Source organism: Streptomyces ficellus, from assembly GCF_009739905.1.
Lineage (GTDB): Bacteria > Actinomycetota > Actinomycetes > Streptomycetales > Streptomycetaceae > Streptomyces > Streptomyces ficellus_A.
In genome coordinates this window covers 222,646-337,988 of record NZ_CP034279.1, presented here as the reverse complement: position 1 = coordinate 337,988, position 115,343 = coordinate 222,646, and the positions used below count along the sequence as shown (strand labels likewise).

Below are 115,343 nucleotides of genomic sequence, written 5' to 3'. Positions count from 1 at the left end.
GGAACCCGGGACGCCCGTGCCGCGCTCATGGGCGGGCTGTTCGGCGGCCTCGTCGGCGAAGGGGCGCTGGACCTGCCGGTCGACCCGGACCGGCTCGCCGAGGCCGGTACCGCGCTCGGCTGCGCCGCGATCCGGTTCCTCGGCCCGGACGACTGCCCCGTGAGCACGGCGGCCGACGCGGCCGCCCACCTCGCGGCCGAGAGCGCCCGCCAGTGCGGCGTCTGCGTCGCCGGGTCGGGTGCCGTGCGTGACACCCTCGGCGCCCTGGCCGCCGGCCGTGCCCCCGACGGTGCCGTCGCGAACCTCACTCGCTGGGCCGCCGGGCTGCCCGGTCGCGGGGCCTGCGGACTCCTCGACGCCGCCGCGGGCATCGCCGGCAGCCTGCTGCGCGCGTTCCCCGCCCTCGTCGACACCCACCTGGCCGGGAACTGCCCGTCCTGCCGGGCCGCCGCCGACCGGGACGCGGCCACCGCCGCCGAACGCCTCACCGTCCCCGTCCCCGGCCCCGGCCCCAGTCCCCTCCCCGGCTCAGCCTGCGTTCCCGGCCCCTTCCCGCCGCCCTCCGCGTCCGGGTCCGCGCCCGGGTCCGCGCCCGCCCGTCGTACCTGAACCGCCCGCCCGAAAGGACCCGACCACCATGAGACTCCTCCTGGACTCCACCCTGTGCCAGGGCTACGGCGTCTGCCAGGAACACGCCCCCGACCTCGTCGAACTCGACGAGTGGGGCTACGCCTCCGTCGTCGCGGCGGACATCCCGCCCGGCGCCGAGGACACCGCCCGCGCCTGCGCCGACACCTGCCCCAACTCCGCGCTCCGCCTGGAGAAATGACATGGCCCCCGCCCCGCCCCCGCCCCCCAGCGCCTCCGCGACCGCGGCGCCCACCGACGTCGTCGCCCGCCCCGCCGCCGGGCGCGACCTGACCGCGCTCTTCGACCCCACATCCGTCGCCGTCGTCGGCGCCAGTGACGACCCCGCGAAGTACGGCCACGCGATATCCGCCCAGGTGCTGCGCGCCCCCCACCGCAGGCCCGTCCACCTCGTCAACCGCCGCGGCGGCACCGTCCTCGGCCGCACCGCGGCCACCAGCCTCGCCGCCGTGGGTGAGCCGGTCGACCTCGTCGTGATCTCCGTCCCCGGGGCGGGGTTCGAGGCCGCCGTCGACGACGCGCTCGCCTGCGGCGCCCGGGCCCTCGTCGCCATCACCGCGGGCTTCGCCGAGACCGGCGCCGCCGGACTGGCCCGCCAGCGAGCGGTCACCGACCGGGTGCGCGACGCCGGTGCCGTGCTCGTCGGCCCCAACTGCCTCGGCATCATGGACAGCACCACCGAGCTGTACCTCGCCTCCGACACCTTCGACCCGGGCGGGATCGCCCTGCTCAGCCAGAGCGGCAACCTGGCCCTCGAACTGAAGCTGCGGCTGGCCCCCCACGGCGCGGGCTTCTCCCGCTTCGTCTCCCTCGGCAACCAGGCCGACGTCACCCTCGTCGACCTCCTGGACGACTGCGCCCGCCACGACGGCACCTCCGCCATCGCCGTGTACGCCGAGGACTTCGGCGACGGCCGTGCCTTCGCCGAGGTCGCGGCCGCCGCCGGCAAACCGGTCGTCCTCCTCACCGCCGGCCGGGGCGCCGCCTCCGCCCGCAGCGCCCGCTCCCACACCGGCGCCCTCACCACGTCCGCCGACGTCGTGGCCGCCGCCTGCCGGGACGCCGGGGTGCACCTCGTGTCCACCGTGCGGGAGTTGACGGTCGTCCTGGCCGCCCTCGGCACCCGTCACCGGACGGCCGGCCGGCGGACAGCCGTCTTCACCGACGGCGGCGGCCACGGCGCCGTCGCCGCCGACGCCGCCGAGGCCGCGGGGCTCGACGTGCCCGAACTCGGCCCCGGCGCACAGGCCCGGCTGCGTACCGTGCTGTGGGAGCAGTCCGCGGTCGGCAACCCCGTCGACCTCGCGGGCATGGGGGAGCAGGACCCGCGCTCGTACGCCGCGGCGGTCGGCGCGCTGCTCGCCTCGGACGACGTCGACTCCGTACTGATGACCGGCTACTTCGGCGGGTACGCGGCGTCCGGCGACGGCCTCGGCGGCGGCGGTACGGCCCTCTCCGAGGGCGAGGCCCGCGCCGCGCAGGACATCGCCCGCGAGTACGTGACCCGGAGCAAGCCGCTGGTCGTCCAGTCCATGTACCCGGACTCACCGAGCTGCCGCATCCTCGCCCAAGGCGGAGTGCCGGTCTTCGGCGCCACCGAGGACGCCGCCCGCGCGCTCGCCGCCCTCACCGTGACCGGACCCGCCGGACGCGCCGGATCCGTCGGCGTACCGCCCCTGCCGGAGCCCGCGACCCCCCTCACCGACCCCGGCTACCACTGCGTGCGCGAGCTGCTCACCGCCGCCGGCGTCCGCTTCCCGGTCGCGTACGACATATCCGGCGAGGACGAACTGCTCGCCGCCGCCGCCCGGTTCGACGGGCCCTACGTCCTCAAGGCGCTGCACCTGCTGCACAAGTCGGACGCCGGCGGTGTCGCCCTGCGACTGCCCGACCGGGCCGCGCTGCTGGCCGCGTACCGCGACATGCACGCCCGGCTCGGCGCCCCCGCCTACTCCGTGGAGGCCATGGCCGACCTCTCCGACGGCGTCGAACTGATCGTGGGCGTCAACCGCGACCCCCGGTTCGGACCCGTCGCCATGGTGGGGCTCGGCGGCATCCTCACCGAGACGCTGCGGGACGTCGCCTTCTCCCTCGCGCCGGTACCGGCGCCGCGCGCCGAACGGCTGCTGCGCGGGCTGCGCACCGCGGGCCTGCTCGCCGGCGTACGGGGGCGTCCCGCCGTGGACGTGACGGCCGCCGCCGAAGCGGTGGCCCGCATCACCGCCGTGGCGGCCGCCCACCCCGAGATCGCCGAACTCGAGGTCAACCCCCTGCTGGTCCGCCCCGGCGGCGCGCTCGCGCTGGACGCCCGCGCCGTACTCGCCTGACCACGGAACGGCCCCCCAACCCTCCACCTCCCGACCCGACTCGCAAGGACCCCGCCCATGGACTTCCGCTACACCACCGAGCAGGCCGCCCTCAAGGCACGGGCAGCCGCCTACGCCGAGCGCCTGATGCAGTTCGAGGACGCCTCCGAGGAGGCCGGCGGCCCGCTGCCCGCCGACACCGTCCGCACCCTGACCCGCGAAGCCATCGAAGCGGGCGTGTTCGCCATCAACATGCCCGCCGAGTGGGGCGGCGCGGGACTGAGCCTGGTCGACCAGGTCATCGTCGAGGAGGAGTTCGGCAAGGTCACCAACTGCCTGTGGGACATCCCGTGGCGGCCGGCGAACGTCCTGGCCCACGGCACCGAGGCCCAGCGCGAGAAGTACCTGCTGCCGGTCATCAGGGGCGAGCGGTTCGACGCGTTCGCCGTGACCGAGCCCGGCGCCGGATCGGACCCGGGATCCGGCACCAGCACCGCCGACCGCGTCGACGGCGGCTGGGTCCTCAACGGCGAGAAGTGGTTTGTCACCTGCGGCGACGTCGCCGACTTCCTCCTGGTCCAGGCCGACGCCGGACCCGAGCGCCTGCCGACGCTGTTCTTCGTCGACAAGCAGGCACCCGGGGTGACGATGTCGCGCGAGCCGCGCTTCATGCACACCGCCGTCAACGGGCACCCCGAGTTCCTCTTCAGGGACGTCTTCGTCGCCGACGAGGACGTCCTCGGCGGGCTCGGCAACGGCTACGAGCTGACGAAGGAGTGGTTCACCGACGAACGGCTCATGATCGCGGCCCGCACCACCGGCGCCGCCGAGCGCGCTCTCCAGCTCGCCCGCGACTGGGCGCTGGGACGGGAGCAGTTCGGCACCCGCATCGCCGACTTCCAGCTCATCCAGGGCATGCTCGCCGACTGCGCCGTGGACATCGCCGTCAACCGCGCCTACACCCACCAGGTCGCCTGGGAGGCGGACCAGCCCGGCACCGACCGCAAGACCCTGCACGCCAAGGCGTCGACCGCCAAGCTCGCCGCCAGCGAAGCCGCCGGCCGCGTCATCGACAGGTGCCTCCAGATCTTCGGCGGCCGTGGCTACGACCGCTCGTACCCGGTCGAGCGCCTCTACCGCGAGCTGCGGGTCGACCGCATCTGGGAGGGCACCTCGGAGATCCAGCGCCTGATCATCGCCAACGAACTGATCAAACGCGGCACCCGCGCCCTCGCCCTGCCCCGCCACTGACCCCTGCCCGACCACTGATCCCCATCCGGCTCCGCCGGGCCCCGCCCCGACCCACCTCCGCAGAGGACCCCATGGACTTCCGTCTCACCGCCCGCCAGCAGGAACTCAAGAGCGCGGCGCGCCGCCTCACCGACGTCATCACGGCCTATGAGAACGAGTGCGAGGAGAACAACGGCCTGCCGCCCCAGGCCCACGCCGACATCCGCGACGCGGTCCTCGCCTCCGGTCTCCAGGCGGTCAACATGCCGGCCGAATGGGGCGGCGCGGGCCTCACCATCTTCGAACAGGCCGTCGTCCAGGAGGAGCTGGGCCGGCTCACCGGCGCCCTGTGGGACATGGTGTGGCGACCGGCGAACGCGCTGCGGTTCTGCACCCCCGAACAGCGCGAGCGCTACCTCGAACCCGTGATCCGCGGCGAGCGCCGCGACTGCTACGCCGTCACGGAACCCCACGCGGGCTCCGACCCGCGGAACCTCGCCACCACCGCCACGCCCACCGCCGACGGCGACTGGATCCTGAACGGCGAGAAGTGGTTCGTCACCGTCGGCGACCACGCCGACTTCATGATCGTGCTGGCGGCGGCCGGGGAGGACCGCGCACCGACGCTGTTCCTCGTCGACAAGGACACGCCCGGCATCGAGATGACCCGCGTGCCGCGCTTCATGCACACCTTCGTGTACGAGCACCCCGAGTTCACCTTCACCGACGTGCGCGTCCCGGCCGGGGCCGTCCTCGGCGGGGTGGGCGAGGGCTACGACATCACCCGCTCCTGGTTCACCGAGGAACGCCTGATGATCGCCGCCCGCACCATCGGCGCCGCCGAGCGCGCCCTGGAACTCGCCCGCGACTGGGCCGTCGAACGGCGCCAGTTCGGCACCAGGATCGCCGACTTCCAGCTGATCCAGGGCATGCTGGCGGACTCGGCCGTGGACATCGCCGTCAACCGCGCCTACACCCACCAGGTCGCCTGGGAGGTCACCGAGGGCGCCGGCGACCGCAAGACCCTGCACGCCAAGGCCGCCATCGCCAAGCTCGCGGCCAGCGAGGCGTCCGGCCGCGTCATCGACCGCTGCGTGCAGATCTTCGGCGGCCGTGGTTACGACCGCTCGTACCCGGTCGAGCGCCTCTACCGCGAGCTGCGCGTCGACCGCATCTGGGAGGGCACCTCGGAGATCCAGCGCCTGATCGTCGCCGGTGAACTGATCAAGCGGGGCACCGGGGTACTGCAACTCCCCGTCGCCTGAACCCTCCCGCCCCCGTACGACCGCAGGCCCCAGCCCACCCACGCACCCCACCCGCAGGAGCAGACATGGCCGACCCGTCCCTCACCCGTGTAGGAGTGGTCGGTTGCGGCCTGATGGGCTCCGGCATCGCCCAGGTGTGCGCCCGCGCCGGACTCGACGTCGTCGTCGCCGAGTCCGGCGCGGCGGCCGCCGACGCCGGCCGGGCGCGCGTCACCGCCTCCCTCGACCGCGCCGCCGCCACGGGCAGGCTCACCCCAGCGGACCGCGACGCGGCCCTGGCCCGCATCACCGTCGTCACCGGCCTGGAAGCGCTCGCCGACCGGGACCTCGTCGTCGAGGCGGTGGCCGAGGACGAGGACACCAAGGTGGGCGTGTTCACCCGGCTCGACGCCATCGTCCGCGGCCCCGCCGCGATCCTCGCGACGAACACCTCCTCCATCCCGGTGATCCGCCTCGCCGCCGCCACCTCCCGGCCCGCGCAGGTCATCGGCCTGCACTTCTTCAACCCCCGTGCCCGTACTGCCCCTGGTGGAGCTGGTGCCGTCCCTGCTCACCGGCGAGACGACCGTCCGGCGCACCGAGACCTTCGCCACCGAGACCCTCGGCAAGCAGGTCGTACGCGCCCGGGACCGGTCCGGCTTCATCGTCAACGCCCTCCTCGTGCCCTACCTCCTGGCCGCCGTCCGCATGGTCGAGTCCGGGACCGCGTCCGCCGACGACATCGACCGCGCGATGACCCTGGGCTGCGCCCACCCCCTCGGGCCGCTCGCCCTGATCGACCTCATCGGTCTCGACACCGTCCAGGCCATCGCCGAGTCGATGTACGACGAGTTCCGCGAGCCGCTCCACGCCCCGCCGCCGCTGCTGGCCCGTATGGTCGACGCGGGCCTGCTGGGCCGCAAGTCCGGCCGGGGTTTCCACACCCACCGGTGATCGCTTCCCGCCGGCGTACGGGAAGATGGACAAGTGCCGTCGGCCCACCACCGGCCACCGACAGAACAGGGGAAACCAGTTGTCCAGCGCCGAACGGACGCGTGAGACCCGCGAGCGGATCCTGGTCGCCGCGTGCGAAGTGATCGCAGAGGTCGGCTTCGAGAAGATCCGCATGCGGATGGTCGCCGAACACGCCGGGGTGTCGACGGCCCTGCTCCACTACCACTTCGAGAACCGGGAGCGGCTCTTCGCGGAGGCGATGACGCACTCCTTCGCCCACACCGGCACCGAACTCGAACGCGACGCCGACTCCGTCCCCGCCGCCGTCATCCTCGCCCGCATCCTGCACAGCCTGCTCCCCACCGACCCCGAACTCCGTCAGGACTGGCGCCTGTGGCAGGAACTGTGGGTCCGCGCCCTGCGCGACGACGCCGCCCGCACGCTCGCCGTCGACCTCTACGACCAGCTCCACGCCTGGGTGAGCCAGGCCCTCACCCGGGGCATCGACGCCGGCGAGTTCGCCGACTGCGACGTCCACGCGACCAGCACGACCCTGCTGTCCCTCTGCGACGGCTTCGGCATCCGCCTGATGCTCGGCGACCCGCGCGTCACGGTCGACTCCGCGCTCGCGGTGATCTGGGGCACCGCGGCCCGAGCCCTCGGGATCCCCCCGGAGTTCCCCGCGCTCTGACCGCGTCCGCCCGGGGCCCACCGGTTCTGCGGTCGTCGCCGTAGCCGCCGCTGCGACGCATGCCGTAGACGAGGCGAGCACGGTCCCCAACCACCGTCCGGGCCGGGCACTCCGGGCCTACGATCCCAGGGACTCCCCTGGGGGACACACCATGACGCACACCGGCAGCACCGGCCCCGGCACCGCACCCGTCCCGGCCCAGAACCCCGCCCCCGCCCAGAGCCCGGCCCAGAACCCCGCACCCGATCCGGGTGCCGCACGGAGCCGGTGGCGCCGGCTGCGGGCGGCCGACGCCCGGCTGCGGCGGCTGTACCGCCGGACGGACCACCGCGGGCACATCGCCCTCCTGATCTACGGCCTCGCCCTCGGATGCGTGGGCGTCTTCGACGTGTACCGCGGGCTGAACCTCACCGTGCGGACGGACGGAGCGGTCCTCGTGGCAGCCGCGGCGGTGATCGTCGGCGGCTCCGGTGTCGCGCTGCGGCCCAAGGAGCCGCCGTCGCCCGCGCACCGGTGGGCGCCGCCCGCGGCGTACCTCGCCGTGCTGCTGGCCGCCGGCTGGATCATTTTCCACGTCCAGTCGAACTTCGTCCTCCAGCCGGCCCTGGTCGGCACCACCGCGGTCGTGGCCTGTGCGTCCGCCGTGGCCCTCCTGCTGCTCTACGGCCGCCTCAGGGAGGGCCCGCCCGCGCCCGCCGCGGCGCCGGAGCGGCGGGTGGAGGTGACGGCAGGCGCCACCCTGAGCGCCGGAAGGCTGACGGCCCTCGCGACGGTCCTGGGCGCGTCCCTCGCGCTCCCGCAGTTCTGGTACGCCTCCCACTACGAACCGGCGAACGCCCCGACCGTCGTCGCCGTGGAGAACAGCATCGAGGACGTCGAAGTCCGCGGCGCGCACGTGGAGTTCACCGTGAACATCACGCTGAAGAACACGGGCCGGACCCCCGTCAGGGTGCTCACGTCGCTGTACGAGATCACCGGCACCGACGTGACGGTCCGCCCCCGGCCGGTGCCGCCGGACCGGCTCCCCGTCGGCGACCTCATGGGCGGGAACTACGGTGCGGCCGCCCGGCTGAGCACCTACGCGACCTACGGCGAACCCCAGTTGATCCAGGTGGGCCCCATCGGCGAGGACCACGCCTGGATCGGTCCCGACGAGGAGTACGCGACGACGCTCCGGGGCCACGCCCCCGCCGGCCGGTTCGGCCTCCTGCGCGTCACGACGGACGTCGCCGTCGCCCGGGCCGACCGGGTCGAGGTGGCGGACGGCCCGCGGTCGACGCACCGTCGGGTCAAGGACTGCGGCGGCGTACGGATGGCCGAGATCCGCCGCCCCATCGCCCACCCCGGCACCTTCGACTGGCTGACGGAGAGCGACCGCGAGCTGGTGACCTACTGGGTCTTCTCCGGCGAGGGCCACTCCGACGCGTCACCGTGGTGGCCGCCGTTCCCGTGGACGTCGGTGTCCATCCAGCACACCGGGCACGGCTGCGGCCACGCCCTGCAGCCGGACCACGACGGACTGGAGGAACGGGCCATGGTCGGCTGGGCCGGCTCCGTCGCGGAGGCCCCGGTGCCCGCACCGCCCCGATGAGGTGCGTCACAATCCCTTCCGGCGCGGCCTCCCGCGCTGGTAGAGGTGGCTGGACCCGTACGTTTCCGGCGAAAGCGCACCCATGCACGACAGCCCCGGCCCCGGCCACGTGAACTTCACCCTCGACCTCACCCAGGAGGAGGCCCGGCGGCGGGCCGAGGTGGTGGCCGCGCTCGGCGACGCCTGGGACCCGGTGGCGGCGCTCCGCTCCGAGGAGGAGGCGCACCGCCTGCTGTACTCGGGACTGGACGCCGAGCAGCAGCGCACCTACGCGATGCTGGTCGCGGCGGGCGTGCTGCCCGGAGGGGACGCGGGCGATGCGGCTCCCCATTGATCCCCAGGCGGACCGGGCCCGCCGCGCGTGGGTGCCCTGCCCCGGGTGCGACGACTCCCGGGACTGCGTGACCTGCGCGGACCGGCGCAACTGCGGCGACCACTGGCGGTACCTGATAGCCAACGAGGGCGCCCGGGTGCACCTCCAGTGCCCGGGCTGCACCCACACCTGGACGCTCGACACCCGCCCGGGCAGGCGGGGCCCGTCCGGCTGACCCGGGCCCCGGCACCGCCCGCGCCGGTCAGCAGATCCGGGGGAGCTGTTCCCCGAGCGGCATGTCCACCACCCGTGTCCCGCCCAGCCCGGTGCGGGCCACCACCATGCCCGGGTGGTCCGCGACCGCCTCGCCGATGATCGCCGCGCCGGCCCCCAGCGGGTGCGCCCGCATCGCGGCCAGGACCGCGTCGGCCTGGTCGCGGGGCACGAACGCCACGAGCTTGCCCTCATTGGCCACGTACATCGGATCGAGACCCAGGACCGCGCAGGCGCTCGCCACCGGCGGCGGCACCGGGACGGCGCGCTCCTGGACGACCACCCCGGCGCCGGAGGCCGCCGCGATCTCGTTCAGCGAAGCGGCCAGGCCCCCTCGGGTGGGGTCGCGCAGCACGTGGAGGTCCGGGGTGACGGCGAGCATCGCCTCGACGAGGCCGCCGAGCGCGGCGCAGTCGCTCTCGATCGCGACCTCGAACCGCAGGTTCTCCCGCTCGCTGAGGATCGCCACACCGTGCAGGCCGATCGCCCCGCTCACGACGACCACGTCACCGGGCACGACCCGCTGCGGACGCAGGTCGACGCCCGGCGGGATCAGACCGATGCCCGAGGTGTTGATGTAGACCCCGTCGCCGTGGCCGGCCTCCACGACCTTGGTGTCACCCGTCACCACCCGCACACCGGCGGTGCGGGCGGCGGCGCCCAGGGCCTCCGCGACCCGTCCCACGGTCGCGAGCTCGACGCCCTCCTCCAGGATCATCCCGCAGGACAGGTACGCCGCCCGGGCACCGCTCATCGCGAGGTCGTTGACCGTGCCGTTGACGGCGAGGTCCCCGATGCTGCCGCCCGGGAAGAACAGCGGCCGCACCACGAACGAGTCGGTGGAGAACGCGAGCCGCGCCCCGCCGAGTTCGACGGCGGCCGAGTCGGTCAGCCCGCCCGGCGCCACCTGCCCGAAGGCGGGGAGGAAGACCTGCTCCACCAGCTCGGCCGACATCACACCGCCTCCGCCGTGACCCATCACGACCCGCGGCCGGTCGCGCAGCGGGGCCGGGCAGGTCCAGGAGAGCATGTCCGGCGCGGCGGTCGTGTCAGACAACGGAACTCTCCTTCAGGCTCGGGGCGGTCGTCTCCGCGCGGGCCGGCAGCTCCAGCCGCCGGTACAGGTAGTACGCGGCACAGGCGCCCTCGCTGGACACCATGGTCGCGCCGAGCGGGGTGCGCGGAGTGCACGTGGTGCCGAACGCCTCGCACTCGTGCGGCTTCAGCAGCCCCTGGAGCACCTCTCCGGCACGGCACTCGGCCGGTTCCAGGGTGGCGATGTCACCCACCTGGAACCGGTGCTCGGCGTCGTGGTCCCGGTACCGCTCGGACAGCCGCCACCCGCTGTCCAGGATCACCCCGATGCCGCGCCAGGCCCGGTCGGTCACCTCGAACACGTCGTCCAGCATCGCGCGCGCCGCCGGATTGCCCTCCGGCCGCACGGCACGCGGATAGGCGTTCCCCACCGTGTGCTCGCCCCGCTCCAGCTGCCGCACGGTGCGCCGTACGCCCTCGAGGATGTCCAGCGGCTCGAAGCCCGTGACCACGATGGGCACCTTGAACCGCTCGGCGAGCGCCGGGTACTCCTCCGTACCCATCACGCTGCACACGTGCCCCGCCGCGAGGAACCCCTGCACCCGGCACTGCGGCGACTGCATGATCGCCTCGATGGCGGGCGGGACCCGGACGTGCGACACCAGCAGGCTGAAGTTGCGGATCCCGCGCGCCCGGGCCTGGTGGACCGCCATCGCGTTGGGCGGCGCGGTCGTCTCGAACCCGATGCCGAAGAACACGACCTCCCGGCCGGGGTTCTCCTCCGCGATGCGCAGCGCGTCCAGCGGCGAGTACACCACCCGGACGTCACCGCCCTCACCACGCACCTGGAACAGGTCACGGCCGGTGCCGGGCACCCGCAGCATGTCACCGAAGGAGCAGAAGATCACATCGGGGCGCGAGGCGATCTCCAGCGCCTTGTCGATCACCTCCAGCGGGGTCACGCACACCGGACACCCGGGGCCGTGAATCAACTCGATCTCGTCGGGCAGGAGTTGGTCGAGACCGTGCCGGATGATGCTGTGCGTCTGGCCGCCGCACACCTCCATCAGCGCCCAGGGCCTGGTCACCGTGGCCCGGATCTCGTCGAGCAGCCGGGCCGCCAGCTCCGGGTCCTGGAACTCGTCGATGTACTTCACCGCAGCACCTCCCCGGCCGCGGCGGCGCCGTCCGGCCCCTGTCCGCGCACAGCGGCCGGTTCGCCGTCGGCGCCGGACCCTCCGTTCATTCCGGCCTCCGCGGCGGCCTGCTCCCACGGGTCGCCGAACTCCTCCTGGAGCATCCCGAGGTTCTCGAACAGCTCCAGCGTCCGCCTCGCCGACTCCTCGTCCAGCCGTTGCAGGGCGAAACCGACGTGGACGATCGCGTACTCACCGACCTGAAGGTCCGGCAGGTACTCCAGGCACACCTCCTTGACCACACCGCCGAAGTCGACGCTGGCCATGCGCGTGCCGTTCCGTTCCTCGACCCCCAGCACCTTGCCGGGTACCGCCAGGCACATATGTGTCTCCTTAGCTTCGCGCCGCCGCCGGGTCCGGGCCGGTCGTTCCGGCACGGGACGTGGCGCGGGCGGCCACGACGAGCTGCCCGAGGGCCAGCCCCCCGTCGTTCGGCGGGACTTCGTGGTGGCGCAGCACGGTGAACCCGTCCGCGCGCAGGCCGAGCGCGCACGCCGACGACAGCAGCGCGTTTGCGAACACCCCGCCCGACAGGGCGACGGTCTCCAGGCCGGTCGTCTCGCGGGCCAGCCCGCTCAGCGTGCGCACCAGCCGCGCCACGGCCGCGTGGAAACGCGCCGCGACGACCGGGGCGGGCACACCGAGCCGTACGTCCTCGACGACCGCGGCCAGCAGGGGCGCCGGGTCGGCGGTCACCGGCACGCCACCGGCCCGGTCCCGGCCGGCCAGCCGGAAGGCGTACCGCGGGTCCTCGTCCGTGGGCCCGGCGGCGACGGCGGCCGCCTCCAGCTCGATCGCCGCCCTCGCCTCGTACTCGGCGTGGTGGCAGACACCCGCCAAGGAGGAGACCGCGTCGAAGAGCCGGCCCATGCTGGAGGTGGGTACGCAGTTCAGCCCCCGCTCCAACTGCCGCCCCAGCACCGCCCGTTCCTCCGCGGGGCAGGCGGCGACGCACGGCAGGTCCGCGTCCGGCGCCACACCCGCCGCCCACAGGTGGGCCAGCGCCATGCGGTAGGGCCGGCGGACGGCCGCGTCGCCGCCGGGCAGCGGCACGTAGGCCAGGTGCGCGAACCGGTCGTGACCGTCGTACCCCGCGAGCAGGAACTCGCCGCCCCACACCGCGCCGTCGTCCCCGTGCCCCGTGCCGTCGAAGGCCACCCCGATCACCCGGCGGCCGTCGGGCACACCGTGCTCGGCCATGACCGCGGCGACATGGGCGTGGTGGTGCTGGACCCGCGCCACCGGCCGCCCCGCCGCGTGCCGCCGCGCCCAGGCGCCCGAGCGGTACGCCGGGTGGGCGTCGGTGACCAGCAGCCCGGCGCGCACACCTGTCACGGACCCCAGCTGCCGCACGGCCCGGTCGAAGGCCCGCTGGGTGGCGAGGTCGTCCATGTCGCCGACGTGCGCGGACAGCCACGCCCTGTCGCCCTCCGCCAGACAGAACACGTTCTTCAGGTCGCCGCCCACCGCGAGGGCCGGCACGACCGGCACGGGCAGCGTCAGCGGCAGCGGGGCGTAACCGCGGGAGCGGCGCAGCACCACCGGCTCGCCGTCGCAGACCCGCACCACCGAGTCGTCGCACGGCACATGAATGGGCCGGTCGTGGGCGAGCCACGCGTCGGCCAGACCCGCCAGTCGCTCCCGGGCCTCGTCGTCGTCGGTGACGATGGGCTCACCGGACACGTTGCCGCTCGTCATCACCAGCAGCCCGGGCCCGCCCGAGCCCAGCAGCAGGTGGTGCAGCGGCGTGTACGGCAGCATCACACCCAGGTCGGCACTGCCGGGCGCGACCGCCTCCGCCGGCACCGGCAGCCCCGCCGCGCCCGCGCCGGTGCGCCGCCGCAGCAGCACGATCGGGCGCACCCGGCCGGTGAGCAACTCCCGTTCGGCGGCGTCCAGGTGCACGAGGTGCGCCACGTCCGCCGGGTCCCCGGCCATCAGCGCGAAAGGCTTGTTCCCCCGCGCCTTGCGCCGGCGCAGCTCGCCCACCGCCCGGGCGTCGGTGGCGTCGCACGCCAGGTGGTACCCGCCGATGCCCTTCACCGCGACGATCGCACCGGCCGCGAGCAGCTCGCGCGCCCGGTCCACGGGGTCCCCGGCGACGGGCCGGTCCTGCGAGCCGGCCACCACGAGCGTCAGCCGCGGTCCGCAGGCCGGGCAGGCGACGGGCTGCGCGTGGAAACGGCGGTCGGCCGGGTCACGGTACTCGCGGTCGCACGCCAGGCACAGCGGGAAGCCCGCCATGGTGGTGTGCTCACGGTCGTACGGCAGCCCGGTCACGATGGTGAACCGGGGCCCGCAGTGCGTGCAGGCGATGAAGGGGTGACGGTGCCGCCGGTCCGCCGGGTCGGCCAGCTCGGCCAGACAGTCGCCGCAGGTCGCGGTGTCGGGCGCGACCAGCGTCCGCACCGGCCCGGCGGAACGGGAGGCCACGATGTGGAAGCCGCTGCCGCCGGTGGCGGGCAGGTCGGTGACGTCCACCGACTCCACGACCGCCAGCGGCGGCGCGTCGGAGGCCACGCGCGCGCAGAACCGGTCGACGGCCGCCGCCGCGCCCTCGGCCTCGACGACCACGCCCTCACCGGTGTTGGTCACCTGCCCCGCGATCCCCAGCTCCGAGGCCAGGCCGTACACATGGGGCCGGAAACCCACGCCCTGCACCACACCGCGCACCACGACACGGACGCGCCGCACCGGTGGCGCGGCCGGTACGACCCGTGGCGCCACGGCCCGCCCGCCGTCCGTAGCGCCCACGCCCGGACCGGTGGCCGGCGCGCCGGGCGTGCCGCTCACGCCCGGGCCCGGGCCATCACCGGGGCGTGCACCTCGGCCCCCTCGGCCGCAGCCAGCGCCCGCTCCACCAGCAGACCGGCGCCCTCCCCGGTCCGTACGGAGCTGAGGACGACCTCCACACCGGGGTTGACCTGCTGCACATGCGCCCGGAACGCGGCCTCGTCGAACTCGGCGGGCACCGCCAGGTCGGACTTGGTGACGACCACCAGGTGCGCCAGCCCGAACGCGGTCGGGTACTTGAGCGGCTTGTCCTCGCCCTCCGTCACCGAGGCCAGGACGACCCGCAGCGACTCGCCCAGGTCGTACGACGCCGGGCACACGAGGTTGCCCACGTTCTCCACGAACAGCAGGCGGGTGTCCTCCGGGAGCCACTGGTGCAGGTGCCCCGCGAGCATGTCCGCCTCCAGGTGGCACAGCCCGTCCGTGAGGACCTGCTTGACCGGCACACCGGAACGGGACAGCCGTACGGCGTCGTTCTCCGTCGCGAGGTCCGCGGTCAGCGCCGCGGTCGTGACGCCCCGCTCCCGGGCGATCGACAGCTCACGCTCCAGCAGGGCCGTCTTGCCGCTGCCGGGACTCGACAGCAGGTTGACCACCGTCGTGCCCCTGGCTGTCAGTTCGCTGCGCAGGACTCCGGCCGCCATCGCGTTCTTGGCGAGCACCGCCTGCTGGAGGTCGACCACACGGCACATCGTCAGCTCTCCTCGAGGATGGTTGCACGGGGGGAATCGGAATCGGCGGCGCCGGGGGCCCAGCGCACCTCGGTGATGCGCAGCTCACGGCCCGCCACCAGCTCGGTGGCGGCCGCGCCGCAGACCGGGCACACCATGTCCGGGGGCATCCCGGTGTCCCAGGTGCGGCCGCACGGCGCGCACCGCGCACTGCCGGGCACGGTCCGGGTGACGAGCGCCGCGCCCTCCAGGACGGTGCCTTCACAGGCGAGTGCGAAGCAGAAGCCCAGCGAGTCGGACACCACCCCGGCCAGCTCGCCGATGTCGAGGTGGACGTGCTCCACGCCCCGCGCCCCGCGCGAGCGGGCCGCCTGCTCGACCTGGTCGACCACGGACAGGGCGACGGACATCTCGTGCATCGGTCTCCGTCCCGGCCCGGGGGTGTGCTCTCCGGCGCCCATTACACGGTCGGGACGAGGGCGGGCGGCGACCGGCGCGCCGGGGTCACACGGCTGCGTAGGCCGTTCGGCCCACGCGGCCGCCCCCGGGTCACATCCGGCGGATGCGCAGGTAGCGCCGGACGTCCGGCAGGACGCCCGCGACCAGTGCGGCGAGCGCGGCGGCGGTGGCGGCGGCCGCGCCGCCGATGAGGACCTTGTTCATGGAGCTCTCCGTGTGGTGGGGGCGTTTCAGACGACGGCTTCGGCGTGGACCAGCTCGGTCACCATCCGCACCGCCTCCGGTACGGCGGCGGTCACGGGCGGGCTGAGCCCGATGCCCTCCTCGACGGTGGCCGGCTCGCAGCCCACCACCAGCGTGCGTTCCGGGGCCTTCGCGCCCGTGCCCGCGCACAGGGTGTCCAGCAGGGCCAGCACCGCGTCGGGGGACATCCGGTGGCCGTCGAGGGGGACGGCCCCGGCAGGCATGCGGCTGCCGGGAGCGGCGGCGTCGATCACGTACAACGTGCCCGGCTCGCCGCCCCGCTCCACCGCGTCCACCAGCACCAGCGTGTCGTACCCGTCGAGGAGCTGGTACGCCAGGTGGACACCGCGGACGCCGACGTCGGCGACCTCGACACCGCCGGGCAGGGCCTCACGCGCCAGCAGGCGCGCCACCTCGACACCGAAGCCGTCGTCGCCGAGGAAGATGTTGCCCACCCCGGCGACCAGGGTGCGCGGGCCGGTCGGTGGAAGGGCCATCACGCGTCCTCCGGTACGTCGACCTCGTCGGGCTGGAAGTAGAGGAAACGGCCCTGCTCGCGGCGGATGTCCGCACCGGGGTCGTCCTCGACGGTCACCGCGATGTGCACACCGCCGTCCACATCGTGCAGGACCGCCTCCACGCGGGCGAACCGGCCGGTGAGGAACAGGTCCTGGGCGTCGGTGTGGCGCAGCCCGGGCCGCAGCACGACCCGGCTGCCCGCCCGCACCGGCCGCCCCGCGACGAGGACGTGGTCCCGGGCCGGGTCCACGGCCGCGTCCGCGCCCGGATCCCACCAGGGGGTGTCCGGCCGGGTGACCCCGCCGGGCGCGACATGCCCGGACGGCGTGCCGGCGTCTGCGGTTGCCGGGGCGGCCGGGGTGGTGAACACCGGCACCTCCGCCGAGGCTCCCGCCGGCAACGCCGCCGGGGTGGTCACCTCCCGCAGGCTGCGCACCGCGCCGTGCAGCCGCTCCAGGACCTCCGGGGGCAAGGAGTCGGCCAGATCCACCACGGCCGCCGCCCGTGCGTCCGTGCCACGCGCCTCGCGCTTCTCCTCGTCCGTGAGGGCGGCGGTGCGCAGGGCCAGGATCTCGTCGATCTCCGTCGCGTCGTACAGCGCGCCGGGGCTCTCGGGCGCGATCGCCGGATGGTCCTCCAGGATGATGGGGGAGGAGAGCACCAGGTCGGCGCCGCCCGGCTCACCGGCCAGCACGGGCCAGGTGTGCAGGTTGCGGCACGCGGCGGTCGCCGTCCGCGCCCACTCGGGCGGGTCCGTCATCGACAGGAACCGCCCGGAGTCCAGGCACAGCAGCGCGTGGCTGGCGACCAGGGACCGGGACAGCGCCGCGTCACGGTCGGCCGCGCCGTCCGGCGTCCAGCCGCTGGTGTTCTCCACGACCAGGCTCAGCCGCCGGGTGCGGTACGGGCCGTCCAGCTCGGCCGCCGACAGCCGCAGCGCGCCCGCGACCTCCTCGCTGCGGCGCACCAGCCTGCCCACCACCTGCCCCGCGGCGTCGGTCACCGGCTCGGTCTCCTCCGCCGCCGGGCGGGTGAACGGTACGACGACGCCCTCGCCCGACAGCGCGTCCACGGGCACCGCGACCCGGACGGTCTGCTCGTCGCCCTCGTCCCACGGCACGATCACCCGGTCGTCCAGGCGCAGTTCGTCCACCGTCTCGAAGCCGCCGCCCGGGCACACCCGCTGCACGGCCCGCCGCCGGGTGTGCAGGAAGCGGACCTCCACGGCCAGCGTGGCACCGCGCTTCGGTTCCATCAGCAGCTCGGTGTGCTGGAAGTCGTGCTCCTCCGCCTCGCCCGTCCAGGCGGGTGGCACGAGGACCCCGAACTGCCAGCGCAGCCGGTTCTTGGCGGCGGAGGCCCGGTACGGGTAGAGCACGTACCCCTCGAAGAGGACCGCGTCGGCGACCTGGCGGGCGACGGCCAGCCGGGCCTCGGTCCCGGGAGCGAACGTCGCCGTCGTGGGCGTGGGCGTGGGCGTGGGCGTGGGCGTGGTCGTCACGGTGTTCTCTCCCCGGCCGTCTCCAACAGCTCCTCCACGGTCGCCTGCCAGGACGGCAGCGCCCGCCGCGACCGGTGCGCGAGCAGCGCGTCCATGGTGTCCCGGGGCAGCCGGATCCAGCCGGAGCCCGGGAAGTGCTGGTCGACCATCTCCCGCCACGTCTTCACCGGCATACGGAAGGCCGCCTCCCTGTCCCAGGGGACCGGCTCGACACGGAAGCCCGCGGCCCCGGTGAAGGCGGTGCCGGAGAACAGCATCAGCAGCGGCACCTCACCCTCCTCCAGGGCGTGGAAGTAGCGGGTGGACGCGATGTCCATGTCGTACGTGCAGGGCACCACCAGGTCGGTCTCGACCTCTCCGGTGAAGCCGGGGACCATCACCGAGACCTGGGCGAACTGCACCGGGTTCAGGCTCTGGCCCCAGCGGGACCGCTCGCCGAACAGGTCCGTCAGCCGCCCGGCCTCGGCGTCGCCGTACCCGCGCCGGGCCGGCTCGATCCGCAGCTGGCAGCGCAGGGCCAGCGCGTGGACGCGGGCCCGGTCCGAGGCGGTGACGCGCAGCCGGAACACCAGCGTGGGGCCCGCCGCGTACGGGTCGGCCCGCACCCCCGTGCAGGCGAAGGAGAAGTCGGTCACGATCGCCCCTCCCGCACCTCACGCGCACGGTCCTGTACGTGGGCGAAGAAGGCGTCCAGGTCGGCGCGGGCCTCCGCGCCACCGTCGAAGCCCTGCCACCGCAGACGCATCCGGCCCACCAGTTCGTAGCAGATGTCGACCGGCACCAGGAAGCACTCGACCTCGCCGTCCTCGTGGCGGCGCAGCAGCAGCGCCTCCACGTCGGGTTCGAGGAGCCCGGCCAGGGCGGAACCGGACAGGGCGGCCTGCCACGACTCCGCGTCCAGCTCGCTCTCGGTCGCCCCCGCCGGGCTCGGGTACAGCGCGACCAGCCGGTCCAGCGCCGAGTTGCGGAAGAAGAACGCGACCCCGACCGGGATGCGCAACTGCTCCCAGGCCCGGTCGTCGACGCCGTGCCCGGAGTCCTTCAGGTACCGGCCGGGCACCGCGCGGAATCGCCCCCGCGCCCCGCCGGACCCGTCGAGCAACTGGGCGCAGGGGCCACAGGCGCAGGCCAGCGCCCGCTTCTCGGTGTCGACGAGATGCGGGTGACGCTCGCCGGCCAGGGGAACCGCGCACAGTTCGCACCGTTCGGTGCGGGGCGGACGCGGTGCCGTGAAGCGGCGCAGTCCCCGCGCCGTGGCGCCGTCCCGCCCCAGGGGGCCGGTCGTCCCGGCCACGGGCGCGCTCACGGCGCCGTGGCCGGCGAACGGGCGCCACCGGTCGCGGCACGCGGCGGGCCGGAGCCGATCTGGAGCAGGGCCGGCTCACGGGCGGCGGCCCCCGGGCCCTCCTGGAGCTCGACCGCCGTCACCTCCGGCGCGAAACAGGCGAGGGCGTCCAGCGCCGCCTGCTCGACGCCCCGCAGGGTGCCGGAGCAGCCGCAGCCCGCCGAACCGGTGAGCCGCAGGCGCAGCACGCCGGTCGCGGCGTCGAAGCCCGCGCTCTCCACCGGGTGCGGAACGCGGTCCAGGGCCCGTTCGATGCGACGGGGCGCGTCGTCGGGGTGCAGCCCGTGCAGGACCAGCAGACCCGCGACGAGCTCGTCGCCGAGCAGCGCCGCGCGGACGTCCTGCCCGGAGGCGCCGGGGGTGCGCCCGGTCAGCTCGACGACGCGGGCGAGCCCGGCGCCGTAGAACTCCATGAGGACGCGCACGAGTTCCTCCGCGGCCTCGCACGCCGCGCGGTCCCCGGATTCGGTCAGCCGGTCCAGGATCTCCTCGACCAGCCGGCCGGCCGTCTCCGCGTTCACCGCGCCGGCCGCGCCGGTCGCGACGCCGGTGCCGCTTCCGCCGCTCATCCGGACAGACCGCTCAGGCCGGTGGGGACGTGCAGGGACTTCACGGTCCTGCCGTCACCGACGTACATGTGCACACCGCAGGGCAGGCACGGGTCGAAGCTGCGGACGGCCCGCATGATGTCGATGCCCTTGAAGTTCTCCGGCGGGTTCTCCTCGAAGATCGGCGTGTTCTGCACCGCGTCCTCGTAGGGCCCGGGCGTCCCGTAGGTGTCGCGCGTGGAGGCGTTCCACGGCGTCGGCGGGTACGGATGGTAGTTGGCGATCTTGCCGTCGCGGATCACCATGTGGTGCGACAACACACCGCGTACGGCCTCGGTGAAACCGACACCGATGGACTCGTCCGGCACCTCGAACTTCTCCCAGGTCTGGGTGCGTCCGGCGCGCACCTCCGCCAGGCCCATCTCCGCCGAGTGCAGCGCCACGGCCGCGGCGTACGCCTGGAAGTAGGTCCGGGCGCGGTTGCGCTCCAGGGCGTTGCTCCACCGGGGGATCTTCCACTCGAAGGTGGTCTCCGGCTTGGTGAGCGTCCGCGGCAGGTTGATGACGACGCTGTGCCCGGTGGCCTTCACGTACCCGATGTCGACGAGCCCGGACAGGGCGGTGGACCACAGGCGGGCGATGGGGCCGCCGCCGGTGTCCAGCGGCAGGTAGTCCTTGCCGTCGTACCAGCGCGGGGACATCACCCAGCTGTACTTGTCGTTGAAGTCCCGCTTCTGCGGCGCCGGGATGGTGTGCTGGTTCCACGGGTGCCGCGGGTCGACCGGGTTGCCCAGCGGGTCGTGGGTGACGAACTGCTCCTGGCCCGCCCAGTCCTCGTAGTAGGAGCTGCCCAGCAGGATCCGGATGCCGAGGTTGATCTCGGTGAGGTCGTTGGTGACCAGCTTGCCGTCCACCACCACACCGGGCGTGACCAGCATCCGCCGGCCCCAGTCGGTCATGTTGGCGTAACTGAAGTCGCAGTACTCGGGGTCGTTGAACGCGCCCCAGCAGCCGAGCAGCACGCGCCGGCGCCCGACCTCCTCGTAACCGGGCAGCGCCTCGTAGAAGAAGTCGAACAGGTCGTCGTGCAGCGGCACGACCCGCTTCATGAACTCCACGTACCGCATCAGCCGGGACATGTAATCGGTGAACAGCTGCACCGATCCGATCGTGCCGACACCGCCCGGGTACAGGGTGGAGGGGTGCACATGGCGCCCCTCCATCAGGCAGAACATCTCCCGCGTGTACCGGCTCACTTGCAGCGCCTCGCGGTAGAACTCGCCCTCCAGCGGGTTCAGCGAGCGCATGATGTCGGCGATGGTGCGGTAGCCGTGGTCCGCGGCGTGCGGCGCCTCGGTGCGCTCGGCGAGTTCGAGGACTCCCGGGTTGGTCTCGCGGACCATCTTCTCGCAGTAGTCGACCCCCACCAGGTTCTCCTGGAAGATGTTGTGGTCGAACATGAACTCCGCGGACTCGCCGCAGTTGATGATCCACTCACCGAGGTGCGGCGGCTTCACCCCGTACGCCATGTTCTGCGCGTACACCGAGCAGGTGGCGTGGTTGTCGCCACAGATCCCGCAGATGCGGCTGGTGATGAAGTGCGCGTCGCGCGGGTCCTTGCCCCGCATGAAGACGCTGTAGCCGCGGAAGACCGACGAGGTGCTGTAGCACTCGGCGACCCGCTTCTGCTTGAAGTCGATCTTCGTGTGGATGCCGAGGCTGCCCACGATCCGTGTGATCGGGTCCCACGCCATCTCCACCAGGCCGGTGCCGTCACCGGTCGTCGTCGAGGTCGCCATGGTGTCTGTGATGCCCTTCGGTCAGTGCTGCGAGCGGGTCTGCGGGAGGTGGTGGGGGAGGGGGGTCGCCCACGGGGAGGGTGCCGCCGCCGGGGCGGTCACCACGGCGGGCGGTAGCCGGTGGTGATCTCCCGGCCGGTGTGCCGCCACTTGGGTTCCCTGTCCACGGTGCGGGCCGTGATCGTGCGCAGCCGGCGGATGACCGCGCCGTACGCCCCGCTGGCGGTGCTGGAGAGCTTGCCGCCGGGAGGTTCGTCCATGAACGGCATGAACTTGTCGGGGAAGCCGGGCATGGTGCAGGCGATGCAGATGCCGCCCACGTTGGGGCAGCCGCCGATGCCGGCCATCCAGCCGCGCTTCGGTACGTTGCACTTGACGACCGGGCCCCAGCAGCCCAGCTTCACCAAACACTTCGGCGAGTCGTACTCCGTCGCGAACTGGCCCTGCTCGTAGTAGCCGGCCCGGTCGCAGCCCTCGTGGACGGTGGCCCCGAACAGCCAGGTCGGGCGCAGCTTGTCGTCCAGCGGGATCATCGGCGCCGAACCCGCCGCCTGGTAGAGCAGGTAGGTCAGCGTCTCGGCGAAGTTGTCCGGCTGGATGGGGCAGCCCGGCACGCACACGATGGGGATGCCCGCCTTGGACTTCCAGTCCCAGCCCAGGTAGTCGGGCAGACCCATCGCGCCGGTCGGGTTCCCGGCCATGGCGTGGATGCCGCCGTACGTGGCGCAGGTGCCGATGGCGACCACCGCGAGCGCCTTGGGCGCCAGGCGGTCGATCCACTCACTGGTGGTGATGGGCTGACCGGTGTCCGGGTTGTCCCCGAAACCGCACCAGTAGCCCTCCTGCTTGATCGACTCGTTGGGGATGGACCCCTCGATCACCAGGACGAACGGGTCGATCTCGCCCCGCTCACCCTTGAAGAACCACTCGATGAACGTGTCCGCTCCGTCCACCGGACCGCACTCGAAGTCGATCAGCGGCCAGTGGACCGCGATCTTCGGCAGCCCGGGGAGCGCCCCGAGGGCGATCTCCTCGATACTCGGCTGCATGGCGGCCGTCAGGGCGACCGAGTCGCCGTCGCAGCTCAGCCCGGCGTTGATCCAGAGGATGTGGATCGGCTTCTCCTCCGTGCCGGGCGAACCGGAGGCTTCGGGCTGCTGGTCCGTCGTCGGCGACGCTGTGTTCATCGAGGGCCTCCTCGGGGAGGTGTGCCGCTTGCTTCGAGTCTTTACCGGGCTAAGAGTCCGACAGCCCGGCGCCGCCCGCACCTGCGGGGACCCGGTCGGGGGCGGCCGTCTCCTTGCGTACGAACGCCCTGCGCAACGCGTGGTAGGGGGCGGCCGGGTCGTCGAAGACGCCCCGCATCCGGGCCAGTTCCCGCTCCCTGAAGCCCGCCAGCGGGGTCTCGGCCTCCCGCCGCTCGTGCTCCGCCTTCTTCGCGGCCAGCCGTGTCTGCGTCCCGGACGAAACCGCGAGATGTGCGGCCAACCGGGTGACCTCGGCAGTGAATGACGAGGGCGAGCACCGCACCACCCGGTCGACCAGGCCGAGGTCACGCGCCCGGGCGGCGGTGACCGGAAGGGCGTCCTCGGTGAGCCGCCCGGCCATGGCGGCGCCCACCCGCCCGGGCAGCGTGTAGGTCCAGTACTCCGACCCGTACAGGCCCATGCGCCGGTAGTGCGGATTGAGCACCGACCCGGAGCGGCACCACACCTCGTCGGCGGCCAGCGCCAGCATGCAGCCCCCGGCGGCGGCGTTGCCGCCGATCGCGCTGACGACGACGCGGTCGGTGGTGGTGAGCACCGCCTCGACCAGGTCGTCCATGGCGTTGATGTTGGCCCACGACTCCGCCGCCGGGTCGGCCGCCGCCTCGATCACCCCCAGGTGGATGCCGTTGGAGAAGAAGTCCCGGCCGCCGCCCAGGACCAGCACGGAGGTGGGCCGGGCGCACGCGGCCCGGTACGCCTCCAGCAGCCGCCGGCAGTGGGCGGTGGACATCGCACCGCCCGGGAACGCGAAGGACAGCACGCCCACCGCGCCCTCCTCCCGGTACCGGACGTCCGACCAGGTGGTGTCGTCGGCGGGCGGGAGCGCCGGCAGGGGCAGCTCGGGCAGGTCCGGCAGGGCGGCCAGGCGGTCGCCGAGCGCCACGGTGGCGGGCAGCTTGCACGCCCGCGGCTCCCCGTGCCCGGTGCGGGCCCGCAGCTCGGGGATCCACACCGCCCCGTCCGTCGTGGCGCGGCAGATCGCCCCGGCGCGCGTGGCCAGCAGCTCGCCGGGGCGCCCGCGCAGGCCGCGCTCGGGGTGCCCGCCGTGCAGGAACCACTCCCCGCCCAGCAGGTCGTCCAGGACTCCGGGCTGGGAGTCGGCGGCCCGCAGGGTGCGCAGCACCGTGTCGGTGGTGTCCTCGTCCCACGAGATACGGCGCGCCACCTGGCGCATCGGCGGCCTCGGGCGCGCGCCCGCCGCCGTGGGCAGGGTGTCCTGGGCGGCCGGGACGTACCGGCCGGACGCGAAGCGCTCGACGGCCAGCAGCACCGCCTCCACGGCGGCGTCGCCCAGCTCGTTGCGGTACAGATCGCTCTTCGCCACCGGCGGTACGGTGCAGATCGCCGTCGCCCACACGGGCCCGGCGTCCATCTCCTCCTCGGCCTGGAGCACGGTGACGCCCCACTCCCCGGCACCCTCGCGGACGGCCCAGTCCAGGGAGGAGGGCCCCCGGTCGCCCACCGGGCCCGGGTGCACGATCAGACACGTCACGGACGTCCACACGTCACGCGGGACGACGGCCTTCAGCATGGGCGCCACCACCAGCTGGGGCGTGTGCAGGCCGACGGCCGCGCGGACGTCTCGGCCGTGGGGGGTGACCTCGACGGCGACGGTGTGCCCGCGCTCCCGCAGCTCGGCGTGCACGCGCTGGGTGAGGCTGTTGTAGGCGCTGGCGACGAGCAGGATGCGCATGGCGACCCCTCCCAGGGTGCGACGGTCGGTCGTGCGGCGTACCGGCTGCCTGCGATGGTCGGTCACGGGGTCGCCCTGCCGTCGACACGAATCCCGCTCATCACTCGTACGGGTGACCGTTCCCGCCACATGCCCGGTGCTGGTGTCCAGGCGGCGTCCTGGTCGGTGCCCCCGGTCCGCCATGGACCGATATGCCGGGTGTGCGGGGAAGTGGAAGAATTTCTAGTGCCCTGGCACGGACAAGGACGTGCCTCCACCGCAGCGGACAGGCAGGTCGGCGCCATGCCCAAGGAACAGAAGCCAGCGAAGCCGTCACGGGGGCAGGGGGTGAGCCGGCACGAGGGGACCGAGCACCACGGCTGGTCCCCCGACGTCGACGAGACCCGGCAGCAGGAGAACCCGAGCGCCCGGCGCTCCTTCCACGCGGAGGACGCCCCGGAGCGCGGCCCGGGCCGCAAGCCCTCCAAGGAGGAGCGCGGCTCCGTGCCCGGTGACGTGGCCGAGAGCGGCACCAAGCGGGGCGAGGAGTACGGCGACACGTCGGACGAGGGCATGCGGGACACCGGCCGCAAGGGCCGCTCGGGACGCCCCTCCGGTACGAAGGACGACTCCGCGTTCACCGGCGTCGACCCCAACGACTCCGAGCCCGGCAACCGCCCGGGCTGACCCCCGGCCCGCGCCGGGGGCGGAGCGGAACGACAGACCGGGCCGGCCCGCGGAATGGGGCCGGCCCGGACTCGGGCGTTCACCGGACGCCGCTCAGCGGGCGTTCACCGGATGTCGCTCAGCAGGTGATCAGATGTGATCAGCGGGTGATCGGCGGGTGATCGGCGAGGTCATCGGACGAGGTCGAACCGGTCGAGGTTCATGACCTTGTCCCACGCCGCGACGAAGTCCGTCACGAACTTCTCCCTCGCGTCGTCGCTCGCGTAGACCTCCGCCAGCGCCCGCAGCTCCGAGTTCGAGCCGAAGACCAGGTCGGCGCGGGTGCCGGTCCACTTCACCTCGCCCGTGGCCGCGTCCAGCCCCTCGAAGGTGGTCTGGTCCTCCGACGTCGCCCGCCACGTCGTGCCCAGGTCGAGCAGGTTGACGAAGAAGTCGTTGGTCAGTGTCCCGGGGGTGGTGGTGAAGACGCCCAGCTGCGACTGCTGGTGGGTCGCGCCCAGGACGCGCAGGCCGCCGACGAGGACCGTCATCTCGGGGGCGCTCAGCGTCAGCAGGTTCGCCCGGTCGATCAGCAGGAACTCGGCCGGCAGACGGTTGCCCTTGCCCTGGTGGTTGCGGAACCCGTCCGCGGCCGGCTCCAGCGCGGCGAACGACTCCACGTCCGTCTGCTCCTGCGCGGCGTCCACCCGGCCCGGCGTGAAGGGCACCTCGACCTCGAAGCCCGCGTCCCGGGCGGCCCGCTCGACCGCGGCGGCACCCGCGAGCACGATCAGGTCGGCGAGCGAGACCTGCTTGCCGTCGGTCCGCGAGGCGTTGAAGGAGCGCTGGATGCCCTCCAGGGCGCGCAGCACCGTCGCCAGCTGGTCCGGGTCGTTGGCCTCCCACCCGCGCTGCGGTTCGAGGCGGATCCGCGCGCCGTTGGCGCCACCGCGCTTGTCGCTGCCGCGGAAGGTGGAGGCCGACGCCCACGCGGTGGACACGAGCTGGGACACCGACAGCCCCGATGCGAGGACCTGGGCCTTCAGGGCGGCGACGTCCTCGCCGTCGACCGGCTCGTGCGCCACCTCGGGCAGCGGGTCCTGCCACAGCAGCGTCTCCGACGGGACCTCCGGGCCGAGGTACCGCACGACCGGACCCATGTCGCGGTGGGTCAGCTTGAACCACGCCCGCGCGAAGGCGTCCGCGAACTCGCCCGGGTTCTCCAGGAAGCGCCGCGAGATCTGCTCGTAGACCGGGTCGAACCGGAGCGAGAGGTCGGTCGTCAGCATCGTCGGAGCGTGGCTCTTCGCCGGGTCGTGGGCATCGGGGACGGTGCCGGCCCCGGCCCCGTCCTTCGGGCGCCACTGGTGCGCGCCGGCCGGGCTCTTGAACAGCTCCCACTCGTGACCGAAGAGGATCTCGAAGAAGCTGTTGTCCCACGCCGTCGGGGTGGTGGTCCAGGTGCCCTCGAGGCCGCTGGTGATCGTGTCGCCGCCCTTGCCCGTGCCGAAGGTGTTCCTCCAGCCGAGGCCCTGCTCCGCGAAGGCCGCGGCCTCGGGGTCGGGACCGACGTGGTCCGCCGGGCCCGCGCCGTGCGTCTTGCCGAAGGTGTGGCCGCCCGCGATCAGCGCGACCGTCTCCTCGTCGTTCATCGCCATCCGGCGGAACGTCTCGCGGATGTCGCGGGCCGCGGCGATCGGGTCCGGGTTGCCGTTCGGGCCCTCCGGGTTGACGTAGATGAGGCCCATCTGGACCGCGCCGAGCGGGCCCTCCAGCTCACGGTCGCCGGTGTAGCGCTCGTCGGCGAGCCAGGTCGTCTCGGGACCCCAGTACACGTCCTCCTCGGGCTCCCACACGTCCTCACGGCCGCCGGCGAAGCCGAAGGTCTCGAAGCCCATCGACTCCAGCGCGACGTTGCCCGCCAGGATCATGAGGTCGGCCCACGACAGGTTCTGGCCGTACTTCTTCTTGACCGGCCACAGCAGGCGGCGCGCCTTGTCCAGGTTGGCGTTGTCCGGCCAGCTGTTCAGCGGGGCGAAGCGCTGCTGACCGGCCCCGGCACCACCGCGGCCGTCACTGATGCGGTACGTACCGGCGCTGTGCCACGCCATCCGGACGATGAACGGGCCGTAGTGGCCGAAGTCGGCCGGCCACCAGTCCTGCGAGGTGGTCAGCACCTCGGCTATGTCCTGCTTCACGGCCGGCAGATCGAGGCTCGTGAAGGCCTCCGCGTAGTCGAACCCGTCACCGAGCGGGTTGGCCACGGCCGGGTTCTTGGCGAGGATCTTGAGGTTCAGCCGTTCCGGCCACCACTGGCGGTTTCCACCGCCCTGGGTCGGGTGCAGAGCCCGTCCGTGCGGGACGGGACAGCCGCCCGTGCCCTCCGCCTTCGCGTCGACGACGATTGCATCATGGTTCTCGGACATGGGAATCCTTCCGGATCAGGCGGAACGAGGCGCTCATCAAGAACCGCGGTGCTCCGGCGGCCGGGGTGCCGGCCCCTCGGAACAGGCGCAAGGGATGTACGGGGAGGGCGGACGGGCCGGCTGCGCGGGGGCCCACGGAGACGGGCGCCGCGGCACCGGGCCGGCTCACCGGTGCGAACGGTCCCGCGCGACGTGACGCGGAAGGCGGTCGCACGAACTCGAGTGCCGCGCGGCCTCTTTGCGGTGGAGCGTCACGCCTGTGTCTCCCGCCGTACTGGAGTCTTCCTGCCCCTTGGCACTCAACGATGCCGATCCTACGATGGACGGAATCCAAGTCAAGACGTATGCCAGACCAACATTCCCTCAACATTTCCATCGGATCCCGGACGCGGACGGACGAGCGCCCGGCATCCCGCCGATCCGAGCCGGGACGGGTGAACCGATATGAGCGGCCTGCTGGAGCGACTGCGCGCCCGTGGCTGGCGGATGACCTCCCAACGGCGCGTCGTCGCCGAGGTCCTCGACGGCGACCATGTGCACCTCACCGCCGACGAGGTGCACGCCCGCGCCGCCCGGAAACTGCCCGAGATCTCCCGGGCGACGGTCTACAACGCCCTGAGCGAACTGGTCTCCCTCGGGGAGGTCGCCGAGGTCTCGACCGGCGGCCGCGCCAAGCTCTACGACCCCAACACGCACCACCCGCACCAGCACCTGATCTGCTCCGGCTGCGGCCTCATCCGCGACGTCCACCCGGCCGGCAACCCCCTCGCCGGCCTCCCGGCGGACGAGCGGTTCGGCTTCACCGTGTCCGGCGTCGAGGTCACCTACCGGGGGCTGTGTCCCGACTGCGCCCGGGCCGTCGCCGGGGGAGCGTGACGAACCGGCCCGCAGCGGCCGCCCGCGGGACAACTGCCCGCGCAGGGCGCCTGGGCGGGGCGGTCCACCGCGCCCGTCAGTTCACCGTGGGCCCGAACCGACGCCGGTACGCCGACGGGGTGATGCCCGTCTCGCGGCGCATCAGCGTACGCAGGTTGGCGGCGGTGCCGAGCCCGCTGCGCCGCGCGACCATCTCCACACGCGACTCGCCCCGCTCGATCAACCGGCATGCCAGGGTGAGTCGTTCGCCTGTCAGCCAGGCCAGCGGTGTCGTCCCCAACTGCGCCCGGAAACGGCGGTGCAGCGTCGCCGGGCTCACCGCCGCGCGTGCCGCCAGGTCGGAGACCGTGAGCGGTGAGTCCAGCCGCTCCTGGGCCCAGGCCAGCACGGGTGCCAGGGACTCGTCGGGCAGGACGGGCACCGGACGCTCCACGAACTGCCGCTGACCGCCGTCCCGGTGCGCCGCGAACACCAGGCGCCGGCTCACACAGTTGGCCACCTCCGCGCCGTGGTCGCGCCGGACCAGGTGCAGCCCCAGGTCGAGCGCTGCCGCGCTCCCCGCGGCGGTGAGGATGTCGCCGTCGTCCACGAACAGTACGTCCTCCTCGAGGTGGACGGAGGGGAAGCGGGCCCGGAAGGAATCCGCCCACTGCCAGTGCGCGGTGGCCCGGCGCCCCTCGAGAACTCCGGCCTCGGCCAGCGTGAAAGCGCCGCTGCAGAACCCGACCAGCCGCGCCCCGCGCGCGTGCGCCCGCCGGACGGCGTCCAGCACCGCGGGGCGGCGGGGCACCTCGACGTCAGGACGGTTGGGGACGATCAACGTGTCGGCGACCTCGGCCGCTTCGAGCCCGGCGACCCCGGTGAGCGTGAAGAATCCGTCCCGCATCAGGGTGCGGGGCTCGGGTGAGCAGAGGGTGAAGTCGTAGAGGTCACGGCCGATCTCCGGTCGGCGCAGCCCGAAGACCTCGGTCGCGCAGCCGAGTTCGAAGGGGTTCGAGTTCTCGTCGACGATCACGACGACCCGCGGCACGTGCGGTGTGTCCGATCCACCGGGTGCGTCCGGTGTCTTAGCCGGGCGGCGTCGCGCGTGCGAGGATTCTTGCGCCATGTGCCATTCCTAGCACTCACGTCGGCCGTGCGTACGGGCTCAGGATGAGCCCATGAGCAACGAACCCGTCCACCTGAGCCAGGCCCTCGCCACCTTCGACGCACTGTGGAGCCCCCGCATCGTCACGCGCGTCAACGACTACGACGTCCGCATCGCCAAGGTCGAGGGCGAGCACGTCTGGCACGCCCACGACGACACCGACGAGTTCTTCCTGGTCCTGGAGGGGGAGCTGCACATCTCGTTGCGCGAGCCCGAGGGGGAGCGCACGGTCAGGCTTCCGCGAGGGACGGCCTACACCGTGCCCCGAGGCACGCAGCACCGGCCGTACGCCCCGTGCGGTGCGGCGATCCTCATGTTCGAACCCACCGGGACGCTGACCGTGGGCGACCGCCACGACGATGTCCCGGCCCACGTGGACGCCACCACCGGGCATACGCTCGTCACCTCGTCCCACGCGGTTGAGGAACGCCGGTCGCCGTCATAGGGACGCCGGTCGCCGCCGTCGGGACGGCGATGAGCCAGTGAGCTTCGGCGATGACGTCGGCGTCGACCTCGGCGATGACCTCGGCCGCGGTCCTGCGGCCGTACTTGCGGCCGTATTCGAGGATGTCGTACTCGTCATCCAGTTCGGCGAGTCGCTCCGCCAACGGCGGTTCGTGCCCGAAGCACCGGTGGTTCCGGGGAGGGGGCGCCCCGGTCGAGAGGTTCACGGCGGCGGCCCCTCCGTGACCGGGGGCGTCCGGAAGGGTGAGCCCGGCGGAAGGGCGGCGGGCCTCCGGCGCGTTGTCGGCGGGAACCCGGGCGGCGACGGCCCCCTCGGGTGATCCTTGGCCGGTAGGTGCGCGTCCGGGTTGGGGACGCGTCCGCCCGGGCACCCGGGCGGGAAGACACAGACGGCGCCCCCGCGCCTTCGTGAACCGTCCTGCTGCCCCTGGAGTGCGCATGACCCTGTTGCGTGACGAGGACCTCGCCGCCGCGTTCGACCACGCCGCCCGCGGCTACGACGCCCTGGTGGCCGTCAACCCCGGATACCACGCGCACCTGCGACGCTCGGTGCGCCGTCTCGGGCTGCCCGGCTACGGGGAGGGGCTGCGGCTGCTGGACCTCGGCTGTGGCACCGGCGCGTCCACCGCCGCGCTCCGCTCCGCCCTGCCCGGGGCGCACATCACCGCGGTGGACGCCTCCGCCGGGATGCTGGAACGGGCGGCCGCCAAGCCGTGGGCACAGGGCGTGTCGTTCGTGCACGCACCGGCGGAGCGCCTGGCGGAGGCCGGTGTGACGGGGCCGTTCGACGCGGTGTTCGCCGCCTACCTCTTCCGCAACGTGGCCGACCCCGACGCCGTACTCACCTCCGTACGCGACCTGCTGGCACCCGGCGGACGGCTCGGAGTGCACGAGTACACCCTGAGCGGCCGCCGCGCCGACCGGGCGGTGTGGACCCTGGTGTGCCGGGGCATCGTCCAGCCCGCGGCCACCGTGCTCGGGGACGGCGAGCTGTACCGGCACCTGTGGCGCAGCGTCGTGCGCTTCGACTCCGCGGACCGCTTCGCGGACCGGGTGGGGTCGGCCGGCTTCGACCGCGTACGGACCCTCCCGCTGCCGGGCTGGCAGACGGGCATCACCCACACCTTCGTCGCGCGCCGCCCCGGCACCACGGCGTAGGCCTCCGGGAACGGAGCAACACGCGCGCCCCGCCGCCCTGCGTCCGCCGGGGCCGCCGAACGTGAAGAGTGGGGGACAGGGTGCGCCGCGGCGCACCACCGTCGCCGCCCCGCGCCTGCGAAGGGCGGCCGAGAGTGGAAGAAGAGGTGGGTCAGCGTGTCCGCATCCCCGGCACCCACGGACGTGCTCGTCGTAGGAGCCGGCGCCGCCGGGCTCGCCTGCGCCCGCGACCTGCTCGCGCAGGGCGTCGGCGTGCGGCTCCTGGAGGCGTCCGACGAGGTCGGCGGCCGTATGCGTACCGACCGGGTCGAGGGGTTCGTCGTCGACCGGGGCTTCCAGGTCTTCAACACCTCCTACCCCCAGGTCCGCCACCGCCTCGCACTGCGCGACCTGAGACTGCGCCCCTTCACCCCCGGCGTCCTCATCCACACGGACAGCCAAGCCGGGACGGACAGCCACTGTGGTACGGGCAGCCACACCGGCTCGGGCAGGCTCCGCTTCACCGACCCCACCCGGCGGCCCCGCACGCTGCCCGACCTGCTGCCCGGACGGCTCGCCGGCCCCCGCGACCTCATGGCCCTCGGGCTCCTCTCCGCCCGCGACATGCTCGCCCCACCACGGCTGCTCAAGAGGACCGCGGACCTCACCACCCGCACCGCGCTGGCGGACGCCGGGATCTCGGACGCGCTGGTCGAGCGGTTCTTCCGCCCGTTCCTGTCCGGCGTCTTCCTGGAGGACGAACTGGAGACCTCCGCACGGGTCTTCCACCTGGTGTGGCGCAGCATGCTGCGCGGCACCCTCTGCCTGCCCGCGGAAGGCATCGGAGCGGTCCCGCGCGCCCTCGCGGCCGCCCTGCCGGCCGGGACCGTGCGCCTGGACACCCCCGTGGACCGGCTCACGGACGACGGCGTGCTCACGGCGGACGGTCAGGAGGTCCCCGCTCGCGCCGTGGTCGTGGCGACCGGGCCCCGGCAGACCGCCACCCTGCTCCCCGGGGTGAGCCTCCCCGCCTACCGGGTGGTGACCACCTACTACCACGTGACCGAACGGTCCCCGATCGGCGAGCCGACGCTGCTGGTGGACACCCGCCGCCGCTTCCTCAACACCTGCGCGCTCAGTGACGTCACGCCCACCGTCGCGCCGCCCGGCCACGCGCTGGTCGCCACCTCCGTCCTGGGCCACGACACCGAGGGCCGCGAGAGCGAGGTGCGCGCCGCGCTGAGCGACGCGTATGGCACGGACACCGGCCCCTGGGACCTCCTGACGACCCGTACGGTCGAGGACGCGCTGCCCGCCATGAGGCCGCCGCAGCAGCTCAGCCGCACCACCCGGGTCACGCCGGGCAGGTACGTGTGCGGAGACCACCGGGCCACCGGCTCGGTCCAGGGCGCCCTGGCCTCGGGAGCCCGCGCCGCCCGCGAAGTGCTGCGCGATCTCGGACGGTGACGCCCGCGCGGCGTCGGGAGGTGGCCGCCGACCGGCCGGTCACCGCCCGAGCGGGCCGGGTAGGGCCGCCTGCCGTACCGGCGTGAGCAGGGGCCGCCTACGATGACCCGCCATGAGCACGAGTACGGGTGAGGGCGGCAGACCCCTGGTCGACGGACGGTTCGAACTGGTCTCCCGCCTGGGCAGCGGCGGTATGGGCACGGTCTGGCGGGCGCGGGACGTCACCCTGGACCGCGAGGTGGCGCTCAAGGAGGTACGCCCGCCCGATCGGGCCGCCGAGGAGGCCGACCCCGGCCTCACCGCGCAACTGCGCCGCAGGGCGGTGCAGGAGGCCAAGGCGCTGGCCCGGCTGTCGACCCCGCACGTCGTGACGATCCACCAGATCGTCGAGCCCCCCGACGGCTCGCACCCCTGGATCGTCATGGAACTCGTCGAGGGACGCTCGGTGTACGACCGCCTCGCCGACGGCCCCATGCCCGTGCCCGAGGTGATCACACTCGGCCTGGAGGTCCTGTCCGCGCTCCGCGCCGCCCACAGCGCCGGCGTCCACCACCGCGACGTCAAGCCCGCCAACGTCCTGCTGCGCCCGGACGGCAGCGCCGTCCTCACCGACTTCGGCATCGCCGTCCTGTCCGGAGCGACGTCCCGGCTCACCTCGACCGGCGACCTCATCGGCTCGCCCGAGTACATCGCCCCCGAGCGGGTGCGGGGCGAGGAGGGCAACCCGGCCTCCGACCTGTGGTCGCTCGGGATGCTGCTGTACGTGGCCGCCGAGGGCCACCACCCCTTCCGCCGGGCGACCGGTCTCGCGACCGTGGTCGCCGTCCTGGACGACCCGGTCCCGCCGCCGGTCAGGTCCGGAGCGCTCGGGCCCGTCCTGGACCAACTGCTGGTCCGCGACCCCGCGCGGCGCCCCGACGGCGCGCGGCTGGAGCGGCTGCTGCGCCAAGCGCAGTACGCGGCCTCCCCCCAGGGCCCGCACGCGACGGCTTGGACCCCGCAGGACGCCGTCCCGGGCGGTACGTCCGTTCCGGGCGGTGCGTCCGTTCCGGGGGGTAGGTCCGTTCCGGGTGGTGCGTCCGTGCCGGGTGGGGTCTTCGGGCCGCCCGTACCGCCCCTGCCGGCCGCGCCGCCCGCGCGCCGGCCGGCCCGCCGTCGTGCCGTGGCCGTCTCCGCCGCCCTCGCGGTGACGGTCGCCCTCGCGGCCGTGGCCGCCCTGAACTGGCCGCCCGGGGGTGGTTCGGCGGACAGGGGCAAGAACGGCACCGGCACCTCGCCCTCCACCTCCGGCCCTCGCACCCCGGGACCCGCCACGCCCGGCACCGGAACGCCCGCCACCGACACGCCCGGCACCGGATCATCCGGGTCCAACGGCGGCGGCACCGCGCCCAGGGGCTCGCTGCTCACCGAGGCGAACGTACGCGCCGTCCTCGCGTCGTTCCGCGAGGCGAGCGGCAACCCGCAGGTCAAGGAGGTGACGTTCTACGAGGACTACGCGCTGGCCGCCATCCCCACGAAGCCGGGGGCCAAGACGTACGACGCGTACCAGTACCGCGACGGTGTGGCGAGGAGGACCGGCCCGGGCGGCACCATCGCGTCCGGCAGCGCCGACGACCAGCCGTTCGACGCCACCACCCTCGCCTGGAGCGGCCTGCCCGCACTCATGAAGCGCGCGGAGCGGGAGCTGAAGGTGGACGACCCGAACCTGCGGTACGTCATCGTCGACCGGTGGACGTTCAACGACGACCGCCCGACCCTGCGCGTCTACCTCTCCAACGAGTACCTGGCATCCGGCTACCTCGCCGCCGACACCCGCGGCCAGGTCGTGGCCTCCCACCCGGCGTCCTGAGCGCCCTCGCACCCCGTGCGCCCCGCGCCGCCCACCACCGCGTCACACCCTCCGGTGCCAGCACCACCACGCGCCGAGGGCCGCCACGGCCGGAACGGCGAGGTCTCCCACCGCGACGACCCCGCCGGGCCCCTCCGGGAGCGCGCCGACGCCGCCGACGGCGACCGCGGCGAGGAGGACGGCGAGAACGGTCCAGAACTTCCGCATGACGGGCCCCCACAGGTGCGGTTGGTGCGCGTCACGGTAGCGGGCGGCAGGTTCACGCGGGCGGCCACGGGCGGCCCGCCCGGCCCCGGCTCCCTCTCCCGACACTTCCTCACCCCCAGGAGGCCCACACCATGAGCACGGACCAGCGCCACCTCCTCGTCATCGGCGTCGGGGCCGGTGACCCGGACCACCTGACGCTCGCGGCGGTGAAGGCACTGCGGCGCGCCGACGCCTTCTTCCTCCTCGGCACGGGTCCGGAGAAGGCTTCGCCCACCGACCTGCGGCGCCGCATGATCGACGCGCACGCCGACCGGCCCCACCGCGTCGTCGCAGCCGACGACCGCGAGGAGTGCACCACCGCCGTCCACGACCGGCGAGCCCGGCGCGGCGACGTGTACGAGCGCCTCGTCCGCGACGAACTCGCCCCGGGCGAGACCGGCGCCTTCCTGGTGTGGGGCGACCCGTCCCTGCACGACGGCACGCTGGACGTCCTGGCCTCGGTCGCGGCACGGGGCACCGTCGCCTTCACCACCGAGGTGGTCCCGGGCGTCACCAGCGACTCCGCCCTCGCGGCACGCCACGGCTTCGCCCTGGACCGGGTGGGCCCCGACGCCGACGGCGACGCCCGCATCAACCGCGGCGCCTGCACCGGCACCCCCGACGAACTCCTCGTACCCGGACGGTCGTCGGACGCCGCCGACCGCGTCCGGCGACCGCGCACCGAGCCGCCGGCCGACGAGGAGGCGATCCCCGTCCTGCGCGTCGACGACGCCGCCACGGCGGTCGCCTGGTACCGCCGACTCGGGTTCGTGCAGCAGTGGGAGCACCGTTTCGAGCCGGGCTTCCCGGCCTTCGTGGAGATCGCCAGGGGCGCCGTCGCGCTGTTCCTCTCCGAGCACACCGGCGACGCCCGCCCCGACACCCTGGTCTACCTCCGCGTACGTGACGTCGACGCCGTCGCCGCCGAGTTCGGCGTGCCGGTGACCACCGCCCCCTGGGCGCGGGAGGTCGAACTGCGCGATCCCGACGGCAACCGCCTGCGCGTGGGCACGCCCACCGAGTGAGCACGGCCCGGCCTGCCGCGGTGCCTCCGCGCGACGGCCGGGAGACCCGCACCCGCGCGGGTGTCCCGGCCGTCCCAGCGGGTCAGGAGGAGGACAGCTCCGCACGGACCGTACGGGCGGCGGCCACCAAATTCTCAAGCGACGCCCGGGTCTCGGGCCAGCCCCGGGTCTTCAGACCGCAGTCCGGGTTGACCCAGAGCCGTTCGGCCGGGATGGCCTCCAGGCCGGCGCGCAGCAGCGCGGCCGCCTCGTCCGCACCCGGAACGCGCGGCGAGTGGATGTCGTAGACACCCGGGCCCGCCTCGCGCGGGTAGCCGTGGGCGGCGAGCTCACGCGCGACCTGCATGTGCGAGCGGGCGGCCTCCAGGCTGATGACGTCGGCGTCGAGGTCGTCGATGGCCTGGACGACATCACCGAACTCCGCGTAGCACATGTGCGTGTGGATCTGCGTGTCCGGACGCACCCCGCCGGTGGTCAGCCGGAACGACTCGGTCGCCCAGGCGAGGTACTCCGCGTGGTCCGCCTTCCGCAGCGGCAGCGTCTCGCGCAGCGCCGGCTCGTCCACCTGGATCACCGAGGTGCCCGCCGCCTCCAGGTCGCTCACCTCGTCGCGCAGGGCGAGGGCGACCTGCCGGGCGGTCTCGCCGAGCGGCTGGTCGTCGCGGACGAAGGACCAGGCGAGCATGGTGACCGGCCCGGTGAGCATCCCCTTGACCGGCCGGTCGGTGAGGGACTGGGCGTACCGCGTCCAGCGGACCGTCATCGGCTCGGGGCGCGAGATGTCACCGGCGAGGACCGGCGGCCGGACGTAGCGGGTGCCGTACGACTGGACCCAGCCGGCCTGTGTGGCGAGGTAGCCGGTGAGCCGCTCGGCGAAGTACTGCACCATGTCGTTGCGTTCGGCCTCGCCGTGCACGAGGACGTCCAGACCGGCCTTCTCCTGGAAGGAGATCACCTCCTGGATCTCGGCCTCGATGCGCTGCTCGTAACCGGTGGCGTCGATCCGCCCGGCGCGCAGGTCCGCCCGCGCGGTGCGCACCTCGCCGGTCTGCGGGAACGAACCGATGGTCGTGGTGGGCAGCAGCGGCAGTCCGAGGTGCGCGCGCTGGGCGGCGGCCCGCTCGGCGTACGGCTGCGAGCGGCGGGCTGCGGCGTCGGTGACGGCTCCGGTACGGGCCCGGACAGCCGCGTCACGGGTGAGGGGGGAGCGGGCGCGGGACGCCAGGTCGGCCCGGTTCGCGGCCAGTTCGGCGGAGATCGCGTCCGTGCCCCGGGCCAGACCCTTGGCGAGGGTGACGAGTTCGGCCGTCTTCTGCCGGGCGAAGGCGAGCCAGCGGTGGATCTGCGGGTCGATGTCCCGCTCGAGGGCGGCGTCGATGGGCACGTGCAGCAGGGAGCAGGAGGCGGCCACGTCCACACGGCCGGCGAGCCCCAACAGGGTGCCGAGGGTGGACAGGGACTTCTCGTAGTCGTTGATCCAGACGTTGCGTCCGTCGACCACACCGGCCACCAGGCGCTTGCCGGGGAGGCCGCCGACGGCCGCGAGCGCGTCCAGGTTGGCGGCCGCGGCGCCGGTGAAGTCGAGCGCGAGACCGTCGACCGGAGCCTTGGCCAGCACCGGCAGTGCCTCGCCCAGCCGGTCGAAGTAGGAGGCGACGAGCAGCTTCGGCCGGTCCGTGAGTCCACCGAGGTCCCGGTAGGCGCGCTCGGCGGCGTTCAGCTCGGCCGCGGTGCGGTCCTGGACGAGCGCGGGCTCGTCGAGCTGCACCCATGCGGCGCCGGCCGCCCGCAGGTCGGCGAGGACCTCGGCGTACACCGGGAGCAGCCGGTCCAGCAGGGTGAGCGGGTCGAAGCCCGGCGCCACGCCGGGCGCGGGCTTGGCGAGCAGCAGGTAGGTGACGGGCCCGAGGAGGACGGGCCGGGCGGCGAGACCCAGCTCCAGCGCCTCCTTCAGCTCCGCGACCTGCTTGGTGGAGTCCGCCGTGAACTCGGTGTCCGGGCCCAGCTCCGGCACCAGGTAGTGGTAGTTGGTGTCGAACCACTTGGTCATTTCCAGCGGCGCCACGTCCTGGGTGCCGCGCGCCATGGCGAAGTAGCCGTCCAGGGCGCCGGCGCGGGTACCGGTGCCGGCAGCGGCCTCGAAGGCGGCCCGGTGGCGTGCGGGGATCGCTCCGACCATGACGGTGGTGTCGAGGACGTGGTCGTACATCGAGAAGTCGCCGGTGGGCACTTCGTGGACACCGGCGCCGGCCAGCTCGTTCCAGTTCGCCCGGCGCAGTCCGGCGGCCGTGGCACGGAGGGCGTCGGCGGTGACGCGGCCCTTCCAGTACCCCTCGATCGCCTTCTTCAGCTCCCGGTTCGGCCCCTGGCGCGGATAGCCGTACACGGTGGCCCGTGCTGCCGCGGCTGCGGTCTTCGTGGTCACGGAGATCTCCTTCGCGAGATGAATCCCTGAGATCCCGGGGACGGGACGAGAGCGCGAAGGGGTGACGGACCGGACGGTGCGGCCTCGCGCGGTGTGCGCGGCCGTCCGCCCGATGTGTACGCCGACCCGCCCTCGAGGTCACCGGGATGCCGCACGCGACGGTTCGCGTACGGACAGCGGGCAGGTCTTCGGACTCGCGGGCACTTCCTCCCCGAGGAGGTCTCCTACTGGCCGTCGCTTCCCAGGCCCCTGCGGACCCAGTGCGTATGACGGCGGTCGTTCCCGCTCACCGCTGCGGGGCAGTCCCGGATTCCCACCGGGTTCCCTCTTGCGACGCCTCCCGCCTGGCGGGCGGGGGCGAACCAGCTGTGCCGGTCAGCCTACGCGGCGGTGCCGCACGACGGAGCGGTACCTCCGGCATTCGGACGGCGGGGACGACGTGAGGTGGGACACACGGGCCCACGGCCCGGCGGCGTACGAGTGCGGGCCCACGGCCCGGAGGGCGTACGAGTGCGGGCCCACAGCCCGGCGGGTACGAGTGCGGGAACGCGTCCGGTCGGGGACGTGTCCCAGCGGTAACGCGTCCGGGCGGGAAGCGTCATCCCCGCGCTTCCCGCCCCGACACCTGACGCCGGCCCCTCAACCGGCGCCGGGCTCATCCCCCGTCGTACGGGTGGAACCCCCGGCCCGACTTGCGGCCGAGGAGACCCGCCTCCACCATCCGCTGGAGCAGCGGCGGCGGGGCGTACAGCGGCTCCTTGAACTCGTCGTACAGGGACTCGGCGATCGAGGCCACGGTGTCCAGCCCGATCAGGTCCGCGAGCCTGAGCGGACCCATGGGGTGGGCGCAGCCGAGCTCCATGCCGGCGTCCACGTCGGCGGGCGAGGCGAACCCGGACTCCGTCATGCGGATGGCCGACAAGAGGTACGGGACGAGCAGGGCGTTGACCACGAAGCCGGCCCGGTCCTGGGAACGGATCACCGTCTTGCCGAGAACGCCGGTGACGAACCCCTCCACCAGCGCGACGGTCGCGGCCGAGGTGTGCAGGGACGTCACGACCTCCACCAGTGGCAGCACGGGCACCGGGTTGAAGAAGTGCAGCCCCACCACCCGGTCCGCGCGGCCGGTCGCCATGCCGAGGCGCATGACCGGGAGGGACGAGGTGTTGGTGGCCAGTACCGCCGCCGGATCCTCGACGATCTTGTCGAGCGCGGTGAAGACCTCGGTCTTGGCGTCCGCGTGCTCCACGACCGCCTCGACGACCAACTGCCGGTCGGCCAGGTCCTCCAGGCTTCCGGTGACGACCAGGCGGGCGAGCGCGTCGCCCGCCGCGCGGCGCTCCAGCTTCCCGCGGCGCACCGCACGGTCCAGGGACGCCGACACCCTTTCCCGGGCGGCGCGCGCGGCGACCGCGTCCACCTCGCAGAGCACGGTGTCCAGCCCGGCCCGCGCGCAGACCTCCGCGATCCCGGCGCCCATCTGCCCTCCGCCGACCACGCCGACACGCCGCACCGCCACGCGCTCGGGCCCGCTCATGACCGGCCCTCCCCGCGGTCCGCGCGGCGGACGAGGTGGCGCGAGTAGGCGTCCGGCGTGAAGAAGAGCGGCAGCGCGCTGTTCAGCGCCGTGTGCTCGAAGAGCGCCCGGACCTCGTCGACCGCCGCCCACGGGTACTCGGCCCCCAGAGCGGCGACCTCGTCGTCCAGTACGGCCAGCACCGTCTCGCGGTCGACGACCCGGTGGCGCAGCCACTGCCAGACCTGCACACGGGCGATCTCGGCGGTGGCCGCGTCCTCCATCAGCCCGTTGAGGGCGACCGCCCCCCGCCCGCGCAGCCAGGCGTCGAAGTAGCGCAGGGCGACCGCGATGTTGGTGCGCACGCCCTCCGGGGTGGGCGGGCCGCTGACGCGGCGCACGGACAGCAGGTCGGCCGCGGTGACCTCGACGTCGTCACGGGTACGGTCCAGCTGGTGCGGCCGTTCTCCCAGGACGCCGTCGAACACCGCCCGGCACACCGGGACGAGCCGGGGGTGGGCGACCCAGGAGCCGTCGAAGCCGTCCTCCGCCTCGCGTTCCTTGTCGAGCCGGACCGTGGCCAGGGCGGCCTCGTGGGCGGCCGGGTCCTTACCGGGCACCTGGGCGGCCATGCCGCCGATGGCGTGGGCGCCGCGCTTGTGGCAGGTGCGGACGAGCAGTTCGGTGTACGCGCGCATGAAGGGGGCCGTCATGGTGACCCTGGCACGGTCGGGCAGCAGGAAGTCGGTCCGGTGCCCGAACGTCTTGATCATGCTGAACAGGTAGTCCCAGCGGCCCGCGTTGAGACCGGAGCTGTGCTCGCGCAGCTCGTAGAGGATCTCCTCCATCTCGAAGGCGGCGGTGATCGTCTCGATGAGCACGGTGGCGCGGACGGTGCCGCGCGGGATGCCGAGGAGCTCCTGGGCGAGGACGAAGACGTCGTTCCACAGCCGGGCCTCGTAGCGGTTCTCCAGCTTGGGCAGGTAGAAGTACGGTCCGTGCCCGGCGTCCAGCTGGCGCCGGGCGCAGTGGAAGAAGTACAGGCCGAAGTCGACGAGAGAAGCCGGGACGGTCTCGCCGTCGAGCTCCAGGTGCTCCTCGGTGAGGTGCCAGCCGCGCGGGCGGATCACGATGGTGGCGAGGCTGCCGGGGGCGCCCAGCCGGTACGCCTTCCCTCCGGGGGCCGTGAAGTCGATGCGCCGTTCGATGGCGTCGAGCAGCGTGAGCTGGCCGCCGACGACGTTGTCCCAGGTGGGTGCGGTGGCATCCTCGAAGTCCGCCATCCACACCTGGGCCCCGGAGTTGAGCGCGTTCACGGCCGTACGGCGCTCGGGCGGACCGGTGATCTCGACACGGCGGTCCGTCAGCCCCGGCGCCGGAGGGGCGACGCGCCAGGTGGGGTCGTCGCGGACGGCGGACGTCACCAGGGGGAACTCGAGGGGAGAGCCGGCCGAAAGGCGGATCGCCTGCCGGCGGCGCTCCTTCAGCACCTCCAGCCGGCGCTCGCGGAAGGCGGCGACGAGGGTCCCGACGAAGTCCAGGGCCGCGGGGGTGAGGATCTCGTCGTGACGTTCGCCCGGGGCCGCGAGGACGCGGAGCCGGTGGGTCAGTGCGCTGGCGGTGGTCATGGGGCCTCCTGAGTGGGGAGCGGAGCGGGGGCGGACGGACACGGTCGCCCGGCCCCCGCCCGGCCGGCGGAACCGGGGGCCCGGCACGGCCTGCTGCGTGGGACCGCGGCGCGAGACCGCGGGGCGGGGGCCGGGGGCGGGCCTGGGGGCCCGCCGGCGGGCGTTCCTAGTGGAACTGCTCCTCCTCCGTGGAACCGGCCAGGGCCGTGGTCGAGGAGGCCGGGTTGACGGCGGTGGACACCAGGTCGAAGTAGCCCGTACCGACCTCCCGCTGGTGCCTGACGGCGGTGAACCCGTGCTCCTGCGCGGCGAACTCCCGCTCCTGCAGATCCACATAGGCGGTCATACCGTGCTCGGCGTAGCCGCGGGCGAGGTCGAACATGCCGTGGTTGAGGGAGTGGAACCCGGCGAGGGTGATGAACTGGAAGCGGTACCCCATCGACCCGAGTTCGCGCTGGAACTTGGCGATCTGGTCGTCGTCGAGGGCGGCCTTCCAGTTGAAGGAGGGCGAGCAGTTGTAGGCGAGCATCTGGTCCGGGTACTCCGCGTGGATCGCCTCGGCGAACTCCCGCGCCTGGGCCAGGTCCGGGGTACCGGTCTCGACCCAGATGAGGTCCGCGTACGGGGCGTAGGCGAGGCCGCGTGCGATCACCGGCTCCATACCGCCGCGGACCCGGTAGAAGCCCTCGGCGGTGCGCTCACCCGTGACGAAACGGGCGTCGCGCTCGTCCACGTCACTGGTCAGCAGGTTCGCGGCCAGGGCGTCGGTACGCGCGACGATCACCGTGGGGACGTCGGCGATGTCGGCCGCGAGACGGGCCGCGTTCAGGGTGCGGACGTGCTGGGAGGTGGGGACCAGGACCTTGCCGCCGAGGTGGCCGCACTTCTTCTCGGAGGCGAGCTGGTCCTCGTAGTGGATGCCCGCGGCACCGGCGGCGATCATCGCCTTGGTCAGCTCGAAGGCGTTCAGCGGACCACCGAAGCCCGCCTCGGCGTCGGCCACGATCGGCGCCAGCCAGTCCGTGGTGTCCGTGCCGCCCTCGGCCGTGGCGATCTGGTCGGCGCGCAGCAGCGCGTTGTTGATGCGGCGGACCACCTGCGGCACGGAGTTGGCCGGGTACAGGCTCTGGTCGGGGTACGTGTGGCCGGCCTGGTTGGCGTCGGCGGCCACCTGCCAGCCGGACAGGTAAATGGCCTGGAGGCCCGCCTTCACCTGCTGCACGGCCTGGCCGCCGGTCAGCGCGCCGAGCGCGTGCACGTAGTCCCGCTCGTGCAGCTGCCGCCACAGCCGCTCGGCGCCGCGCCGCGCCAGGGTGTGCTCCTCACGCACGCTGCCGGACAGCCGCACCACGTCCTCGGCCGTGTACGTCCGCTCGATCCCCTGCCACCGGGGGTCCGTCGCCCAGCGCCGCGCCAGTTCCCCGGCCGCCCGCGTCGTCGCCTCTGCCATGAGTGTCACCGTCTCTCGTTGTGTCGCGTCTGCCAACCCTCCGGCCGCTGAGGGAGGATGGGGTGGCACTGTGTGTCCGATGCCGACTGGATGTGGGTGCGACCCGCCGTCCCGCCGGGAGGCGGAAGGTGAGCAACGCTGCCGAATCGGACCGCCGTCACTGCCGGGATCACCGACGTCAGTGCGTGAATCGCGCCCCGGTCTCCGGACGGCGGCCACCGGGTCCGGCGGGCCGCTGCGATGAACTCTGGCACTGGCACTGAGTGCCAACAACCGTGGACGTGTGCCAACTTCTGCGAATCTTGTCCCGCGTCTTTGCCACGTTTGCGAAGGGTTCGCGGTGCCGCGGGGTTCGCGTACGCTGACGGCATCGCGCGACACGTGACGTGCGGCATGCGGCATGCGGCATGGGGCATGGGGCGTGGGGCGTGGGGCGCGAGGAACGAGCGGTGGGTACGCGGGGGAGCGAGCGATGAGCAAGACGTACGCGGGGGCGCGGCTGCGACGGCTGCGCGAGGAGCGCCGGATGACCCAGGCCGACCTGGCCCGCGCCCTGGGCATCTCCCCGAGCTACCTCAACCAGATGGAGCACGACTCCCGGCCGCTCACCGTCCCCGTCCTGCTGCGGCTCACGGAGAGCTTCGGCGTGGACCCCGGCTTCTTCTCCGAACGCGACACGACCAGGCTCGTCGCCGACCTGCGCGAAGCGCTGACCGGAGAGATCGCCGATTCCCGCGTCACCCCGGCCGACCTCGCCGAACTCGCCTCGCGCATGCCCGCGGTCGCCCAGGTCCTGCTCGACCTCGGACGCCGCAACCAGCTCCTCTCCGAGCGGATCGCCGACACGGGCGACGGCCGGGGCCCGATCGGTGGGACGCCCCGCACGCCCCACGAGGAGATCCGGGAGTTCTTCTACCGCCGCCAGAACTACCTGCACGACACCGACGTCGCCGCCGAGCGCCTGGCCGGGGAGACCGGCATCCACCCCGGCGACGTCGTCCGCGCCCTCGCGGCCCGGCTCGCCGAGGCCCACGGCGTCCGCCTGACCGACGAGAGCGGTGACCACCTGCACCATTACGACGGGACGACGCGCACCCTCGCACTCTCCCCGCGGCTACGCCCGGGACAGCGTGCGTTCCGCATGGCCACCCAACTGGCCCTGCTGGAGTACGGCGACGAACTGGACCGCCAGGCCGCCGAGGACTTCGCTCCCGGAACGCCCACCCACGCCCTGGCCCGCATCGGGATCGCCAACTACTTCGCCGCCGCGCTCGTCCTCCCGTACCGCGCCTTCCACGCCGCGGCCGAGGAGATGCGCTACGACATCGAGCGCCTCACCGACCGCTACGGTCTGGGCTACGAAACCGTCTGCCACCGGCTCAGCACGCTCCAGCGCCCCCGCCTGCGCGGAGTGCCGTTCTCGTTCGTACGCGTCGACCGCGCAGGCAACATGTCCAAACGCCAGTCCGCCACCGGCTTCCACTTCTCCCGGGCCGGTGGCACCTGCCCGCTCTGGAACGTCTACGAGGCGTTCACCGCCCCGGGTCGCATCCACGTCCAGGTCGCTGAAATGCCCGACGGCCAGCGCTACTTGTGGACCGCCCGCGCCCTCACCCGGCACCGGGGAGGCTGGGGCGAACCTCGCAAGACGTTCGCCATCGGCCTGGGCTGCGAACTCCGCCACGCCCGCCGGCTCGTGTACTCCGACGGGCTCGACCTCGACAGCACCTCCGCCGCCACCCCCATCGGCATGGGCTGCCGCGTCTGTGAACGCCTCGACTGCCCACAGCGCGCGGCACCCCCGCTCGGCCGCCCCTTGCGGATCGACCCCAACAGCAGCACCTTCGTCCCCTACGCGGTGCGCCCCGACCCGCGCTGACGCGTCATGTCGCCGCGCCCTCGTTCGGTTCCCGGCCGGTGATGCCCGCGAGGGCGAGGGCCCTGGCGACGGCCGGGAGGTCCAGCGGCTCGTCCTCGTACACCGGGCGCAGCCGCTCCAGCAGAGACGCCGGGGCCAGGCGGTGCGCCTCGGCAGCGGCGAGGAGGGCGTCCGCGTCCAGGCCGCCTCCGGAGTCGTCCACACAGTCGCCCCCGGAGTCGTCCACGCGGTCGGACAGCTCACCCAGCACGTGGTCCCGGTCGGCGAAACCGCTGATGCCGCAGTCCAGGCCGTCGTCGCCGAGGTCGCCGGGGTACGGCGCGCGGGCCCAGGTCCCGTTGTCGTACCAGTAGACGCAGCCCAGCTCGTAGCCCTTGAGCCGGTCGCGCAACTCGCCGTACGGCAGCCAGTCCGGGCCGCCCGCGAGCATGTCGATCGGCGGCTCGTACCACTTCACGCCGCTCGACTCGTCCTCGCCGTACAGCACGAACCGGCCCTCGCCCATCCGGGACATGGTCCACCAGGTGCACCCGGAGTCGTCGTAGTGGAGTCCCTCGTCGTCGATCCAGCGGCCGGTGCGGTGGCCGCTCGGCCGCCGCTCCTCCTCGGTGGTCGCCTCGACGGCCGCGAGCAGCGCCCACCGGGCCCACAGCTCCTCGCCCGGAGGCAGGTCCTCCGGACGTCCCGGTCGGTGAATGGCCATGCTCGCCCCGCCTGTTCCGCGCCCCAATGATGATCGCCGCCAGCGTACGCCCCGCGTCCGGGCCGCCGTCGTGACGGGTCAGCCGGTGTCAGTCGGTGAAGGAACCGTGCCGTCCCGCGCCGGAGGCGAAGCGCGCCGCGCCCGAAAGGGTCTCGCCGGCCGACAGTGGCACCATGCCGTGGCGGAACTCGGCGGCCAGCGCCTCGGGTTCGGGCAGGCCGTGCTGCTCGCGCACGGAGAGCCGGTCGTGACGCAGGCATGCCTGCGGGAAGGCGGCGATCTCGCGGGCGAGTTCCTCAGCCGCGTACCGCGACCGCCCCGGCGGTACGAGACGGTTGGCGAGGCCGATCGCGTACACCTCGGCGGCCGGGACCGGGCGGCCGGTCAGGATCAGGTCCATGGCGCGGCTCTCACCGATCAGCCGCGGCAGCCGGACCGTACCGCCGTCGATCAACGGCATTCCTCGAACGCCCGGAAGGCGTCGGCCAGTTGCCGGGCGGTCGGCCCGTCCACGGCGTTGCGCGCGCCGGGCCGGGACGGCCCCCGCAGTCCGTACCGAGCGCGACGGGCCCATGTCTGCGACGCGGGCCGGTCCGCGTGCGCCGACGGGCAGGAAAGCGTGCGACGCCGGGAACTGACCACCTGAACCCGAGGGTCGGCGGCCCGGTGTGACCGGCCCCGTCGTCACATCAGCCGGACCGGGCCGGTGACCTCGAACCGCAGCGGCACTCCGTCGATGGCGACCGGCTCCTGCGGGATGTCGGCGCTCGACAGCAGGTACACCGTGATGCAGTACGAGGTGGCGGACGGGGCGGCCTGTCCGATGCCCACTCCGACGGCTCGGTAGGTCTCCAGCAGGTGCGTCCGATGCCGGTTCAGGGTGCTGCGGACGCGCTCAAGGGTGTTCGGCTCGCTCATGAGGGGCTCTCTGGCCTGTTCGCGATGGATCGGCAACCTCGTCCCCCGAGCGTACAGGCCGCCCCGCCCCGCCGCCCGCAGGGCCGGTCGCTCCGGGACGAGCCCGCGGGATGGCAGGACGCACCGGACGGGGGAGCGCCGTCACCGGCACAGCCGATCAGAAGGGGCCGCGGGACGCCGGACGCCGGATGCTTCAGACAGGTGGAGGTTCGGCGAACCGCGCACCCGACCGCGTCACGGCCGTGACGCGGGCCGGGGCCGGCCGTGGCCGAAGGAGCGGACCGGGAGAACATCTGTCGTGGACGAGCGCTATGCGAAGGCCCGGGCCTTGTCCCAGTCCGTACGCAGGACGTACTGGCCGGCGTACCAGCAGGACCCCAACATCATCGGCATGGCCTTCGGGCAGCGGACCACCGGCGGGTCCCGGACCGACGAACCCGCCGTCGTGATCTACGTGGCCCGCAAGGTCTCCGACCGGTACCTCCCACCCTCCCGGCACCTGCCCCAGCGCCTGTACGTCGGAGGCGACTCCATCGAGGTCGACGTGGTGGAGACCGGGCCGGTCTACCCGCTGGAGTTCACGGCCCGGACCCGTCCGGCGCCCTCCGGGATCAGCATCGGCCATCCGCTCGTCACCGCGGGAACCCTGGGATGCCTCGTACGGGACAACACCGACTCGAGCCTGTGCATCCTCAGCAACAACCACGTACTGGCCAATCACAACGCCGCCATGCCCGGTGACGCGATCATCCAGCCCGGCACCTTCGACGGCGGCACCGCGCCCGGCGACACCATCGCCACACTGAAACGCTTCACCACCATCGGGATGTCCGGCAACACCATCGACGCCGCCATCGCCCAGGTCACCAATCCGGGTGACGTCGTCGACCGGATGATGAACAACCTCATGCCGGTGCCCGGCCCCGGCCACCCCGCCGTGGGACTGCTGTTCGCCGGCTCCTGCAACCGGACGTTCATCAACCCCATCCAGGACGTGATGACCCAGCTCAACATCGCCTTCCCCGCCGGAGCCGGCTCGACCGCCACCGCCCAGATCGGCATGAACGTCGAGAAGGTCGGGCGCACCACCGAGTACACCACCTCGACCGTCCTCGAGATCGACGCGACGCTGACGCTCGCCTACAACTTCGGCCCGGCCACGTTCGACAGCCAGATCGCGACCGCCTGGCTCTGCGAAGGCGGTGACTCGGGATCCATCGTCTGCCAGGGCGGGGCGGGCGGCAACGAGGACCACTGCGGCGGCTGCCTGATCATCTCCATGGCCTCCAGCATGCTCGGCGAGGACCTCTCGGTGCACCAGCAACTGGAGAAGGAGTTCCGGGAGCAGCACCTGAGCCGTACGCGCACCGGCAAGTACCTGATCGACGTGTTCTTCCACAACGAGGACCGGCTGGTGAACCGGGCCCGGCAGACGCGGCTCAGCGAAGAGGACCGGGCCCACGCGCGCAGGCTGTACGACCGCTACGCCGAGCTGATCACACGCATCATGGCCCGGCCCCACGTCGACGAGACGCGCCTGTCGGCCGAGGACCTCGCCGAAGCACGGCAGGCGCTCCAACTGGCCAAGCGGTACATGACCGCCGAGGAAGGCGCGGTGGCGGACGAACTGTTCGAACTCGCCAAGCGCGCCCAGGGCCTCAAGCCCGGCGAGGTCCTCCACATGCTCGACCACCCGGCGGTTCACGACCGGGTGAAGCAGTTGGTCTCCCGGATCGACTTCCTCCAGCAGCCCGAACCGTGACGACACTCCGCCCGCCGGCCGGCGAGGACTGGCTCGCGTGCCCCCGCACGAGAGCGGCCCTGACCGGACTCGACGCCGTCCTCCACGAGGCGGCCACCGCGGAGGACCCGCTGCTGCGCATGATGGCCGGCCACCTGCTGCGGCGCGGCGGCAAACGGCTCAGGCCGGCCCTGCTGGTGCTGTCCGCCTCCTACGGCACCTGCCGCCGCGCGCCACTGCTGCGCGCGGCGGCCGCCCTGGAACTGGTGCACATCGCGTCCCTCTACCACGACGACGTCATGGACCGGGCACCCACCCGGCGCGACGGGACGACCGTCAACGCCCGCTGGGGCGACGAGTTGGCCGCGCTCGCCGGCACGTACCTGTTCGCCCAGGCCTCCCGCCTTCTGGTGACCCTCGGCGACGAGCCCAACCGCGTCGCGGCCGAGGCCTTTCTGGACGTGTGCGGCGGACAGCTCCAGGAGGCGGAGAACGCCTACAACACCGACCTCGGCGAAGCCGAGCACCTGCGGATCCTCGCACGCAAGACGGCCACTCTGTTCGAACTGCCCTGCCGGCTCGGCACCCTGCTGAGCCAGGCACCACCGGACCACGCGCACGCCCTCCGGTCCTACGGACGCAGCCTCGGCCTGGCGTTCCAGCTCACCGACGACGTCCTGGACCTGCCGGGCCGGGGCCGCGGATCGGGCAAGTCGACCGGCACCGACGTGCGCGAGGGGGTGTACTGCCTGACCGTGCTGCGCGCCGTACGGACGGGCGGCGACGTCGGCGCACGGCTCACCGCGCTGCTGGGCCGCGAGGACATGACCGCCGAGCAGGTGGCCGAGGTCTACCGGCTGGTCGAGAGCACCGACGCCGGAGCCGCGGTGCTCGACCTGGCCCGCTCCCACGCGACCAAGGCCCTGGAGGCGCTCCGGGTCCTGCCCGGCGGACCGGAGCGCGAGTCCCTGGAGAACCTGGCCCGGCACGTGCTCACCAGGTCGCGGTGAAGGTCGCCAAGTCGAAGGGCTGAGGTGAAAGGGCCGGCGGAAGTTCGGGGTGAAAGTTCGAGGTGAAAGTTCGAGGTGAAAGGGGACCACGGCGTGGACGCGGAGGTCATCGTGGTCGGCGCCGGGCCCGCCGGGGCCACCGCGGCGTACTGGCTGGCCCGCCACGGCCGGCGCGTACTCCTGCTGGACGCGCAGGAGTTCCCCCGGCCCAAGACGTGCGGGGACGCGATCGGGGCGCCGGCCGTGCGCCTCCTCGGCGACATGGGAGTACTGCGGCGGCTGGCCGGGGAACACGGCGATCCGCCACCCGTCCGCGGCACCCGTGTGCGGGTGCACCAGCGGTGGCGCACCTTCACCCACGAACCGGGGGACTCCGGACTGACCATGCCACGGACCGTCCTGGACGAGGCGCTCCTGGCACAGGCGGTCGCTGCCGGAGCCGGTCTGCTGACCCGCACGCGAGCCGTCCGGCTGCTGCGGGACGACGGCGCGGTGGTCGGTGTGGAGGTGGTCGGCGTGGAGGTGTCGCGGTCCGGCCGGGACGCGCAGCTCCTGGCCCCCGTCGTCGTGGTCGCGTGCGGGGCCGCGTCCGACGCACTGCTCCCACCCCCGTCCGGCGGGGGCGCCCCGACCGGCCGCGGCCACGGCGTACGGGGCTACGTGTCCGGGTTGACCGGGCTGACCGACATGCTGGAGATCCACATGCCGGTGGCGGACCCGGCCGGACACGGCCACCCACCCTCCTACGGGTGGGTCCACCCCACCGGCCCCTCCACCGCCAACGTCGGCGTGGGGATCCTCGGCGCATGGCCGGACGGTGACCCGGACGGCCTCTGGGACGGGTTCGTCCGCACCCTGCGGGACACCGACCCGCGCTTCACCCACCTGCGACAGGACACGCGCCCCGAGACCGCGCCCCTGCGCTTCGACTTCACGCCCGAACGCTGCGCCGCACCGGGGATGGTGCTGGTGGGTGACGCCGCCGGGATGGTGTCCCCGTTCACCGGCCACGGCATCGGCCCGGCCATGGAGTCCGGCCGCCTGGCGGCCGCGGCCATCCACCGCCGGCTCCGGCCCGGAACGGTAGCCCCACCGGACCTCTCCGGGTACGTCCGCAGCCTCAGGAGCAGCTTCGTCGGCCACTTCGAGGACGGCGACCGATCCGCGCGCCGCCACCTGATGGTCTGGCGGACCCTGCACAGCACCTTCGAGGGCGAGCGGCCGCTGTTCACGCTGGGCCGCGAAGCGCTCCTCTTCCCGGACGGATGCGACGAACGGCACGTGACCCGCCTCCTCGACGACGCCACCGGCGTCCTCGGCGCGAGCGCGCCCCGGCTGCGCGCGGACCTCCTCGCGGTCAGCGAGGTGCTCCTGGACGCCGTACGCACCGACTGGCCGTTCCTCGGCCGGATCACCGCGCTGGGGCGGGGCGTGCCCACCGTCCCCCTGCGGCCGGCGCTCTTCACCCTGCTCGCCGGCCGGCTCGTCGCCCCGGGGTCACGCCCCGCCGCGGCCGTCCTGGCCGCAGCCTCGGTCGAGCTGGGCTGCCTCGCCGCCCTGGCCGGGCTCAGCGTCACCGAGGGAACGCACGACGCGGACGCCCCACCCGCCCCGACCGCGGCGAACTGGGGCAACATGCTGGCGCTGCTGGTCGGAGACTTCCTGCTCGCGAAGGCCAACGAACTGGCGGCACGCACCGGCACCGAGGTGAGCCGGACCGTGACACACGCCCTCGCCACCGCCACCCAAGGCCGGATCCGGCAACTGCGCCACGCCCACGACCCGCACCTCACCACCACCGAGCGCGTGGCGATCCTGACGGAGCAGACCGCCACGCTCTTCGCCCTGCCCTGCGAACTGGGCGCCCTGCTCGCCGGCGCGCCCCCGGCCGACGTCACCGCCCTCGCGGCGTACGGCCGCCACCTCGGCCTGGCCTTCCAGTTGACGGAGGAGGCACGCAGCGCCACCGGCAGGCCCACCCGTCTGGGCACGACACTGGCCTCCGACCTCGCAGCCGGCACCTTCGGCGTCCCGGTGCTCCACGTCCTGAACCTCGACGACGGCGTCAGCACACGCCTTCGCACCCTCCTCGCCCGCCGCGCCCGACGGCCCCTCGACGACCGGCAGGTCCGGACCGTCATCCGGCTGGTCAGGGAAGGCCAGGGGGACCGGGCGGCACAGGAGCTGGCCACCCACTATGCCGACCAGGCCCGGGCCGCACTGCGGCACTTCGCCCCGGGACCGGTCCGGGACAGCATGGAGCGGCTGGTGGACCACACCCTCGGCCCGCCCCCGGGCTCCGCGCCCGCGTGACCTGGGTGCCCGCCCTCAGGCCGCGGCGGCGCGAAACGTACTGGGGCTCTGGCCCTTGTGCCGTTTGAACGCGGCGCTGAAGCCGAAGGCGTCGGCGTAGCCGACCGACCTTCCGATCTGGGCGACGCTGAGGTCGGTGTCGGTCAGCAGCGCCGCGGCCTCGTCCATGCGGCACTCGGTGAGGTAGGCGAGGGGCGGGCGTCCCATCAACTGGGTGAAGCGCTTGGCGAACAGCGCCCGGGAGACGCCCGCCCGAGTGGCCAGTGACGCCACGGTCCAGGTCTCGGCGGGCCGGTCGTGGAAGGCCCGCAGGGCGGGGGCGAGAACCGGGTCGGTCAGGCCCCGGTACCAGCTGGGCGCGTCGGCGCCGACCTGGTCGAACCAGGTGCGCAAGGTGCACACCAGGGCCCAGTCGAGGAGCCGGTCCATCAACGCCTGCGAGCCGGCCGAGAGTTGGGCGGCGTCGACGGCGGCCGTCTCCAGCCAGGCGCAGGTTTCGACGTCCTCCTTGATCACCAGGACGGGCGGGAGGGCACGCAGCAGCCGCTCGTGACGGTGGCCCGAGGCGCGGTAGGCGCCCACGATCAGCGCGGTGGCCTCCTCGGAGTCGGCGCCCCAGTGGATGCCGCCCAATTCCTGGCTGGCGCACTCGGTGTCCGTGGTGAAACAGGCGATCTCGTACGCGGCGTGGGAGCGGTCGGCGGTGGTGGGATCGTCCGCGAGGTGGAACGGTGCGGAGCCGCTCACGATGGCCGTGTCGCCCGCGCCGACCGCCCGCTCGGTGCCGTCGGGCAGCAGCAGGGTGCCCCCGCCGCGCAGGACGCTGATCATGGTGAGCGGTGCGTCGTCGGCGAAGCGGATGGTCCAGGGCGCCGTCAGTACGGCGTGGCTGACGACCGAGCCCTCGGCCCGGATGCCGTTCAGGAGCGAACTCAGAGGATCCACACCACGCATCGTAGACGATCTCCTATGCTCCGGAGCTTTTCTCCCATGGATCATCTACGCCATGGCGGCTGTACTGGATGCATCACATCGACCGAGACCAGCCGGAGACACCGTGACGCAGCACGACAGCACCGCCAGGACAGCCCTCGTGGTCGTCGCCCACCACCGCACCGATTCCCTCACCGCGCACACGGCCCGCCGTGCTGCCGCCCGGCTCGAAGCCGCCGGGTACCGCATCGACGTGCTCGACCTGCACGCCGAGGGGTTCGACCCGCGGATGAACACGTCGGACCAGCCGGACTGGGGGAACCGGGACAAGACGTACTCGGACGAAGTGCACGCCCATATGCGGCGCATCCTCGACGCCCAGGTGGTCGTCGCCGTCTTCCCGGTGTACTGGCAGAGCGTGCCGGCCATCCTCAAGGGCTGGATCGACCGCGTGTGGAACTACGGGTTCGCCTACGGCCGCAGCAAGCCCCGCCTCGCCGGCAAGCGCATCCTGTGGCTGGGCCTGGCCGGCGCCACCGGTGACGACCCCGTCGTGGCGGGGATGCAAGCCGTCCTCGAAACCAACCTGAGCGAAGGCATCGCCTCCTACTGCGGCTTCTCCCAGTCCACCGTCGGCCTGCTCACCGACGCGGAGGACCGCCCGCAGCGCGTCGACGCCGAGGGCAACCTCCTGGTCGGCGAAGCGGTCGCGGGCGCCGATCGCGAAGCGCAGTACGCCGATTTCGACCGGCGTACCGAGGAACTCGTGGACACGTTCGTCGCGGAGGAACTCGTGGCGTCCTGACCGCCACCGCCCGGACCGCGCGGGAACAGGGCCGGGCCGGACGGTGCCGTGGCTGCGACCACCGTCCGGCCCGGACTCCTCCGGCCGCCTGTGACGTCAGCTGTCAGCCTGTCAGGCTGTCAGGCCGCGTGCTCGTGTTCGTGCTCGCAGGCGTCGTCGATGCCGTACGTCTCCCATGCCGGGAAGTCGTCCTCGGCGGGTACGGGCTCGCCCGGCGCCATCAGGCAGGCGTCCAGGGCGGCGCGCAGGGCCTCGTGGCGCAGGCCGGTGCCGATGAAGACCAGTTCCTGGCCCTGCGCGGTTCCCTGACCGTGTGCGGTTCCCGGGTCGCGTGAGCCCGAGGGCTCGAACCGCGCCACCGCGCCTGCCTGGGACCAGAGGCCGGTCACCCGGGGGCGGCTGGCGAGCCAGAAGAATCCCTTGGAGCGCAGGACGTTCCCGTAAATGCCGCTGTCCAGGCCGTTGGTGACCAGGGTCCACAGCCGCCCGGGGTGGAAGGGCCGGTCGGCGCGGAAGACCAGGGAGGAGATGCCGTACTCCTCGGTCTCGGGGACGTGGTCGCCGTTGAGCTCCTTCACCCAGCCCGGGGCCTGCTGGGCGCGCTCGACGTCGAACAGGCCGGTGTCCAGGACGTGTTCGAGGGCCACCCGCCCGCGCACGGCGGGCACGATCCGCGCCTCCGGGTTGAGCCGCGACAGCGCGGCGCGGAGCCGGCGTGCCTCCTCGGGGCCGACCAGGTCGAGCTTGTTCAGGACGATGACGTCGGCGAACTCGACCTGGTCCACGAGGAGGTCGCTGACGGTGCGCTCGTCGTCCTCGTACTGCTCGAGGCCGCGGGCGACGAGTTCGTCCCCTCCGCCGAGCTCGCGGAGGAAGTTCGCGGCGTCGACGACGGTGACCATGGTGTCCAGGCGGGCGAGGTCGCCGAGCGTGGCTCCGTCGTCCCTGGGGAAGGAGAACGTGGCGGCGACGGGCATGGGTTCGGAGATGCCGCTCGACTCGATGAGCAGGTAGTCGAACCGGCCGTCGCGGGCGAGTCGGTCGACCTCCTCCAGCAGGTCGTCGCGCAGGGTGCAGCAGATGCACCCGTTGGTCATCTCGACCAGCCGCTCCTCGGTCCGGGAGAGCGCCGCCTCACCGCCGCGGACGAGCGCGGCGTCGATGTTGACCTCGCTCATGTCGTTGACGATCACCGCGACCCGCAGGCCCTCGCGGTTGCCCAGCACGTGGTTGAGCAGGGTGGTCTTGCCCGCGCCGAGGAACCCTGACAGCACCGTCACCGGCAGGCGGTCGTACGAGGTCACGGATTCAGCCCTCGGGACGGATGAGGCCGCGCTCGTACGCCTTCACCAGGCGCTGCGGGACCTGGTGTACGGACCCGTCGATGGTGACCGGCACCAGCTGGGGCGTGGTGGCCTTCCACTGGGCGCGGCGGTGGCGGGTGTTGCTGCGGGACATCTTCCGCTTGGGGACGGCCATGGTGGGACTCCTCCTCGGTCGGGGCGGGAACTCGGCGAGGCTATATGAAAACGGGTCCCATTATCAATTACGGGGCGCGGGGCAGGCGCGGAGTGCGGGGTGCCTTCGCCTACTCGGCGTCCTCGGTGAGCCGGGGCCAGGCGGCCTCGCGGAGCAGGCGCAGGCCGTTCAGGCCGACGAGGACGGTGGAGCCCTCGTGGCCGGCGACGCCGAGGGGCAGGGGCAGGGTGCCGATCAGGTCCCAGGCGACCAGGACGGCGATGAACGTCCCCGCGATGGCCAGGTTCTGGACGACGAGGCGGCGTGCGGTACGGGAGAGCCGCACGATCGAGGGGATCGTGGCCAGTTCGTCGCGTACGACGACGGCGTCGGCGGTCTTCAGGGCGAGGTCGGAGCCGGCCTTGCCCATCGCGATCCCGGAGTGCGCGGCGGCCAGGGCAGGGGCGTCGTTGACGCCGTCGCCCACGACCAGCACCCGGCGCCCCTTGGCCTCCCATTCCTTGACCGCGGCGACCTTGTCCTCGGGCAGCAGCCCGGCGCGGACGTCGGTGATGCCGACCTCGGCGGCCAGGTGCCGGGCGGCGCGTACGTTGTCACCGGTCAGCAGGACGGGGGCGTGGCCGGTCAGGCGGGTCAGTGCGGCCACGGTGGCCATCGCGTCCGGCCGGAGCCGGTCCGCGATGCCCAGCACGCCCACCGGCTCCTGGTCGCGCAGGACGACGACCGCGGTCCGTCCGGCTTCCTCCAGTTCGGCCACCATCGCGTGCGCCATCGCCAGGTGTGCCGTCGCCTGGTGCGCCTGGTGCGCCTGCTGCGCGGCGGGGTCCAGCAGTCGGGCGGGGGCCCCGACCGTGACGGTGTGTGCGTCGACCGCGGCGGTGACGCCCCGGCCCGGAAGGGAGGAGAAGTCCTCGACGGCGGTCAGGGGAAGGCCGCGTTCGCGGGCGGCGGCGACCACGGCGCGGGCAAGCGGGTGTTCGCTGGGGTTCTCGGCGGACGCCGCCAACGCCAGGAGCGCGCCCTCGTCCACGCCGGCGCCGGGCAGCGGGTACAGGTCGGTGACGTGAGGGGTGCCTTCGGTGAGGGTGCCGGTCTTGTCCAGGGCGACGGTGTCGATCTCGCCGAGGCGCTCCATGACGACGGCGGACTTGGCGAGTACGCCGTGTCGGCCGGCATTGGCGATGGCGGACAGCAACGGCGGCATCGTGGAGAGCACGACGGCGCACGGCGAGGCGACGATCATGAACGTCATCGCCCGCAGCAGCGCCGAGGAGAGGGTGTCGCCGAAGGCGAGCGGGACCGCGAAGACGGCGAGGGTCGCGATCACCATGCCGATCGAGTAGCGCTGCTCGATCTTCTCGATGAAGAGCTGCGTGGGGGCCTTGGTCTCGGAGGCTTCCTCGACCATCTTCACGATGCGGGCGATCACCGAGTCCGACGGGTCGCGCTCGACCCGCACGCGCAGCGCGCCGGTGCCGTTGACGGTGCCGGCGAACACCTCGTCCCCCGCCCGCTTGGCCACCGGGAGCGGCTCGCCGGTGATGGTGGCCTGGTCGACGTCACTGGACCCGCCGAGGACCCGGCCGTCCGCGCCGACCCGCTCACCGGGCCGGACCAGGACCGTGTCACCGACCGTCAGGTGCTCGGTGTCGACCGTCTCTTCGGTGCCGTCCGGCCGGAGCCGGGTGGCGGTGGTGGGGGTGAGGTCGAGCAGGCCGCGCACGGAGTCGGCGGTCCGGGCGGTGGCGACGGCTTCCAGGGCGCCGGAGGTGGCGAAGATGACGATCAGCAGCGCGCCGTCGAGGACCTGCCCGATCGCGGCCGCCCCCACGGCGGCGACGACCATGAGCAGGTCCACGTCCAGCGTCTTGTCCTTGAGCGCCTTGAGGCCCTCCCATCCCGGTTCCCAGCCGCCGGTGACGTACGTCGCGGCGAACAGGGTGCCCCACAGCCACGCCGGGCCGTCCAGCAGGTGGACGGGCAGTGCGACCAGGAACAGCACCAGGGCGGCGAGCGCCCAGCGGGCCTCGGGCAGTGCGAGCAGCCGCGTACGGCGCCGGGGCGGAGCCGGACGCGCGGCGCCGCTGGGCGGCGCGGACCGCCGATCCAGGACAGAAGACATGACGAAGCAACCCTTCACGGGCCGGACAGGGCGACACCTCCACCGTACAGGAACATCTGAACAGCTCTTCAGGTGTCGTTGATACGATGGGAGCATGGGCCACGGACGCGACACCACCGGCACCACTGCCAGCACCCGCGAGCGCCTCGACGCGGTCGGCACCGCCGATGTCGCCGCCACCCTCCAGGCCCTCGCCACACCCTCCCGGCTCTACATCCTGGCCCGCCTGCAGGAGGGCCCCTGTGCGGTCGGAGAGCTCGCCGAAGCCGTCGGCATGGAAGCCTCGGCCTGCTCGCACCAGCTCCGCCTCCTGCGCAACCTCGGCCTGGTCACCGGCGAACGACACGGCCGCTCCATCGTCTACTCGCTCTACGACGACCACGTCGCCGAGCTCCTCGACCAAGCCCTCTACCACGTCGAGCACCTGCGCCTGGGACTGCACGACACCCCGGTCCCGCCGGCCACCTCGGCAGCCGCCGTGCGCTGACCCGCAGCCCGGCGGCCCGGCAACTCCGGCACAGTCCCAGGAGAGGCCGAACCTGGACCAGCTGGGCGGCGGCCAGACCGCACCTGAGGCCAGCTTCCGCGACCAGGAGTCAGCCGTACATCCGGACCAGCGGACAGGGCTACCGGGCTCCTGGCCACGTCACGGCAGGGTGCGGAGCGTTGGGGGACAAGCGCTAGCCGGCGCTCTGTCCCGTTGTGGCTGGAACCACGGCAGCCACGGACCTCGAGTCGCCCTTCTCGTCGGCGGCCACGGTGACGAGCCGGTCGGCGCATGGGGTCTGTAGTTCGTCGATCACTGCGACGGCGAGGTCCTCCACGCTGATGCGAGAGCGTCCCTCGTCATCGGTGAGCAGGGTGTCGGTGCCCCGCCGGTAGCGCCCCGTGCGTTCTCCCGGCTCCAGCAGGGCCGGCGGGCTCAGATATACCCACCTGTCGCCGCCCTGGTTCTGGCACGCCTGCCACTGCGCCACCCCGGCGGCGGCGACGGGCCGTACGTGGTCCGGTACGTAGGCCGGGTTGTCGGCCACGAGCAGCCCGGGTCGCCCGGGACTGCGCAGCACTCCGGCGCCGCCGACGACCAGGACGTGCATGCCCAGCTCTCCGGCGATCCGCAGCACCGTGCGGGTGGCGTCGACGAGGAAGTCCTCGTCGACCGGCTCGGTGCGCAGCGCGACGACGACGTGTTCAGGAGCATGGGTGGTGAGCGCCTCGCGCACCGCCTGTTCGTCGGCGGCGTCGACCGCTATGGGGGTGATGCCTGGTTCACCGTCCTGCGGGGTGCGGGACAGGGCGAGGACCTGGTGCCCTCGTGCCCGGGCCTCTGTGACCACCCGGCGGCCGACCATGCCGGTGGCGCCGAGCACGGCGATCTTCTTGACGGACGCTTGGTACGACATCTTCTTCCTCTTCCTGAAGGCTCTGCGTTGTACGGGCGAGGGGAACTGTGCGGCGAGCAGGGCGGTGAGGGCGAGCAGGCTTCCGAAGGCCCCGACGGGGCCGAGTGACTCGCCCAGCGCGATGCCGGTGGCGGTGGCGACCAGCGGGGACAGCAGGACCAGCGGCGCCAGGGCACCGACCGGGAGCCGCTCGATGCCCCGGAACCACAGGGTGTACGCGATGAGGCCGCCCACGCTGCCGAGCCACAGGTATCCGGCGGTGGCGCCGGCGTCGATCCGCTCCGGGAGTCCTTCCGCCGCGAGTGTGAGCGGCAGCAGGAACAGCCCTCCTGCGGTCAGCTGCCACCCGGCCAGGCTCATGGGCCCGACGCCCTCGGGCCGGCCCCAGCGCTTGGTGAGGACGATCCCGGCGGCCATGCCGGCCGTGCCGCCGAGCCCCGCGAGCACTCCCACGAGGTCGAACCGCGCTCCGGGGCCGAGCACCACGAGCCCGACGCCCGCCACACCGGCCACAGCCCAGGCCAGCCGCCAGACGGTGGGGCGTTCACGTACCACCGCGGCGGCCAGGCCCGCGACCATCAGCGGCTGGGCGGCGCTCAGCGTGGCGGCGACCCCGCCGGGCAGCCGCTCGGCGGCGAGGAACAGCAGGGGGAACAGCGCGCCGATGTTGAGGATGCCGAGTACGGTGGCCCGCCACCACCACACCCCACTCGGCAGCGTCCGGGTGATCGCCAGCGCGACCAGCCCGGCGGGCAGGGCGCGCAGCAGCGCGGCGGACAACGGGTGGCCGGCCGGCAGCAGTTCGGTGGTGACGGCGTACGTGGTTCCCCACGCTGCGGGAGCGAGCGCGGTGACGACGACTGTGGAGAGGGGAGGCATGCGCGGCAGTCTTCCTTCCGCCGCTCATGAATCCAACGCATTCTTGTCATGCCACCCATGAACGGGAACGATGGATGTGTGGATCTTCAGCAGATGCGTTACGTCGTCGCCGTCGCCGAGACCCGGAACTTCACGCGGGCGGCGGAGCGTTGCTCCGTGGGACAGTCGGCCCTCAGTCACCGGATCGCCGGTCTGGAACGGGAACTCGGTGTCCGGCTGTTCGCCCGCTCCAGTCGACGCGTGGAACTGACCAGCGCGGGAACGGCGTTCCTGGTCGGCGCACGCGAGTGCCTCGCCGCCGCGGAGCGTGCCGCCGCCGACGCCGCCTCGGCGGCCGGGGTGGTACGCGGTCGGCTCGCTGTGGGAGTCATCGTCACGACGGCGGCCGTGGACGTACCCGAACTGCTCCAGCGCTACCGTGCCCAGCACCCGGATGTCCGCGTCCTGCTGCGGGCGGGCGGCAGCGACGAGCTGGCCGCGGCGATTCGCGGCGGCGAGCTGGACATCGCCTTCCTCGGCCTGCCCGACGACGAGCGGCCCTCCGGCGTGGAGACCGTCGTCCTGGACCGCGATCACCACGTCCTGGTCGTGCCGGCCGGCCACCGCCTGGCGGGCAGGCGGCGCGTCGCGCTCCAGGACATCGCAAGTGAGACGTTCGTCGACTTCACCCGGGGAAGCCCGGCCCGCGCACAGTCCGACAAAGCGTTCGCCGCCGCCGGCCTGGTGCGGGACGTCGCCTACGAGGCGGGCGTGGCCGAACTGATCACCCGTCTGATAGCGCGCGACCTGGGTGTCGCGCTTCTGCCGTCCGCGTTCATCCGCCCCCTCGCCGCCGACGACCCCGCTCTCGTGCTCGTCCCCGTGACCGACGGCCCCCGGCGCGTCGAGTACCTGGCCTGGAGCCGTTTCAACCCCACCCCCGCCACCCGCGCCATGCTCGACGTCCTGGGCGTACACGCCCACCGTGACGCCACCTGAGTGCGAGCGGCTGAGTCATGGGCCGGTCGTGCGGGGCGGCCGACGACAACGCGGCGACAGTGCGTGCGGGCGTCAGGGGCCAGGCGGGACATCACGGACACGACCCGGCGCAGGAGTCCCCTCCGCAGCAGTCGACAGCCCCCAGGCGATGATCGTGCAAACCCTCTGCGATGCGCGGGCCCGATCTGCTGCTCACCGGGTGATGTCGGCGTAGAGGCGGAAGAGGGCCGGGAGGGGTTCGTCGTGTTCTCGTTCGTGCAGGGCCACCCAGCACCGGGCGACGAGGTCCCGGGCCTGAGTGCCGGGCCAGGGCTGGGGCAAGAGCTGAGGCGGCAGCAGCGGGTCGGGCTCCATGGCGCGGGTGAGTTCGGCGGCCAGCTCCACCGCGATGGTGAGGAGTGCGGACGGGGCGAGCCCGTCAGGGCCGGTGAGCCGGGCGAGGCGAGGCCGGGCGAGGCGGCTGAGGCGGTGGTACCGGTCGGCGATCTCCTGCAAGGGCCACAGGAGGCGGGCGAGTTCGGCAGGCTCTTGGGTGTCGCCCTTGCGCAGGTCCCTCGTGGTGAGGAGCGTGAGCGTGTCATGAGCGTCGAGGCGGTGGGCCGCTTGTTCGACGTACGGTTCCCAAGGGTTGGCGCAGACGTACAGTCCGCCCTGTAGCGGGGCGCCGCCGAGGTGGACGAGCGTCGCGCGCAGGGAGTCCCGGGCCGCGCGCGCGGATTCGGGCACCGCGAAGGCGGCCAGGTGCCAGACACCGTCCCAGGGCGCGAGCCCGGCATCCTGCTGGGCGGCGTGCCGGAGGAAGTCCGCGTTGGGGGCGAGGGCGCGCGTCGTGTCCTCGGTCGCGCGCAGCTCCGCCTTGCGGCCTCGGCCCTCGTGGGTGAACCGGCCTTCGGACACGAGGCGTTTGACGCACAGTCGCACCTGCTGGTCGCTCATGCCCAGGGTGTTGGCGACGGTGTACAGCTCGTCCGCGTCGACGGTGCCGTCTTCGCGGATCAGCGCGTGGACGAGCATACGGGTGGGGATCTCGATGTGGTCGGTCATGGTGTGCACAGTCCTCTCGGCCCCCTCGCCTCGACGGGGCGGCGCATGGTGGTCACCGCGCCGAACCCCAGCAGCCCGCGCAGGTAGGGCGTGTGCTCGGTCCGTACGGCCGTGAAGTCGCGCCGCTCGTACAGGGCCCGGGCGCGCGGGTTGACGTCGATCACGTCGAGTCTGATCTCCCGGCAGTCGTGCTCCGCCGCGACGGCGGCCACTTCCTCGATGAGCAGGCTCCCCACGCCGCGGCCTCGTATGCCCGGGTCCACGGCTATGCCGTCCATGACGAGCTGCCCGGGTGCCGGGTGGCGTTCGAACAGAGTGAGGAGCAGGAGCCTGTGCAGCCCCCGCACACGTCCGTACGCACGCAGCACGTCGGAGGCCGATCCTCCGGTGAGGGCCCGGCCGCCGAGCTGGTAGCCGGCGAGGCCGACGAGCTGCCCGTCGAGGAGCGCGCAGACCGCGCGATCGGCGTTCAGATGGGTGGCGAGGAAGGACACCGCCTTGTCCGGCGGGTTCAGGGCGGGGCCGAGTTTGCGGCCGAAAGCGTCCCAGTACAGCTCGGCCGCCCGCCACTCGGCTCCCGCCGGTACGCCCCGTTGGACTGTCACCGGTCCACTGCCGGTGCCCGTCGCGTCCAGTCCCATGCCGTGCCCCCATCTCCTCGGCAACCTTCCCCCCAAAACTATCACTCGCGTGACGATCGTGGGGGGAGTGATAGTTTCAGTGGTGCGTACACCCGAACAGAGGCGGTCAGATCTCATGTGTCCAAAGATCCAGCCCCGACGGCGCGGGCTCCGCATCGCCGTGTGGTCACTCGTCACGGTCCTCGTCGTGGCCGCCGGTCTCGTCGGCGCGGCGCTGTGGCAGAACTCCTACGACATGGACGAGCAGCGGGTCTCGATCCGCCACGGCGGCCACACCCTCAACGGTGTACTGGCCACCCCCAAGGACGGCCGCAAACGTCACGGCCTGGTCGTGTACATCCACGGTGACGGCGCCATCAACGCCACCCACGACGACGGTTACCAGCCCATGTGGGAAGCGAACGCCAAGGCCGGGTACGCCTCCCTGTCCTGGGACAAGCCCGGCGTCGCGGGCGCATCCGGCAACTGGCTCGACCAGTCCATGGACGACCGGGCCAACGAGGCAGCCGCCGCCGTCGCCTGGGCGCGCGCCCGCCCCGACATCGATGGCGACCGGATCGGTCTCTGGGGCGCCAGCCAGGCGGGCTGGGTCCTGCCGAAGGTCGCCGCCAAGACGCCCGTGAACTTCGTCATCGCCGTCTCGCCCGCGATCAACTGGCTCCAGCAGGGCCGCTACAACCTTCTCGCCGAGTTGCGTGCCGACGGCGCATCGGCAGCCCGTACCACGGCCGCGATCGCCAAGAGCGACACCACGCGCCGGCTGCTGGAACGCCACGCGACCTTCGAGGAGTACGTCAGGGCGATGGGCGGCGACGCGGACGGCATGACCGCCGACCGCTGGAGCTTCGTCTCCAAGAACTACACCGCGGACGCCAGGCAAGACCTACGCGCCCTGCGTGGCGTACCGGTGCTGCTGACACTCGCAGGCCATGACGTCAACGTGGACACAGCCGACACGGAGCGCACCTACCGCACCGTGCTGGACGCAGGCGGTGCGCTGACGGTCAGGCACTACCCGGACGCGACCCATTCACTGCTCAAGCGGTCCATAGAGCAGTCGGACCTCAAGACCACGCTCACCGCCGTCTTCGCCCCGCGCTCGCTCTTCGCGGACGGATTCCTGGACGGCCAACGACAGTTCCTCACGAATGCCGGCCGGGGCGGCAACGCCGCTCCATGACACTCCCGCCAGGGCGGCCGCAGCGGGTGGTGCGCGTTCGCGTGCACCACCCGGTGCACTGTGAAGCGAACGCCGGCACTCGATGGTGGCGAGACAGGAGGCGCGGCGCCGGGCGGGACTCGGACGGTATGCCGAACTCCGCGCCCGGAGGGGCCTGAGCTGTGGCTCAACTACACATTGTGAGGGCTGCCCGCACGAGACTTCGTGGGCTCCGGCCGCCGAGGCCCGTTCTCGTCGGACCTGGACGGTTGTCGCTGCAGTTGACGGACGCAAACCACCCCTCGCTTCGCTCTACCGTGCAAGCGCTCACTGTCCGGTACACAACCCCGTACCGGACAGCGGCCCGCTCTTCGTGACATCGGTTGCCGGGCGGATGCCATGGCCGGCCGGTGACGCTTGCTTGACGGTTCAGCACCCGGTCCAGAACCACCCGTTGATCCAGATTTTCGATGCCGAGCGCGGCATCGCACGCGAGGGTGTCGAGCCCTCGTACCGTGGCCCACTGAGCAATTCCCGCCAAGAACGGGAACTTTTAAGTCAGGTTGCTCATCATGCTAGGCATGACAAACAGAAGGACCCTTTCTGCAGGCATCGCGGCCATCGCAGTGCCCCTGGCTCTGACATGTACCGCGGGTTGTGTGGGTCAGCCCGCGGGAAGCGCTCCTGCCGCTGCCCCCACATCTCGTACGTCCTCCGCGGCGGCCGATGCGCCGAAGGCTCAGCCGGCGACATCGCCAAGACCGAAGGCGGCCGCGCCGAAGGCCACGCAGCCTGTTCCGCCGAAGCCGACGGCGGCCCAGCCGCAGCTCGTCCGGTATCAACTTCCGCCCGGCGTCATCCACAACAAGTACGATGCCGCAGGGGTGGGGCCGTCCCAGGCGCACGGTGTCCTGGGCATACCGGCCGGCACGGGCCCCCGCCCGGTCGTGGTCGTCGTCCACGGCAGTCACCACACCTGTATGGGGCCGGGGGCGAAGAATGACGGTGTGGGGGCCCGGCCGGTGAAAACGACCTGGCCGCTGGTCTGCGCGGAACCCGGGAAGCCGAAGGAGCCCGGCGTCGGCCCGGACTACCTGCGCCACGACGCGGGCGTGTCCTACCTCGTACAGGCCCTCGCCCGGAAGGGCTTCGTCGCCGTCGCCATGGACGTGAAGGGCGCTGAGGCGTGGTGGGCCGGTGAAGCCAATCCCGTAAAGGGATACAACGACCTGTTCGACGCCCACCTGAAGCTGCTCTCCGACCTCGACAAGGGCCGGAACCGCGGCCTGGCCATCAGCGGCGCCAAGGGCCGGATCGACACCTCCCGCATCGGCGTGGTGGGCCACAGCCGCGGTGGCGGCTACGTTCTGGAACACACCGCGCAGCGCTCCGGTCTCTTCGCCGCCGTCGCGATCCAGCCAGCCACCAACGGCGACGGTTCCCCACACAAGGTCCCGGTGCTCAACATACGCGGCGCTTGTGACGAGGACGCCGGCCCCGACGCCGGGTTGGAGGAGACGAAAGCCCTGGCCGCATCCCGTACCACCCCCACGGCCGCCGACATCGTGCTCGCCGGCACCGGCCACGCCATGCTCAACACCAACCTCGCCCCGACCAAGAGCGACGGCAGCGTGGGTACCTGCCGCGCCTCCCAGGTCACCCGGCCCGACGTGGCACGCGACCAGGTCGCGCAGCTGACCGCCGACTTCATGCAACAGGCACTGCTCAAGTCCACCGCCTACCGGCTCCCCGCCCTCAAGGGCCCCGCCCCCACCGGCCGCAACCTCAACACCAACGGCCCCCGACTCACCTTCGCCCCGACCACGCCCCAGACCTACAGCGATCCGCACACGATCCGCCAGGTCACCACCCAGCAACGCCTGCTCCCGCCCCTGCCCGCGGGGCTGACCATCAGCAAGGGCGAAAGCTACTGATCGCCCACCGACCCAGAACGACACCGAGCAACCGGGCCCCGGACCGGCCCTCGGACTCCGGCGTCGATGCGGCCGCACCCCTCCGCATCCTCCACGCCAGACCTCATCCCCAACCCGTCACCTGCGACACGGCAACGCTCACGGAGGCGCCCAAGCCGCACCCACCTGCTTGCTGCCCGGGACGCCGACGTCCGAACCGGTCTCCGTTCAGTCTGGAGCACGGGGTTCGCCGTTCAGGTGGGCCGTGACGTAGCTGTGCTTCTCCGGCGGCGAGCGAATCGGCCATTACCGATCGTACGGTGGTTGCTCGTCCCTGGGCACGGCGTGGCAGGCGCGGCGCCTGGCCGCCGACTTCGGCGGGGGTCCCTATGTCTTTGGTCAAGGGAAACGGGGGTGCGTCGAGTCGGTGAGCCGGGGCAGCATGGCGGGGTGGCTGATCTGCTGTGGGATGACGTGAAGTGCTTCTTCGATCCGGACTTGATGGGGTCGCTGCCGGACGTGCGTGTCCTGGATGCCTCGGTGGAGGACTGGCAGGCGATCCTTGATCTTGTCGTGGAGAAGGGATGGAAGTGCCAGTACTCAGAGGGAGAGACGGTGCTTCCAGTGCCCCGGGCGGAGGCCGTGCTGTCCCGCCCGGCGGATGCCGAGTGCCCGGACCTGCGGGTCTGGCCGACTGCAGATGTATTGGCGATCTTCCGCTTCCATGCTGCCGATGAAGTCGACTTCGACGTCGACCTGCGGGAGTTGCAGGGCCAGGAGCGACTGGATGTGTTCTGCGACTTCCTCCGGGAGATCGGCCGGCGACTGGGCAAGCCCGTGCTGATGGACCCGGAGGGCGACGATGGTCATCCGGTGATCGGCTTCGATGTCGAGGCCAATCGAGTCGTCCTCCTCGCAGACCCTCAGGTCAGGTGACTGCGGCCGACGGCTGCGGTTCAAAGAAGGTTCCGTCGCGGAGCATCGCGAACAGGACGTCGGCCCTGCGGCGGGCGAGGCAGAGCAGGGCCTGGGTGTGGTGCTTGCCCTGGGCGATCTTCTTGTCGTAGTAGGGCCGCGATGCCGGGTCACCCAGAGCGGTGAACGCGGAGAGGAAGAAGGCCCGTTCGAGCTGCTTGTTTCCTCTCCGGGAGGGCTGTTCACCGCGGATCGACGACCCGGAACTGCGGGTCGCGGGTGCGAGCCCTGCGTAGGCGGCGAGGTGACCGGCGGCCGGGAAGGTGCTGCCGTCGCCAACCTCGATCAGGATCCGGGCTCCGGTCCTGACGCCGACGCCCGGCATGGACGTCAGGACCTTCGAAAGAGGGTGGTCCTCCAGCAGTTCCTCGATCCGCCCGGCCAGCAGCTCGCGCTGATCGAGCACGGCGGCGAGCGATCCGGCCAGAATCGGGACGATCAACGCGGCCGCTTCGGTCCCCGGAACGGTGACGGTCTGCTCGTCCAGCGCGGCGAAGATCTCCTCGACCAGCCGCTCGGCCATCCTCGGCGCCTTCGGCCGCAGTAGCGTGACCAGGCGCGCCGACGGCCCGCCTTGCGTATCTGTGCCGGTGAGCCGAGCCGCTCCAGCGGGGCCAGGACGGCAGGGTGCTGCACTGCACTTGGCCCGACTGTCCGGCAGCCCGGAAGTCGAGCCGCGGGACTTACGCCCGGGTCCGAGTCCTGGGCGTCCCTGAGTCACCTCCTCCGGCTGTCCGCCCGGCGCAGTGCCCCCATGGCGCGACTGCGAAAGAGGATGAAGAGGCCGGCGGCGAGCAATACGCCGCCGAAGGCGAGGACGAGCGGCGTTCGGCTGGAGGCCCCGCTAGCGGCCAGGGGAGTGGCATCGTTGGCGGTGTCCTTGCCGGTGACGTTGGCCGTGTCCTTGGCGGAACCGTCGTCCAGGGGGATCGCGTCCTCGGCGTCGGGTTTCGAGCCCGGCGCGGCCGGTGCCGTCGCCAGGGCCGATGTGGATGCCTGCGCCGACGGGGGCACCGATGCACCGGACGGCTCGGGCGCGGAGGTCACCGTGGCGCTCGGAGTGGGCGCGGCCGGTGGCGGTGCGGCGGCTCCGGGGGCGATGGCGGTGATGGTGACGTCGTCGTAGTAGTTCACCACGGCCGGCGTGCCGCCCGCCTTGTGGCCCTTCTTGGCTTGCCAGTTGGGCCGGTACAGACCGATCTTGTGGTAGGGAGCGGTGTCCTGGTGGTAGCTGTTGGGGCCGCGGTGTGATCCCACCTGGGCCCCGTCGAGCCGGGCGGTGATGGAGCCGGTGGTCTTGGCGGTGGACCAGGTGATGTCGAAGGACCACTGATTCCAGTGCCCGAAGCGAACCGGGCCGAGGTCGTACTTGACCTCGTTGGCCGGCCGCTTGCTCTCGTCCGTCGTGTCCGCACCCGTCTTCCAGTGGACGATCATCACCCAGCGGTCACCCTTGACGGCAAGAACGACCGCCGGGTAGGTGCCCGCACCACCGTGCCACTGGGAGACGATGGTCTGCGCGTCGTAGCGGATCCAGTCGACGGGCAGATAGTTGCGGAAGGTGTACCGGTAACTCCCGTACGGCACACGCGCGGTGGCTATCTCGGTGCGGTAGGACTTCCCGTCGTCCGGCATGGCGAACCGGACTGCCTTGCCCCCGTTCCCGCCGGGTGCGGCGGTGACGCTCACGACGCCCGTGCCGTCGACGCCCTTGCGGGGGAACGCGGCGGTGGTCCCTGACTCGAAACCGTCCTTGAAAGGAACGGAAGTCAGTGCGCGTTCGGCGACGGCCTCAGTCGCACCGAGACCCACCACCAACATGGCCGCCAAGCCCGCTCCGACCCGACGCCTGCGGCTGTAACGATGGAACATGAACCGTCCTTGCAATGGGGAGGCTGGGGGTGACCTGCGGCGTGGTAGCCGGTTGCGGGCACGGTGGGGCAGCCGCACTGCCCCCGAGCCAGCTGACGCGGTCCAGTCACAACCAATCAGAAACGCTCACTTCTGCGCGCGTTGGCACATGACATCCTCATTGGGCGGCGTCGTCAAGTGCCTGAGGAAGGGTGAGATCCGCTCGTTACTTTTCAGCCACCCCACGACGACGACCGGCGTCGGGGCAGGCCCGAGCGGCAGATGCCGCCGCACCCTTCCGACCCGCTGTGAACGCGGGTCGGAAGGGTGCGGCGGCACTGTGCCCGCCGGGCGTGGTCAGGGGTGGAGGACGAGTTCGGTGTCGTCGATCAGGAAGTAGGTCGGGGCGGCCAGGTCTTCGGTGGAGGTGAACGTCAGGGTGACGTACTGCCCGGCGAGAGGGCCGAGATCGAGCGTCTTCCTCACATAGCCGGTGCTCGCGTCCAGGTTGGAGAACGTGGCCAGGGCGACGCCGTTGGCCCGGACGGTCAGCTGGTCCCGCGGGACGGACGGCGACTCCTCCCGGGTGACGACCCGCAGCTGGAATCCGGCCGTTGCCTCGCAGCCGTACGGGACGAACACGGTCTGGGACAGCGTGGCGGTGGACGTGTCACCCCGGCCGCCGAGCAGGGCCTTCCACTCGCCGGTGCGTGCGGGGAGCCAGGAGTTGTCCTTGGTCAGCAGGGACGGGTCGCTGTGGGTGTTCCACGCGGTCGCCCCCTCCTCGAAGCCGGGGTTGGCGAGCAACTGTGTCGTGGGACAGTTGCCGGGGGTGTACACCAGCCAGCCGAAGGAGACCACGTCGAACGCTCCGGTGGAGTCCGTCGCCGTGACGGTGACGGCGGAGTTGCCGTCCGTGGTGGGTGTTCCGGTGACTTTGCCGGTGGCGGAGTCCAGGGTCAGGCCGGCGGGCAGGCCGGTGGCCGCGTAAGTCAGTTCGGCACCGGGGTTGCCGGTGACGGCCTGGATCCGGAGGTCCACCGCCGCGGTGGTCGTGGATACCTGGTTCCCCGGGCTGGTCAGCGTGACGCCCTGGACCATCCGGGGGCCGACGTTGACGGCCGCCCACGCGTTGCCGACGTTGTTGTAGACGACACCGTCCTTGCCGTAGAGGTCTGCGGCGGCCTGGAGTGTGGCGGCGCGGGCTCCCGCGTAGTCGGTGGCCGACGTCATGTACGTCGTCAGGGCCCGGTACCAGATCCTCGCGGCGGCATCGCGGCCGACCGGGTTCACCGGCTTGCCGTCGTACGTCGGAGAGTCGTAGGTGACGCCGTTGACGAGCTTGGTGCCGCTGCCCTCGGATGCGAGGTAGAACCAGTGGTTGGCGGGACCGGAGGAGTAGTGGACGTCGATCCGGCCGATGCCCGGGTACCAGTGGTCCGCGGAGTCACCGTCCTTGGAAGGCCTGTCCATGTGACGCAGAGGGGTGCCGTCCCCGTTGGCGTTGACCTTCTCGCCCTCGAGGTAGTCGCCCGGGTCGGACGGGTTGGCCGCCCAGAACTCCACCGCCGCTCCGAAAATGTCGGACGTGGCCTCGTTGAGCCCGCCGGACTCACCGCTGTACCGCAGACCCGCGGTGTAGGACGTGACGCCGTGGGTCATCTCGTGCGCGGCCACGTCGATCGAGGTGAGCGGGTTGGTGTTGTAGGCGCCGTCGCCGTAGGTCATGCAGAAGCAGACGTCCCACCAGAATGCGTTGGTGTACGCGTTGCCGTAGTGGACCCTGCTGTAGGCGGCCACGCCGTCGTTCCTGATCCCGTTGCGGCCGTGGATGTCCTTGAAGTAGTCCCAGGTCAGCTGGGCCCCGTAGTGGGCGTCCACAGCGGCCGACTGGTGGTGGCCGGGCTTGCCGTCGCTCCAGATGTCGTCGGCGTCGGTGAACAGAGTGCCGGTCATCTCGTCGTCGACGGAGTGCCCCAGGTCGGTGGTCCTGTTGCCACCGCGGCTGTCGTCCTTGAGCAGGTAGTTTCCCGCGGACCCCGAGGTGCCCAGGGTGACCCGGCCCGCGTACTGACCGTGGCCGATGCCGTTCATGACGGCCTGGTACCGGAAGAGCTCGCCCCCGGTCCGTGCGTCGGTGACCACGTGCAGCTCGGCGGGCGTGCCGTCACGCTGCACGCCCCCGACGACGGTCTCCCAGGCCAGGGTGGGCTTGCCGCGGGCGGCCCAGACCACCCTGCGCGCCGGCTCGGCCTCGGGGCTTCTGGTGCCCTCGGCCCTGGCCCGGCGGAGAGCGGAGGACCTCGCGGAGCCGGCGCTCACGGCGGGCGTGGTGGAGGGGACGGCGATGGCGGTGCGGGCGGCCTTGCTGACACCTCGGACGGCCCCGCCCGGTGCCTGGTGGACCACCAGGTCACCGCCGAGCACCGGCAGTCCGGCGAAGGTGCGGTCGTACCGGGTGTGCAGGCTGCCGTCCGCGTCCTTGAGGACGGACCTGGGGACGAGCGCCTCTTCGCCGCCCAGGCCCAGCGCCTTGGCCGTGCCGGCCCGGCCCCTGCGGGCGTCGGCCAGGAGCGCCGCGTTCTGGGCCGGGGTCTGCGGAACGTGCGTGGCGCCAGGCCGCGGATCGACGGTGGCGGGTCGCGGTGCGGCGTCCGGCCGGGGCCCGGCGGTGACGGTGTGTGGCGGGGCCGTCGCTGCCGCGACGGTGGGGGTGGAGGGAAGGCCTACGGCGATCACCGCGGCGCCCGACACCAGGGCACTCGCGGTGACCGCCTTGCGGAGGGTGCTTCTCAACGTGACTCCTGGTGCGGGGGCCGGCGTTGACCGGCCGAAGCGGTCCGGGCGACAGGACGGGTCCGCCCGGCGGAGCTGGTCGCACGACGTGGGTCTCGAAACTCCCGCGAGTACGCGTGGTGGAGCGCGTGCGACAACGTGGTGGAGAGCCGTCGCCACGACTCGCGGAACCCGGTGGAAGTCTGGCATGTTAACGTGAACATGCCAGCGGTGACCGGAAGGTCGGCTGGAATCGACGGCGGTCCCTCCCGGTGCGGACCCCGGGGGTCGCGCTCCGCGACGCAGGGCGCCACCACCCGTGGAGCGTCCGCCGTGCGGCGCCCCCGGACGATCGACGGCGCTCACGCGTGACCACGTCATCGGTGGTCAACGGGCGTTGTCCGACGCGGCGGCCGCAATCCTCGCCTCACGGCTGACCCCGTGTCAGGGGGCGGCGCAGCACCCGTGTTTCCCTTTGTGTGATCGGTTGCCTTCGCGAGCGTCTCTGGGTTAGTTTCTGGCCACTGCTCACGCATCGGCGGCGACTGACCTGAGCCTCAGCCGTGTGACCAGCCCCTGCCTTCTGGTCCTCGGAGAGCCGCCTCCGGGCGACCAGCGTCCCCCCGTCAACTCATGCGGAAGATCGCCCGGTTCGTCCTGTCCGACGACGGGAGGCCGTCCGCCCCGACAGCGTCCGGCCTACCACGCCGACCGGCGTAACGAGGCGTGACGCGACAACCGCGTCTCCCCGCGACACGTGTCCTGAAACAGCCGACAGGAGTTCAGTGAGCACCATTCTCTGCCCGCAGTGCGGTGGCCGCCTTCCGTGTGCCTGCCCCGCCGCACATGACGCCGGGGCGTGCCGGGCCGAAGCCGCCGCGGAGTTCGACCAGGAGTGGGTTCGGCCGTACCTCCCCGTTCAGGAAACCGTGACGGGCGGCGGAGTGAACGTCACCGTCACGGACCCCCTCCCGCCCGTGGCCATGCGCCGCGCGGCATCACGCCACGCGGCGCCCAGAGCCCCGAAACGACGGCGGGGCCTGCGCCTCACCGCCGCCCTGGCCACCCTTGCCGGGTCCGCCGCGATCGCGGGCACGTACGTCTTCTCCAGTGGCTCCGACACCACCGGCCTGGCGCAGGGCGCCCCCGCGACCCGCCTGGAACCGCTGGACGAGTACGAGGACCCGGCCGCGTCCCCCTCACAGGACCGGGCGCGTGGCACCCTCCCGGGCAGCGGCGAATCGACGACGACATCGGGACACGACATCATGGAGGCGTCGCCCGCGGCTTCCGCTTCGGCGTCCGCGTCCGCGTCGGCCGGGGACTCGGCCTTGTCCGCGCCCACGTCCCCACGCACGAGCGCCGCGCCGGTCCCCGTACCCGGTCAGGACGGCCGGGGCCCCACGACGACCTCGCCCGCACCGGCGCCTTCCAGCCAGGGGCCGACGCTGCGCCGGCACGACCGGGGAGCGGAGGTCGTCGAACTGCAACAGCGAATGTCCCAACTCGGCCGGTGGCCGTTCCCCCACCGCGGCCACTTCAACAAGCACCTGTACAACGCGGTGCAGCAGTTCCAGGCGGATCACGGCATCCGGGACGACGTGCCCGGGGTCTACGGTCCGTCCACCCGACGGCAACTGGAATCCATGACCTCGTGACGACGGCGGCCCACCGCCGGCCGCAGAACGGTCGGGGTGGGCCGCGCTGGCCGTGAGCTGTCGCCGGGTGGTGCGACCGGCTGTCGTCGGCTGTCCGCCGGCGTCACTCGCTCCCGCCGGCCGGGGCCGGACGCCGGGCCTTGCGCCTGCGGTGGCGGATCAGCAGCCAGGCGGCGATCAGGAGCGCCAGGATTCCGGCGAGGAGCCACGGCACCCGGAGGAAGCTGTCGGACCCGGTGCCACGGGCCTTCTCGGCGGTCGCCGTGACGGTGACCTCGCCCCAGCCCGCGAAGGGCGCACCGGACCAGGACTCGGTGAGCCGGACCTTCTGGCCGGGGAGCAACTCACCCGGCACGTTCTTCAACTGCCGTCCGTCGGGTCCCCCGACGAACAGGCCCCCGATGTCCAGGGATACGCGGGGGTCGAGCTTCACGTTGCCGGTGTTGTGCAGCGTGTACGAGACGCTCGACCCGCTGCTGCCGGTCCACGGTATCCGGGGCGTCTGTGCGGTGAACCGTACGTCCTCGACGGACAGGCCGGGCTTCGCCGGTCCGTGCACGCGCAGGTAGATGCGGGCCCCGACGCCACGCTGGACGCCGATGTGGGAACCGGCCCCGGGCTGCACGCGTTCGTCGACGGCCACGAGGGCCCCCACGTGGTCACCGGGCGAGGCGCCGCGGGGAACCGTGAGAGTGAAGCCGACGGTCACCGACGAACGCGCCGGAACGGTGACGACCTCCCGCTCGGGCTTCCCCCAGGACCCGACGTCGCGCTGGGTCTCCTTGAGGCCGCGCACCGCGAGCCCGCCGTCCCGTTCCGTGTTGTAGGCGTCGGCGACGTAGAGACGGAAGGTGAGTTTCTCGGCTGTGGTGTTGGTGACGATCGCACGGTCGGAGAGCGTCGTGCCGGGGCGGGCGGGAAGCTGGAAGGCCGCCCGCGGAGTGATGGCGGAGTCGGCGGGTTTGACCGACCATTCGCCGTTGTCCGCGGCTCCCGCTCGGGCGGGGGACAGGGCGGTCAGGAGAATGATCAGGAGGGCGACAAACGCTCTACGCATAACTCTTCGGCTTTCTGGGGCCCGCGTGCCGGACCATCGTCGTCCGGCACGCGGGCGTGGTGTCAGAGGAGGGTGAGGGTGAGTGTCGCGGTGTAGTTTCCGACGGGTGTGTACTTGGGGATGTCAAGCGTCACACCGGCGCCGGCGGTGAATTCGCCGCCGGTGGCGTCGGCGTCGGGGGCGGTTGCCAGGGTCGCTCCGTTCTTGCCGACGGTGCCGGGGCTGCCCGCCGTGCAGGTGCTGGGACTGTCGGGCTTGGTGGTGCAGGTGGGTGTCCAGGCGAGGCGCTCGGCGCCGATCGTGCCGCGCGGGCCGGTGAAGTCGGTGACCTTGCCGGTGAGCGACCAGCCGGCCTTGCCGCCGCGGTGGTCCTTGACGGTCACCGCGTTCAGCTCGCCCTTGGAGGCGCCGCCCGTACCGAAGCCGACGGACGGGAGCCGGACGGCGTCGCGCGAGGTGGCCATGGTGAGCACACCGGCGTCGACCGAGGTGACGATCTCCTGTTCGGCCTTACCGGTGCCGGGCGGGTCCGTCGGGTCCGTCGGGTCGGTCGGGTCGGTCGGCTTGGTGGTGCCGACCTTCCAGGCATGGCCGGCCGATCCGTCGCAGTCCGACTGGACGAGTCCGGCGCCGCCCGCGGTGGTTCCCGTGGCCAGACACTTGTTGCTGTGCTTGGCGATGATGCGCATGTGGCCGTCGCCGAGGTCCTCGAAGCGCCACCGCTGGTTGTCGCCGGAGCCGCAGTCGTACTGCTTGACCCCGGCTCCGTTCGCGGTCGAATTGTCGGCCACGTCGAGGCACTTGCCGCTGTGCTGGGCGAGCACGCGGACGTAGCCGTTGCTCTCGTCGGTGAAGCGCCATTGGCTGTTCAGCCCGCCGGAGCAGGTTTCGCCCACGACGGGAACCTGGTTGTCGGACAGACTGCCCGACACGGTCACGCAGGTCTTGCCGCCCTTGGTGGCGATCGTGTGGAGGGGGTCACCGCCGGTGCCGGCGACCCGGCCCGTCGCCGTGTCGATCGAGACCTTCGGGTACCACGGGAGGTTCAGGGTCGTGGCGTTGGGGAACTCCAGGGGAAGCCAGACGTACTCCGAGTCGTTGACCCGCTTCGCGTCGGACCACACGCCCGCCCAGCGGTCCCCCATGTAGAGGAAGGACGTCGTCTCGCTGCCCTCGACCGGCAGGACGAAGGTCGTCTGCGAGTCGTGGCCGTTGTGGTTGCCCACGTCCTTCATCGGTGACCAGGGCCCGGCGAGGTCGGTGGCGGTGGCGTACTTCTGCTGGTTCGGGTCCCAGTAACTGGTCCCCGAGGTGACCATGAAGTACACCTCGCCGCGTTTGAACAGCGCGGGTGACTCCCGGTGCTGTCCCGGCCAGGGGTTCGCCACCAGCTTCTTCACCTGCGTGTAGTCGTCGGTGAGTTCGTAGATCTGGAGGTCCGCGTTGTGGTTGGCGGCCGAGATCATGTACGCCTTGCCGGCCGCCTTGTCCTCGTACACGGTGATGTCACGGGACATGTGCTCCTTGCCGGAGTCGTCCTTGGGACGGAAGGAGCCCTTCCATGTGTAGGGGCCCTCGATCGTGGAGGAGACCGCCACCGCGGCCCGCGCCTCGGCGTAGTTGGCGTCGGCCTCCTTGTGCATCCACATCACGTACTGCTTGGTCTTCGCGTTGTACAGCACTTTCGGCCGCTCGATCACCGCGTCCGCGATCTCGGGGTCCGATGTCTGGGACAGGGCGTGCCCCCGGCGCTCCCAGCTCTTCAGGTCCTTGGAGCGGTACACCGAGACGTAGCGGAACTTGTTGTCCTCGCCCCGGTCTTCACCGAACAGGTAGTAATGGTCACCTGCCTTGATCACTCCACCGCCGTGTGCCTGAACGCCTGCTCCCGCGACGTCCGGGAATTGCGTGCCCGTCTCCGTGGTGACGGGTGCGGCGTGCGCTGTGGGCGCCCCTGCGAAAAGGGTCAGGAGCAGGCTCAGGCCCGCGAAGGTGGATCTCTTTCGTCGCATGCAGATCCTTGATTGTCATCCGCGCAGTTCAGGGCACCAGAGCAGCGAGAGGCACAGCTCTCCGCACATGAAGCAACATTTTTGCGCGAGAACCAACATTTGAGCCCGAGAATGAACTACCAAAACTGCGAATGTCAACAGCTTGTAAAGATTTATGACATGCGGTGCAGGTCAACTGACCGGAGCGTCACGCCGGGCGGACACGCGGGACCACCGGGCCACCTCCGCCCCGGTCACCTCCGTTCAGCCGCGCGGCTCGCAGATGCGCGTGAACCGACGGGAGTTGACCGGCGATGGGTGCGCCTGGCCGCCGTGGCGTCCGGTGGGGGAGATGCGTCGTTTCGCCTGCGGGTTGCCCGTCGACGCGTGGTTCGTTGCATCCAACCGTTACGCGGGTGAATGGCGCCCAGGGGGCGGCAGCATGACCGGCCTGAAGCGGCGGCCATGTCGTGCCGACATGCGTGAGCCGCTCAGGCCGGTGGCCGCGCTATCTGTTACGGGCGGTGGTCCGCCGGAACGGCCGGGAGGTCGTGAGGGGGCGTCAGGAGCAGGTGGGCGTGGACCTGGCGGCCGTCGGCCTCCTGACGGACATCGGTCCAGTGCGCCAGGCATTCGACGATGCCCAGTCCACGCCCGTGCTCGACGGGATCGCCACCGGGCCGTTCCGGCCGGCGGGCGGGTGTGGCACCGCAGTCGGTGACGGCGACGTGCAGGATGTCCCCGCCCAGGGCCAGCCGGACCGTCATCTCCGAACCGCCGTGCAGGACCGCGTTGGTGGCGAGTTCGCTGACGATGAGGACCACGGAGTCCCGGTCGTCGGCGGGCATGTGCCAGCGACCGAGCACCGCCGCGGTGAACTCCCGGGCGGTCCGCACCTGGTCCTCCTCCGCGGCCAGGGTGAGCAGTGCCTGTCGCGGGCAGCCAGCGGCGGGGTCGGTGGTGGCGGAGGGGCTGGGGGCCTGCGTCAGGAGGTCCGGAACGCCGGAGCGGACCCGGGCGCGGGGCACTGCGGCTGCGATTGCCGACGGACTGTGCTTCGTCATGGCCCCTCCTAGGGCGTTCCCCCAGGTCAGTTGCTATGTGCTGTACTGCTCTTGACGCTGAATCCGGTGCTGCATCGAGTGCTGAGTCCGGTACTGACTACGATGCTGATGTCGGCCTGGGCCCTCAGAGACCGGCGGCCCTGCGGGAACGCTCGTCCCACACCGGCTCGACGGTCGCGAAGCCGGGGCCGTGGCCGCGGCGGTAGACCATCAGGGTCCGTTCGAAGGTGATCACGATGACACCGTCCTGGTTGAAGCCGATGGTGCGCACGCTGACGATGCCGATGTCCGGGCGGCTGCTCGACTCCCGCTTGGTGAGGACCTCGGACTGCGAGTAGAGGGTGTCGCCCTCGAACACGGGGTTGGGCAGCCGCACCCTGTCCCATCCCAGATTCGCCATGACGTGCTGGGACACGTCACTGACGCTCTGTCCGGTGACGAGAGCCAGGGTGAAGGTGGAGTCCACCAGGGGCCTGCCCCAGCTGGTGCCCGCAGAGTAGTGGCGGTCGAAGTGCAGCGGGGCGGTGTTCTGGGTGAGCAGGGTCAGCCAGGAGTTGTCCGTCTCCAGCACCGTGCGGCCGAGGGTGTGCTTGTAGACGTCACCCACGCTGAAGTCCTCGAAGTAGCGGCCCGGCCAGCCGTCGACGGGCGCGGCGTGTGTGTGGTGAGCGGCGTCGGCACTGTCGGCGGACCGGGAAGTGCGGGGGGAGGTCTCAGATGTCATGACTTCATTCTGAGGAGCCGTCGACGCCCTGTGAAATAACGAACCTTCACCGAGGTCATACGTCCGACGCATGAGCGGTGGAACGGACGTAGTCGTAGAAACGCACCACCGCGGCCGCACGCGGCCCCCCGAGGGGATTGATCAGGCCAATCGTGCGCTGTGCCTGCGGGTCCTTCAAGGGTACGGCGACCGCCCGGTCGCCCGTGCCCGAGGGACTTCCCTTGATGGGCACGACCGCGACGCCCAGCCCGGCCGCCACCAGCTCCCTGAGGGTGCTCAGCTCCGTGCACTCCATGATGACCCGGGGCGCGTACCCGGCGCCGGCGCACAGCCGGTCGGCCACCTGGCGCAGACCGTAGACGGGTTGCAGGGCCAGGAAGTCCTCGTCCGCCAGCTCCGCCGCCTCCACCGCACGGCGGCGTGCCAGCCGGTGCCCGGTGGGGACCAGCAGGCACAGCGGCTCCTGCTGCAGGGGTGTCCAGTCGAGGTCGTCCCCCGCCGGACGCGGGCTGGTCAGCCCGAGGTCGAGCCTTCCCCGCCGTACGTCGTCGACCACCGTGTCGGCGGCGGCCCCCCGCAGCTCGAAGCGGGTGGCCGGGGCGATCGCGCGGTAGCCGGCGAGCAGCCCGGGCACCAGCCAGGTGCCGTACGAGTGCAGGAACCCCAGGGCCACCGTCCCCCTGTCGGGGTCCACCAGACTCGCGATGCGCTGCTCGGCACCGTCGATCTCACCGATGGCGCGCAAGGCGTGCGCGCGGAACACCTCTCCGTACTTGTTCAGCCGGAGGCGGTTCTGATGCCGGTCGAAGAGCGGGACGCCCACCCGCCGCTCGAGCCGCGCGATGGCGCGGGACAGGGTCGGCTGCGAGATGTTCAGCCGTTCCGCCGCCGCCGTCACATGCTGACTTTCGGCCAGCGCCGCGAACCACTGAAGCTCCCTGATCTCCACCCTCACACTATACGTCCTGCGCATGAAGCACAGGAGGTTTCGTCATTTCACAACGCTTCGCGACGGGCTGACAGTGAGTCCCACCCCGAACCGACCCCATGGGAGGGACCCCATGTCAGAGCCGTACGCACCCCCCGAAGCCCCCGCCACCGGCCCGCTGTCCGGGCTGGTCGTGGTCTCACTGGAACAGGCCGTCGCGGCGCCCTTCGCGACCAGGCAGCTGGCCGATCTCGGCGCTCGCGTCATCAAGGTCGAACGCCCCGGCAGCGGTGACCTCGCCCGTGGATACGACCGGACGGTCCGCGGCATGTCCAGCCACTTCGTCTGGCTCAACCGGGGCAAGGAGAGCGTCCAGCTCGACGTGCGGTCCCCGGAGGGCAACCGGCACCTGCACGCCCTGGTCCAGCGCGCCGACGTCCTGGTGCAGAACCTCGCCCCGGGCGCCGCGGCGAGGCTGGGGATCGGCCACGAGACGCTGGCGTCGAGCCGCCCGGAACTCATCACCTGCGACATCTCCGGCTACGGCAGCAGCGGCTCCTACCGCGACCGCAAGGCCTACGACCTGCTCGTCCAGTGCGAGGCCGGACTGGTCTCGCTCACCGGGACGCCGGACACCCCGTCCAAAGTGGGGTTGTCAATCGCGGATATTTGCGCTGGTATGTACGCATACTCTGGAATCTTGACCGCTCTGATCACACGCGATCGCACCGGTCGGGGTTCGCAGGTCGAGGTCTCCATGCTGGAGGCGCTCGGAGAGTGGATGGGTTACGCCGAGTACTACACGCGCTACGGCGGCACAGCCCCGGCACGTACCGGTGCCAGCCACGCGACCATCGCTCCGTACGGGCCGTTCACCGGGCGCGACGGGCAGACCGTCACCCTCGGGCTGCAGAACGAGCGCGAGTGGGCGTCCTTCTGCGACATCGTGCTGCGACGCCCGGATCTCCGTGACGATCCCCGCTTCGCGGGCAACGCCGACCGGGTCGCCCACCGGGCCGAACTCGACGCCGTCGTCGAGGACGTGGTGTCGGCGCTCACGGGCGACGAGCTGGTGGTGAGACTGGAGGAGGCGTCCATCGCCTACGGGCGCCGTCGCACCATGGAGGAGTTCAGTACGCATCCGCAGCTTCGTGAGCGCCACCGGTGGGCGACGTTCGACAGCCCCGTCGGAGAGCTGAAGGGGCTCATCCCTCCGGTGACCCTCCACGGGCAGCGCCCGCCGAGGCTGGGCCGGGTCCCCGCGCTGGGTGAGCACACCGCCTCCGTACTCGCGTGGCTCGCCGAGCAGCCCCGTCACGGCAACCGTCAGGGAGTACACCATGTCCGTTGAGGTCATCGGGGTACTCATCCTCGTCGCCGTGTTCGTGCTCTCCGGCGTCCGCGGGCTGAACATGGGCGTCCTCTCCCTGGTCGCCGCCTTCGTGCTGGGGTCGGTCGTCCTCGGTCACAGCCCGGAGGAAGTGCTGTCCGGCTTCCCTGCCGGGATGTTCCTGGTACTCGTCGCCGTGACGTTTCTCTTCGGCATCGCCCGGGTCAACGGCACGGTCGACTGGCTGGTGCGCATCGCGGTACGGGCGGTGGGCGATCGGGTGGGGGCCATCCCCTGGGTGCTGTTCCTGCTGACAGCGCTCCTGTGTGCGACGGGCTCGGCCTCACCCGCGGCCGTCGCCATCGTCGCCCCGATCGGCATCACCTTCGCTGTACGGCACCGCGTCAATCCGCTGTACGCCGGACTGATGGCGGTCAACGGCGCCGCGGCGGGCAGCTTCGCACCGTCCGGCATCCTGGGCGGGATCGTCCACTCGGCGCTGGCGGCGGACGACCTGCCCGTGAGCGCCGGGCAGCTCTTCGCCGGTACGTTCGCCTTCAATCTGGCCGCCGCCGCGGTGACCTGGCTGGTCTTTGGTCGCAAGCCGCTCACGTCCGGTGACGCGGAGTGCGCGGGCGACGCCGACACGGGCGCCCCGGCACCCCGGCTCGGCCGTGAACAGATCGCGACCCTGGCCGCGATGGCCGCGATGGTCCTTGGGACCACCGTCTTCTCGCTGGACACGGGCTTCGTCGCCCTCACCCTGGCCGCGCTGCTGGCGCTGCTCTTCCGCAGCACGGCCCGGGATGCCACCAAGGAGATCGCCTGGCCGGTCGTCCTCCTGGTGTGCGGAATCGTCACGTACATCTCCCTGCTCCAGGAGATCGGCGTCGTGGATTCGCTGGGCACGACGATCGCCGCGGTCGGAGCACCTCTGCTGGCGGCCCTCATGATCTGCTACGTGGCCGGCGTCGTCTCCGCCTTCGCCTCCACCACGGGCATCCTGGGCGCGCTGATGCCCCTGTCGATCCCGTTCCTCGAGTCGGGCGCCATCGGAACCACCGGCATGGTGATCGCCCTGGCCTCGGCGGCGACCGTCGTGGACGCGAGCCCGTTCTCCACGAACGGTGCCCTCGTGGTCGCCAACTCGCCCGAGCGGCTGCGTACCGATGTGTGCCGTGGCCTGCTGCGCTGGGGTGCCGGGGTGTGCGTGCTAGCTCCGGCGTGCGCCTGGCTGGCGTTCGTGGTCATATGACGGCGCCGGGAGAGGGAGCGAGGGCGCAGGCCCAGGTCACGCTGCTGTTCGTACCGGGTGACCGGCCGGAACGCTTCGCGAGGGCGGCGGCGTCCGGCGCGGGCGGAGTGCTCGTCGACCTGGAGGACGCCGTGGCACCGGACGGCAAGGCGCCGGCTCGGGACGCCGCCGTCGCATGGCTCGCCGCCCATGACGGCTACCTGCGGATCAACGCGGTGGACACACCGTGGCACGACGAGGACCTGGCCGCGCTCACGGCGGCGCGGAGGCTGCGGGGTGTGGTGCTCCCCAAGAGTGCCACCGCCGATCAGGTAAGCGCGGTAATAGGGACGTTGCCTGTCGGTGTGCCCTTGCTGGCACTGGTGGAGAGCGCCGTCGGGGTACGGGAAGCGTCGGCGATCGCCGAGGTGCCCGGGGTCGAGCGGCTCCTGTTCGGCAGCATCGACTTCGCGCTGGACACGGGCATCAGCCCGTCCGTGCCGGACGAGCCGGAGCTGCTCTGGGCCCGTTCCGCTCTGGTGGTCGCCTCGCGGGCGGCGGGTCTGCCGGCGCCGCTGGACGGGGTGTACACCCGGCTCGACGACGAGGCCGGTCTGGTGGCCGCGTCGCGGCGCAGTTGCAGGCTCGGCTTCGGCGGCAGGCTCTGCGTGCACCCGCGGCAGGTCGAACCCGTGCACCGGGCCTGGCGGCCGACCGAGTCGGAACGGGAGTGGGCGCGCCGGGTGCTCTCGGCGGCGGAATCCTCCCAAGGGGCCGCCGTCCGCGTGGACGGGCAGATGATCGACCGACCGCGTCTCGAACTCGCCCGCGCCCTGCTGGCGCGGTGACACGGGAGCGGGCTCGCGAGGGAGGCCCTACGGTCGGCCCTCTTGGACCGCGTCCGCGCCCCTCGTCCTTCAGAGCCGTCACGGGCCGCCCGAGGATGCGCGGGCGGCCCGGCGAAACAAGGCCGTTGTGCCCCGACCACAGCGGCGAGTTCTCGGGGGGTGCGGCTGAGCACCCGGAGCGGGGCGGGCCCGGTAACGGCTGAGGGTCTGTCAACTGCCGCTCTGTACGTGAGTTTAGCGATTCGTTATGCGGAGGGTTGCATTCTCCACTGGTTCTTCCTCATTGCCGCACAGTAGGGTCGGCGCATCTTCAGCCACCGTGCGGGTGCCTGAGGGTGCCTCCCGGGAATGAGCCCCCCGCGGCGCGACGGCGCGCCCGGAGGTGGTTCATGTCGACCACTCGGCCAAGGCCCCCCGCCGCCCACGCTGTTCCCCCTCCCATGCGGTCTGCCGCCCGTGGTTCTCCCGGCATCGCCTCCCGCCCTCCCACCGACCACCGGTTGAGCCCTTCACTCCGTACAAGGAAAAGTCCATGCACATCCCAAAGTCGCTGTCGCCCGCCGGCCACCGGGTACGCCTCCTCACCGTATGCACCACCGCCCTGCTGGCCCTCGGTGTGACCGCCGCCTCCCCGGCCGCCGCCGACGACTCCGTGTCGTACACCTTCGAGTCGCCCTCCCAGAAGCTTCCCTTCATGGCGATCAACGGCGCCGGCCGCGTTCTCGTCGGCCCCGCCCCGGGAGGAAAGGGCGGCCACGCCGCGCGCGTCAACATCCCCAACGACGGCCGGTCGTTCAAGTCCGAACTGGTCATCAAGGGCCTCGACGCGGGAAGCCATCGCTTCGGCTTCGCCAACTACCTGCCCGGCGACTGGCAACCGCGGGACTTCGACACCATCGTCACCCAGTGGTTCAGCACCCAGGACGACACCTCGCGGATCAAGCCGGTCATGGCACTCTCCGTGCACGGAGGCGACTGGCGGCTGAAGGTGCACTGGATGAGCGGCGGTGAGATACAGGAGAAGATCATCCCGCTCGGGGCGGCACGCCCGGGCCACTGGAACCAATGGACCTTCGACATCACCTGGTCCACCCCGAGCACCCCCGGTTCGATCACCGTCACCCGGGACGGCGCGACCGTGGGCTCGCACCAGGGCGCCAACAACTACCACCGTGGGCAGCCGCCGCATTTCAGGATCGGCGCTTATCGCCCTGGCTGGCGCCCGGAGAAGGGGCCTGAGCACCGGGCGGGATCCTCCGATGCGGTCCTCTACATCGACGACATCGCCATCACCAGCACGGCCGCCGGCTCCGCACCGGCGCCGCGCCCGACCGCCTCCGGCGGTGCCGCTTCTCCCACGCGCACCCCGGCGGCCACGCCCAGTCCGACCGCCACCGGATCGCCCTCCGCATCTCCTTCCACGAAGGCCGGCACGGCACCGTCCAGCGGTGCCCGCGCGGCGGCGGCCGCCGCCCCTGCCTCGGCGACTCCCCGGGCAACGGCGTCCGACGGGTCCTCGCTCCCGAGCACCGGCTCGGCGGGCGTGATCGGCATCGGACTGGCGAGCGCCGCGGCCTTGGCCGGTGGCGCCTTCTTCCTCATGCGGCGGCACAACGGGACCCGCCCGAACCGGGGGGCCCACCGCCGGTAAGGCCAACGAACGTCTCTGACCACGGAGTTCGGCCGGCGGGTACGGGACCCCGCCGGCCGAACTCGCCGGTCCTGCGTCGCACCCCGCGTCCGCGGCCGTGATCACCGGGCACCCCGGGGCGCGGCCGCCATTCGGGCTGCCCGGGAGGGATTCCCGTCGAAACGCAGGCTCTTGTCATTGGCGCGTGTTTGCGTAAACATCTCTGGGAGAGCATACGCCCGCCGGCGAGCAGACGTGCCGTAGCGCCCCCGCCGGACCCGACCTCCCGACCACAGGAGCGCCTGCCCATGCCCCTTCTGCACATCGACGACACCGGGTTCCTCCTCGACGGGAAGCCTCACCGGCTGCTCTCGGGCGGCCTGCACTACTTCCGGGTGCACCCGGACCAATGGGCCGACCGCCTGCGCAAGGCCCGCCTCATGGGACTGAACACGGTCGAGACCTACGTACCGTGGAACCTCCACGAGCCACGCCCCGGCACATTCCTGATGGACGGCGCGCTCGACCTCCCTGCCTTCCTCGACCTCGCGGCCCAGGAGGGCCTCCAGGTCCTCCTGCGTCCCGGGCCCTACATCTGCGGTGAGTGGGAGGGCGGCGGGCTGCCGTCCTGGCTGCTCGCCGAGCCGGACATCCGGCTCCGCTCCCAGGATCCCCGCTATCTCACCGCGGTCGACGACTACTTCGAGCACCTGCTGCCGCCGTTGCTGCCGTACCTGTCGACTGTCGGCGGACCCGTGATCGCGGTGCAGGTGGAGAACGAGTTCGGCGCCTACAGCGACGAGACGGCACACCTGGAGCACCTCGCCGCCACCTTGCGCCGGTGCGGTGTCGACGTGCCCCTCTTCACCTGCGACCAGCCCGCCGACCTCGGCCGTGGCGCTCTCCCCGGAGTCCTCGCCACGGCCAACTTCGGCAGCCGCACCACCCCCAACCTCGCGGCCCTGCGCGCGCATCAGCCGGACGGGCCGCTGATGTGCACGGAGTTCTGGATCGGCTGGTTCGACCGCTGGGGCGCCCACCACGTGGTACGGGACGCCACACACGCCGCGCAGGAACTGGACGAGCTGCTGGCGGCCGGCGCCTCCGTGAACTTCTACATGTTCCACGGCGGCACCAACTTCGGGTTCACCAACGGCGCCAACGACAAGCACACCTACCGGCCCACCGTCACGTCCTACGACTACGACGCCCCGCTCGACGAGGCCGGCGACCCGACGGAGAAGTTCACCGCCTTCCGGGACGTCATCGCCAAATACGCCCCCGTCCCCGCCGAGCCGGTACCGCCGCGCGGCCCGAAGCTCGCGGTGGAGGGCATCGCCCTGACCGACAGCGTGCCCCTCCTGTCCGCCGTGCACACGCTCGGCGGTGCCGCCGTCCGCAGTTACCGGCCCCGGACGATGGAGCAGCTCGGCCAGGACTTCGGGTTCGTCCTGTACGAGACCGTCCTCCCTGCCGCCGGGCCCGCGCTCCTCGAAGTGGAAGGCGTCCGCGACCGGGCCCAGGTCTTCCTCGACGGCCTGCCCGTCGGCGTACTGGAGCGGGAGAACCACGAACGGGCCCTCGCCCTCACCGTCCCGCGACCGGGCGCGCTGCTGAGCCTTTTGGTGGAGAACCAGGGGCGGGTGAACTACGGCCCCGGGATCCACGACCGCAAGGGCCTGACCGGGGACGTCCGGCTCGACGGCACCGACCTCACGGGGTGGACCTGCCTTCCGCTCCCTCTGACCGGTCTGGAGGGCCTCCCCTTCGCCCGGACCGCGGCGACCCCCGTCGGCCCGACCTTCCACCGGGGCACCTTCGACGTCGCCGAGCCGGCCGACACCTTCCTCCACCTGGACGGCTGGACCAAGGGCAACGCCTGGGTCAACGGCTTCCCGCTCGGCCGCTACTGGTCACGGGGCCCCCAGCGTTCCCTCTACGTGCCCGCTCCCGTGCTGCGTCCCGGCCGCAACGAGCTCGTCGTGCTGGAGCTGCACGCGGCCCACCTCGCCCGCACGGCGGATCTGCGGGAGTACGCCGACCTCGGTCCCACCGAGGACTGACGACCGTCCCCCGCTCCCTCCCGCGGCCGGGCGAAGCGTCACCGGCACCGGGAGCGGGGAGCGGGGGAGCGGGGGGAGGGGCGGCCGGGGAAGGAGATTGTCGTCCTTCCCCGGCCGCCGCCTGTCACCCGGCCTTGATCTGCTGGTTCGTACCCCCGTTGCACGCGTACTGGGTCACGGCCGCCCCGTCCGCCGTGGCGGCTCCACCGATGTCGAGACACTTTCCACTGTGCCGGGCCACCAGCGTCACATACCCGTCACCGCCGGTGCGCACCGACCACAGCTGGTTGGCTCCGCCGTTGCAGGCGTACTGGAAGACGGAGGCCCCGTCGGCGGTGGAGGCGTTGGACACGTCGAGGCACTTGCCGCTGTGCCGCGCCACCACCTGGACCTGGCCGGCGCTCGCGGGACGCAGCTCCCACTGCTGGTTGGTCCCGCCGTTGCAGGCGTACTGGAAGACGGAGGCCCCGTCGGCAGTGGAGGCGTTGGACACGTCGAGGCACTTGCCGCTGTGCCGCATGGTCAGCGTCTTCCAGGGGTCGCCTCCCGCGGAACGGAAGGTCCAGGACTGGTTGCTCCCCGTCGTCGGCCGGTGGACACCGACGGAGGCACCGTCCGTGGTCGAGCCGTGGGCGACGTCGAGGAGCTCACCGGTGGCGCGGTTGATCACCGTGTGGTGCCCGTCCCCGGTGGTCGACAGCATCCACCGCTGCTGGGCGGAGGACCCCGCGTCCACCAGCGTCAGCACACCGCGGTTGAGGCTCAGCGCCTTGCCGCTGCGGACGTTCGTCAGACGGTGGGTGGCCGTGCTGCTCCAGTCGCCGGCGGACGACCTGGTGAAGGTCCACTGCTGCGCGGTGTCCGCGGGGTTGGGCGCGCGCTGCACGAGGGTCGTCCTTCCGCCGGTCGTCTCGACGGCGAGGGCCATACCGCTGTTGTCGTTGAGGATCTGACGGGCGGCGGTGGAGGGCGCGGCCGGCGTCATCCGGGTGTTCGCACCGGACACGGCCGGCGCCGCGGCGTTCGCCCCGGACACGCCGGACGCGGTGGCGTTGACACCCGACACGCCGGGGAGGACGAAGGTCGTCACGGAGCCCGGGGGCAGGGTGACGGTGACCCGCTTGCCCGAGGGCGTGAGGTCCGCGCCGCGCTGGAGGTTCTGGGTGGCGTCGGTGGTGTAGCGCTGGACGGGTGCCGAGGAGACGCGGGCGAAGCCGCCGAGGTCCACGGTCACCGTCCGCGCCGATCCCGTGGGATTGCTGTGGACCACGACCGCGCCCCGGCCGCTCGGTGCCATCGCCGCCAGGGTGTTGGCGTCGTCCGTGTTGATGACGCGGGCGCCCGGCCGGACGAACTTGGTGTACTGGGCCATCGCCCAGTACTTCTTGTTCTTACGCAGCGGCTCCTTGGCGGCGTCGACCGGCGTGAAGTCGGTCTGGATGAGCCCCCAGTTGGAGTTCTCGTGAGCCGGAGTCATGTTCTCGTAGTCCTCGATCGCCTGCCACAACACCCAGGCCCGGGGCTCCAGCTCCCGGATGTCCTCGTTGATACGGCTGGTCAGGTCGAGGGCGGGCCGCATGTCGGTGAAGTTCTGCGGCACCCCACCGCCGAGGTCCACCTCGGACATCCACAGGCGCTTGCCCGCACCCTTGGCGATGTCGCGCACCCCGGTGCGCCCGCCCGTGGAGTAGGTGTGCGTGTTCAGCTTGCCGATCGACTCCCGTACCGAGGCGTCGTAGGAATCCCAGTCGGACCGGAAGGTGTTCGGGTTGGTCTCGTCCATCGCCGTGATGGGCGTGTCCAGCCCCTTCGCGTCCAGCTCGGCCCGGAGCGTCTTGTACATGCGTGCCTGAGAGGCGGTGTCCCAGTGGGAGCCCTCCTGGCGTCCGCCGGCGCGCCAGAAGTCCGTGTTCGGCTCGTTGATGGGGGAGAGGGAGTCGAAGGTGACCCCAGTGGAGTCCTGGACGCGTCGCACGGCGCCGGAGAGGTACGCGGCGAAGCGTCCGTACTGGTCGGAACGGAGGTTGTCGTGCGCGGGGTTCCACGCGCCGGAGACGAGGCCGCTGTGGGTCATGAAGTAGGGCGGGGAGTTCGAGAACGCCTCGAAGCCGTTCGCGCCCCGGTCCTTGGCCGCCTTCAGCCACCAGCGCTGGTTGGCGTCGGCGTTCGGCTTCCAGTGCTTCGGGTTCTCCGGGTTCCACCAGTTGGGCTTCTCCGGGCCCGGCCGGTTCCAGTGGCCGGGCACGGCGCCTCCGGTCCGCAGGTAGGGCTTGGTCTCCGGGCTGTCGCCTCCGCCGATGTTGTACCGGGCGATAGTGAGGCCCAGTCCCTTCGGGCCGTACAGCGCGTCCGCCAGTTCGTTGCGCTTGGCGTCAGGCCAGCCGCCGGTCACATTGGCGAACCAGGCCAGCGAGGTACCCCACCCCTCGAACGGCTGCTGTTGGTAACTGGGGTCGAGGCGTACGGTGACCCCCGGTGCCGCGACCCCGACGGGCTCGGCCGGCGGAGCGGCGGCGGCCGGGGGCGACGCCATGCCGGCGGCGATGACGGTGGCGACGGACGCGATCGCCGTCGCGCGGGCGGCTCGCTTGCGGGTGCGCCCGGTGGCCGGCCTTCTTAACGTACGGGACATGGGAGCGTTCTCCATTCGGTGGGTCGGTGGGTCGGTGGGTCGGTGGGTTGGTGGGTCGGTGTGACGGGGTGGAGAAGGGGTGATGGTGAGTGGTCGGGCGTCCGGGACACGCCCCTCCCGGGGGAGGGAGGGGCGTGTGCCGCGGGGTGGGACGTCAGACGGTGGTCCGGTGCCAGTGCTGGTTGTGACCGCCGTTGCAGGTCCACTGTTCAAGGGCGGTTCCGTCGGACGTGGACTGGTTCACCACGTCCAGACACTTGCCGCTGTGACGCGCGACGAGCTGGATCTGGCCGGTGGCGCCCGCCGGTTCCGCCTTCCACTGCTGCGACGGCCGGCCGTCACAGCGGTTCTGCACCGCGAGAGCGCCGTCCTCGTTCGACGAGTCGCTGACGTCGAGGCACTTGCCGCTGTGCCTGGCCATGATCTGGAAGTGGCCCGCGTCCAGCTTCTTGAACGAGAAGTGCTGGTTGGTCCCGCCGCCGCAGCCCCACTGGACCAGCTGGGCCGCGTCGCGTCCGTCGGAGTTCGCGACATCGGCGCACTTGCCGCTGTTCCGTGCGGTCAGCGTCTCCCAGCGGACGTTCATGCCGGTCACCGTGCCGGCGGCGGTGTCGACCGTGATCTGGGGCGAGTAGGACATGGTCATGGTGGTCTTCGTCGGGAACTCCAGCGGCAGCCAGATGTACTGGGAGTCGTTGACCGTGCCTCCCATGGAGTTGCCCCAGCGGTCGCCCATGTACAGGTAGCTGGTGCCCCGGGCGCCCTGGACCGGCAGCACGTAGGCGGTCTGGCTGTGGTACGCGGTGGCGTCACCGATGTCCTGGGGATCGCTCCAGGCACCGCCGATACTCGTGGCCGTCGCGTACTTCTGCTGGTTGGGCGACCAGCCGGTGGCGCCGGAAGTGAGCAGGAAGTAGACGCCGTCACGCTTGAACATGGCCGGCGCTTCACGCCAGTTGCCCGGCCAGAGCTTCTGTACCAGTGATTCCACGGCGGTGTAGTCCGACGTCAGCCGGTAGACGTGCAGGTCGGCGTTCTCGTTGGCCGCCGAGATCATGTACCCGGTGCCGTCGGTGTCGACGAAGGTGGTGATGTCGCGTGACATGTGCCCGAGCGGGCGTGAGCTGCCGTGCCAGGTGTAGTCGCCGTCCACCGTCTTGGAGGTGGCCACGGCCGCCCTGGCCTCGCCGTAGTCGGCGCCGTTCTCCTTGTGCATCCACATCACGAACGTGTCGGTCGCCCGGTTGTGCACGACCTTGGGGCGCTCGATGTTGGCGGACTTCAGCTCCGGATCGGTCGCCTGGGTCAGCACATGGTTGCGGAACTCCCAGTTCTTGAGGTCCGTGGAGCGGTAGGCCGACACGTAACGAAACGTGTTGTCGGCGTTCCGGTTCTCGCCGAACCAGTAGTAGTACTGGTCGACCTTGATCACTCCTCCGCCGTGGGCGTGCACATCGGCGCCGGTGGTGTCGGTGAACCGGGTCGCGTTGGTGACGGTCGCCGGTGCGGCGTGGGCGGTGCCCGTGGCGCCGGCGAGGGTGAGGAGCAGGCTGGAAAGCACGGTGAGGAGCACCGCTGCTCGCCTCTTCGGATACGACATGGAGAGGTACCTCTTGTGCTCGATGTGGGGGTGAGTGTCCAGGCGGTTCGGTCTCCCGGACACGCGTGGGCGCGGTTCGGCCCGCCGCGGTCGTCGCGCCCCGGCCCGGGGCGGTGGGCGCGGTCGAGTACCAGGAGGGGGAGGAGTGCCTGCCGACGGCGGTGCAGGTCCGCTCGGCCGTCGACGGTTCCTGGCGGGTTCCCTGCCGCCGGGTGGGGAGGTCCCGGTGTTCGCCACTCCTCGACGCACGGCGAAGAGCGGTACCGCAGGGCGTTAAGTTGCTGTTTCCCTTCCTTATGTTTGCGTAAACAACTGGCGGTTGCGTGAGAGTTTCGAAGTGGCGCACAGGAGTGTCAAGGCAACTGACGAGTACGTCTGAGATTCGTTTGCGACCGCGGATCCATTACGTCCGGTTCGTCCCGTGTTCCGTGCTCCTTTCCGTGCGGTCTACGGAGAGGTAGCGCTAACATTCACAAGGAGTGCGGCCGCATTCCGCTTCGACGTCCCGGTACGGAGGTCCCGTTCATATGCCGCGCGAAGCCGGTGCCAGATCGCCACGGTCCCGTCCCCCACGGCAGTCGCCCTCGATGGCCGATGTCGCCGCGATGGCGGGCGTCTCGTCCCAGACCGTCTCCCGGGTGGCCAACAACAAGCAGAACGTCGACGCGGCCACCCGCGAACGGGTGCTGGCGGCGATGAAGATGCTCGGCTACCGGCCAAACACGGCGGCGCGCGCGCTGGTCACCGGGCGGTTCGGGACACTCGGGGTCATCAGCTTCGACATCAGCGCCTACGGCAACGCCCGGACCTTCGCGGCCATCTCCGACGCGGCCCGCGAAGCCGAGTTCTTCGTGAACTTCCTGGGGGCCCGCGCGCAGACGGGAGCCGCCGTGCGCCAGGCGTTCCAGCAGCTGATGGTGCAGTCCGTGGACGGCATCATCCTGATCGAGTCGCAGATCCTGGACACGCCCGAACTGCGCCTGCCGACCGGCGTGCCGGTGGTGTTCGCCGACGGGGACACCGGCCACCGGTACGCCAATGTCGACGTCGACCAGGCCCGCGGCACCCGTGAAGCCGTCGGGCACCTGCTGGGGCTCGGCCACCGTACGGTGTGGCACGTCGCCGGGCCGCGGGACTCCTACGCGGCGCGACGCCGCGCCGAGGCGTGGCACCGGGCCCTGAAGGACGCGGGCGCCGGCGTTCCGCCTCTGTTGTACGGGGACTGGTCGGCGGCCTCGGGATACCGGGCCGGCCAGGAGCTGGCCGCCCGCCCGGAGGTGACGGCCGTCTTCGCCGCCAACGACCAGATGGCCCTAGGGGTCATGCGCGCCCTGCACGAGGCGGGGCGGCGGGTGCCCGGCGACGTGAGCGTGACCGGATTCGACGACATCCCCGAAGCCGGGTTCTTCCCCACACCGCTGACCACCGTCCGGCAGGACTTCGACACGGTGGGCCGGCACTGCGTCTCTCTCCTGCTCGACCAGATCGACGGCGATGCGGGCACGGTGCGGCAGAAGTCGGTGGCGCCCGAGCTGGTCGTGCGCGACAGTACGGCGGCGCCGGCCGCCTGAGGCGCGCCCGCCCCGCGCGTATGCGTCCGGTACGCCCGTGTGTGTCCGGGACGCCGACGGTTCTCGCGGCCGGAGCGGCGCACTGTCGCACGCTCGCGCGACACGGTGGCGGCAGGTCCGGTCGCCACAAGCCTCGCCGCCGGACCTGTGTCCGGTACGCCCGCGGCTCACGGGGCCCACCCGACACCGGGGTCGCGCCAGGACCGGCCAAGGGTGCGCGCGGCCGGACCCGCCGCCTCAGGACGTCCGTTCCCGGACCCGCCGCCTCAGGACGTCCGTTCCCGTTCCCGCCGCCTCAGGACGTCCGTTCCCGTGCCGCCCTCGCGGCACGCCGTCCCGCGGCCACCGTTCCGAACGTCTCACGGTCGTCGAGGAAGCCCTCCAGGGCGAACGTGGCGGCGCCGAGGGCCACCGGGTTGCCCCGTACCGCACTGAGCCGCAGGGTGAGCGCCTGGAGCGTCGCCGGGAGCGCGTGCGCCGCGATCACCTCACGGGCCTGCTCCAGCAGCGGCTCGCCGAGCCGGTCCGCCACCCAGCCGCCGAGCACCAGCGCCTGTGGGTTGAACAGGTTGAGCAGGTCGGCCGCGGCCATGCCCAGGTGGCGGGCGGTGCGTGCGACGGTCTCGGCGGCCACGGGATCGCCCGCCGCGGAGGCGCGGGCGACCGCGCCGACGACGGTGGCCTCGTCGGCGTCCAGCAGCGGGCTGTCCGGGGCCACTTCGCGGAGGGTCCGGACGACGCCGCGCGTACTGACGTACGCCTCCACGCATCCGCGCCTGCCGCACCGGCACTCGCGGCCGTCACGGATCAGGCACGTGTGGCCCCATTCCCCGGCGCTGTTGCTGGCCCCTCGGTACAGGGCTCCGTCGACCGCGATCCCCGCCCCCACGCCGGCGCGCAGGGTGACCACGACCAGGTCGTCCACCTCGCGGCCGGCCCCGAACCACATCTCCGCCACGGTGGCGGCCTTGAGAGGGTTGTCCAGGTACAGGGGCATGGTGAGCTGCTCGGCGAGCAGCGCCCGCAGCGGTACGTCGCGCCAGGACCAGTACGGCGAGAACACCGAGACGCCGCCCTCGCGTTCGACGAGGCCGGGCACGCTCACACCCGCACCGAGCACGCTCTCGGGCCGGGTGCCCGAGGCCACCACCAGCTGCTCCACCCCCGCCACGATCGTCCCCACCACCTCCTCCGGCCGTACGTCCGCCCCGCGCAGGGGCAACCGGAGGCTGTGCAGCACCGAGAGCGCCAGGTCGAACAACTCGACCTGGACGGAGGTCTCCGCGACGTCGATGCCGATCAGGGCGCCGCGCTCGGCGTTGACCGCCAGCCGCGCCCGCGGGCGGCCGCCCTTGGACTCCTCGCGGCCGGCCTCCCGGAGGACTCCCGCCTCCAGCAGCTCCGTGGCCAGATTGGCGGCCGTCGCGAACGACAGCCCCGTGGTCTCCGCGATGTCCTGCCGGCTCACCGGGCCGGGGGCGGCGAAGACGCAGCGCAAGGCGTCGAACCGGTTGCGGCGGCGGATGTCCTGCGCGGTGCGCTTCGCCATGGGGGCGTCCTTCGACCAGTAGTGACAGAGGTTCGGTGATGATCGCCCACCCTATTCGCGCTGACCGTCCCCGAGTATTTACATGGGTTAGAAGAAGCCATAGAGTTTCGTCCCGGTGACGGGCCGCCGCAGGTTTGCGGGCCGCAGGGACCCGTCCCGGACCCGCCCCCTTTCCGGACGACGCCCCCCGGGCGTTACCCGAGGCCCCCCTGCGGCCGACCGCCTTCCGCGCCGCCGCGCATGCCGCGACATGCCGCACACGAGGAGCGACACCATGCGATTGACCGCGTCCCCCTGCACGCCCGAGCCGGGCCGGCTGACGGAGGGCCCCGTCTGGAACGCCGCACGCCACGAGCTGCTGTGGGTGGACATCACGGCCGGGCTCATCCACCGGGCGGCGCTGGTGGCCCGGGAGGACGACAGCGGCGTTCCCGACCTCGGACCCACGGCCACCCTGCGTCTGGACCGGCCCGTCGGAGCGGTCACGCCGTGTGCCTCCGGGGGACTGCTCGCCGCCGCCGGAACGGCGTTCCTGCGTGTCGACGACACCGGTGCGTACGCGGAGGTGGCGGCTCCCGCGATGGCGGACGACGGGACCCCGCGACGGATGAACGACGCCGCCTGTGACCCCGGGGGGCGGCTGCTCGCCGGAACGATGGCCCTCGACGGGACGACCCCCGGCGCGGGCGCCCTCTACCGACTCGACCCCGACGGCACCGTGACCACCCTGCTCGACGGCGTCGGCATCTCCAACGGCCTGGGCTGGAGCCCCGACGGGCGGCTGCTCTACTACGCCGACAGTGCGACCCGCCGCGTCGACGTCCTCGACTACGACCCGGTCAAGGGTGACGTCTCCCACCGCCGTCCCTTCGCCGACACGGGCGGCGACGGCGTCCCGGACGGCCTCGCCGTCGACACCGCCGGCCGTGTCTGGGTCGCGGTGTGGGGGGCGGGCGAAGTGCGCGCGTACACACCGGACGGCGTGCTGCACGCCGTGGTGACCGTGCCCGCCTCCCAGGTCTCCAGCTGCGCCTTCGCGGGGCCGGACCTGGACGTCCTGGTGATCACCACAGCGGCCGAGGGCCTGAGTCCCGAGCGGCTGGCGGCGGAGCCGGAAGCCGGACGGCTCTTCGCGTGCAGGCCGGGAGCCACCGGTCTCCCGGTCCCGCCCTTCGCCGATCAGCCGGTCCCGGGCCGCCTGCCCCTGGCCGGTCAGGACACCCCTCTACGCCGATAACGCCGTACACCTCTCCACCACTCCCGCCACCTCCGCCATCCCCACCACCTCCGCCATCCCCATCCCCTCCGGCCCGACGACCACAGAGGCTCCCCACCACATGACGGATCTGACCACCGCCCTCGCCGACACCCCCGTGATCGCGATCCTGCGCTCGGGCTCGGCCCGGCACCTCACCACCACCGCCGACACCCTTCACCAAGCCGGGCTGCGCGCGGTGGAGTTCACGCTCACCACCCCGGGAGCGCTGGACGCGCTGCACGAGTACGCCGGCTCCAAGCCGTCCGGGATGGCACTCGGCGCGGGCACCGTGATCACACCCTCGCAGGCGCACCGCGCCGTGGAGGCGGGGGCCACCTACCTCATCACACCGGCGACCTGCCTGGACGTCGTCGTCGAGGCGCGCAGGCTCGGCGTCCTCGCGCTGCCCGGTGCGTTCACACCGAGCGAGATCCTCTCGGTCCGACGGGCCGGGGCCTCCATGGTCAAGCTGTTCCCCGCTTCCGTGGGCGGCCCCGACTACCTACGGGCCGTCCTCGCACCGCTGCCCGACGTCCGGCTGGTTCCGACCGGCGGCATCTCCATCGAGCAGGCGCCCGCCTACCTGGCGGCCGGTGCCGCCGCGCTGGGCATGGGCAGCCCCCTGGTTGGGGACGCCTGCGAAGGCGGCGACGAGGACGCCCTGCGCGAGCGGGCCGCCGCCCTGCTGAACGGAATACGCGCATGAGCACGCTCGTGACCCTCGGCGAGGCGATGGCCGTCGTCGCCGCGACCCAGCCCGGCCCGCTCGGCCCCGGGACCCCGCTGCGCCTGGCGTTCGCCGGTGCGGAGGCCACAGTCGCGATCGGGGTGAGCCGCCTCGGCCACCAGGCGTCCTGGACGGGAACGGTCGGGGCCGACAGCGCCGGCACGATGATCCTCGACGGCCTGCGCGGCGAGGGCGTCGACGTCACCCGTGCACGCGTCGACGCGTCCGAGCCGACCGGACTCATGCTGCGCGAGCGCCGCACACCCGACCGCACCCGCGTCACCTACTACCGGCGCGGCCTGGCCGGAGCGCGCCTCTCCCCGGACGACGTCGACCCGGACCTCGTCGCCGGGGCGGGAGTCCTGCACGTCACGGGCATCACCCCCGCGCTGGGGGAGGCCCCCAGGGCCGCCGTCCGGCGAGCCGTCGAGATCGCCCGTGACGCCGGCGTCCCCGTCACCCTGGACCTCAACTACCGCTCGCTGCTGTGGTCCAGAGAAGAGGCGGCCGCCGAACTGACCGAACTGGTCGCCCACGCCGACATCGTTTTCGCAGGCCCCGAAGAGGCCGCACTGGTCGTGCCCGAGGCCACACCCGCCGCCATGGCGGTCGCCCTGCTCGAACTCGGGCCCCGCGAGGCGGTGCTGAAACTCGGAGCCCGGGGCGCCCTCACGGCGACGCCCGGTGCCGTACACGTCCAGGACGCCGTTCCGGTCACCCTGGTGGAACCGATCGGCGCCGGTGACGCCTTCGTCGCCGGGTACCTCGCCGGCCTCCTCGACGGCGGCTCCGTCGCCCACCGCCTCCGGCTGGCCGCCACGTGCGGAGCCTTCGCGGTGAGCGTACCGGGCGACTGGGAGGGCCTGCCCCGGCGCTCCGAGCTGGACCTCCTCCAGGGCGACGACGTCACCCGCTGACCCTCCGGGCCTCCACCACGGCCCTTCCGAACCCCCTCCACCACGGCCCTTCCGGACCTCCTTCTCCCCTCCGGGCCTCCACCACGGCCCCTCTGCGCCTCCTCCGCGGCGAGGACGTCACCCGCCGACCGCGGAGCGAACCCCTCGACGGACGCTCCGCCCCCGACAGCACAGGAAGTCATCGACCATGAACCGATTCACCGGGCGGACCGCCGTCGTCACCGGTGCCGCCTCCGGCATCGGCGCCGCCAGCGCCGTACGCCTCGCCGCCGAGGGAGCGGCGGTCGTCATCGCCGACATCGCGGCCGACGCCGGCACTGCCCTCGCGGAGAAGATCCGTGCCAACGGCGGACGCGCCGGCTTCGTCCGGTGCGACGTCTCCTCCGAACAGGAGTGGATCCGGCTGAGGGACCGCACCCACGAGATGTTCGGCCCCGTCGACCTCGTCCACGGCAACGCCTTCGTCCACACCGACGCGCCCGCCCACGAACTGCAAGGCTCCGCGTGGGACCGGGAACTGGCCGTCAACCTCAAGGCGGTCTACCTCGCGGTACGGACCTTCCTCGACGACCTGCGCGCCAACCGCGGCTCCTTCGTCGCCACGTCCAGCGTCCACGCGCTGTGCGGCCTGCCCGGCCACCCGGCGTACGCGGCGGCCAAGGGCGGCATGTGCGCGCTCGTCCGGCAGCTCGCCGTCGAGTACGGACCGGACGTGCGCTTCAACTCCGTGCTCCCCGGCCCCATCCTGACCGAGCACTGGCGGGCCGTGGACGAGGACGACCGGTTGCTGTCCGCACGCGCCACCGCCCTCGGACGGCTGGGTTACCCCGAAGAAGTGGCGGCCGCGGTCGCGTTCCTGGCGTCCGACGACGCCTCGTACATCACCGGCACGAGCCTGACCGTGGACGGCGGCTGGACCGTGAAGAAGGAGTCCAAGTGAAGATCACATCCCTGCGCACCTACCTGGTGGCCCCGCGCTGGTGCTTCCTGCGCGTGGACACCGACGAGGGCATCACCGGGTGGGGCGAACCGGTCGTCGAGGGACGCGCGCACACCGTCGCGGCCGCCGTCGAGGAGCTGGCCGACCACCTCGTCGGACAGGATCCTCTGCGCATCGAGGACCACTGGCAGGTCCTCACCAAGGGCGGCTTCTACCGCGGCGGCCCCGTGCTGTCCAGCGCGGTCGCCGGGATCGACCAGGCGCTGTGGGACATCACCGGCAAGGCACTCGGGGTGCCGGTGTGGCAGCTGCTCGGCGGCAACGTCCGGGACCGGGCGCGGGTGTACAGCTGGATCGGCGGAGACCGTCCGGACGACGTCGCGCAGCAGGCCGCGGCCCGCAAGGCCGAGGGCTTCACGGCGATCAAGATGAACGCCTCCCCCCAACTGGAGCTCATCGACACGCCCCGAGCCGTCCACGGCATCGTCGAGCGCGTGGCGAGTGTCCGCTCCGAGGTGGGCGACACCTTCGACATCGCCGTGGACTTCCACGGCCGGCTCACGCTTCCCATGGCCCGGCGGGTCCTCCCGCTGCTCGAACCGTACCTGCCGCTCTTCGTCGAGGAACCCGTGGTCCCGGAGATGAGCGCCCACATCGGCGAGGTCGTACGGTCCACCAGCATCCCCATCGCGACCGGTGAACGGCTCTACTCACGCTGGGACTTCAAGTCCGTGCTCCAGCAGGGCATCGCCGTCGCCCAGCCCGACCTGTCCCACGCCGGAGGGATCTCCGAGGTCCGGCGGATAGCGGCGATGGCGGAGGCTCACGACGTGTCCCTCGCCCCGCACTGCCCGCTCGGGCCGATCGCGCTGGCCGCCTGCCTCCAGGTGGGCTTCGCGACCCCCAACCTCCTGATCCAGGAGCAGAGCCTCGGCATCCACTACAACACCGGCTCCGATCTGCTGGACTACCTCGTCGACCCCTCCGTCTTCCGGTACGAGGACGGACACGTCTCCCTGCTCACGGCGCCGGGGCTCGGCATCGACATCGACGAGAAGGCGGTCGAGCACGCCGCCGAGACGGGCCACCGCTGGCGCAACCCGATCTGGCGCCGCGCCGACGGATCCCTGGCCGAGTGGTGAGAGGCGGCGGCCCGTCCGGAGAGCCGTGCCGCCGCCCCCTCCTCCCCGCGCACCTTTCGTCGCGCCTCCCGCCCTCTCTCCGTCCGTACGCCGCCGGGGCCGCGCACAACGGCCCTCGTCCGCGCCGCGCCCACCCCTGGCCGCCCCTACCCTGACCGTGCAGCCCTGACCGCGCCCACCACACGCCGCGTGACCGCCCGCCCTTCGCCCGTGCCGTCGTGTCCGTCCACCGCAGACTGAGGCCGGGCCCAGGCGCGCCGGGCCCGCCGGCGCTGCTCGTGGGCGCGTCCAGCCCGCTGTTCACTCCGCCGCAGCCCACCGCGGCGGAGTCCGGCGGGCGCTTTCGCGTGCCCGGGACCACGCCACCCGCAGTCGCCAATCCAGGCGCGACGAGGGCGCTTTCCTCCTTGACGCACCCCACTCGCGATGTCACCATCTCGCTACCGATGATTACGTAAACATTGCGGCATCGGGCAGCCTCGGGCAGGCGGTGACGCGCCTGAGGGCTCGGGCTCTCCCTCGATTTCCAGACCTGTCGGTCACCGACACAAGGAACACCCCTATGACGCTCCTCCCGACGGCCGCGAAGACGGCACCCCCACCCCGTCCGCGAGCGAACGCCCGGTCCCGTATGAACACCCTCGTCGGGTGGGGGTTCGCCGGGCCGTTCGTCGCGGTGTTCGCGCTGGTCTTCCTGGCGCCGATCGGGTACTCCGTGTATCTCACCCTGTTCCGTGACCGGCTGGTGGGCGGCAGGTCGTTCGTCGGGCTCGACAACTACGTACAAGCCCTGACCGACCCCCGGTTCTGGGACGGGTTCTCCAACGTCGCGCTGTTCCTGGCCGTCCAGGTGCCCATCATGCTGGGCATCTCGCTGCTGGTCGCGCTGGCCATCGACAGCGGCCGCCTCTACGGCACGTCGTTCTTCCGGATCGCGATCTTCCTGCCCTACGCGGTACCCGCGGTCGTCGCCAGCCTCCTGTGGGGCTTCATGTACGGCACCCGGTTCGGCCTCGTCGGGAACATCAACGACGCCTTCGGCGTCTCCCTGCCCAACCCGCTCTCGCCGTCCCTGGTACTGGCCTCCATCGGCAACATCGTGACCTGGGAATTCGTCGGCTACAACATGCTCATCTTCTACGCGGCCCTGCGAGTCGTCCCGCGTTCGCTGTACGAAGCGGCGGCCATCGACGGCGCCGGCGAGTGGCGCATCGTGCTCTCCGTGAAGCTCCCCGCCATTCGCGGTGCACTGGTCATCGCCACGATCTTCTCCATCATCGGCAGTTTCCAACTGTTCAACGAGCCGAGCATCCTCCAGAAGCTCGCCCCCAACGCGATCACCAACGACTTCACCCCCAACCTGTACACCTACTCGCTGTCCTTCGCCGGACAGCAGCACAACTACGCCGCGACCGTGGCGATCGTGATGGGCGTCATCACCGCGATCATCGCCTACGCCGTCCAACTGCGCGGCATGCGGAAGAAGGGCTGACCGATGACCGCCACAGCCACCACCGATCACGTCAGGAGGGCGGCGGCGACCAGCCCCGCCGCCGCGCCTCCGCAGCGCACTTCGAGGCGCCGCCCCAGCACCCCGCTCAACCCCCGGCGCAGCGTCCCCCTGACCCTGGTCACCGGTCTCGTCCTGGTCTACACCCTGCTCCCGCTGGGCTGGCTGGTGATCAACTCCACCAAGAACCAACGGGACCTGGTCACGTCGTTCGGCCTCTGGTTCGGCGAGGACGTCAACTTCTGGGACAACGTGTCCCGCACGCTGACGTACGACGACGGTGTCTTCGTGCGCTGGCTGCTGAACACCCTCTTCTACGTGCTGGCCGGTGCCGGGGGAGCGACGGTGCTCGCGGTGCTCGGCGGCTACGCGCTGGCCAAGTACGACTTCCCGGGCCGCAAGGCCGTCTTCGCGGTGGTCATCGGAGCCGTGGCCATACCGGGGACCGCCCTGGCGGTACCCACCTTCCTCATGTTCAGCGGCATGGGACTGACCAACACCCCCTGGGCCGTGATCATCCCCTCACTCATCTCGCCCTTCGGCCTCTACCTGATGTGGGTCTTCGCCTCCGAGGCGGTGCCGGACGAACTCCTCGAGGCCGCCCGTATCGACGGCTCCGGCGAACTGCGCACCTTCTTCCGCATCGCCCTGCCCCTGCTCATGCCGGGCACGATCACCGTGCTGCTCTTCTCCATGGTCGCGACCTGGAACAACTACTTCCTCCCCCTGATCATGATCAAGGATCCGGACTGGTACCCGCTCACCCTCGGGCTCAACGCCTGGAACGCCCAGGCCCAGACGGCGGGCGGCGAGGCGGTCTTCGACCTCATCATCACCGGATCGCTGCTCACGATCGCGCCCATCGTCGTGATCTTCCTGCTGCTCCAGCGGTACTGGCAGTCCGGTCTGTCCGCCGGAAGCGTCAAGGAATGACCTGCCTCCCGCCCGCCTCCTTCCTCCTGTTGCCCTGACCGATCGACTTGGGAGCACCACCCATGAGAACGAAGAACACCCGCAGGTTCCTCGGCGCAGTCGCGACGGCCTGTGTGCTCGCCCTCGGCGCCAGTGCCTGCGGATCCTCCAGCGACGACGGCTCCGGCGCCGACAAGGAGGACATCGCGAACGCGCTGAAGCAGGGCGGGAAAGTGACGGTGTGGGCCTGGGAACCCACCCTGAAGAAGGTGGCGGCCGACTTCGAGAAGAAGTACCCCAAGGTCGACATCGAGCTGGTCAACGCCGGAACCAACGACAAGCAGTACACCGCGCTCCAGAACGCCCTGGCGGCCGGCTCCGGCGCCCCCGACGTCGCACAGGTCGAGTACTACGCGCTCGGGCAGTTCGTCTTCGGCAAGTCGGTCGTCGACCTCGCCCGCTACGGCGCCCGCGACCACGACCGCGCTTTCTCCGCCGGACCCTCCAGCGCCGTGCGGGCCGGCGGCTCGACCTGGGCCATGCCGATGGACTCGGGGCCGATGGCGCTGTTCTACAACCAGAAGCTCTTCGACAAGCACCACATCAAGGTGCCCACGACCTGGGACGAGTACGTGGAAGCCGCCCGCGCGCTGCGCAAGGCGGACCCCAAGGTGTACATCACCAACGACATGGGTGACGCGGGCGCCACGACGAGCCTCATATGGCAGGCGGGCGGCCGCCCGTACAAGGCGAGCGACACCAAGGTCTCGGTCGACTTCACGGACGCCGGCGTGAAGACGTACACCAACACGTGGCAGCGCCTGCTCGACGAGCGTCTCGTGGCGCCGGTCAGCTCCTGGAGCGACGAGTGGTACAAGGGACTCGCCGACGGCACCATCGCGACCCTGGCCATCGGGGCCTGGATGCCGGCGAACTTCTCGTCCGGCGTCGCCTCGGCCTCCGGTGACTGGAGGGTCGCGCCCCTGCCGCAGTGGGAGAAGGGCAAGACGATCAGCGCCGAGAACGGCGGCAGCTCGCTCGTCATGACGAAGGACGCGCAGAAGAAGGAACTCGCCTACGCGTTCATCGAGTACGCGACCACCGGGGAGGGCGCCACCTCGCGCGTCGCCCAGGGCGCCTTCCCGGCCACGGTCGCCGACCTGGAGTCCCCGGCCTTCCTGGAGCAGAAGTTCCCGTACTTCGGCGGTCAGCAGGCCAACAAGATCTTCGCCGCATCCGCCCGGAACGTCGCCTCCGGCTGGTCGTACCTGCCCTACCAGGTGTACGCCAACTCCATCTTCAACGACACGGCCGGCAAGTCGTACGTCTCCGGCCTGCCGCTGGAGAAGGGCCTGGCCGCCTGGCAGCAGGCCAGTGTGAAGTACGGCAAGGACCAGGGGTTCACCGTCAACGAGTGACGGCGGATGCGGGAACCCCGACCGGTGGCCTCGTCCGGCCAGGCGCGCCGCCTGGCCGGACGAAGCCGTCAGGCGAGAGGTACGGCCCGGAGCCGGGTCAGCCGGATCGGTTCGTCCAGCAGCTCGTCGAAGCGGGCCGCGAAGGCCCGGAAGTGGGGCGTCGCGCGGTGGAAGTCGAGTGCCGCCTGGTCGTCCCAGGTCTCGCGCACGTAGAAGGTGCCGGGCTCGTCGTGCAGCTCGAACAGCGTGTAGTCGGAGCAGCCCGGCTCGGCGCGGGACGGTTCGACCAGTGTCACCAGCGCGTCCCGCAGCGCCTCCCGCTGTGAGCGGCGCGCTTTCACACGCGCGAGGGCGACGATGGTTCGGTGAGGCTCGGAGCGGGTCACGGTGACTCTCCTTGTCGGTCATCCAAGGCCGGGCCGGGACGCCGGCACGGCACGACCGGTTCGTACGGCCGGTTCGGTGTGTCCGACCCTAGGGACCACCCCCTGGTTACCCGCAAGGAGACCTACTTTCCCTGCGGAAAGCGGGCGGCCGTGCGGGACCGGTGCGCGCCACCGTCGACACCGCGCCCCGGCGAGCCCGAGGCCGCGGGGTCGACCGTCAGGCCGCTTCCGTCTCTCCCAGGATCACCTGGCCCACGTGCTCCTCCAGTACCGAACGGGCCTCCGGTGCCAGGCCGTCGTCCGACACGAAGTAGTCGATCTCGGACAGTGCCGCGAAGCGGCTGAGACCCACGACGCCCCACTTGCTGTGATCGGCGACGACGGCCACCCGGCCGGCCGAGGAGATCAGCGCACGGTTGGTCTCCGCCTCCGCGAGGTTCGGTGTGGTCGCCCCCGCGCGTTCCGAGACGCCGTGGGCGCCGGCGATCAGGAGATCGACCTGCAGGGAACGGATCGCCTGGTCCGCCAGCGGCCCCACCAGGGAAGCCGACTTCGTCGGGGCACCGCCGGTCAGCAGGAGCGTCGGGGCGGAGTCGGCCTGCGCCCCGACGGACGGCCGGAGGAGTTCGGCCACCGGCAGGGAGTTCGTCACCACCGTGAGCCGGGGAATCTCGCGGAGCAAGTGCGCGACGGCGAAGACCGTCGTCCCTCCCGCGAGCGCGACGACACTGCCCGGCTGCACGAGTCCGGCCGCCGCACGGGCCACCGCGGCCTTGGCGGCCGACTCCAGGGCGGACTTCGTCTCGAACGCCGGCTCGTCCGCGGTGGTCGCGGAGGCCATGACCGCGCCCCCGTGCACCTTCTCCACCGAGCCGGTCCGTACCAGCACCTCCAGATCACGGCGGATCGTCATGTTGGAGACCCCGAGCCGCTCCACGAGCTCGGTCACCCGCACGGCCCCCTCACGGCGCACGATGTCGAGGATCAACGCCCTCCGCTGCGGTGCGAGTGGTGCTGCTCCGGTCACGATGCCATCCCCGATACTGTCGCGCACAGCCCGATTCGTCGGCCGAGTGTACACAGCACTCTTCACAAGCGGACAGGCGCCTCTCATCACGGGGTGGCCGGCGCTGACGGCCCCGCCGAGGGCAGTCGGTGGGAACCCGGCGAGCGCCGGCCGGCCGCGCCCGCACGGGTGTGCCGCCGCACTCGCGGGGCGCGACGGCCCTGCCCGTCAGGCCGTGGTGAAGAGGGGCACGGTGACCTGCTTCAGCCATCTGCGGGCCGCGAAGTCACGCGCCTTGACGACCACCCTGTCGCGGAACACGTCCACCTGGAGGCCCTGATTGAACCGGCCCGGGACGGTGGTCTCACCGCCGCGCCCGTCGTCCGCGAAACCCGTCTGTACGGCTCCGGTGTTGATGACCGGGAAGCCGTCGAGGTTCGCCGTGCCCGGGACCACCCGGCGCACGTACCAGTCGGAGAGGTTCAGGTCCCAGTGGGTGTGTCCGGTGAAGAGGAACACGTCGCGGTGGCGGCCGAGCACGCCCAGGAGCGCGTCCGCCTGGAGGTAGTCCGTGCGGTACAGCTTGTTCCGGGTCCCGGAGACCGTGTCGGGCAGCGGATGGTGGGCGATCACCATGACCGGCTTGCGGCGCCGCGCCCAGTACCGCAGCCGCTCTTCGAGCCATCGCAACTGCGCCCCACTCAGCCAGACCTCGTCCCACAGTTTGGGGTCGTGGTAGTGCATGTACCGCTCGGTCCCGATGGTGAGCACCGGGATGCCGCCGAAGGTCGTCTCGGCGTAGACGCTGGAACGCCCGGCGAACCGGAAGAAGCTGCGGAACAGCGAGTCCTCGGTGGTGCCGTTGGGCCAGGTCTCCAGGGCCAGGGCCTGCGGGTCGGCGTACTTGGGCACGTAGAACTCGTGGTTGCCGATGGCCCAGGCGACTTCGCGCGGGATCGGGCCGCGGTCGACGACCCGTCGTACGGCGGCGTACTCCGCGTCGTACCCGCGGGGCGTGATGTCACCGGCGACGGCAAGGCCCGTGCTGCCCGGGGCGGTCGCCCCGATGTCGGTGAGCGCGGCGGCCAGGTCGCCCAGGTCGCCCTGGATGTCGCTGATGACGTTGAAGGTGGACAGCGGCCGGGCCGCGTTCCCGCCCGGGCGCGCGACCGCGGGCACGGGCGCGGTGACGGCGAGCGCCATGGCGCCGGCCGACGAGCTGAGCAGCGTTCTGCGTTTCATGTTGCATCCTCGGTCTCTGGGGGACGGACACAACGATGTTTGCGTGAACACGCGGCGGGCGGGTGAACGCGGGGCGACGGAACGCCGACGGCCGGGCTTGAGGTTTCCCGGCCGTGGGCAAGCCCCGGGGAGTCAGGGAGTCATGGATTCCAGCACCCGCCGGGTGGCCGGACCGTATACGCCCGTCGGGTCCTCCTGGATACCGTGCGTCTCCTGGAACCGCGCGACCGTGTTCTGGAGGTGCTGGTTGTAGTGGTCCCGCACCGGATGGTGCCACAACCCGAGGTGGGTGAATCGCTGCTGGAGCTCGGTGACCTCGGGTCCCCGGTCGTGCCGGGACAGCGTGGGCCCGGCCGGAGCGGTCGAGGGGGCGGCCGATGCCGAAGGGGTGCCGGGGGAGGAGGTGGCGGTCGGTGTACCGGTGCCGGTGGCCGAGGGGGACGCGGAGGCAGCGCCCGACGAAGGGTGCGGCTGGCGGGCCAGGCCGCGCACGTGTGACGGGGAGCCCGGATCGGGCACGCCGGCGGGCGGGGCGCCGGCGTCACCGGCCGGTGTGGACGTCGCCGGACCATCGGGGTCCTCCACCAGCGCGGTGGACGGCCGCTCGTCCGCCGCCCGGGGGTCCGTGCCCTTCACCATCCAGAAGCCGCCCGCGAACGCGGCGGAACAGAGGAGGGCGGCCACGGCGGCGGTCAGCGGCAGACGGCCGGTCCGCTTGCGGCGCCGGCGCGCCCCCGAGCGCGCCCTCCCGCGCCCCGCCGTGCGGGACCGGGTTTCCCCGGACGAGTGCTGCGGGCCGTTGTTCCGCATCTCCTCCGCCGCAGTCCATGCCGCTGGGGACACCGGTATCCGTCCTGACGGAACATCACTCGTGGCGAGGTACGGTCTGATCCACTCCTGCTCGAACTCGACGGGCGCCGCGATGGTTCCCGTCCCCTCGCTACCGGCGTCCGGCCGGCATGCGCACTGGAAGCTGTCGCCGCAGCGAGGGCAAAGAACGGTGCTCACAGGACTCCTGTCGACGGGATCCGACGCGTCTTCCGGCCATCGGCGCGTGCCTCGCGGATCTCGCGGATTCACGGCGCCGGGGGACGCCGCCGGCGCTCCGGCTGTCGGAAACAGGTTGATGTCCTGGTCCAAGAGGCGTCACGGCACGGCAACGCCGGTGCCGGTCAAGACGTACCAGTGAAGGTACGTGGTGAAGGGTGTGTAGATCCAGCCAAGTTGGAGGGTCGGAGTGTAACGATCGGCTAAAGCGGCCCGGCCAGTCGTCTGACCGGGCGAGCGGTCAGAAACCCGTCATGGTGATCTTGCCGATCGCGCTCCCGGACTCCATGACCCTGTGCGCCTCGCGGAGGTGGGCGGCGTTGATGGTGCCGAGGTCCCTCGTCGCGGTGGTGGTGAGAACGCCCTCGTCCACGAGTTCGGCGACCCGGGTCAGGATGCGGTGCTGGGCCGCCCGGTCCGGGGTCCGGTACAGGGAGTGGGTGAACATCAGCTCCCAGTGGAAGGAGATGCTCTTTGACTTCAGCACACCGATGTCCACCGGGCCGAAGTCGTCGATGGCGACGATCCGGCCGAACGGCTTGAGCACATCGCCGTAGGCCGCGAGGTTCTGGTCCGTCCCGGCCGTGCTGAATACGTAATCGACTCCGCCCGGTGCCACTTCGGCCAGTTGTGGGGGCAGCGGCCGGTGGTGGTCGACGATGTGGGCGACGCCCATCCGGCGAGCGAACTCCTCGGTCTCCGGCCGTGAGGCGGTGCCCACCACCGTCAGGCCGGTCAGAGCGCGTGCCAGTTGTGCCACCATCGCCCCGACGCCGCCGGCCGCCGCGGTGACCAGCAGGGTGCCGGAGCTCTCCCGGTCGCCCTCCTGGAGGCCCAGGCGTTCGAAGAGGCCTTCCCACGCGGTGAGCGAGGTCAGCGGCAGCGCCGCCGCCTCGGTGAAGGACAGTGTGGCCGGCTTCCGGCCGACGAGGCTCTCGTCGACGGCGTGGAAGCGTGCGTTGGCTCCCGGCCGGTCGATGGCACCGGCGTAGAAGACCTCGTCGCCGACGGCGAACCGTTCGACCTCTTCACCCACGGCCACCACGGTGCCCGCGGCGTCCCACCCCAGCACCTTGGGCTCGCCGCCCGGGTCGCTGTTGCGGCGCACCTTGTAGTCCACGGGGTTGACCGCGATGGCCTCCACCCGGACAAGGAGGTCGCGCGGACCGGGCTCGGGCAGCGGGAGTTCGACGTCCACCAGGCTCTCGGGGTCCTCGACCGGCAGGCTCCTGCGGCAGGCGACCGCCGGCATGGTCTCGAAGGGGGCTTCTCGCATCGTTCTTTCCTCTCGTGTCTGTCGTCCGTGCGGCCGGGCGGTGCTCCTTCCCGTTGGGGTGTGCGGGGGGAGGGCCGCCGAGGGCCACTCTCCCCGCCGGGGTCCGTGAAGCGGTGGAGGCGAGCCGTGGCCACGCGTCGCAACGTATCTCCGGGGGAGTAGTAACCTGCAAGGGCAGGTACTTCCTGTCGGGAAGTATTGAGGTGGGACACAAGAGACGGGGGGTGCGGTCCATGGTCATGGGGTGCACGACGGAGCGGCACGATCACCACGACGTGTACGCGGCGCAATGTCCGTGCCGCGAGGTGCTGGATCTGCTCGCCAACAAGTGGTCCGCGCTGGCGATTGGCGCCATGGAGGCGGGCCCGCAGCGGTTCGGTGTCCTCCAGCGGCGTCTGGAGGGCATCAGTCCGAAGGTCCTCACCAGCACGCTCCGGCGCCTGGAGGACAAGGGTTTCGTCGACCGGACCGTCTACCCCGCCGTGCCGCTGCACGTCGAGTACGCGCTCACGGCGCTCGGCCGCAGTGTGGCGGAGCCGCTGGCGATGTTGCGCAACTGGGTCGAGGACCACCTCGACGAGATCAGGGACGCCGAACCGGCGTAGCGGCCGCCCGGAGGGGCCATGTGGGCCGCCGGCGGTACGCGGGCGAGGTCCGTCCCGCCGAGCGGGACGGACCTCGGGCCGCTGATCGCGTCGTACGACGCGGCGTCAGTGGGGCAGGCCCACCGCCCGCTCGCCACTGCGGCGCTGCTGGATGACGACCGCCGCGACGAGCAGGGCACCCTGGGCGACGTTCTGCCAGAAGGTGTTGATGCCCTCGACGGTCAGACCGTTCTCCAGCGCTCCGAGGAGCGCGACGGCGAGGAGGGTGCCGCCCACCCCGCCCTTGCCGCCCTTGAGCGCGCAGCCGCCGAGGGCCGCGGCGGTGATGGCCTTGAGCTCCAGGCCCTCGCTGCCCGAGACGGGCTGGCCGGAACCGGTGCGGGCGGTCAGCAGGATGCCCGCGATGGCCGCGACGACGCCGATGAGCGCGTAGACGGCGACCAGGTACTTGTTGATGTTGATGCCGGCCAGGCGGGCGGCGGTGTCGTTGCCGCCGATGGCATAGAGGTTGCGCCCGATGTCGGTGTACTTGAGCATCACGTGCACGGCGAGGGCGACCAGGGCGAGGAGCCAGATCATCACGGGGATTCCGGCGATCTTGCCACGGCCGAGGAAGACGAAGAAGGGATCGTTGAGGACGTAACCCTGTGCGCGGCCGTCGGAAACCAGCTGGGCCACGCCCTTGTAGGCGGCGAGACCGGCCAGTGTGGCGATGGTGGGGTTGACGCGTCCGTACACGATGACGATGCCGTTGACGATGCCGACGAGCACGCCGATGCCGACGGCCGCGGCGATGCCGAGGTAGGGATTGGCCCCGGTGCTGGTGAACGCCATGGCGCTGACCACGGAGGCCAGGCCGGCCTGGGAGCCGACGGAGATGTCGAGGCCGCCGCAGATGATGACGACGGTCTGGACGATGGCGAGCAGGCCGGTGATGGTCACGGCCTCGCCGATGACCTGGATGTTGGTCCAGCTCAGGTAGTTCTCGTTGAGCATGCCGAACAGCGCCAGTACCAGGACCAGCGCGCCGATCAGGCTGAGGTTCTGTCCGCCGAGCGAGGTGAGCCAGAACCGTCCGGGTTTTCCGGCCGGGGCTGGGGCCGGGGCCGTGTTGTCGGTCGGGGCAGGGGTCTGGATGGTGGTCATCGTGCGTCTCCAGCGGCGGAGTCGGTGCGGGATCTGTCGGTGCCGACGGGAGCCAGGTCGTCGGCCATGGCGAGGTTGAGGATCGCTTCCTCGGTGGCCTCGTTACGGGTGAGTTCGCCGGTGATGCGCCCGTTCTGCATCACGGCGATCCGGTCGGCGAGACCGAGTACCTCGGGCAGCTCGGAGGAGATCACCAGCAGGGCGACCCCGTCCCGGGCGAGGTCGGCGATGATGCGGTAGATCTCGGCCTTGGCACCGATGTCGATACCGCGGGTGGGCTCGTCGAGGATCAGGACCTTGGGTTTGCGCAGCAGCCAGCGGGCGAGGACGACCTTCTGCTGATTGCCCCCGGACAGCTTGCGCACCTCGTGCTCGATGTCGGGCGTGCGTACGCGCAGCCGGTCGGAGAAGTCCTGTGCCGCGGCCTTCTCCTCGCCGTTGCGGACGAAGCGCCAGCGGCGCAGCCGGTCCAGGCTGACGAGCGAGGTGTTGTCCCGGATGCTCCGGTGCAGGAAGAGCGCCTGGGCCTTGCGTTCCTCGGGAGCGAGGCCGATGCCGGCCCGGATCGCGTCCTTGGGGCTGCGCAGGCGCAGGGGCCGGCCGTTCAGGACGACGCGGCCGGACCGCACCGGCTGGTCGCCGGCGAGCGCGAGGGCCAGCTCGGAGCGTCCCGCCCCCATCAGCCCGGCCAGGGCCACGACCTCGCCGGCGCGGACCTCCAGGTCGATGTCGCGTACGTCGTCGGTGGTGACCTTCTCCAGGCGCAGGACGACCTCGTCGCCTGCGACGTCCTGCCGTACGAATAGGGACGACAGGTCACGCCCGACCATCATGCGGACCACCTCGCCCTCGTGCGTGCTGCCCGCGTCCAGGACGCCGGCGACGGTGCCGTCGCGCAGGACGGCGATCCGGTCGGCCAGGCGGAAGATCTCCTTCATCCGGTGCGAGACGTAGATGACGGCGATGCCCTGTGCCCGCAGGCGGTCGATGAGGGCGAAGAGGGCCTCGGCTTCGTTCTCGGCCAGCGACGAGGTGGGCTCGTCGAAGGCGATGACCTTCGCCTCACTGGTGAGGGCCCGCAGGATCTCCACCAACTGGCGCTGTGCGGCGTTGAGTTGTGATCCGAGCTGGTCGGGGTCGATGACCTTCTCGAAGCCCAGCCGGACCAGGTCGGCCGTGATGCGGCGGCGCAGCTCGGCCCCGTCGAGGCGGCGGCCGGGCTTCCGCGGGAGGGATCCGGCGTACACGTTCTCGGCGACCGAGACGTGCGGGATGATCTCGGGTTCCTGGGGGATGATGCGGATTCCGGCCCTGCGGGCCTCGTGCGGTGAGGAGAGCGTCAGCGGGCTGCCGTCGAGGACGACGTGTCCCTCGGTCGGCTGGTGGTCACCGGTGATGATCTTCAGCAGGGTCGACTTGCCCGCGCCGTTCTCGCCCATGAGAGCGGTCACCTGGCCGGGTGGGAAGGAGAGGGTCACCCCGCCGAGCGCCTGGACGGCGCCGAAGCGCTTGGTGACGCCCTCGACGGCGATGCCGGCGCCGGCGGTCTGGTCGGGTACGGCAGCGGCTGATGGTTCGGTGCCGGGTGCGGTCATGGAGGCCTCGCAGGCTGGGGAACGGTGTTGCCGGTTCGGCGGCGCTGCCGGTCGGCGGTGGTGAGGGCGGGTACGGCGGCCCGGGGGCGGCGCGCCGTACCCGCCCGGCTCGTGGGGCCGCGGGTCAGCCGCAGGTGAGTCCGGCGGCCTTCCAGTTGGAGGCGTCGACCATCTTGGTCGGGGCGAAGCCCTCCTTCGGGAATTCCTTGCCGTTCTTGAGCTTGTCGTACATGGTCTGCACCGCCAGCGCCCCGACGTCCCGGCCGTTGATGAACAGGGCCGCCTTCATGCCGGACGGCTTGGCCGAGCTCCAGTTCTTGCAGGCGAGGTAGGCGCCGAGACCGACTCCGATGACGTCGTTCGCCTTGAAGCCGGCGTTCTCCAGAGCGGTGACCCCGCCCTGCACGTTCTCGTCGTTGCAGCCCCACACCACCCAGTGCTTCACCTTCGGGTTGGCGGTGATCGTGGCCGCGATCTTGTCCTGGGCGCCGGTCGGGCTGTTGTCCGTCGGCACGTCGATGTTCTTCACCGCGGTGCCCGCGTTCGCCGCGAACGCCTTCTTCGACGCGTTGACGCGATCGGTGCAGACCGTGACGTCCTGCTTCCAGGCGGAGATACTGGCGGTCTCGGCGGCGTTCCAGCCCGACTTCTTGAACTCCTCCGCGGCGCGCTTGCCCACCTCGCTGCCCATCTGCTCACCACTGAAGCCGATGCGCGGCACCAGGGCCTCGGGGGGACACTCGGCCGGGTCCGGGCCCGTGCTGCATATCTGGTCGTCCGACGTCAGCAACGCCACCTTGGCGTCCTTGGCGATCTGCACCACCTGCGGGCCCACGGCCGGATCCGGTACGACGACGATCAGGCCGTTGCTCTTCTGCGAGATGGCCGCCTGGGCCTCGCTGACGGTCTTGTTCGCGTCATTGCCCAGGTTCACCACCTTCAGGTCGATACCCAGCTTCGCGGCCTGCGCCTTGGCGCCCGCGGCCTCACCGACGAAGTACTCCTGATCACCCTGCTTCTGCAGGTACGTGAGGGTGATCTTGCCGTCGACCTTTCCCACGTCCGTGCCCGTCGCCGACGAGGACTCCTGGCCGCTGGAGCAAGCGGTCAGGCCGAGAACCGTGGTCAGGCCCAGTGCCACGGCCGCCACCGGCCGGCGGTTTCGTTGAGAGAGCATGTCATTCCCTTTGCTTGGACGGGCCGCACAGGACCGACCGGTGAGGCACGCGTGAGGTGATGGGGGACTTGCGGTGGCCGCCGCCCTCCGGGGCCGTCTTGTGGAGAGCCTCGTGGGACGGCGGGTGGGGCGGGGTCTGAGCGCGCTCGCGACCTCAGAATCGAACGCATACGCACTTGATGCGACAAAGAAAATCGCCATTTCCGCCAAAAGTCAACAGGGTGACGAGCGGGTTTCGCTTCGATGCAACGCCGTTACCTTGGGCGGCTCTTGCGCTGATGAGAAGGGCCGACGGGCCTGCTCGGCGTCGCCGCGCGGCCGCCGGCCCTGCCGTACGCGGCCGAAGACCGATGTTCGGTTGTGTGAACCGGCCTTACGGGGCGAGCGGGTGCGGCACGCGGCCGGGGAGGCTAGCCGGCCGACTCGGTCCAGCGCTGGTCCGCGCTGCCGTCGGTGGGGAGCAGCTTCACGCCCGCGCCCGCTGCGCCTTCGGGGGTCACGGCGAGTCCGGGTGCGGTGCCCGGCTTGATGCGGCCGGTGGTGTCGAGGGAGAACTCCAGGTTCTCCCCGTGTTCGCCCTTGTGGGCGGAGCACGACCAGATCCCGACGCTCTGGCCGTTGTGGCCGCGTGAGTCCAGGCAGTAGTCGGACTGGGCGCCGTTGCGCAGGAGGCCGTCGTCGTCCAGGCGCCACTGTTGTGTGGTGGCTCCGTCGCGGCACTTGGTGGTGATCACGTCGACACCGTTGGCGAAGGTGCCGCCGCGTACGTCGAGGCACATCCCGGTGCCGGAATTGACGGCGGACACGAAGGACGAGGCCCGGAACGGCACGACCTCGGCCGGGGTGGTCCCCGGTGTCGGCTCCGCCGACGAGGACGGGGACGTGCCCGCCGTGGCGGAGGCGGAGGGGGAGCCGGTCGGCGAGGGCGGGCCGACGGGTGAGGCGGAGGTGTGCGCCGGAGGCGACGTCCCGGCGGGAGGCCCTTTCCGGCTGGGCGAGCCGACGGGGCCGGGGTGGGTTTCGGGTGCCGCCCTGACGCCGGCGGCCGGCGGATCTTCGGCGGACCAGGCCACGGCCATGAGCGCCGCGGCCGTGAGCAGGACGGTGAGGATCCCGACCGCGTACGCGGCCGCGGGCTGCCGCAGGGCGCTGTCGCGAGCCCGCACGGCCGGGCCCCGCGGCGACGACTGGACGATCCTCGGCAGAGTCAGGGTGTCGTCGTCCGGGTCGGGCACGGCGCCGGTGGTGTACGCCGCGCCCGGGGCGCCGCCGAGAACGGCTCCGGCCAGCACGGGGCGAGGCGCCTCCCGCAGGGCGACAAGACCCCGCAACACGGCCGCGCAGTCGGGGCATTCGCCAAGGTGTTGCGTCAGTTGTGGGTGCCTGCGCACGTCCTCGCGGGTGGTCGCGGCATCCAGCATGCGCCCGAACCCGGAGCACCCGGGTGTGGGCCGGCTCTCCAGGTGGAGGTGCAGGGTCGCGTCGTGGCACGACTCGAGTGCACGGGACACCAGACCCGCGACGGCTTCGGGCCGGTCGCCCGTGAGCGACGCGACAGAGTCGTCCGGCTCCCGTTCGACGACGGAGTGCCACAGCAGGGCCTGAGTGCGGGGAGGCAGGGCGGCGAACCCCCTGGCCAGCAACTGGTCGGAGACTGGACCACCCGTCGGCACCGGCTCCGCGGCCCGCGGTGGTCCCACCCGGGCGGCGCCCCGGCCGCGCACGCCGTGGTCGCGCGGCCCGTGGGGCAGGCGCGCGGCCGTCCGGGACACGGTCAGGAGAAGGAGCAGGCGAGGTGGGCGTACGGGGGAGACCGTCGAGGGCTGCCCGCGCACGAGTTGGTCGAAGGCGAGGTCGGTGAGGTACCGGGCGGCCGCCGGGTCATCCACGACCGTGTGGGCGAAGGCGTTCACGCGTGACCAGTGGCGTCGCCGCAAGGCGGCGGTGGCCGACGTTCCGGTCGGCTCTTCGGCGCCTACGAGGCCATACAACTGCTCGTCCGTCAAATGGTCCATGGACCGGTCATCCTGTGTCGGCACGTGAGAGGCATCCTGCGGTGGGGGTTGTCGGCGGATCGGCATTGTCCAGCGCTCCGCGGCCGCAACGGTAGTGTTTCTGGCGGTAAATCAGCTGATTTGTCCCCGACGGGTGCGCCGGCCGGACGCCGCTGAACACAGCGCTGGGGCAAGGGTGTTCCCCCGGGCGGTGATGAGTGACGACCGCACGAGCGGTGCGTGCGGATCGACAACGAGGCGTTCCCAGCGCATTCCGCGGCCTGGTCAGGTGCCGATGGGCTGGTCGGTGGCGAGAAACTAGCCCAGGGGAGGCGTGAAAGCAACCGATCCAACAATTGGGCACAGGCGGGGACAGGGGCACCAGATGTCACCGTTCCGTAAGACTTGCCGCACCCCGGGTCGCGGCACCGGGTCTCGCTGGAGGAAAATCGGCATGTATGTCGCGTTTGTGCGGGGTGGAATCTCGCCCGACCGTCCCAGGGAGATGGAGCACGGTAAATCTGACGTTTCGTCAATTCGTTCTCCTGCGGGTACGGTTCCGGCTCCATGCGGTGCCTCGTGACCTGCGTCAAGTGGAACGAGGGCTTCTGCTTGGCCAAAACCCGCCTGTCCGGGTAGGCGGGTGTTTCTTCCTGTTGCGTTTCGCACAACGAGCGCCAGGACAGTCGACAAGGAGATCAGTGCGTACATCCGTCCACCCGCGTCCGGGTGAGATCCCGCGGAGCGCCGGCCGTGGAGATGCGCGAGCCTCCGCAGCGGCGGGGCCGCCGTGAACAGGATCGCCGCCGCCGCCGTCCTGGCGGCCGTAACGGCGGCGCTCGTCACCGGCGTCGGCGCGTGCGGCCCGGGCGAGCAGCCACGGGTCACCGGCCCCGCCCCCGCCACCGCCCCGGAAGCCGGACCGGTCTACGTGTCCGACGCCCTGGGTCACCCCCTGACCCGTCCACGAGATTTCATGATCGACGAGTTCACCTCCCTGGAAGACCTGCGCTGGACGGGCTGGGGCTCCGAGAAGGCCATGGCGACCGGCGTCGTGCGCGGCACCTGGTGCGAGGAGGGCTGCGCACCGGACGGCCATCCGGCCACGGTGGAACTCGCGGGACTGGAAGCACGGGAAAACGTCTCCTACTACTCCCGCGCCAGGGTGCACTCCCCCCGCCTTCCTCCCGAACGGGCCGCGGAGCTGCGAAACCTGCGCCTCATCGTCCCCGAACCATAGGAACACCAGCCATGACCGAGGTGCTGCTCGTCGAGGACGACGCCCTGCTGCGCGAGTCCACACGACTGATGCTGGAACGATACGGATACCGGCTGCGGACCGCGGCCAGCGGGCCCGAGGGACTGGCGCACTTCCTCGAACGGGCACCGGACGTCGCCGTGCTGGACGTCATGCTGCCGGGCCTTGACGGTGTCTCCCTGGTGCGGCGCGTCCGCGAGGTGAGCGGTGTGCCCATCCTCCTGGTCTCGGCCCGTACCGACCCGGTGGACGTCGTGCTCGGGCTGGAGGCGGGTGCCGACGACTACCTCACCAAGCCGTACGACGTACCGGTCCTGGCCGCCCGCATACGTTCGGCGCTGCGCCGGGCCCGGAGCATGGTCCCGTCCCCGTCGGCCGCGGGCGGCGAGTCGCTGAAGCGGTTCGGCGACGTCACGGTGGACACGACCACCCTGGAGGTGCGCCGTGGGGATGACCTGGTGCGGCTGACGCCCACCGAGCGCAAGGTGATGCTGGCCTTCGCGTCCGAACCCGGCGTCCTGCTGTCCCGGACCACCCTCCTGGAGCGGGTGTGGGACTACGAGCACGGCGGCGACGGCCGCGTCGTGGATATCCACGTGCAGCGGCTCCGCCTCAAGATCGGCCGGGAACGGATCCGGACGGTCCGCGGCTTCGGCTACCGGCTCGTGCCCTGACCCCATGGGACTGCGCACCAGGATCGCCCTCGTCACCAGCACCACCGTCGTCGTGGCGGCGGCTCTGCTCGGCATGACCGTCCATGTCCGTACCGCCGACGACCAGGCACAACGAGCCGCCCAGGCCGCCGATACGGAGCTACTGCGCGCCCTCGACGACCACGCGGCCGGCGTGGAGACCGGACTGCTCGTGAACGCGCCCGAACTGCCCGGCCCGCTGCGCGAGGCCGTCGAGCGCGGGCACGTACGGGCGACGTACCTGCAACTGGACCCCGCGTCCGGGGCCCCTCACATGTGGGCCGCCACCCGGGTCGGTGGCGACGTGGTCGCCGTCCGGCAGTCCTACACCGCCCAACTGCGCACCTTGCGCAGCCTCGACCGAGTGCTGGTCGGGGCCGGGGCGCTCGTCGGGGCCCTCGGCTGCCTCGTCGGCATCGGTACCGCCGTCGCCATCGGCCGCCGCATCACCGACTCGACCCGCACTGCGCAACGGATCGCGGAGGGTGACCTCAGTGCCCGGATCACCCCGCGGGGCACGGACGAGATCGCGCGCCTCAGCCGGGCCGTCAACACGATGGCCGACGCCCTCGCCGAACGGCTGGAGTCCGAGCGGCGGGTCACGGCCGACATCGCGCACGAGTTGCGCACCCCGGTCGCCGGGCTCGTGGCCGCGGTGGACCTGCTCCCACCCGGCCGCCCGACCGAGCTGATCCAGCAGGGCGTCGGCCGGCTCCGGCGCACCGTCGAGGACGTCCTGGAGGTGGCCCGCCTCGATGTGCCCGGCCTGGAACAGGTCTTCTGCGAGGAGATGCCCCTCGGCGTCATCGCGCGGCGGGCCGCCACCCCCTGGCCGGACGTCGAGGTCCGGGTGGTGCGCGACGCCGTCGTGCGGACCGACCCCCGGCGCATCGAACGCATCGTGACGAACCTGATCACCAACGCCCACCGGCACGGCGCGCCGCCCGTGGTGCTCGACGTGGACGGTGCCCGGCTGCGCGTGCGGGATCACGGTCCCGGCTTTCCCGAACATGTCCTGGCTGACGGACCGGTGCGGTTCCGCTCGGGATCGGCCGACCGGGGCGGAGGCATGA

At 72.1% G+C, this 115,343-nt stretch carries 95 protein-coding genes, 6 pseudogenes and 1 riboswitch (2 of these 102 only partly in view); of the genes and pseudogenes, 47 read left to right on the top strand and 54 right to left on the bottom strand.

The features are described from left to right. From EIZ62_RS01555 to EIZ62_RS01510, 10 genes and pseudogenes are all read left to right on the top strand, one after another. Positions 1-609: the end of an NADH-ubiquinone oxidoreductase-F iron-sulfur binding region domain-containing protein gene (locus EIZ62_RS01555; protein WP_156690910.1), read on the top strand. It extends 858 nt beyond the left edge of the window; the window shows 609 of its 1,467 coding nt (coding positions 859-1,467); the start codon falls outside the window, past its left edge; the stop codon is at positions 607-609. 28 nt (positions 610-637) lie between these two features. Further along, positions 638-829, top strand: a complete 192-nt coding sequence (locus EIZ62_RS01550; protein ID WP_156690909.1) for a ferredoxin — start codon at positions 638-640, stop codon at positions 827-829. Position 830: 1 nt separating this feature from the next. Beyond that, positions 831-2,975 (top strand): acetate--CoA ligase family protein, encoded by a 2,145-nt coding sequence (locus EIZ62_RS01545; RefSeq protein ID WP_156690908.1) that lies wholly within the window; start codon positions 831-833, stop codon positions 2,973-2,975. A gap of 57 nt (positions 2,976-3,032) precedes the next feature. Next, positions 3,033-4,205, top strand: a complete 1,173-nt coding sequence (locus tag EIZ62_RS01540; RefSeq protein WP_156690907.1) for an acyl-CoA dehydrogenase family protein — start codon at positions 3,033-3,035, stop codon at positions 4,203-4,205. Positions 4,206-4,276: 71 nt separating this feature from the next. Then, positions 4,277-5,449, top strand: a complete 1,173-nt coding sequence (locus tag EIZ62_RS01535; protein ID WP_156690906.1) for an acyl-CoA dehydrogenase family protein — start codon at positions 4,277-4,279, stop codon at positions 5,447-5,449. Between the two features lie 65 nt (positions 5,450-5,514). After that, positions 5,515-6,382 (top strand): annotated as a pseudogene (locus EIZ62_RS01530) (3-hydroxybutyryl-CoA dehydrogenase). A 79-nt stretch (positions 6,383-6,461) separates the two neighbouring features. Then, positions 6,462-7,073, top strand: a complete 612-nt coding sequence (locus EIZ62_RS01525; RefSeq protein WP_156690905.1) for a TetR/AcrR family transcriptional regulator — start codon at positions 6,462-6,464, stop codon at positions 7,071-7,073. Positions 7,074-7,224: 151 nt separating this feature from the next. Then, positions 7,225-8,664: a hypothetical protein gene (locus EIZ62_RS01520; protein WP_156690904.1), complete on the top strand. Its 1,440-nt coding sequence runs from the start codon at positions 7,225-7,227 to the stop codon at positions 8,662-8,664. Between the two features lie 82 nt (positions 8,665-8,746). Then, positions 8,747-8,998: a DUF6400 family protein gene (locus EIZ62_RS01515; protein WP_156690903.1), complete on the top strand. Its 252-nt coding sequence runs from the start codon at positions 8,747-8,749 to the stop codon at positions 8,996-8,998. Continuing rightward, a complete protein-coding gene (locus EIZ62_RS01510) occupies positions 8,982-9,212 on the top strand; it encodes a hypothetical protein (RefSeq protein ID WP_156690902.1) in 231 nt (76 codons plus the stop codon). The genes EIZ62_RS01515 and EIZ62_RS01510 overlap by 17 nt, the downstream gene beginning before the upstream one ends. Positions 9,213-9,239: 27 nt before the next feature. On the opposite strand, the gene hypE is transcribed toward EIZ62_RS01510, so the two are convergent. From hypE to EIZ62_RS01440, 15 genes are all read right to left on the bottom strand, one after another. Beyond that, entirely contained in the window at positions 9,240-10,307 is a 1,068-nt protein-coding gene (gene hypE / locus EIZ62_RS01505) for a hydrogenase expression/formation protein HypE (RefSeq protein WP_156690901.1), read from the bottom strand. Beyond that, the gene (hypD, locus tag EIZ62_RS01500; protein ID WP_156690900.1) at positions 10,300-11,442 is read right to left on the bottom strand and encodes a hydrogenase formation protein HypD; all 1,143 of its coding nucleotides are present in this window, start codon (positions 11,440-11,442) and stop codon (positions 10,300-10,302) included. The genes hypE and hypD overlap by 8 nt, the downstream gene beginning before the upstream one ends. Continuing rightward, positions 11,439-11,804: a HypC/HybG/HupF family hydrogenase formation chaperone gene (locus EIZ62_RS01495; RefSeq protein WP_156690899.1), complete on the bottom strand. Its 366-nt coding sequence runs from the start codon at positions 11,802-11,804 to the stop codon at positions 11,439-11,441. The genes hypD and EIZ62_RS01495 overlap by 4 nt, the downstream gene beginning before the upstream one ends. 10 nt (positions 11,805-11,814) lie before the next feature. After that, positions 11,815-14,235, bottom strand: a complete 2,421-nt coding sequence (gene hypF / locus EIZ62_RS01490; RefSeq protein WP_425281789.1) for a carbamoyltransferase HypF — start codon at positions 14,233-14,235, stop codon at positions 11,815-11,817. Between the two features lie 35 nt (positions 14,236-14,270). Continuing rightward, positions 14,271-14,966 carry a hydrogenase nickel incorporation protein HypB gene (gene hypB / locus EIZ62_RS01485; RefSeq protein WP_156690898.1) on the bottom strand — a complete coding sequence of 232 codons (696 nt, stop codon included), beginning with the start codon at positions 14,964-14,966 and terminating at the stop codon, positions 14,271-14,273. Positions 14,967-14,968: 2 nt separating this feature from the next. Further along, a complete protein-coding gene (locus EIZ62_RS01480) occupies positions 14,969-15,364 on the bottom strand; it encodes a hydrogenase maturation nickel metallochaperone HypA/HybF (protein ID WP_156690897.1) in 396 nt (131 codons plus the stop codon). Positions 15,365-15,494: 130 nt separating this feature from the next. Beyond that, positions 15,495-15,608 carry a DUF6893 family small protein gene (locus tag EIZ62_RS32895; protein WP_425281788.1) on the bottom strand — a complete coding sequence of 38 codons (114 nt, stop codon included), beginning with the start codon at positions 15,606-15,608 and terminating at the stop codon, positions 15,495-15,497. A 26-nt stretch (positions 15,609-15,634) separates the two neighbouring features. Continuing rightward, positions 15,635-16,144 carry a hydrogenase maturation protease gene (locus tag EIZ62_RS01475; RefSeq protein ID WP_156690896.1) on the bottom strand — a complete coding sequence of 170 codons (510 nt, stop codon included), beginning with the start codon at positions 16,142-16,144 and terminating at the stop codon, positions 15,635-15,637. Further along, the gene (locus EIZ62_RS01470) at positions 16,144-17,667 is read right to left on the bottom strand and encodes a hypothetical protein (RefSeq protein ID WP_156690895.1); all 1,524 of its coding nucleotides are present in this window, start codon (positions 17,665-17,667) and stop codon (positions 16,144-16,146) included. The genes EIZ62_RS01475 and EIZ62_RS01470 overlap by 1 nt, the downstream gene beginning before the upstream one ends. Next, positions 17,664-18,302, bottom strand: coding sequence for a DUF6084 family protein (locus EIZ62_RS01465; RefSeq protein WP_156690894.1), 639 nt, complete (start codon positions 18,300-18,302; stop codon positions 17,664-17,666). Before EIZ62_RS01465 ends, EIZ62_RS01470 begins: the two co-directional genes overlap by 4 nt. Next, a complete protein-coding gene (locus EIZ62_RS01460) occupies positions 18,299-18,973 on the bottom strand; it encodes a DUF5947 family protein (protein WP_244375351.1) in 675 nt (224 codons plus the stop codon). Before EIZ62_RS01460 ends, EIZ62_RS01465 begins: the two co-directional genes overlap by 4 nt. After that, positions 18,970-19,581, bottom strand: a complete 612-nt coding sequence (locus tag EIZ62_RS01455; RefSeq protein WP_156690893.1) for a hypothetical protein — start codon at positions 19,579-19,581, stop codon at positions 18,970-18,972. Before EIZ62_RS01455 ends, EIZ62_RS01460 begins: the two co-directional genes overlap by 4 nt. After that, entirely contained in the window at positions 19,578-21,359 is a 1,782-nt protein-coding gene (locus EIZ62_RS01450; RefSeq protein WP_156690892.1) for a nickel-dependent hydrogenase large subunit, read from the bottom strand. The genes EIZ62_RS01455 and EIZ62_RS01450 overlap by 4 nt, the downstream gene beginning before the upstream one ends. 98 nt (positions 21,360-21,457) lie before the next feature. After that, positions 21,458-22,546 carry an NADH-quinone oxidoreductase subunit B family protein gene (locus tag EIZ62_RS01445; protein ID WP_156690891.1) on the bottom strand — a complete coding sequence of 363 codons (1,089 nt, stop codon included), beginning with the start codon at positions 22,544-22,546 and terminating at the stop codon, positions 21,458-21,460. Positions 22,547-22,595: 49 nt separating this feature from the next. Beyond that, on the bottom strand, positions 22,596-24,320 hold the full coding sequence (locus EIZ62_RS01440) for a hydrogenase maturation protein (RefSeq protein WP_156696138.1): 1,725 nt from the start codon (positions 24,318-24,320) through the stop codon (positions 22,596-22,598). 327 nt (positions 24,321-24,647) lie between these two features. Between EIZ62_RS01440 and EIZ62_RS01435 the strand changes: the two genes are divergently transcribed. Next, entirely contained in the window at positions 24,648-24,986 is a 339-nt protein-coding gene (locus EIZ62_RS01435) for a hypothetical protein (protein WP_425281787.1), read from the top strand. Positions 24,987-25,156: 170 nt separating this feature from the next. Here the strand turns inward: EIZ62_RS01435 and katG are convergent, their stop codons facing one another. After that, complete coding sequence (katG, locus tag EIZ62_RS01430) at positions 25,157-27,391, bottom strand: catalase/peroxidase HPI (protein ID WP_156690889.1); 2,235 nt, start codon at positions 27,389-27,391, stop codon at positions 25,157-25,159. Between the two features lie 444 nt (positions 27,392-27,835). Between katG and EIZ62_RS01425 the strand changes: the two genes are divergently transcribed. After that, on the top strand, positions 27,836-28,267 hold the full coding sequence (locus tag EIZ62_RS01425) for a Fur family transcriptional regulator (protein WP_156690888.1): 432 nt from the start codon (positions 27,836-27,838) through the stop codon (positions 28,265-28,267). 76 nt (positions 28,268-28,343) lie between these two features. Here the strand turns inward: EIZ62_RS01425 and EIZ62_RS01420 are convergent, their stop codons facing one another. Continuing rightward, entirely contained in the window at positions 28,344-29,375 is a 1,032-nt protein-coding gene (locus tag EIZ62_RS01420; protein ID WP_425281786.1) for a GlxA family transcriptional regulator, read from the bottom strand. 52 nt (positions 29,376-29,427) lie between these two features. Here EIZ62_RS01420 and EIZ62_RS01415 point away from each other — a divergent pair, with 52 nt between their 5' ends. Beyond that, positions 29,428-29,859, top strand: a complete 432-nt coding sequence (locus EIZ62_RS01415; protein ID WP_156690887.1) for a cupin domain-containing protein — start codon at positions 29,428-29,430, stop codon at positions 29,857-29,859. Here EIZ62_RS01415 and EIZ62_RS01410 read toward each other — a convergent pair. Beyond that, positions 29,816-30,022 (bottom strand): hypothetical protein, encoded by a 207-nt coding sequence (locus EIZ62_RS01410; protein ID WP_167536285.1) that lies wholly within the window; start codon positions 30,020-30,022, stop codon positions 29,816-29,818. The genes EIZ62_RS01415 and EIZ62_RS01410 overlap by 44 nt on opposite strands. A 295-nt stretch (positions 30,023-30,317) precedes the next feature. Here EIZ62_RS01410 and EIZ62_RS01405 point away from each other — a divergent pair, with 295 nt between their 5' ends. The 3 genes from EIZ62_RS01405 to EIZ62_RS01395 all read left to right on the top strand — a co-directional run bounded on the left by EIZ62_RS01405 (position 30,318) and on the right by EIZ62_RS01395 (position 34,332). Further along, positions 30,318-31,037: a class I SAM-dependent methyltransferase gene (locus EIZ62_RS01405; RefSeq protein ID WP_156690885.1), complete on the top strand. Its 720-nt coding sequence runs from the start codon at positions 30,318-30,320 to the stop codon at positions 31,035-31,037. Positions 31,038-31,193: 156 nt separating this feature from the next. Continuing rightward, on the top strand, positions 31,194-32,483 hold the full coding sequence (locus EIZ62_RS01400; RefSeq protein WP_156690884.1) for an NAD(P)/FAD-dependent oxidoreductase: 1,290 nt from the start codon (positions 31,194-31,196) through the stop codon (positions 32,481-32,483). A 112-nt stretch (positions 32,484-32,595) separates the two neighbouring features. Beyond that, the gene (locus EIZ62_RS01395) at positions 32,596-34,332 is read left to right on the top strand and encodes a serine/threonine-protein kinase (protein WP_156690883.1); all 1,737 of its coding nucleotides are present in this window, start codon (positions 32,596-32,598) and stop codon (positions 34,330-34,332) included. Between the two features lie 42 nt (positions 34,333-34,374). Here the strand turns inward: EIZ62_RS01395 and EIZ62_RS01390 are convergent, their stop codons facing one another. After that, entirely contained in the window at positions 34,375-34,539 is a 165-nt protein-coding gene (locus EIZ62_RS01390) for a hypothetical protein (protein ID WP_156690882.1), read from the bottom strand. Between the two features lie 131 nt (positions 34,540-34,670). Here EIZ62_RS01390 and EIZ62_RS01385 point away from each other — a divergent pair. Further along, a pseudogene (locus EIZ62_RS01385) lies at positions 34,671-35,129 on the top strand (SAM-dependent methyltransferase); the annotation flags it as partial. Between the two features lie 156 nt (positions 35,130-35,285). Beyond that, positions 35,286-35,603, top strand: a complete 318-nt coding sequence (locus EIZ62_RS01380) for a glyoxalase superfamily protein (protein ID WP_156696136.1) — start codon at positions 35,286-35,288, stop codon at positions 35,601-35,603. 82 nt (positions 35,604-35,685) lie between these two features. Here EIZ62_RS01380 and metE read toward each other — a convergent pair whose 3' ends face one another. From metE to aceA, 4 genes are all read right to left on the bottom strand, one after another. Next, complete coding sequence (gene metE / locus EIZ62_RS01375) at positions 35,686-38,028, bottom strand: 5-methyltetrahydropteroyltriglutamate--homocysteine S-methyltransferase (protein WP_156690881.1); 2,343 nt, start codon at positions 38,026-38,028, stop codon at positions 35,686-35,688. 162 nt (positions 38,029-38,190) lie between these two features. After that, positions 38,191-38,410: riboswitch (cobalamin riboswitch) on the bottom strand. Positions 38,411-38,683: 273 nt separating this feature from the next. Next, positions 38,684-39,565: a 3-hydroxybutyryl-CoA dehydrogenase gene (locus EIZ62_RS01370; RefSeq protein WP_156690880.1), complete on the bottom strand. Its 882-nt coding sequence runs from the start codon at positions 39,563-39,565 to the stop codon at positions 38,684-38,686. Beyond that, positions 39,562-41,172, bottom strand: a complete 1,611-nt coding sequence (aceB, locus tag EIZ62_RS01365) for a malate synthase A (protein ID WP_156690879.1) — start codon at positions 41,170-41,172, stop codon at positions 39,562-39,564. The genes EIZ62_RS01370 and aceB overlap by 4 nt, the downstream gene beginning before the upstream one ends. A 166-nt stretch (positions 41,173-41,338) precedes the next feature. Beyond that, the gene (aceA, locus tag EIZ62_RS01360) at positions 41,339-42,622 is read right to left on the bottom strand and encodes an isocitrate lyase (protein ID WP_156690878.1); all 1,284 of its coding nucleotides are present in this window, start codon (positions 42,620-42,622) and stop codon (positions 41,339-41,341) included. 472 nt (positions 42,623-43,094) lie between these two features. Between aceA and EIZ62_RS01355 the strand changes: the two genes are divergently transcribed. Further along, a complete protein-coding gene (locus EIZ62_RS01355) occupies positions 43,095-44,501 on the top strand; it encodes a short-chain fatty acyl-CoA regulator family protein (protein ID WP_156690877.1) in 1,407 nt (468 codons plus the stop codon). A gap of 4 nt (positions 44,502-44,505) precedes the next feature. On the opposite strand, the gene EIZ62_RS01350 is transcribed toward EIZ62_RS01355, so the two are convergent. The 3 genes and pseudogenes from EIZ62_RS01350 to EIZ62_RS01340 all read right to left on the bottom strand — a co-directional run bounded on the left by EIZ62_RS01350 (position 44,506) and on the right by EIZ62_RS01340 (position 46,122). Continuing rightward, positions 44,506-45,204 carry a hypothetical protein gene (locus EIZ62_RS01350; protein ID WP_156690876.1) on the bottom strand — a complete coding sequence of 233 codons (699 nt, stop codon included), beginning with the start codon at positions 45,202-45,204 and terminating at the stop codon, positions 44,506-44,508. An 88-nt stretch (positions 45,205-45,292) separates the two neighbouring features. Further along, positions 45,293-45,667: pseudogene (locus EIZ62_RS01345) on the bottom strand (enoyl-CoA hydratase-related protein); the annotation flags it as partial. Positions 45,668-45,888: 221 nt separating this feature from the next. Further along, positions 45,889-46,122: a hypothetical protein gene (locus EIZ62_RS01340; protein WP_156690875.1), complete on the bottom strand. Its 234-nt coding sequence runs from the start codon at positions 46,120-46,122 to the stop codon at positions 45,889-45,891. A gap of 298 nt (positions 46,123-46,420) precedes the next feature. On the opposite strand from EIZ62_RS01340, the gene EIZ62_RS01335 reads away from it, so the two are divergent. The 3 genes from EIZ62_RS01335 to EIZ62_RS01325 all read left to right on the top strand — a co-directional run bounded on the left by EIZ62_RS01335 (position 46,421) and on the right by EIZ62_RS01325 (position 51,186). After that, a complete protein-coding gene (locus EIZ62_RS01335; protein WP_156690874.1) occupies positions 46,421-47,884 on the top strand; it encodes a DUF4398 domain-containing protein in 1,464 nt (487 codons plus the stop codon). Beyond that, positions 47,881-48,873: a polyprenyl synthetase family protein gene (locus EIZ62_RS01330; RefSeq protein WP_156690873.1), complete on the top strand. Its 993-nt coding sequence runs from the start codon at positions 47,881-47,883 to the stop codon at positions 48,871-48,873. The genes EIZ62_RS01335 and EIZ62_RS01330 overlap by 4 nt, the downstream gene beginning before the upstream one ends. A 93-nt stretch (positions 48,874-48,966) precedes the next feature. Further along, complete coding sequence (locus EIZ62_RS01325; protein WP_167536314.1) at positions 48,967-51,186, top strand: geranylgeranyl reductase family protein; 2,220 nt, start codon at positions 48,967-48,969, stop codon at positions 51,184-51,186. 15 nt (positions 51,187-51,201) lie between these two features. Here EIZ62_RS01325 and EIZ62_RS01320 read toward each other — a convergent pair whose 3' ends face one another. Continuing rightward, positions 51,202-52,131 (bottom strand): AraC family transcriptional regulator, encoded by a 930-nt coding sequence (locus tag EIZ62_RS01320; RefSeq protein ID WP_425281785.1) that lies wholly within the window; start codon positions 52,129-52,131, stop codon positions 51,202-51,204. Between the two features lie 112 nt (positions 52,132-52,243). Between EIZ62_RS01320 and EIZ62_RS01315 the strand changes: the two genes are divergently transcribed. Further along, positions 52,244-52,924 carry an NAD(P)H oxidoreductase gene (locus EIZ62_RS01315; RefSeq protein ID WP_208827728.1) on the top strand — a complete coding sequence of 227 codons (681 nt, stop codon included), beginning with the start codon at positions 52,244-52,246 and terminating at the stop codon, positions 52,922-52,924. A gap of 119 nt (positions 52,925-53,043) precedes the next feature. Here the strand turns inward: EIZ62_RS01315 and EIZ62_RS01310 are convergent, their stop codons facing one another. The 3 genes from EIZ62_RS01310 to EIZ62_RS01300 form a co-directional block, all read right to left on the bottom strand. Next, complete coding sequence (locus EIZ62_RS01310) at positions 53,044-54,228, bottom strand: GTP-binding protein (protein WP_156690869.1); 1,185 nt, start codon at positions 54,226-54,228, stop codon at positions 53,044-53,046. A gap of 4 nt (positions 54,229-54,232) precedes the next feature. Beyond that, positions 54,233-54,403 (bottom strand): 50S ribosomal protein L32, encoded by a 171-nt coding sequence (gene rpmF / locus EIZ62_RS01305; protein ID WP_156690868.1) that lies wholly within the window; start codon positions 54,401-54,403, stop codon positions 54,233-54,235. A gap of 109 nt (positions 54,404-54,512) precedes the next feature. Beyond that, positions 54,513-56,525 carry a heavy metal translocating P-type ATPase gene (locus tag EIZ62_RS01300; protein WP_156690867.1) on the bottom strand — a complete coding sequence of 671 codons (2,013 nt, stop codon included), beginning with the start codon at positions 56,523-56,525 and terminating at the stop codon, positions 54,513-54,515. A 94-nt stretch (positions 56,526-56,619) separates the two neighbouring features. Here EIZ62_RS01300 and EIZ62_RS01295 point away from each other — a divergent pair, with 94 nt between their 5' ends. After that, positions 56,620-57,012 (top strand): ArsR/SmtB family transcription factor, encoded by a 393-nt coding sequence (locus tag EIZ62_RS01295; protein ID WP_156690866.1) that lies wholly within the window; start codon positions 56,620-56,622, stop codon positions 57,010-57,012. Between the two features lie 193 nt (positions 57,013-57,205). Here the strand turns inward: EIZ62_RS01295 and EIZ62_RS32240 are convergent. Further along, positions 57,206-57,889: pseudogene (locus EIZ62_RS32240) on the bottom strand (NAD(P)-dependent oxidoreductase); the annotation flags it as partial. Between the two features lie 72 nt (positions 57,890-57,961). Next, positions 57,962-58,807: pseudogene (locus EIZ62_RS32235) on the bottom strand (EamA family transporter); the annotation flags it as partial. Between the two features lie 78 nt (positions 58,808-58,885). On the opposite strand from EIZ62_RS32235, the gene EIZ62_RS01285 reads away from it, so the two are divergent. Continuing rightward, positions 58,886-59,785: a LysR family transcriptional regulator gene (locus EIZ62_RS01285; RefSeq protein WP_156690864.1), complete on the top strand. Its 900-nt coding sequence runs from the start codon at positions 58,886-58,888 to the stop codon at positions 59,783-59,785. Between the two features lie 192 nt (positions 59,786-59,977). On the opposite strand, the gene EIZ62_RS01280 is transcribed toward EIZ62_RS01285, so the two are convergent. Both EIZ62_RS01280 and EIZ62_RS01275 read right to left on the bottom strand, forming a co-directional pair. Continuing rightward, entirely contained in the window at positions 59,978-60,829 is an 852-nt protein-coding gene (locus EIZ62_RS01280; RefSeq protein WP_156690863.1) for a PaaX family transcriptional regulator C-terminal domain-containing protein, read from the bottom strand. Next, positions 60,826-61,470 (bottom strand): GNAT family N-acetyltransferase, encoded by a 645-nt coding sequence (locus EIZ62_RS01275; protein ID WP_156690862.1) that lies wholly within the window; start codon positions 61,468-61,470, stop codon positions 60,826-60,828. Before EIZ62_RS01275 ends, EIZ62_RS01280 begins: the two co-directional genes overlap by 4 nt. A 115-nt stretch (positions 61,471-61,585) precedes the next feature. Here EIZ62_RS01275 and EIZ62_RS01270 point away from each other — a divergent pair, with 115 nt between their 5' ends. The 3 genes from EIZ62_RS01270 to EIZ62_RS01260 all read left to right on the top strand — a co-directional run bounded on the left by EIZ62_RS01270 (position 61,586) and on the right by EIZ62_RS01260 (position 65,478). Next, complete coding sequence (locus EIZ62_RS01270; RefSeq protein WP_156690861.1) at positions 61,586-62,650, top strand: alpha/beta hydrolase family protein; 1,065 nt, start codon at positions 61,586-61,588, stop codon at positions 62,648-62,650. A 1,001-nt stretch (positions 62,651-63,651) separates the two neighbouring features. After that, positions 63,652-64,563 (top strand): poly(ethylene terephthalate) hydrolase family protein, encoded by a 912-nt coding sequence (locus tag EIZ62_RS01265; protein ID WP_156690860.1) that lies wholly within the window; start codon positions 63,652-63,654, stop codon positions 64,561-64,563. Positions 64,564-64,992: 429 nt separating this feature from the next. Then, positions 64,993-65,478 carry a hypothetical protein gene (locus EIZ62_RS01260; protein WP_167536313.1) on the top strand — a complete coding sequence of 162 codons (486 nt, stop codon included), beginning with the start codon at positions 64,993-64,995 and terminating at the stop codon, positions 65,476-65,478. Here the strand turns inward: EIZ62_RS01260 and EIZ62_RS01255 are convergent. The 3 genes and pseudogenes from EIZ62_RS01255 to EIZ62_RS01245 all read right to left on the bottom strand — a co-directional run. Beyond that, positions 65,471-66,174, bottom strand: a pseudogene (locus EIZ62_RS01255) (transposase); the annotation flags it as partial. The gene EIZ62_RS01260 and the pseudogene EIZ62_RS01255 overlap by 8 nt on opposite strands. Before the next feature lie 60 nt (positions 66,175-66,234). Continuing rightward, positions 66,235-67,338, bottom strand: a complete 1,104-nt coding sequence (locus EIZ62_RS01250; RefSeq protein WP_244376086.1) for a polysaccharide lyase family 20 protein — start codon at positions 67,336-67,338, stop codon at positions 66,235-66,237. Between the two features lie 387 nt (positions 67,339-67,725). Next, positions 67,726-70,164: a M4 family metallopeptidase gene (locus EIZ62_RS01245; protein ID WP_244375349.1), complete on the bottom strand. Its 2,439-nt coding sequence runs from the start codon at positions 70,162-70,164 to the stop codon at positions 67,726-67,728. A 908-nt stretch (positions 70,165-71,072) separates the two neighbouring features. On the opposite strand from EIZ62_RS01245, the gene EIZ62_RS01240 reads away from it, so the two are divergent. Beyond that, positions 71,073-71,801, top strand: a complete 729-nt coding sequence (locus EIZ62_RS01240; RefSeq protein ID WP_156690856.1) for a peptidoglycan-binding domain-containing protein — start codon at positions 71,073-71,075, stop codon at positions 71,799-71,801. Between the two features lie 103 nt (positions 71,802-71,904). Here EIZ62_RS01240 and EIZ62_RS01235 read toward each other — a convergent pair whose 3' ends face one another. The 5 genes from EIZ62_RS01235 to EIZ62_RS01215 all read right to left on the bottom strand — a co-directional run bounded on the left by EIZ62_RS01235 (position 71,905) and on the right by EIZ62_RS01215 (position 77,586). Then, complete coding sequence (locus EIZ62_RS01235) at positions 71,905-72,858, bottom strand: DUF916 domain-containing protein (RefSeq protein WP_156690855.1); 954 nt, start codon at positions 72,856-72,858, stop codon at positions 71,905-71,907. A 62-nt stretch (positions 72,859-72,920) separates the two neighbouring features. Beyond that, a complete protein-coding gene (locus EIZ62_RS01230; protein WP_244375347.1) occupies positions 72,921-74,717 on the bottom strand; it encodes an RICIN domain-containing protein in 1,797 nt (598 codons plus the stop codon). Between the two features lie 647 nt (positions 74,718-75,364). Continuing rightward, positions 75,365-75,913 carry an ATP-binding protein gene (locus EIZ62_RS01225; protein WP_156690853.1) on the bottom strand — a complete coding sequence of 183 codons (549 nt, stop codon included), beginning with the start codon at positions 75,911-75,913 and terminating at the stop codon, positions 75,365-75,367. 124 nt (positions 75,914-76,037) lie between these two features. Further along, complete coding sequence (locus tag EIZ62_RS01220) at positions 76,038-76,637, bottom strand: MaoC family dehydratase (RefSeq protein WP_156690852.1); 600 nt, start codon at positions 76,635-76,637, stop codon at positions 76,038-76,040. Between the two features lie 55 nt (positions 76,638-76,692). After that, positions 76,693-77,586, bottom strand: coding sequence for a LysR family transcriptional regulator (locus EIZ62_RS01215; RefSeq protein WP_156690851.1), 894 nt, complete (start codon positions 77,584-77,586; stop codon positions 76,693-76,695). A 112-nt stretch (positions 77,587-77,698) separates the two neighbouring features. On the opposite strand from EIZ62_RS01215, the gene EIZ62_RS01210 reads away from it, so the two are divergent. The 5 genes from EIZ62_RS01210 (at position 77,699) to EIZ62_RS01190 (ending at position 84,670) form a co-directional block, all read left to right on the top strand. Beyond that, on the top strand, positions 77,699-78,916 hold the full coding sequence (locus EIZ62_RS01210) for a CaiB/BaiF CoA transferase family protein (protein WP_156690850.1): 1,218 nt from the start codon (positions 77,699-77,701) through the stop codon (positions 78,914-78,916). After that, positions 78,906-80,150 carry an SLC13 family permease gene (locus tag EIZ62_RS01205; protein WP_156690849.1) on the top strand — a complete coding sequence of 415 codons (1,245 nt, stop codon included), beginning with the start codon at positions 78,906-78,908 and terminating at the stop codon, positions 80,148-80,150. Before EIZ62_RS01210 ends, EIZ62_RS01205 begins: the two co-directional genes overlap by 11 nt. Further along, positions 80,147-80,977: an HpcH/HpaI aldolase/citrate lyase family protein gene (locus EIZ62_RS01200; protein ID WP_156690848.1), complete on the top strand. Its 831-nt coding sequence runs from the start codon at positions 80,147-80,149 to the stop codon at positions 80,975-80,977. The genes EIZ62_RS01205 and EIZ62_RS01200 overlap by 4 nt, the downstream gene beginning before the upstream one ends. Before the next feature lie 532 nt (positions 80,978-81,509). Beyond that, entirely contained in the window at positions 81,510-82,628 is a 1,119-nt protein-coding gene (locus tag EIZ62_RS01195; protein WP_156690847.1) for a heparin lyase I family protein, read from the top strand. A 287-nt stretch (positions 82,629-82,915) separates the two neighbouring features. After that, positions 82,916-84,670 carry a glycoside hydrolase family 35 protein gene (locus EIZ62_RS01190; protein WP_156690846.1) on the top strand — a complete coding sequence of 585 codons (1,755 nt, stop codon included), beginning with the start codon at positions 82,916-82,918 and terminating at the stop codon, positions 84,668-84,670. A 124-nt stretch (positions 84,671-84,794) separates the two neighbouring features. Here the strand turns inward: EIZ62_RS01190 and EIZ62_RS01185 are convergent, their stop codons facing one another. Together EIZ62_RS01185 and EIZ62_RS01180 are read right to left on the bottom strand one after the other, a co-directional pair. Continuing rightward, positions 84,795-87,317 (bottom strand): RICIN domain-containing protein, encoded by a 2,523-nt coding sequence (locus EIZ62_RS01185; protein ID WP_244375345.1) that lies wholly within the window; start codon positions 87,315-87,317, stop codon positions 84,795-84,797. 139 nt (positions 87,318-87,456) lie between these two features. Next, positions 87,457-88,902 (bottom strand): RICIN domain-containing protein, encoded by a 1,446-nt coding sequence (locus EIZ62_RS01180; RefSeq protein ID WP_156690845.1) that lies wholly within the window; start codon positions 88,900-88,902, stop codon positions 87,457-87,459. Positions 88,903-89,489: 587 nt separating this feature from the next. Here EIZ62_RS01180 and EIZ62_RS01175 point away from each other — a divergent pair. Continuing rightward, a complete protein-coding gene (locus EIZ62_RS01175) occupies positions 89,490-90,473 on the top strand; it encodes a LacI family DNA-binding transcriptional regulator (RefSeq protein WP_156690844.1) in 984 nt (327 codons plus the stop codon). A 295-nt stretch (positions 90,474-90,768) separates the two neighbouring features. Here EIZ62_RS01175 and EIZ62_RS01170 read toward each other — a convergent pair whose 3' ends face one another. Beyond that, a complete protein-coding gene (locus EIZ62_RS01170; RefSeq protein ID WP_156690843.1) occupies positions 90,769-92,022 on the bottom strand; it encodes an ROK family transcriptional regulator in 1,254 nt (417 codons plus the stop codon). Between the two features lie 274 nt (positions 92,023-92,296). Here EIZ62_RS01170 and EIZ62_RS01165 point away from each other — a divergent pair, with 274 nt between their 5' ends. From EIZ62_RS01165 to EIZ62_RS01130, 8 genes are all read left to right on the top strand, one after another. After that, complete coding sequence (locus EIZ62_RS01165; RefSeq protein WP_156690842.1) at positions 92,297-93,259, top strand: SMP-30/gluconolactonase/LRE family protein; 963 nt, start codon at positions 92,297-92,299, stop codon at positions 93,257-93,259. Between the two features lie 100 nt (positions 93,260-93,359). Beyond that, complete coding sequence (locus EIZ62_RS01160) at positions 93,360-93,986, top strand: bifunctional 4-hydroxy-2-oxoglutarate aldolase/2-dehydro-3-deoxy-phosphogluconate aldolase (RefSeq protein WP_156690841.1); 627 nt, start codon at positions 93,360-93,362, stop codon at positions 93,984-93,986. After that, positions 93,983-94,924, top strand: a complete 942-nt coding sequence (locus tag EIZ62_RS01155; protein ID WP_156690840.1) for a sugar kinase — start codon at positions 93,983-93,985, stop codon at positions 94,922-94,924. Before EIZ62_RS01160 ends, EIZ62_RS01155 begins: the two co-directional genes overlap by 4 nt. 187 nt (positions 94,925-95,111) lie before the next feature. Continuing rightward, positions 95,112-95,864: an SDR family NAD(P)-dependent oxidoreductase gene (locus EIZ62_RS01150; RefSeq protein WP_156690839.1), complete on the top strand. Its 753-nt coding sequence runs from the start codon at positions 95,112-95,114 to the stop codon at positions 95,862-95,864. Further along, a complete protein-coding gene (dgoD, locus tag EIZ62_RS01145; RefSeq protein ID WP_156690838.1) occupies positions 95,861-97,006 on the top strand; it encodes a galactonate dehydratase in 1,146 nt (381 codons plus the stop codon). The genes EIZ62_RS01150 and dgoD overlap by 4 nt, the downstream gene beginning before the upstream one ends. Before the next feature lie 562 nt (positions 97,007-97,568). Beyond that, complete coding sequence (locus EIZ62_RS01140) at positions 97,569-98,498, top strand: carbohydrate ABC transporter permease (RefSeq protein ID WP_156690837.1); 930 nt, start codon at positions 97,569-97,571, stop codon at positions 98,496-98,498. Between the two features lie 3 nt (positions 98,499-98,501). Further along, positions 98,502-99,449: a carbohydrate ABC transporter permease gene (locus tag EIZ62_RS01135; protein ID WP_156690836.1), complete on the top strand. Its 948-nt coding sequence runs from the start codon at positions 98,502-98,504 to the stop codon at positions 99,447-99,449. 62 nt (positions 99,450-99,511) lie between these two features. Further along, on the top strand, positions 99,512-100,846 hold the full coding sequence (locus EIZ62_RS01130) for an ABC transporter substrate-binding protein (RefSeq protein ID WP_156690835.1): 1,335 nt from the start codon (positions 99,512-99,514) through the stop codon (positions 100,844-100,846). A 68-nt stretch (positions 100,847-100,914) separates the two neighbouring features. Here EIZ62_RS01130 and EIZ62_RS01125 read toward each other — a convergent pair whose 3' ends face one another. The 5 genes from EIZ62_RS01125 to EIZ62_RS01105 all read right to left on the bottom strand — a co-directional run bounded on the left by EIZ62_RS01125 (position 100,915) and on the right by EIZ62_RS01105 (position 105,803). Then, complete coding sequence (locus tag EIZ62_RS01125; RefSeq protein WP_156690834.1) at positions 100,915-101,232, bottom strand: putative quinol monooxygenase; 318 nt, start codon at positions 101,230-101,232, stop codon at positions 100,915-100,917. 217 nt (positions 101,233-101,449) lie between these two features. Continuing rightward, on the bottom strand, positions 101,450-102,259 hold the full coding sequence (locus tag EIZ62_RS01120) for a DeoR/GlpR family DNA-binding transcription regulator (RefSeq protein ID WP_156690833.1): 810 nt from the start codon (positions 102,257-102,259) through the stop codon (positions 101,450-101,452). A 207-nt stretch (positions 102,260-102,466) separates the two neighbouring features. Continuing rightward, positions 102,467-103,480, bottom strand: a complete 1,014-nt coding sequence (locus EIZ62_RS01115) for a metallophosphoesterase family protein (protein ID WP_156690832.1) — start codon at positions 103,478-103,480, stop codon at positions 102,467-102,469. 132 nt (positions 103,481-103,612) lie between these two features. Beyond that, positions 103,613-104,323, bottom strand: a complete 711-nt coding sequence (locus EIZ62_RS01110; RefSeq protein WP_156690831.1) for a peptidoglycan-binding domain-containing protein — start codon at positions 104,321-104,323, stop codon at positions 103,613-103,615. 445 nt (positions 104,324-104,768) lie between these two features. Further along, entirely contained in the window at positions 104,769-105,803 is a 1,035-nt protein-coding gene (locus EIZ62_RS01105) for a zinc-binding alcohol dehydrogenase family protein (RefSeq protein WP_244375343.1), read from the bottom strand. 239 nt (positions 105,804-106,042) lie between these two features. Here EIZ62_RS01105 and EIZ62_RS01100 point away from each other — a divergent pair, with 239 nt between their 5' ends. Next, a complete protein-coding gene (locus EIZ62_RS01100) occupies positions 106,043-106,408 on the top strand; it encodes a winged helix-turn-helix transcriptional regulator (RefSeq protein WP_244375341.1) in 366 nt (121 codons plus the stop codon). Between the two features lie 105 nt (positions 106,409-106,513). Here the strand turns inward: EIZ62_RS01100 and EIZ62_RS01095 are convergent, their stop codons facing one another. The 4 genes from EIZ62_RS01095 to EIZ62_RS01080 form a co-directional block, all read right to left on the bottom strand. Next, positions 106,514-107,554 carry an ABC transporter permease gene (locus tag EIZ62_RS01095; RefSeq protein WP_244375339.1) on the bottom strand — a complete coding sequence of 347 codons (1,041 nt, stop codon included), beginning with the start codon at positions 107,552-107,554 and terminating at the stop codon, positions 106,514-106,516. Then, positions 107,551-109,149 carry a sugar ABC transporter ATP-binding protein gene (locus EIZ62_RS01090; RefSeq protein WP_156690829.1) on the bottom strand — a complete coding sequence of 533 codons (1,599 nt, stop codon included), beginning with the start codon at positions 109,147-109,149 and terminating at the stop codon, positions 107,551-107,553. The genes EIZ62_RS01095 and EIZ62_RS01090 overlap by 4 nt, the downstream gene beginning before the upstream one ends. A gap of 124 nt (positions 109,150-109,273) precedes the next feature. Next, positions 109,274-110,326, bottom strand: a complete 1,053-nt coding sequence (locus tag EIZ62_RS01085) for a substrate-binding domain-containing protein (RefSeq protein WP_156690828.1) — start codon at positions 110,324-110,326, stop codon at positions 109,274-109,276. Between the two features lie 410 nt (positions 110,327-110,736). Beyond that, a complete protein-coding gene (locus tag EIZ62_RS01080) occupies positions 110,737-112,341 on the bottom strand; it encodes an RICIN domain-containing protein (protein ID WP_156690827.1) in 1,605 nt (534 codons plus the stop codon). Positions 112,342-113,110: 769 nt separating this feature from the next. On the opposite strand from EIZ62_RS01080, the gene EIZ62_RS01075 reads away from it, so the two are divergent. The 3 genes in view from EIZ62_RS01075 to EIZ62_RS01065 are tightly spaced (at most 11 nt apart) and all read left to right on the top strand, a layout consistent with a single transcriptional unit that may run on beyond the window. Next, positions 113,111-113,560, top strand: a complete 450-nt coding sequence (locus EIZ62_RS01075) for a hypothetical protein (protein WP_156690826.1) — start codon at positions 113,111-113,113, stop codon at positions 113,558-113,560. Positions 113,561-113,571: 11 nt separating this feature from the next. Further along, on the top strand, positions 113,572-114,252 hold the full coding sequence (locus EIZ62_RS01070; protein ID WP_156690825.1) for a response regulator transcription factor: 681 nt from the start codon (positions 113,572-113,574) through the stop codon (positions 114,250-114,252). Between the two features lie 4 nt (positions 114,253-114,256). Further along, positions 114,257-115,343, top strand: the 5' portion of a protein-coding gene (locus tag EIZ62_RS01065) for a sensor histidine kinase (RefSeq protein ID WP_156690824.1). 176 nt of this gene lie beyond the right edge of the window; only the first 1,087 of its 1,263 coding nucleotides appear in the window; its start codon is at positions 114,257-114,259; its stop codon lies off the right edge, out of view.

Coding starts and splice junctions, on each gene's coding strand:
- hypB (WP_156690898.1), bottom strand. CDS start 14,966: ATGTGCCGTGTGGTCGACCTCCAGCAGGCGGTGCTCGCCAAGAACGCG.
- EIZ62_RS01300 (WP_156690867.1), bottom strand. CDS start 56,525: ATGTCTTCTGTCCTGGATCGGCGGTCCGCGCCGCCCAGCGGCGCCGCG.
- EIZ62_RS01510 (WP_156690902.1), top strand. CDS start 8,982: ATGCGGCTCCCCATTGATCCCCAGGCGGACCGGGCCCGCCGCGCGTGG.
- EIZ62_RS01395 (WP_156690883.1), top strand. CDS start 32,596: ATGAGCACGAGTACGGGTGAGGGCGGCAGACCCCTGGTCGACGGACGG.
- EIZ62_RS01200 (WP_156690848.1), top strand. CDS start 80,147: ATGACGGCGCCGGGAGAGGGAGCGAGGGCGCAGGCCCAGGTCACGCTG.
- EIZ62_RS01520 (WP_156690904.1), top strand. CDS start 7,225: ATGACGCACACCGGCAGCACCGGCCCCGGCACCGCACCCGTCCCGGCC.
- EIZ62_RS01220 (WP_156690852.1), bottom strand. CDS start 76,637: ATGACATCTGAGACCTCCCCCCGCACTTCCCGGTCCGCCGACAGTGCC.
- EIZ62_RS01155 (WP_156690840.1), top strand. CDS start 93,983: ATGAGCACGCTCGTGACCCTCGGCGAGGCGATGGCCGTCGTCGCCGCG.
- EIZ62_RS01105 (WP_244375343.1), bottom strand. CDS start 105,803: ATGCGAGAAGCCCCCTTCGAGACCATGCCGGCGGTCGCCTGCCGCAGG.
- EIZ62_RS01445 (WP_156690891.1), bottom strand. CDS start 22,546: ATGAACACAGCGTCGCCGACGACGGACCAGCAGCCCGAAGCCTCCGGT.
- EIZ62_RS01455 (WP_156690893.1), bottom strand. CDS start 19,581: ATGAGCGGCGGAAGCGGCACCGGCGTCGCGACCGGCGCGGCCGGCGCG.
- EIZ62_RS01225 (WP_156690853.1), bottom strand. CDS start 75,913: ATGACGAAGCACAGTCCGTCGGCAATCGCAGCCGCAGTGCCCCGCGCC.
- rpmF (WP_156690868.1), bottom strand. CDS start 54,403: ATGGCCGTCCCCAAGCGGAAGATGTCCCGCAGCAACACCCGCCACCGC.
- EIZ62_RS01160 (WP_156690841.1), top strand. CDS start 93,360: ATGACGGATCTGACCACCGCCCTCGCCGACACCCCCGTGATCGCGATC.
- EIZ62_RS01350 (WP_156690876.1), bottom strand. CDS start 45,204: ATGGCCATTCACCGACCGGGACGTCCGGAGGACCTGCCTCCGGGCGAG.
- EIZ62_RS01450 (WP_156690892.1), bottom strand. CDS start 21,359: ATGGCGACCTCGACGACGACCGGTGACGGCACCGGCCTGGTGGAGATG.
- EIZ62_RS01195 (WP_156690847.1), top strand. CDS start 81,510: ATGCACATCCCAAAGTCGCTGTCGCCCGCCGGCCACCGGGTACGCCTC.
- katG (WP_156690889.1), bottom strand. CDS start 27,391: ATGTCCGAGAACCATGATGCAATCGTCGTCGACGCGAAGGCGGAGGGC.
- EIZ62_RS01475 (WP_156690896.1), bottom strand. CDS start 16,144: ATGGCCCTTCCACCGACCGGCCCGCGCACCCTGGTCGCCGGGGTGGGC.
- EIZ62_RS01190 (WP_156690846.1), top strand. CDS start 82,916: ATGCCCCTTCTGCACATCGACGACACCGGGTTCCTCCTCGACGGGAAG.
- EIZ62_RS01235 (WP_156690855.1), bottom strand. CDS start 72,858: ATGCGTAGAGCGTTTGTCGCCCTCCTGATCATTCTCCTGACCGCCCTG.
- EIZ62_RS01405 (WP_156690885.1), top strand. CDS start 30,318: ATGACCCTGTTGCGTGACGAGGACCTCGCCGCCGCGTTCGACCACGCC.
- EIZ62_RS01095 (WP_244375339.1), bottom strand. CDS start 107,554: ATGACCACCATCCAGACCCCTGCCCCGACCGACAACACGGCCCCGGCC.
- EIZ62_RS01545 (WP_156690908.1), top strand. CDS start 831: ATGGCCCCCGCCCCGCCCCCGCCCCCCAGCGCCTCCGCGACCGCGGCG.
- EIZ62_RS01370 (WP_156690880.1), bottom strand. CDS start 39,565: ATGAGCGGGCCCGAGCGCGTGGCGGTGCGGCGTGTCGGCGTGGTCGGC.
- EIZ62_RS01100 (WP_244375341.1), top strand. CDS start 106,043: ATGGGGTGCACGACGGAGCGGCACGATCACCACGACGTGTACGCGGCG.
- EIZ62_RS01495 (WP_156690899.1), bottom strand. CDS start 11,804: ATGTGCCTGGCGGTACCCGGCAAGGTGCTGGGGGTCGAGGAACGGAAC.
- EIZ62_RS01550 (WP_156690909.1), top strand. CDS start 638: ATGAGACTCCTCCTGGACTCCACCCTGTGCCAGGGCTACGGCGTCTGC.
- EIZ62_RS01390 (WP_156690882.1), bottom strand. CDS start 34,539: ATGCGGAAGTTCTGGACCGTTCTCGCCGTCCTCCTCGCCGCGGTCGCC.
- EIZ62_RS01515 (WP_156690903.1), top strand. CDS start 8,747: ATGCACGACAGCCCCGGCCCCGGCCACGTGAACTTCACCCTCGACCTC.
- EIZ62_RS01185 (WP_244375345.1), bottom strand. CDS start 87,317: ATGGAGAACGCTCCCATGTCCCGTACGTTAAGAAGGCCGGCCACCGGG.
- EIZ62_RS01150 (WP_156690839.1), top strand. CDS start 95,112: ATGAACCGATTCACCGGGCGGACCGCCGTCGTCACCGGTGCCGCCTCC.
- EIZ62_RS01420 (WP_425281786.1), bottom strand. CDS start 29,375: ATGGCGCAAGAATCCTCGCACGCGCGACGCCGCCCGGCTAAGACACCG.
- EIZ62_RS01275 (WP_156690862.1), bottom strand. CDS start 61,470: ATGGGACTGGACGCGACGGGCACCGGCAGTGGACCGGTGACAGTCCAA.
- EIZ62_RS01480 (WP_156690897.1), bottom strand. CDS start 15,364: ATGCACGAGATGTCCGTCGCCCTGTCCGTGGTCGACCAGGTCGAGCAG.
- EIZ62_RS01135 (WP_156690836.1), top strand. CDS start 98,502: ATGACCGCCACAGCCACCACCGATCACGTCAGGAGGGCGGCGGCGACC.
- EIZ62_RS01090 (WP_156690829.1), bottom strand. CDS start 109,149: ATGACCGCACCCGGCACCGAACCATCAGCCGCTGCCGTACCCGACCAG.
- EIZ62_RS01070 (WP_156690825.1), top strand. CDS start 113,572: ATGACCGAGGTGCTGCTCGTCGAGGACGACGCCCTGCTGCGCGAGTCC.
- EIZ62_RS01425 (WP_156690888.1), top strand. CDS start 27,836: ATGAGCGGCCTGCTGGAGCGACTGCGCGCCCGTGGCTGGCGGATGACC.
- EIZ62_RS01355 (WP_156690877.1), top strand. CDS start 43,095: ATGAGCAAGACGTACGCGGGGGCGCGGCTGCGACGGCTGCGCGAGGAG.
- EIZ62_RS01540 (WP_156690907.1), top strand. CDS start 3,033: ATGGACTTCCGCTACACCACCGAGCAGGCCGCCCTCAAGGCACGGGCA.
- aceA (WP_156690878.1), bottom strand. CDS start 42,622: ATGGCAGAGGCGACGACGCGGGCGGCCGGGGAACTGGCGCGGCGCTGG.
- EIZ62_RS01180 (WP_156690845.1), bottom strand. CDS start 88,902: ATGTCGTATCCGAAGAGGCGAGCAGCGGTGCTCCTCACCGTGCTTTCC.
- EIZ62_RS01440 (WP_156696138.1), bottom strand. CDS start 24,320: ATGCGCATCCTGCTCGTCGCCAGCGCCTACAACAGCCTCACCCAGCGC.
- EIZ62_RS01175 (WP_156690844.1), top strand. CDS start 89,490: ATGGCCGATGTCGCCGCGATGGCGGGCGTCTCGTCCCAGACCGTCTCC.
- EIZ62_RS01295 (WP_156690866.1), top strand. CDS start 56,620: ATGGGCCACGGACGCGACACCACCGGCACCACTGCCAGCACCCGCGAG.
- EIZ62_RS32895 (WP_425281788.1), bottom strand. CDS start 15,608: ATGAACAAGGTCCTCATCGGCGGCGCGGCCGCCGCCACCGCCGCCGCG.
- EIZ62_RS01170 (WP_156690843.1), bottom strand. CDS start 92,022: ATGGCGAAGCGCACCGCGCAGGACATCCGCCGCCGCAACCGGTTCGAC.
- EIZ62_RS01080 (WP_156690827.1), bottom strand. CDS start 112,341: ATGGACCATTTGACGGACGAGCAGTTGTATGGCCTCGTAGGCGCCGAA.
- EIZ62_RS01140 (WP_156690837.1), top strand. CDS start 97,569: ATGACGCTCCTCCCGACGGCCGCGAAGACGGCACCCCCACCCCGTCCG.
- EIZ62_RS01115 (WP_156690832.1), bottom strand. CDS start 103,480: ATGAAACGCAGAACGCTGCTCAGCTCGTCGGCCGGCGCCATGGCGCTC.
- EIZ62_RS01340 (WP_156690875.1), bottom strand. CDS start 46,122: ATGAGCGAGCCGAACACCCTTGAGCGCGTCCGCAGCACCCTGAACCGG.
- EIZ62_RS01415 (WP_156690887.1), top strand. CDS start 29,428: ATGAGCAACGAACCCGTCCACCTGAGCCAGGCCCTCGCCACCTTCGAC.
- EIZ62_RS01210 (WP_156690850.1), top strand. CDS start 77,699: ATGTCAGAGCCGTACGCACCCCCCGAAGCCCCCGCCACCGGCCCGCTG.
- EIZ62_RS01535 (WP_156690906.1), top strand. CDS start 4,277: ATGGACTTCCGTCTCACCGCCCGCCAGCAGGAACTCAAGAGCGCGGCG.
- EIZ62_RS01165 (WP_156690842.1), top strand. CDS start 92,297: ATGCGATTGACCGCGTCCCCCTGCACGCCCGAGCCGGGCCGGCTGACG.
- aceB (WP_156690879.1), bottom strand. CDS start 41,172: ATGACCACCGCCAGCGCACTGACCCACCGGCTCCGCGTCCTCGCGGCC.
- EIZ62_RS01205 (WP_156690849.1), top strand. CDS start 78,906: ATGTCCGTTGAGGTCATCGGGGTACTCATCCTCGTCGCCGTGTTCGTG.
- EIZ62_RS01270 (WP_156690861.1), top strand. CDS start 61,586: ATGTGTCCAAAGATCCAGCCCCGACGGCGCGGGCTCCGCATCGCCGTG.
- EIZ62_RS01130 (WP_156690835.1), top strand. CDS start 99,512: ATGAGAACGAAGAACACCCGCAGGTTCCTCGGCGCAGTCGCGACGGCC.
- EIZ62_RS01280 (WP_156690863.1), bottom strand. CDS start 60,829: ATGACCGACCACATCGAGATCCCCACCCGTATGCTCGTCCACGCGCTG.
- EIZ62_RS01085 (WP_156690828.1), bottom strand. CDS start 110,326: ATGCTCTCTCAACGAAACCGCCGGCCGGTGGCGGCCGTGGCACTGGGC.
- EIZ62_RS01250 (WP_244376086.1), bottom strand. CDS start 67,338: ATGTTGGTGGTGGGTCTCGGTGCGACTGAGGCCGTCGCCGAACGCGCA.